The following is a 115,343-nucleotide window of genomic DNA, read 5'->3' as shown; positions in this document are numbered from 1 at the left end:
TGCATTCACAATCGAAGTGGGCGGCGTTTCTGAGACCAGCACCGGCACTCGGCCGTTCGCCGTTATACTCGCCGCTCTGCTTTGGAGCCAGTATGAATTCGTTGCCGATCGATGATGTTTTACCCGCCCTGCGTGACGCCTTGGCGAATCGCCATGAAGCCGTGCTGGAAGCACCACCCGGTGCCGGTAAAACCACCCGCGTGCCGTTGGCGTTGTTGAATGAGCCGTGGCTGGCCGGGCAAACCATCCTGATGCTCGAACCCCGCCGCCTCGCCGCCCGCGCCGCCGCCGAACGGCTGGCCAGTGAACTGGGGGAAAAGGTCGGTGAAACCGTCGGCTATCGCATCCGTCTCGACAGCAAAGTCGGGCCCAATACGCGCATCGAAGTGGTCACCGAAGGCATCCTCACCCGCCGCTTGCAGGACGACCCGGTGCTGGACGGCGTGGGGCTGCTGATCTTCGACGAGTTCCACGAGCGCAGCCTCGACGCCGACCTCGCGCTGGCCCTGAGCCTCAACGGCCGCGACCTGTTTCGTGATGAGCAGCCACTGAAAATCCTGCTGATGTCCGCCACCCTTGAGGGCGAGCGCCTGTCCGGCTTGCTCGACAACGCGCCGATTCTGCGCAGCGAAGGGCGCATGTTCCCGGTGCAGATACGCTGGGGGCGGCCGTACCAGGCCGGAGAATTTATCGAGCCGCGCCTGGTGCAGACTATCCTTGAAGCGCTGCACGACGAAACGGGCAGCGTGTTGGTTTTCCTACCGGGTCAGGCCGAGATTCGCCGGGTCAACCAGCAACTGGCTGACGCCCTCGGTGAACGCACCGATGTGCTGCTCTGCCCGCTGCATGGCGAGCTCGACCTCAACGCCCAGCGCGCGGCCATCGACCCGGCGCCCGCCGGCAAACGTAAAGTGGTGCTGGCCACCAACATCGCCGAAACCAGCCTGACCATCAACGGCGTGCGCGTGGTGATCGACGCCGGGCTGGCGCGGGTGCCGCGCTTCGACCCGGGTAGCGGCATGACCCGCCTCGACACCCAGCGGATCTCCCGCGCCAGTGCGACCCAGCGTGCCGGTCGGGCCGGGCGCTTGGAGCCGGGGGTGTGTTACCGGTTGTGGTCCGAAGACCAGCATGAAGGCCTCGCTGCGTATGGCAGCGCGGAAATCCTCGCTGCCGACCTCGCCGGCCTGGCCTTGCAACTCGCACGCTGGGGCGTCACGCCCACACAACTGGTGTGGCTGGATGTGCCGCCCACCGCGGCGTATGCCCAGGCGCAGGATCTGCTGGTGCGCCTTGGTGCCTTGAATGACGACAAACTCACCGCCCACGGCCAGAAAATGGCCGAGCTGCCGGCCCATCCGCGTATCGCCCATTTGCTGTTGCGCGGGCAGGATCTGGGCCTGGCGACCACGGCATGTGATGTTGCGGCGCTGCTGGGCGAGCGCGATATCTTGCGCGGTGGCGGGGCGGATTTGCACAGTCGCTTGGCGCTGCTGTCCGGCGAAGAACGCGCGCGCGGTACCCAAGGCGGCGTGCAGCGGGCCAAGCAATTGGCGCGGCAATACCGTGGCTATCTAAGAGGCAAGGCCACGCAAGCGGTGGCCGACCCCGATCACCCGCGCTGGCTCGGCGCCTTGCTGGCGCTGGCCTACCCGGACCGCGTCGCCCAGCAACGTCGCCCCGGTGGCGCCGAATATCGCCTGGCCAATGGTCGCGCGGCACTGTTCGCCGAGGCTGATAGCCTGATGAAACAAGCGTGGCTGGTGATTGCCGACCTCGGCAGCCGCCAGGGCCAGCGTGAAGAACGCATCTACCTCGCGGCGGACTTTGATCCGGCGCTGTTCGACACGGTGCTCGCCGAGCAGGTGCGCAACGTCGACCAACTTGACTGGGACGAACGCGAAGGCGTGCTGCGCGCCGAACGCCAGCGCAAAGTCGGCGAGCTGGTACTGAGCCGCGAGCCCCTCACCGGCCTCGACGAAGCCGCGCGTAGCCAGGCGCTGGTCAACCTGGTGCGGCGCAAAGGCCTGGAATTACTGCCGTGGACACCCGAGCTGCGTCAATGGCAAGCCCGCGTCATGCTGCTGCGCCATCTCGATGCCGGCAAAACCAGCGAATGGCCTGACATCAGCGACGGCGCCTTGCTCGCCGGCCTCGAACATTGGCTGATGCCTTATCTGGGCAAAGTCTCGCGTCTGAGTCATTTTGCCAACCTGGATATCTCCAGCTTCCTGCACAACCTGTTGCCCTGGCCGCTGCCCCAGCGCCTCGACGAACTGGCGCCGCAACATGTGAAAGTGCCGTCGGGCTCATCGGTGCGTCTGGATTACAGCGAACAGCCGCCGATTCTGGCGGTGCGCCTGCAGGAATTATTCGGCTTGGCGGATACGCCGCGTATTGCCGGCGGGCGCCAGGTGGTCAAGTTGCACCTGCTGTCCCCGGCGCGTAGGCCGGTGCAGGTGACGCAGGATTTGGCGAACTTCTGGCGCAGTACCTACGCCGAGGTGAAGAAGGATCTGAAGGGGCGGTATCCGAAACATTATTGGCCGGATGATCCGCTGGTGGCCGAAGCGACGGCCAGGATCAAACCCCGAAAGCCGTAACGATGAAGATCAAAATGTGGGAGCGGGCTTGCTCGCGAAGGCGGCGTGCCAGTCGATGCATGTGTTAACTGATCCACCGCATTCGCGAGCAAGCCCGCTCCCACAAAAGCCAGCTCCCACTGGACGTTATTGCGCGGCGGGCAACAGGAACCGCGCAATCACCGGCAAATGGTTGGAAATACGCAACGTATCGTCCTGCCGCACCCTGGCTTCCACCCGCTTGATGCGCGGGCTGTAGAAAAGGTAATCCAGCGTACGATCCGGGCCATCGATGCTCGGATCATTGGGGAAATTCGTCAGCCATTTCTCCCGGTCAATGCCACTGGACTGGCTGTTACTCGGGATCATCGGGTATTTATCCCACAGCAGATGCAACTCGCTGTCTGGCGAATACTGCCCGCGTTTAGCCGCGTCCAGGCGTAGGAATTGCCCCAGCGGCAGCAGGTTGAAATCCCCACCGATCAACCAGGGTGTGCCCCGGCCTTCGAATTTATCCAGTAGCTTGAGCGTGGCTTGCACTTGCGCTTGCACGGCACTGCGCCCAGGCGCGTTGCCGTCCAGGCGGGTGTTGAGCACGGCCAGTTGGCCGCCGTCGCTCAGCGGCAGGTACGTCAGCAGCAGGGCCGGCTTGGGTTGGAACTGGCGGCTGAGGATATTGGCCTCGGGCGCAGGCAATTGCAGACGTTCGGCGTGTTCGATCTGGTAGCGGCTGAGGGTCGCCAGCTTGCGGCCGACGCTGCCGAAGATGTGCCGGTCGGGGACGAAGTCGGCTTTCCAGTCGAAGGCCTGGGCGCTGCATGGGTAGAGGTCGACCAGGCGTTCCTGCAGCAAGGCAAGCTGGTCTTGGTAGTGGGACGGTTTGGCGTTTTCGTCGAGTTCTTGCAACAGCAGGATGTCGGGTTGTTCGTCGCGGATCACCCGAGCTACTTCGTCGAGGCTGAAGGCCATGTCTTCGACGGTGGGGCGCTCATCCGGGCCGCTGCCGTCGGCGGTGTCGTACCAGAAGACGTAGTTCTTGCCGGCGAGGTATTGCACGTTCCAGGTCATGACCTTGAGCGCCTGCCCCGGCAGCAGGGTCGGCGCACGCGGTGCGACGCAGCTGACGGGCAGGGTTTCCTTGGGTTCGGGGCGCCAGGTCAGGCTGTAGATCAGGGCGGTGAGCAGGCCTGCGCTGATCAGCAGGCCCAGCAGGGTGATGCGCAATAAACGGGTCATCGGCTCGGCTTATGGCGTTTCAGAGATGGCACGGAGCATATCACCGCGCGTCGGCATCGCCACCGATCAGCATGAATAAACGGAACAACACCACGCTGGTGAACAGTTGCAGGAAGCTGTGGGCGCTGTCCATCACCAACCCGAGCAGCGGCGCCGGCGTGGGGTAGGCCGCGACACTGGCACCCTTGAGCAGCCACAGCGGCGCCATCACGCTCAGCAGGCACACGAGGATGCGCCAGAAATGCCCACGGGTCAGACGCAAGCTTTCCTTCATCGCTTCCAGTGCCGACATGCCGCGCAGTACCAGCAGGTATTCGGCAAACGCCAGCACCACCATCAACCACAGCCCCGGCAGGAAATACAGTGACAACCCCAGCAGGATCAACAGCGTGCTCATGGCCGTCAGCAGGGCAAAGCGCGGCCACAGGGTCAGGGCCATGGCCCATACATCCTTGGTGCGCGGCGACTCGCCACGGGTGCGGGCGTCGAGAAACAGGATCAACGCACCGGTGTACAGCGGGTACACCAGCAACCCCACCACCACGCTGTAGCCGGGGAACGCATCCGCGCCCAGCGTGTGGTCGAGTACCTGTTGCAGCAGGGCTTCGAGGATCACCAGCGGCAGGCACAACTGGACGATGGCGCCCAGGTTGCCGAGGGTGAAACGAAAGGAGTCGCGCAGCACGTCTAACGGATTCATCAAGTTCTTCGCAGGCCTGAAAGCAAGGGCGACACTTTAACCGATCGTGACCTTTGGGACGCAAACGTAAACCTTGCGTAAAGACCATTGAAACAACTCGTAACACCCCCATAACTAGATCGCACTCAGCCTGACGTCAGGCGAGGCCACGATTTTTACCGGCAATCTAACGAGGTCGCCATGAACAGCGAAGAGCAAACCCTGATCGATGGACTGTTTTCACGGTTGCAACAAGCCGAAACGGACTCAGCCCCCCGCGACGCCCTGGCCGAAGCGCGGATCAAGGAGCACATGACGCGCCAACCGGCGGCCGGGTACTACATGACCCAGTCGATCCTGGTGCAGGAACATGCGCTCAAGAGCCTCGACGCGCAGAACAAGCAGCAGGCGCAACAGATCCAGCAGTTGCAGGAAGAGTTGCAGCGTGCCAAAGCCCAAGCGGCACCCGCCGCAGCGCCGAGCAGCGGTGGCTTCCTGTCGAGCATCTTTGGTGGCGGCGGTTCCCGTGAACAGCCACCGGCCCAGAGCGCGGCGCCATCGTCGGGTGGCTGGCGTGAGCCGACGCGTCCGTCGTTCAGCCCGCCGCCTGCGCCGCAACAAAGTTATCAACAGCCTCCCGCCGCCGCGCCGGTGGGTAGCGGCTTTCTCGGCGGCGCGATGAAAACCGCAGCCGGTGTGGCCGGTGGTGTGTTGCTGGCCGAAGGCATCAGCAGCCTGTTCCATCACAACCAGCAGCCGCAGGTGGTGGAAGAAATCATCGAACAACCGGCACCGGCCAGCGATCAAGGCGGCTGGGGCAACGACGACCAGAAGTTTGCCGGCAACGACAACTGGGGCAGCAACAACTCGGACAGCTTTGCCGACAGCGATTATTCCGACGATTCATTCACCGATGGCGACGACGATTCCTTCGTCTGACCCTCCCAAGCCCGGCGCGCTTCGTCGCGCCGGGCTGATTTTTCTCGGAAACGCCCCCATGGCTGGCATACTGGCGCCTTTGCGGGCGTGCGCGCCCGGCATCCAAGTGGCTGTCATGGGGAAGTGCGGTGAAGAAAATTGCAGTGTTCGCCGATGTACAAAACCTCTACTACACCGTGCGCCAAGCGTATGGCTGCCACTTCAACTACGCCGCCCTGTGGGCTGACATCAGTTCACGCGGGCAGATCGTCGAGGCGTACGCCTATGCCATCGACCGGGGCGACAGCAAGCAGCAGCAATTCCAGCAGATCCTGCGCAACCTGGGCTTCACGGTAAAACTCAAGCCCTACATCCAGCGCAGCGACGGCTCGGCCAAGGGCGACTGGGACGTGGGCATCACCCTCGACATCATGGACGCCGCCGACCATGTCGATGAAATCGTCCTGGCTTCGGGCGACGGTGATTTCGACATGCTGCTCGAACGCATCATCAACAAACATGGCGTCGAAGCCGTGGCCTACGGTGTGCCCGGGCTGACGGCCAATTCGCTGATACGCGCCGCCAGCCGCTACGTGCCGATCGAAGGCGCGTTGCTGCTCAAATAAATGGTTAGACGGAGTTGGAACAGGTTTGGAACGTATAGCGGTCATCGACTTTGAAACCACCGGCATCAGCCCCAGCAGCCAGTGCCGCGCCACGGAAATCGCCGTGGTCATCCTGGAGCGCGGCCAGATCGTGGACCGCTACCAGAGCCTGATGAAAACCGGCGTGCACGTGCCCGCGTTCATCGAACAACTCACCGGCATCAGCAACGCCATGCTGCGCAGCGCGCCACCGGCGGAGCGGGTGATGAACGAGGTCAACGAATTCGTCGGCACTACGCCGCTGCTGGCGCACAACGCCGCGTTCGACCAGAAGTTCTGGGACTTTGAACTGGGTTTGATCCGCCGTACCCGTTTGCAGAAATTTGCCTGTTCGTTGCTGCTGGCGCGGCGGCTGATGCCTTCGGCGCCGAATCACAAGCTCGGCACGTTGAACACCTTTGCCCAACTGCCCCACACCGGTAAAGCTCACCGGGCGATGGCGGATGCGGAAATGGCAGCCAACCTTACGGCGCATCTGGCGCAGGAGCTGCGGGGGACGCATGGCTTGCGTGAACTGTCCCATGACTTGCTGTGCAGCTTGCAGAAAGTCCCTGCGGCAAAAATCACCGAACACCTGAAGAAACATCGCGGCTTCTGACCCCACCACAATTCCAAGCACACAGAAGATTCAAATGTGGGAGCGGGCTTGCTCGCGAAAGCGGTGGATCAGTCGCCGGATATATTGACTGACACACCGCCTTCGCGAGCAAGCCCGCTCCCACAGGGGTTATGTGTCGTTCATCGAGACTGTGTGCAGTCCAGCGCCTGATCCACGACCACCTTCGCCATCTCCACCAAATGCATCACTGCCCGCTGCTGCACATTCATTGATTCTGCCGATGAGTGCGCTGTCTCCACCGCGCAATGCAGTAAATCCGCCGCATGGGCGAGGGCGTCTTCGAAGCTCAGGTTGTCATTCAGGATGAAGCTTGGCGCATCCGGGGCGGAGGCTTTGAGGTAGTAGTCGATGGCTCGGCGGTTGAGTAGGGCGTCTTCGCTGAGAAAGCGGGGTGGATCGGGGGTGACTTTGATCATGGTGTAACTTCTCCGTCAGGTTAAGAAGCTGCAACCGTTCGCTTGCACACGAATTTAGGGTGGCAGCAGTACGCGGGTGTGCAAGACCGTGACGGTGTCCGGTAGATCCGAAGATCTCCCGCGTACAGCTGCCATAACGAACTAACGCCAGGAGTAAAAGCAGGCGTTGGGAGCTAAGGCTGTTGCGTATTGCCGTCGTCGGACTTGCACGTCCGTTCACCGAATATTCGATGACTGGGCGAGACTAGCTAACCGATCCGACGGAAACAAGGCCGTGGAATTGTCTAGGAAACATCCTGCGAATGAAAGAGATGGGGCTTGCTGGCCACTTAAATACTGGGCTTTTGAGCCGACTTTAAATCGCCATCAGAATTGTCGGTAGGCAAAGTCTGGTCGTGCCCTCAGACCCTTCTTTTTTCTCACCACCTGCCACATTAGATTTTTGGTGTTTTCAGGCGATGAGTGCCATCACTGAAGCTGGCGATCCCGATCCGCCCTCAAGCGCCAATACACCAATCACCAATGTCGCGCCTTTAGCCGGCAACTGATCCAGGTTGGTCAAACACTCAAGCACAATCCCATTCCCCGCCAACACCGCATGGTTCGTCGCAAACGTGCTGCTCTGCCCCGGATCAACCCCGTGGGTGTCAATGCCTACCCCGGCAATCTGACGCTGCTCCAGCAAAAAACCAATCGCCGCTTCGCCAATCCCGGGGAAGTGCGAGCCCTGTGCGTCCTGGCCGAAAAACGCTGTCGGATCATTCCAAAGATGCTGCCAGCCGGTGTACATCAGCACGACGGAACCGGCTTCGATGAGCCCATGCTGGCGCTCCCAGTCTTCAATATCCTGCACGCTGATTTCGTAGTCCGGAGTGCTCTGGGCCCGAACGTCGATCACCACCGCAGGCCGCACCAGGTCTTGCGGTTGATAACCTTCGATTCCCATCCCCTCAGCAAAGAAGCTGTTCGGCGCATTCATGTGAGTGGCGCTGTGTTCGCCCATGCTGAAACGGCGTAGGAAATAACCGTCCTGTTCCAACGACGCGACGTCTTCGAATTCCACTGGCGGATCCCCGGGCCACAGCGGAATGCGCGGGCTGATCGGATGGCTGAGACTGACGACTTTACCCACCATTTTTAACCTCCAACTGCGCCAACGGCACCCGCCGCTCTATCGCACTCGACAAGATGATCGAGGTCTTGCTGAACCCAAACTTGGCGACCCGGTTAATCAGGTTCTCCAACTCCGGCATCGAGCCCACCGCCGCTTGCATGATCACGCACGGATCGCCCGTCACCCGATGGCATTCCGTCAGCTCGGGGATTTCCGCCAGGGCGTCATACACCTTCTGGCTGCCGTGATTGGTCAATCGCAGTTCAATCACACACTGAATCGGCAAGCCGACCTTGGACAGATCGACCTTGGCCTGATACCCGGTGATCACCCCGCTGGCCTCCAACTTGGCCACCCGTTCAGCCACGGCCGGTGCCGAGAGGTTCACCGTGCGTGCCAGTTGGGCGTAGGACGCACGGCCGTCTTCGAGCAGGGCGCTGAGGAGCATGCGGTCGTATTTGTCCATGATAAGGCTCCAGTCACGCGTGGCTTTCGAAAGCATGGGTTATAGCCTTCATAACCATGCTTTGAAAAGTGTATGGGCGGTTTAAACAGGTTTTGTAACTTATGTTTAAGGGCCTGCCTTTTTAGAATAAGCATCCCATCTCCTGCCATAGAGCCACCCAATGCCTGGCCCAAGTCGCTTTCCCTTACCGTTGATCGCCGCCTTTTTTGCGTTGTATGTGATCTGGGGTTCCACCTACCTGGTGATCCGCATCGGCGTGGAGTACTGGCCGCCACTGATGCTCGGCGGGATTCGCTTTTTGGCGGCGGGGGCGGTGATGTATGGCTTTCTGCGCTGGCGCGGGGTGCCGGCGCCGACGTGGGAGCAGTGGAAGGCGTGCGCGAAGATCGGCATCTTGCTGCTGACCTTCGGCAACGGCGCGGTGACGTTGGCCGAGCATTCCGGGGTGTCGTCCGGGGTGGCCGCGCTGGCGGTGGCGACGGTGCCGTTGTTTACCTTGCTCTGTGGATATTTCTGGGGTGCACGTAATACCCGTCTGGAATGGGCGGGTGTGATCCTGGGGATTGCCGGCATCGCCATGCTCAATATGGGCAGCACCTTGCAATCGAGCCCGATGGGCGCAGCTTTGTTGCTGTTCGCGGCCGCTTCGTGGGCGTTCGGTTCGGTGTGGAGCCGACGCTTGCCGTTGCCCCAGGGCGCAATGGCCAGTGCGGCGGAGATGCTGGTGGCGGGCGTAACGCTGCTGATCGGCAGCGCGCTGACCGGTGAACGCTTGCAAGCGATGCCGCCGCTGGAAGGCTGGCTGGCCCTGGCTTACCTGGCCGTGTTCGGTTCGATCATCGCCTTCAACGCCTATATGTACCTGCTCAAACACGTCCGTCCGGCAGCGGCGACCAGTTATGCCTATGTGAACCCGGCGGTGGCGGTGTTGCTCGGGATTGTGTTCGTCGGCGAGACCATCGGCATGGAGGAAGCCCTGGCGATGCTGGTAATCATCAGTGCCGTCCTGCTGATCAGCCTGCCCCAGTGGCGCAAGCCCAAGCCCGAAATAAGGTAAACTGCGGCGCATTGCGTGCTTGCGCTGAATTTTCCTACGGTAACTACATGACTTTCGCCTCCCTTGGCCTGATCGAACCCTTGCTGCGCGCCCTTGAGACGCTCGGCTACCAGACCCCGACGCCGGTGCAGGCGCAAGCCATTCCGGCGGTATTGGCCGGTCGCGACCTGATGGCTGCGGCTCAGACCGGTACCGGCAAGACCGCCGGTTTCGCCCTGCCGCTGCTGCAACTGCTGACCATGGAAGGGCCGAAAGTCGCCGCCAACTCGGCGCGTGCACTGATCCTGTGCCCGACCCGCGAGCTGGCCGAGCAGGTTCACGCCAGCGTCGCCGAATATGCGCAAAACCTGCCGCTGACCACCTACGCGGTGTATGGCGGCGTAAGCATCAACCCGCAGATGATGAAGCTGCGCAAGGGCGTCGACATCTTGGTCGCCACCCCTGGCCGCCTGATCGACCTGTTCCGCCAGAACGCGCTGAAGCTTAATCAGCTGCAAACCCTGGTGCTGGACGAAGCCGATCGCATGCTCGATCTGGGCTTCTCCGAAGAACTGGCGAACATCTACCGCATGCTGCCGAAAAAGCGCCAGACCCTGCTGTTCTCCGCGACCTTCTCCGATGATATCCGCCTGCTCGCCCGGCAGATGCTCAACGACCCGCTGAGCATCGAAGTCAGCCCGCGCAACGTCGCCGCCAACACCGTGAAACAGTGGGTGGTGCCGGTGGACAAGAAGCGCAAGCCAGAGCTGTTTGTGCACCTGATGCGCAAGGGCCGTTGGAAGCAGGTGCTGGTGTTCGCCAAGACCCGTAACGGCGTGGACGCGCTGGTGGACAAGTTGCAGGGCCTGGGCATCAACGCCGACGGCATCCATGGCGACAAACCCCAAGCCACGCGCCAACGTGCGCTGGACCGCTTCAAGACCAGCGAAGTGCAGATCCTGGTGGCCACCGACGTGGCAGCCCGTGGCCTGGATATCGAAGACCTGCCGCTGGTGATCAACTTCGACCTGCCGATCGTGGCGGAAGACTACATCCACCGTATCGGTCGTACCGGCCGTGCGGGCAACACCGGCGAGGCAATTTCCCTGGTGTGTGCCGATGAAGTGAACATGCTGTCGGCCATCGAGATGCTCACGCGTCAGACGTTGACCCGCAAGATGGAGCCGGACTTCGAACCGGAGCACCGTGTGCCGGACACCGATGCCAGCGGGCAGGTGGTGAAGAAGCCGAAAAAGCCGAAGAAGCCAAAAGCATCGGGTGGTGGCGGCAAGCGCAACCTGGGCAAGTGGGTGGACAGCGGGGAAGTGGCGCCGTCGGAGCCTTCGATCAAGCCGGTGCGCAAGGTGCCGGTGTTTAATACCGGGCCGCGTAAGAAGAAGTGATTTTTCGGTGGGGCTGATGGCCCCTTCGCGAGCAAGCCCGCTCCCACATTTTGACCGCATTCTCATGTTGGAACTCGGTCAAGTGTGGGAGCGGGCTTGCTCGCGAAGGCGGCTTCGAATCCGCCACTCATTTCAGCGCCTCAGCCACTCCACCATCCCCCGCCCAGCCGCCCGCCCACTGGCAAAACACCCCGTCAGCAAATACCCACCCGTCGGCGCTTCCCAGTCCAGCATCTCCCCCGCACAAAACACCCCGGGCAATTGCTTGAGCATCAAGCGCTCATCCAGTGCTTCGAACGGCACGCCGCCAGCGGTGCTGATCGCCTCATCCATCGGCCGGGTTTTCACCAGGGTCAGCGGCAGGGATTTGATTGCGGCGGCCAGTTGCGCCAGGTCATTGAAGTGTTCCGCCGGCGCCAGCTCGCGCAGTAGCGCCGCTTTCACACCGTCCAGCCCCAACTGGCTGTGCAAGTGTTTGCTCATCGAGCGCGAACCACGGGGCTTGGCTAGCGCGGCGTGAATCTTGTCCACAGGCTTGCTCGGCAGCAGGTCGATATGCACGGTGGCCGAGCCGGTTTGGTTGATCGCCTCGCGAATCGGCGCAGACAGCGCGTAAATCAGGCTGCCCTCGATACCGGTGGCGGTGATGACGCACTCGCCGAGCCGAGGTTTGTCGTCACCCAAGCCGATGGCCACATTTTTCAACGGCGCGCCAGCGAATTTGCTGACCATCAACTCACTCCAGGCCGACACTTCGAAGCCGCAGTTGCTCGGTTGCAACGCGACAGTGGGCACGCCTTTGCCTTCCAGCAACGTGAGCCAGGCCCCGTCGGAACCCAGGCGCGACCAGCTGCCACCACCAAGGGCCAGCAGCACGGCATTGCTGTGGACAGTTTTTTCGCCGTCGGGACTGTGGATAAGTAAGTCACCGTCGGCGTTCCAGCCAGTCCAACGATGCCGGGTGTGGATAACCACGCCCTGGTCCCGCAGGCGCTTGAGCCAGGCGCGCAGTAACGGCGCGGCTTTCATGTCGGTAGGAAACACTCGGCCGGAGGTGCCGACAAAGGTTTCGATACCCAGCCCATGTATCCATTCGCACAACGCCTCGGCACCAAACCCACGCAGCAACGGGGCCATGTGTGGTGCACGCTCGGCGTAGCGCGACAGGAACGCCGGGTAGGCTTCGGAGTGGGTGATGTTCATGCCGCCCACGCCTGCCAGCAGGAATTTTCGTCCCACTGAAGGCATGCCGTCGTAGAGGTCCACCCGCACACCCGCCTGGCTCAGGACTTCAGCGGCCATCAGCCCGGCAGGGCCGCCGCCGATAATGGTGACGTGGTGGGGAGCGGTCTGGGACATGGCGAGGGCTACGGTCGGTTAAACAGGCCGAGCATTCTACCCGACGACAACACAAACAACTGATCAAAAAACGTACAGCTTCCTACAAGCTATACAGTTGCTGGCTTACAGCGGCTTACGCTCAAGTTATCCACAGGCCGTTCCACAGGCATTGTGGGTAACGCCCACAGTTCAATGACAGCCTGATGACGTCCATACCCGTTGTGCGCTGTGGTGCAGGATGCCGTGGCGTCGGGCCAGGGCAGGGCGGTCTTTGCTGTAGCCGCCGCCGATCACGCCCATCACCGGGATGTCGCGACCCAGACAGTGGCGCATCACGCTTTCATCGCGGGCGGCCACGCCTTGGTCTGTCAGCTTGAGGTAACCGAGGGCGTCGTCCTTGTGCACATCGACGCCGGCGTCGTACAGCACCAGGTCCGGCTGGTAGAGCGGCAGCAGGTAGTTGAGTGCGTCGTCCACCACCTTGAGGTAATCGGCGTCGCCCATGCCCATGGGCAGTGGGATGTCCCAGTCGCTCTGGGCCTTGCGCGCGGGGAAGTTCTTTTCACAGTGCAGCGACACGGTGATGGCGTCCGGCGTGTCGTGGAGGATGCGGGCAGTGCCATCACCCTGATGCACGTCGCAGTCGAAGATCAGCACACGGTTGACCCGGCCGCTGGCCAGCAGGTAATGGCTGATCACCGCCAGGTCATTGAAGATGCAGAAGCCCGCTGGGTAATCGTAGTGGGCGTGGTGGGTGCCACCGGCGAGGTGGCAGGCGAGGCCGTGTTCCAGCGCCTGTTCGGCGGCGAGGATCGAACCGCCGACCGCGCGCACCGTGCGCCGGGCCAGGGCTTCGTTCCACGGCAGGCCGAGGCGGCGCTGGTCTTCGCGGGACAGTTCGCCGCCCATGTAGCGTGCGATGTAGCCCGGATCATGGGCCAGGGCCAGGATGTCCGGCGGGCACAACGGCGGGCGCAGCAGTTGGCTGTCCTCGGTCAGCCCGCTGGACACGAGGTGGTCACGCAACAGGCGGAACTTGTCCATGGGGAAGCGGTGGTCCGCCGGGAACTCGGGGCTGTAGTCATCGTGGTAGATCAGTGGCAAAGGCATGGGATTTTCTGATGGGAACCTGCGACGGATCTTACCCGCGTTGTACACTCACGCACATGGCAAGGGAGGGGACCCATGGAGCCGATACTCGAACTGGAAAGCGCAAGGCTGGTGCTGCGCCAATGGCGCGACAGCGACCTGCCGGAGTTTGCGCGCATGTGCGCCGACGACCAGGTGATGCGCTACTTCCCGGCCAAATTGAGCCACCTGGAAAGCGCCGCGCTGATCGGGCGGATTCGCGGCCACTTCGCCGAATACGGCTTTGGCCTGTGGGCCTTGCAGCGCAAGGATACAGGCGAGTTCATCGGCCTCACCGGGCTGCTGAATGTCGGCTTTGACGCGGCGTTCACCCCGGCGGTCGAGATCGGCTGGCGCCTGGCCCGCGAGCATTGGGGCCTGGGTTACGCGAGCGAGGCGGCCTGGACCGCATTACGCGCGGGATTCGATCGCTTGCAACTGGATGAAATCGTCGCCTTCACCACTGAAGCCAACATGCCATCACAAAAAGTCATGCAGGCCATCGGTATGCATTACGATCCCCAGGCAGATTTTGCACACCCCAAGGTCGCAGCCGATGACCCGCTGCGCCATCATGTGTTGTACCGCATCACCCGCGCCCAATGGTTGGACACGCTGCACGGATAAGCAGCCCGGAATGCCCCATAGATTGTAGGAGTTGCTCTATGAGCCAAGTATTGGAAGATCTGGTGGACCTGCTGACCCTGGAGCCGATCGAGGAAAACCTCTTTCGCGGCCGCAGCCAGGACCTGGGTTTTCGCCAACTGTTCGGCGGCCAGGTGCTCGGCCAGTCTCTGTCGGCCGCCAGCCAGACCGTAGAAGAAGCGCGGCACGTGCACTCCCTGCATGGTTATTTCCTGCGCCCCGGCGATGCAAAATTGCCGGTGGTGTATTCGGTGGACCGCGTACGTGATGGCGGCAGTTTCAGCACCCGTCGCGTCACGGCGATTCAGAAAGGTCACCCGATTTTCACCTGCACCACGTCGTTTCAATACGACGAGGAAGGCTTCGATCACCAGACCACCATGCCCGTGGTGGTAGGCCCGGAGAACCTGCCGTCGGAGCTGGAGCTGACCCAGCAACGTGCGCACCTGATCCCCGAGCACATGCGCGACAAGCTGCTGTGCCCCAAGCCGATCGAAGTGCGCCCGGTCACTGAAAAAGACCCGTTCAACCCGCAGCCGTCCGATCCGGTCAAGTACGTGTGGTTTCGTGCTGATGGCGCGTTGGCCGACACGCCGGCGCTGCATAAATACTTGTTGGCCTACGCCTCGGATTTCGGTTTGCTGACCACCTCGTTGCTGCCCCATGGCAAGACCGTGTGGCAGAAAGACATGCAGGTCGCCAGCCTCGACCACGCGCTGTGGTTCCACGCCGACCTGCGCGCCGATGACTGGTTGCTCTACGCCATGGACAGCCCGTGGGCCGGCAATTCCCGTGGGTTTTCCCGGGGCAGCGTGTACAACCGCGCCGGGCAACTGGTGGCGTCGGTGACCCAGGAAGGTTTGATCCGCCATCGCAAGGATTGGGCATGAGCCTGTCAGACGTTAAACACTGGGTATTCGACATGGACGGCACCCTCACGGTGGCCGTGCATGATTTTGCGGCGATTCGCGAGGCGCTGGAGATTCCACCTGAGGACGACATCCTCACCCACCTGGCGGCGTTGCCCAAGGAGGTCGCGGCGGCCAAGCATGCGTGGTTGCTGGAGCATGAGCGCGAGCTGGCGCTGGGTTCAGTGGCCGCAGACGGCGCCGTGGACTTGGTGCGTGAGCTGGCCGGGCGCGGTTATCGTTTGGGCATCCTGACCCGCAACGCACGGGAATTGGCACACATCACCCTGGAGGCGATTGGCCTGGCGGACTGCTTTGCCGTCGATGATGTGCTGGGGCGTGATGATGCGAAGCCGAAGCCGGACCCGGATGGGTTGTTGAAGCTGGCGGCGGCGTGGGATGTGGCGCCGGGCGCGATGGTGATGGTGGGGGATTACCGCTTTGACCTGGATTGCGGCCGGGCGGCGGGGACGCGCACGGTGTTGGTCAACTTGCCGGAGAACCCGTGGCCGGCGCTTGTCGATTGGCATGCTGAGGATTGCTCAGTGTTGCGGCGGATGATTTAGATCGGCTTCTGACGATCAAAATGTGGGAGCGGGCTTGCTCGCGAAAGCGGTGGATCAGTCAGCATATTTGTTGCTGAAAAACCGCATTCGCGAGCAAGCCCGCTCCCACATTTTTTATCCAGTTTCGTCAGTTATTGTGCAAACAGGACTTTCTGGCCTTCAGGCGACGTAAACATCCCATCCCCGTTATGCCCCACCCCTGGCACTTCCACCAACCGATGACCCAACTGCGGATGCCGCTGCTTGAGGTAGTCAAAATAGTTATGCCCACGAACCAACCGATACGCCCCCTGGGTTTCGGCCTCACAGCCTTTGTCCAGCGCGTGATGATTCGGGTCGGTGTCCTGCTGGCCCAACAGGTAAGTGATGTTGCGAGACACGTAAGCCTGTTCAAGCTGCGCCGGGCTCTGGCCTTTGGCGTAGGCCGGCAAGTGCTGCATGCCGTATTTCCAGTCGTTGAACCCCGGGCAACTGGCCGCATCGAACTTCACCGGGCGCTGCGGGGTGAAGTAGGCGTAGGACGAAGGGTTCGCCACCACATACCGCAGGCTGATGCCTTCGGTTTGCAGCTTCGGATGGTCGTGGCTGGTGAGGGCAAAGCGCTGCACCACCTGGCCGCCACCGGAATGCCCGGCCACCACGATTTCCTTCAGCGCCGGGAACAGCTTGCGGTTGCCCAGGTGCTTGATGATTTGGTCGAGTGCGCCGTAGGAACTGATGTGACCCGGGCTGGTGGACGGTTCGCCGGCCATCCAGCCATTGTCGGTCCAGCGCAGGATCTGGTTATCCAGATGCTCGTGTTGCGCATCCGCCTCAATCAGAAAGCGCGGGGCGATGACCAAGGTGTTGGCGCCTTGTCCGGCATTTGCGGCGGCCTTTTCGCCACTTTCCAGGTAGGTCTGCGCGTCGCGCAGGCGACCGTGCACGATGATCAACGCACGGGTCACGTCTGGTAGCGGCTGGCGCCAATCCTGGCTCAGGCCGACGCTGAGGTCGCCGGCCTCCAGAGGGAATCGATCAAGACTGGCTTCCTTGGCACCGTGTCCGGCCGCCCAGGTTGAACAACTGACTAACAGGCCCAGCAGCAATCCCAATCGTTTATTCATTTAAAGACTCTTGGCGGAAAAGGTATCGCATTGAGTGATCTGGCCCTGGGCGAAGCCGGTCTTGAACCAGCGTACGCGCTGCGCCGAGGTGCCGTGGGTAAACGAGTCCGGCACCACGCGGCCCTGACCCTGTTGCTGCAAACGGTCATCGCCGATGGCGTTGGCCGCGTTCAGTGCTTCTTCGATGTCGCCGGGTTCCAGCCAGTTCAGGCGCTTTTGCGCGCGGTTGGCCCACACGCCGGCAAAGCAGTCGGCTTGCAGCTCCTGGCGCACCAGCAGGCCGCCGTCGCCTTGCATCTGCCGACCTTGCTGGCGGGCGGCCTGGATTTTCGACGAGATGCCCAGCAACGTCTGCACGTGGTGCCCGACTTCGTGGGCGATCACGTAGGCCTGGGCAAAGTCACCCGCGGCCTGGAAGCGTTGCGACATTTCCCGGAAGAAATCCAGGTCCAGGTACACCTGCTGGTCCGCCGGGCAATAGAACGGGCCGCTGGCCGACGTGGCCCCGCCGCAGGCGGAATTCACCCGGCCACGGAACAGTATCAGTTTCGGGTTCTTGTAGGCCAGGCCGTTTTCCTGGAACACCTGGGCCCAGGTGTCTTCGGTATCGCCGAGCACCGCGCGGACAAAATCCGCCTGCTCATCGTTGGCCGGTGGCGCCTGGCGCGTCTGGGTGCTGACCGACGGTGCCTGTTCCATCTGGCCGGTGAGCTGGCCGAGGATCTGCAACGGGTCCTGGCCGGTCAGCCAGCCAATGCCGACGATCAGCACGATGGCGGTCAGGCTCAGACCCTTGCCGCCGCCAAAGCGCATGCCGCCACCGCCGCCACTGTCATCGCGGGCATCCACCACGTTGTCGCTGCGTCGGCCTTTTTTCCATAGCATGTGGGCGGTCCTCTTGTGTCGGTGCATCTATAGGAGTGAGCGTGTTGTGGCGAGGGAGCTTGCTCCCGCTGGGCTGCGTAGCAGCCCCAAAAGCCTGGGAGCGCTGCGCACTCCAGCGGGAGCAAGCTCCCTCGCCACAACTGTAAGCCTGTTCCTGCAGTGTAGGGGGTGAGTATGGACGTTATTAGCGGCAGTAGCCTTCGCCGGTTGCCACGATCAGGCAGTCCTTTTTGTCCGCCAGCCACTTCAGGCCGGTGGCTTCGCCGTCACCGGCGCGCAGCAGTTGCGGGCCGTCCGGGCGGGTGAAGGCGATGCCGTCTTCGGCGGCTTCACCTTTGAAGGTGCCCGAGTCGTCGGCGTCGAGGCCGTATTGCATGGTGAGGAGGTAGTGACCACGGCCGATGCTGTCGTCCTTGGCGATGGTCAGGTTCAGGCCCTCGACGCCAATCCACTTGCCGACCCATTGGTCGGTGGGCGGGGTTGCCGGCACCAGGGTGGCTTGCACGGAGGCAGGCGCGGGCTTGGGGGCTTCCTTGGCTTCCTGGTTGCAAGCGGCAAGCAGGGCAACGGCAGACAGAACGAACAGGGTTTTTTTCATAACGGCAGGCCTTGGCTAAAAAGTGTGCAACGCACGGGCAAACGTGGGACGTTGGACTCGAATCCGCTGATTTAGTGCGCTGTTCGCACAGTGTTTGGTTATGCTCTTGGGGCAGACGCAGGCCCGGCTGCTAGATTACCGGGTTGAGCAGCCCGCGTTCAGCCCGTCATGCAAGAGAACTCAATGACCGTCAGCACTCCCCTCTCCGGCGTCAACCATCCCTTCAAAGGCATTTTGCTGATTGTGGTGGCGACTTTCCTGTTCTCCAGCCACGACGCCTTGTCCAAATACCTCGCCGGGTTCTACCCGATCGTGATGGTGGTGTGGGCGCGCTACCTGGTGCACACCTTGCTGATGGCGGGGATTTTCCTGCCGCAATCGGGCTTGCGCGTGCTGCGCAGCAAACGGCCGGGCATGCAGGTGGTGCGGGCGTTGTGCCTGTTGGGCACCAGCCTGTTCTTTACGGCGGCGCTGCATTACATCCCCCTGGCGGAAGCCACGGCGGTGAACTTCCTCGCGCCGATCCTGGTGACAGCCCTCTCGGTGCCGCTGCTTGGCGAGCATGTCACACGTGGCCAGTGGCTGGCGGTGATCTGCGGGTTTGTCGGCGTGTTGATCATCATCCACCCCGGCGGTGAGCTGTTCACCCCGGCGGTGCTGCTGCCGCTGTGTTCGGCGCTGTTCTTCTGCTTCTACCAGTTGCTCACGCGCATCCTCAGCCAATACGACACACCGACCACCAGCAACTTCTTCGCCGGCCTGTGCAATACCTTGGTGATGAGTGCGCTGGTGCCGTTCTTCTGGCAGATCCCGACGTGGTGGCACGGGGTGTTGATGCTGGCGCTGGGCACCTGTGGGATGACCGCGCACTTGCTGTTGACCCAGGCCTTCCGCTTCGCGGCGCCGGCCTTGCTGGCGCCGTTTGGCTATTGCCAGATCGTGTTTGCGGGGTTGTTGGGCTGGCTGGTGTTCAACCATACCCCCGACGTGACCACGGTGGTCGGCATCGGGGTGATCTGCATGAGCGGGCTGGCCGCTGCCTGGCAGCAGCGGCGTAGGTAGATTAAACCTCTACGGTAGGAATCTTGCGCGGGGCCATGAAGTACATCCAGGTCAGCGCAATGAAGTACATCGCCGGGATCAGGGTGAACAGCACGGTGTAGTTGTTGTTGGTCACGGTGAGGATGTGGCCGACGATCTGGGTCATGAACATGCCGCCGATGGCCGCGCACATGCCGCCGAAACCGAACACGGTGCTCATCATGTGCTTGGGCGTGTAGTCCATTACCAGGCTCCAGATGTTGGCGGTCCAGGCCTGGTGCGCACCGATGGCCAGGGAGATGGCAAACACCGCGACCCACAGTTGGCTGGAACCGGCGGCCATGATCACGCCGACGATGCAGCAGGCGAACAGCAGCATCGACAGCAACCGCGCCTTGATCGAGTTCATGCCACGGCCGATCAGGAACGACGACAGAATCCCCCCGCCCACACTGCCGAAGTCGGCTGTCAGGTAGATGATGATCAGCGGGATGCCCATCTGGGTCACGTTGATACCCAGGTTGTATTGCTGGTTCAGGAACGGCGGCAACCAATACAGGTAGAACCAGAACACCGGCGCGGTCAGCGCGTAGGCAATGGCGAAGGCCCAGGTACCGCGCATGCGCAAGATACGGCTGAACGGCACGCCCGGTTGTTCTGGCTCGACTTCCCGTTGCACGTAGTCCAGTTCCGATTGCTTAACACTCGGATGGTCTTCCGGGTTGTAGTACTTCAAACCCCAGAACACCAGCCAGATCGCGCCCAGCGAAGCCATGCACAGGAATGCGGCTTGCCAGCCCCACACGTGCAGGATCAGCGGCAGCAGCATCGGCGTCATCATCGCGCCAACGTTGGTACCGGCGTTGAAGATCCCGGTGGCCACCGCACGTTCACCGGCGGGGAACCACAGGCGCGTGGTCTTGACGCAGGCCGGGTAGTTGGCGGCCTCGGTCAGCCCGAGGATAAAGCGGCAGACCATGAAACCAACGGCCGACGTGGCCAGGCCGTGGGCACCGGTGGCCAGGCTCCACAACAGCACGGCGCAGAAGAACACGCGTTTGACGCCGACGCGGTCGATCAAGCGGCCCTGCAGCACAAAGCCGATGGCGTAGCCGACCTGGAACCAGAAGTTGATGTTGGCGTAGTCCATCGCCGTCCAGCTCATCTCCTTCGCCAGGATCGGTTGCATCACGCCCAGGGCGGCTCGGTCGATGTAGTTCAGGGTGGTGGCGAAGAACACCAGGGCCAACATGCCCCAGCGAGTCTTACCCACGGCCATGGCGCCGCGGATCTTGTCGCCGATGCCGGCGTGCGGGGTGCCGGGGCGCGCGGCCAGGGCGGAATTTTGCAGAGGCATGAGGTCGTACCCGTTTTTTGAAATTTTTATGGTGTGTTCTGGGTCAGGTTGCGTCGTTGATGGTGCGCAGCGGCTAAAAAATCGTCAATTCGCCAAAGCGGCTTAGTGTTCGATAATCGCACCAAAAACTAACCGGTTCGTACATTTTAATTGCTGTGGGTAGACTGGGGGCGAATAATTTGGCGCAAACAATAATTGCCGGGAGTCGCCCCATGCAACGTTCCATTGCCACCGTTTCCTTGAGCGGCACCCTGCCGGAAAAACTCGAAGCCATCGCCGCCGCCGGGTTTGATGGCGTGGAGATCTTCGAGAACGACCTGTTGTATTACGACGGCAGCCCCCGCGAAGTTAGGCAGATGTGTGCCGACCTGGGGATTGCCATCACCTTGTTCCAGCCGTTTCGCGATTTTGAAGGCTGCCGTCGCGACCGCCTGGCACGCAACCTGGAGCGCGCCGAGCGCAAGTTCGACCTGATGCAGGAACTGGGCACCGACCTAGTGCTGGTGTGCAGCAACGCTTCCGCCGATTGCGTGGGCGATGAGCGCATTTTGCTCGACGATCTCAGCCTGTTGGCCGAACATGCCGGCCGCCGTGGCTTGCGCATCGGTTACGAGGCGCTGGCCTGGGGCAAGCATGTGAACACCTGGCAGCAGGTGTGGAACCTGGTGCGCCAGGTCGATCACCCAGCCCTCGGCGTGCTGCTCGACAGCTTCCATACCTTGTCGCTCAAGGGCGACCCGAGCGGCATCGCGCAGATTCCCGGCGACAAGATTTTCTTTGTGCAAATGGCCGACGCGCCGATCCTGGCCATGGATGTGCTGGAGTGGAGCCGGCATTTCCGCTGCTTCCCGGGGCAGGGCGAATTCGACCTGGCGGGCTTTCTTGCACCGATCATCCAGAGTGGCTACACAGGGCCCTTGTCCCTGGAGATTTTCAACGACGGTTTCCGCGCCGCGCCGACCCGGGCGAATGCGGCGGACGGCCTGCGCTCCTTGCTGTACCTGGAAGAGAAAACCCGCGAGCGCCTGCAACAGCAAGCACCGGCGCAACCGGTGGAAATTCTGTTCGACACCCCGGCCGCCAGCGAATACGACGGCATCGAGTTCCTCGAATTCGCCGTGGACGAAAGCCTCGGCGCCAAGCTGACTCATTGGCTGGAACGCCTTGGCTTCGTCAAGGCCGGCCAGCACCGCTCCAAGAGCGTGAGCCTGTTGCGCCAGGGTGATATCAACCTGATCCTCAATTGCGAACCCTATTCCTTCGCCCACAACTTTTTCGAGGCCCACGGCCCGTCGTTGTGCGCCACGGCGCTGCGGGTCAAGGACAGCGCCAAGGCCCTGGAGCGGGCGGTGGCCTACAAGGGCCAGCCCTATCGTGGCTTGGTCGGCCCCAATGAGCTGGAACTGGCCGCCGTACGCGCGCCGGATGGCAGCCTGATTTACCTGGTGGACCCTAGCGAAGGCACGCTGTACGACACCGACTTCAACCTGCAAACCGCGCCGGCTGCCGGTGGTGGCTTGCTGCGCATCGACCATATGGCCATGGCGCTGCCGGCCGACAGCCTCGACAGTTGGGTGCTGTTCTACAAGAGCCTGCTGGATTTCGAGGCCGACGACGAAGTGGTGTTGCCCGATCCCTACGGCCTGGTGAAAAGCCGCGCGCTGCGCAGCCGTTGCAGCTCCGTTCGTCTGCCGCTGAATATTTCCGAGAACCGCAACACGGCGATTTCCCACGCGCTATCGAGCTATCGCGGTTCGGGTGTGCACCACATTGCCTTCGACTGCGCGGATATTTTCGCCGAGGTACGCCGGGCCAAAGACGCGGGCGTGCCGCTGCTGGATATCCCGCTCAACTATTACGATGACCTCGCGGCGCGGTTTGATTTCGACGACGAGTTCCTCAGTGAGCTGGCGTACTACAACGTGTTGTACGACCGCGACGCCAACGGTGGTGAGCTGTTTCACGTGTACACCGAACCGTTCGAAGGGCGGTTCTTCTTCGAGATCATCCAGCGCAAGAACGGTTATGCCGGTTACGGCGCAGCCAACGTGGCGGTGCGCCTGGCGGCCATGGCCAAATCCCGCAGCGGTGCGGTGCGCCAAGCGCGGTTGTGAGCAATGGCGCGGTGCTTCCTTCGGGGAGCGCCGCAGCCCATAATCGGCGCCTGCACAATAAAAACGGCCGTGAGCGCACCATGACCCTGACTCCCGACCTCTCCGTAGCGTCCGAAACGCCGCGCAAGAGTCGTAAGAACAACCCGGAAAAGACCCGCGAAAACATCCTGCAGGAAGCGATCGTCGAGTTTGTCCAGCAAGGCCTGTCCGGCGCGCGCGTGGACGCCATCGCCGAGCGCATCCACACCTCTAAACGCATGATCTATTACTACTTCGGCAGCAAGGAGCAGTTGTACGTCGAGGTGCTGGAGAAGCTTTACGGCGACATCCGCAACACTGAAACCCGGATGAATCTAACCGCCCTGGAGCCCCGCGAAGCGATCCGTCGGCTGGTGGAGTTCACCTTTGATCACCATGACCAGAACGTGGATTTTGTGCGCATCGTCAGCATCGAAAATATCCACAACGCCGAGTACGTGAAGCGTTCGGAGTCGATCAAGGCGATGAACAGCAACATCCTTGAAGCCCTCGGCGCGACCCTGCGTCGTGGGGCGGAGATGGGCGTGTTTCGTGCGGGGCTGGAGCCGTTGGATGTGCACCTGCTGATCAACTCATTCAGCTTTTACCGGGTGTCCAACCGCCATACCTTCAGTGAGATTTTCCAGATCGAGCTGTCGGATGATGCCATCAAGCAACGGCATCGGGACATGATTTGTGAGTCGGTGATGCGGTACCTGCAGGCCTGAGGCTAACGCGACTCTTCGAGTGGAATGCAACCTAAATGTGGGAGCGGGCTTGCTCGCGAATGCGGTGTGTCAGTCTACATATCCTTCACTGATACACCGCATTCGCGAGCAAGCCCGCTCCCACATTTTTTGATCCGGTTTCTTCAGTTTAGTGATTCATGGCCTGAAAGTGCGCCAGCATCCGCTGCGCATCTGGCGCTTCGCCACTGAACAGCTCAAACGCCTTCACCGCCTGAAACACCGCCATGTTGCCGCCATCCAGCGTGCGGCAACCCAGGGCCCGGGCGTCGCGCAGCAGTTCTGTTTCCAGCGGGAAGTACACGATTTCCGCCACCCACACCTCAGCCCGCAGCAAGGCCGCCGGCACCGGTGTGCCCGGCAGCTTGGCCATGCCCATCGGTGTGGTGTTGACCACGCCATCGGCCTCCGCCATGGCATTTTCCAAGTGGTTGCCGACCTGGGCGCGGCCTGGGCCGAAACGCTGGCTGAGGTTGTCTACCAGGTCTTGGGCGCGAGCGCTGTCCAGGTCGAAAATGCTCAAGTGTTCGACACCTTCGGCCAATAGCGCGTGGGCCACCGCCGCACCTGCGCCGCCAGCGCCCATTTGCACTACACGCCGACGCACGACATCACTCAAGTTACGGCGAAAACCCTCCGCGAAGCCCAGGCAGTCGGTGTTGTGGCCGATGCGCTTGCCGTCCTTGAACACCACCGTATTCACCGCGCCGATGCCGCGAGCCTCGTCGGACAGTTCATCGAGCAACGGTAGGATCGCCTGCTTGCACGGGTAGGTAATGTTCAGCCCGGTGAACTGCATCAACTCGGCGGCGTCCAGCAGGTCGGGCAGGGCATCGACGTTCAGCTGCATCGGATCCAGGTCGATCAGGCGATACAGGTAGCGCAAGCCTTGGGCGTCGCCTTCCTGTTCATGCAGGGCGGGGGTACGGGAAGCCTGGATGCCGGAGCCGATCAGGCCGGCGAGAATGCGCGGCTTCATGCGTTCAACACCTGGCTGAAATGTTCCAGGGCCAAGTGGTAGCCATGGCTGCCAAAACCGGCCAGCACGGCCTTGGCGATGGGTGACACAAACGAGTGATGACGGAACGCTTCACGGGCATGCACGTTGGACAAATGCACTTCGATCACCGGTACTTCACTGGCTACCAGTGCGTCGCGGATGGCGACGGAGGTGTGCGTCCACGCGGCCGGGTTGATCACGATACCGGCGCAACGGGTGCGGGCACCGTGGATCCAGTCGAGCAGTTCGCCTTCGTGGTTGGTCTGGCGAAATTCGATTTTCAGCCCGAGCTTCTCGGCGCTGCGCCCGCACAACGCGGCGATGTCGGCCAGGGTTTCATGGCCGTAGGTTGCAGGCTCACGGGTGCCGAGCAGGTTGAGGTTGGGGCCGTTGAGCACCAGCACGATAGGCGGCATGGGAGGGTCTCCACAGTTATTGTTAGTTGTGGAAGTAAAATGTACTGAATGGTTAATTTGGTCAATCGACGGCGGAGGATATGTTCGATTACCGAACGGTTATGCGCGGTAACAACACGGTATTCGACGCTTGGTTCCCGGTTACTAGTCTGCGAAACAGCTTCAGGATTTTGGAGCCGGTTGTCGGGTGACATGGGGCGAAATTGTTACCGGGCGGAAAATAACCTAACAGATGGGTTACGATGCGAATAGGTACTTACAAGGGATTTGTGATTTCAGTGTTGCTCAGGGATGAACATTGCCCGCCGCATGTTCATGTAAGGGGTACGGGTTGGGATGCGCGCTTTCGTTTCAGCTTTCTGGATGACAGCGTGGAGTTGTGGGATGTGGACCCTGAACGGCGGCGGCCGCCCGGTGCAGTTCTGCTGGGTATTCGTCAGGCGTTGATGCAGCGGCATTATCTGGCGCGGGCGCGGAGGATTTGGTGGGAGAAAATTCAGACGGTTTGTTTGGAGAACCATTCCTGGGACTTGGGGGCGGATGAGGTGGTGTCGGGATTGGTCATCCGGCCGGGTGTCCATGTAATCGCACGCGCTTGGCACGATGCTGTGGGGCAGCAGACAATTTTGAATCTGGTGAGGATTCCAGTATGGGTGAAGATAAATTTGTAAAAGTCGTAAAAGCCAAAGTCCGGCCCTATGTGCCGCTCACCGAGGCCGATATTGATAAAGCGATAGCCCGTGGGCGCAAGACCAGGCGTTTGTATGCCAACGCCAGCTCGGTGCGCTATGAAGACCAGAGTATCTCCATAGGCTTCAGCGACGGCAGCCGAGTCTCTTTACCCGTAGCGGGCCTTCCTGAGTTCGAGGGGTTTTCCTTGGAGGACTTCCAGCAGTTGGAGGTCGGTTTTGACGGTAAGGCCCTGTGCTGTGAACCTCAGGACATGGACGTGTCTATCACCGGCCTGATTGCCACGAGCCAGCCACTGATGGAGCTGGCGGTAAGCCTGGTGGCCGCGCGCAACGGTCGCAAGAGCAGCGCTGCCAAAGCGGCTGCCGCCCGTGCCAATGGCAAGAAGGGCGGGCGGCCGCGCAAGGACACTCCGAAACCTGACGATTTAACTGATGCATGAAAGCTGTGTTGGGAGTGGGCTTGTGTGGGAGCGGGCTTGCTCGCGAATGCGGTGTGTCAGCTTAAGCAACTGTGACTGACACTCTGCCTTCGCGAGCAAGCCCGCTCCCACACAAGCCCGCTCCAACAGGGGGATGTGGGTGGCTGACAGGTCTAGCGACGCGTCAGCAGCACGCCTGATTCCATGTGGTGCGTCCACGGGAACTGGTCAAACATCGCACACTGGGTAATACGGTGCGTGTCATGCAGTTGCGCGATGTTCGCCGCCAACGTCTCTGGGTTGCATGAGATGTACAGGATGTTGTCGAAACGCCGGGTCAGCTCGCAGGTGTCCGGGTCCATGCCGGCACGCGGCGGATCGACGAACACGCTGCCGAATTCGTAGCTCTTGAGGTCGATGCCGTGCAAGCGACGGAACGGGCGCACTTCATTCAGGGCTTCGGTGAGTTCTTCGGCGGAGAGGCGCACCAGGGTGACGTTCTCCACCGCATTTTCATCGAGGTTGCTCAGGGCGGCATTGACCGAGGTCTTGCTGATCTCGGTGGCCAGCACTTTTCGCACGCGGGTTGCCAGGGGCAGGGTGAAGTTGCCGTTGCCGCAGTACAGCTCCAGCAGGTCATCCGGGCGATCGCCCAGCGCTTCATAGGCCCAGTTGAGCATCTTCTGGTTCACGGTGCCGTTGGGCTGGGTGAACGCGCCTTCGGGTTGGCGATAGCTGAAGGTGCGACCGCCGACGTCGAGTTTCTCCACCACGTAGTCCTGGCCGATCACATCGCGTTTGCCCTTGGAGCGGCCGATGATGCTCACGTTCAAGTCCGCCGCCAGTTTGTTCGCGGCAGTGTGCCAATGCTCGTCCAGCGGGCGGTGATAGCACAGGGTGATCATCGCGTCGCCGGCCAGGGTGGTGAGGAACTCCACCTGGAACAGCTTGTGGCTCAGGGCGGCGCTGGCTTGCCAGGCGGCCTTGAGTTGCGGCATCAACTGGTTGATGCGCAGGCTGGCGATGGGGAATTCTTCGATCAGGATCGGCGTGCGCTTGTCGTCCTGGGAAAACATCGCGTAGTGGCGATCACCGCCTTCGCGCCACAGGCGGAACTCCGCCCGCAGGCGGAAGTTCTGCAGCGGCGAGTCGAATACCTGTGGTTCAGGCGCATCGAACGGGGCCAACAGGTCACGCAAGCGCGTGACCTTGTCTTGCAGTTGAGCGGTGTAGCTTGCGGCGTCAAAAGTCATGCGTTGAACCAGCCCAGCTTGATCACAAACAGAATCGACAGAATCACCAGCGCCGGGTTCAGCTCACGGTAGCGGCCCGAAAGCAGCTTGATGGCGGTCCAGGCGATGAAACCGAAGGCGATGCCGTTGGCGATGGAGTAAGTGAAGGGCATCGCCAGGGCGGTGATCACCACCGGCGCTGCAACAGTGATGTCATCCCAGTCGATTTCCGCCAGGCCCTGGGTCATCAGCACAGCCACGAACAGCAGCGCGGGTGCGGTGGCGAACGCCGGGACGCTGCCCGCCAGTGGCGAGAAGAACAGGGCCAGCAGGAACAGGATCGCCACGACGATGGCGGTCAAACCGGTACGGCCACCGGCGCTCACGCCCGCGGCGGACTCGATATAGCTGGTGGTGGTCGACGTACCCAGCAGTGAACCGGCCATGGCGGCGGTGCTGTCGGCAATCAGCGCACGGCCCATTTTTGGCATGTGGCCGTCCTTGCCCATCAGGCCGGCGCGCTTGGCGACGCCGATCAGGGTGCCGGAGTTGTCGAACAAGTCCACGAACAGGAAAGCGAAGATCACGCTGACCAAGCCGATATCCAGCGCGCCCTTGATGTCCAGTTGCAGGAAGGTCGGGCCCAGGGACGGTGGCATCGACACCACGCCGCCGAATGGGGTCACGCCCAAGGCGATGGACGCGATGGTCACCGCGAGGATGCCGATCAGCACCGCGCCGCGCACGGCCAGGGCTTCCAGCGCGACGATCAGCACGAAACCGAGGGTGGCAAGGATAGGCGCTGCTTTGGTCAGGTCACCGAGGCCAACCATGGTGGCCGGGTTGCTGACGACGATGTCGGCGTTGTGCAGGGCGATCAACGCCAGGAACAGGCCGATACCCGCGGCAATCGCCGAGCGCAGGGGCAGGGGGATGGCGTTGATGATCCACTCACGGATACGGAAGATCGACAGCAGGAAGAACAACACCGCCGAAATGAATACCGCGCCCAGCGCCACCTGCCAGGTATGGCCCATGTGCAGGACCACGGTGTAGGTAAAGAAGGCGTTGAGGCCCATGCCCGGCGCCAGTGCGATCGGGTAGTTGGCGATCAGGCCCATCACGGTCGAACCGATGGCCGCCGCCAGGCAGGTCGCGACAAACACCGCGCCCTTGTCCATGCCGGTCTGGCTGAGGATGCTCGGGTTGACGAACAGGATGTAGGCCATGGCCAGGAATGTGGTGATACCCGCGAGGATCTCGGTGCGCACATTGGTGTTGTGGGCTTTGAGTTGAAACAGCTTTTCCAGCATGCCGGCTCCCTGTGACGCTATTTTGCGTCGTGATTTGTTGACCTCTAAGTCAAAGCACAAACTGCGCCAAGCGCCTGTGGTTTCAGAGAGGATCGGAAAAAGCGGCGCATCATACCAGCAGCCGAGGCCCTGTGGTGTTCGGCCTCGCCCTTGTGAACAATCGCTCAGGATCATGGCCTTGAGGCATACTGCGCCGACGTTTAAATCAGGGTCATCGACAGCATGAAAAAAGCCAACGCGTGGAGTCTAGCTCTGATCCCTTGTCTCGGCCTGTGGCTTGGCTCGGCACCGGTGTGGGGCGCGACTGCACCGCCCTTGAGCGAGGTGCGGGTGTTCAAGGTCGAGTCGGCGCGTTGCACCGAAACCATTCCCGAACGCGCGCAAGGCACGCAGATGTGTACCCACCGTGGGCCCACCAAGGTCTCGGTGATGGAAGTCGGCCTGGGCAACAACCCCGTGGGCCGCTTCGACGGTGCCGAGTTGAACGGGCAGCGCACGCCGGTGTGCCAGGTGGGCAGCGTCAGCGAGGTGTGCAACGGCGCTGGCACGTTGATGGGCTACATCTATGTATTCGACCTGAATGTCGAAGCCCAAGGCTGGTTTGAATACAGCAACTCGTCGATCAACGGCCCGCAGAACACCCTGAAGACCTTGCTCAATATCCGTTGATCCATTGCCGGGTACGCCACCGTTTTTGAGTTCCCAAGGGCAGGTCACTCAAAAAACGGTGGGGGCTTCAGACGCTTTCTGTTGCTCCGCGCTCAATGAGTTTCCAGGTCAATATATATTGCGGTCTTGTCACGCGATTGAGTGATCGAGGTTGGGGTGTTTGAAGGAGCATTGTCGATGGACACTCCCGTTGCGCCCGTCAGCTCCGAGATGCCTCGAACGGGAGGTTCACCGTCGTAGGTGAATACGTGGTCGCTACCGACTCTTGCCACCCATTTCTCCCCCGGGTTCATTGCCTGATCGTGCTCGATCACTTTGCTGGCGTAGAAGTTCATGTTTTTCAGTCGCCTGGTTTTTGGTTCAGCAGAGGGCACGTCAATCGCTTTGACTCGAATACCGTTCTTTCGCATGGTTAAAAGGAGATTCTTATTCGTATAAGGCTCATGCCCGAGGTGCGCACGGTCGATCAACTTTAAGTTCTGGCGCAGCGCGGGTGAGAACTCACCCGTTTCGAAAAATTTGTCCAAGTCGGGTTGAAGTGAATGTTCGAACCCTTCTGAATAATACGTGCTCACTTTGTTTGCCTTAAAGCGCTCGGCATTGTCGATAGAGAAGCGCAGCGCAGCAGACTGGCTATGATCCTCGCCGATAATCATGCCAGGTGACTTTTGATACACCGTATCAATGACGTCGCTTTGCGACGCGTTTTTGGGCAGATCTGAAAGTGTTGGACGGGCCTTTGTCTTTGCGCTTTTGTGATACGTGTCGGCATCTTGCTTAAGCCGTTTATCGATTTTTTCGGTCGTTTTCGATGAGTGAGGTTCTTCTTTGGTCGGGTAGTCGTAGGCGCCAGGATCAAACTCTTGAGCCCCGGAGTCTTTCTTTTGCCAAGGGAGTTTTATCCCTCCCTGCACGCGAACCGCTTCCCATGTCTCGTCTCCGGTATTGCGTACCGTCATCACGGGTTTGCGGGTGAATGGGTCGATAATCTCGACGGTGTCGCTGCCCAGTTTAAAGTTGCTCTTGATCTCAAATACCCGGGTGGTGTTTTCGTCAAAGCTCACTTTGATCAACCACCGGTCTTCACCGCGCGAGCCTTTGACGTAATAGACACCGTTGGCGTTTGGGGTGACGCCTGAGATCAGTTGTTCACCGTCCTCAACGGCGTAGTCCTTGATTTCATTCGACTCAATGCCAGGTTTAGGATTGGTGTGCGGTTCAATTTCATTTTCCGGCGCCGGCGCAGAGGGGGTTGTTTCGCTGCTGGGCGGCACGGCCTCCTCCTCGGGTATTGTCCGTGGAGGTTTGACTTCATCGACGACACCTTCGCCAGCACTGCCCCCTTTAAAGATACGAGGGGCTACGACCGACGCGGCATTGAATACGCCAAAGATGATTCGTTCATTGCCTTTGGGTTTACCTTTTATTTTATCGTCGATCCCTATACCCGTTGAGGTTGCCCCAACCGTCAGATAGAACACTCCCAGCGCCGCCTCGACCTCAGGCATCACTAAAGCCAGCGGGGCTAGGAACAGCGCAGCTTTCATGGCTTTGTCCACGAAGGCCAGGACATTTTTTTTATTGACGTCTGCATCAGTGGTTATTTCAGTGGCGGCATCTGCGTATGAGCGATCCTTTTGGCGCCTAGCGACTTCATCGAACGGCAGGTTGCTGGGCTCGGTCGTGATGAAATCCTGCGGGTCCCAGTACCCGGTAAATGCCCGATGGTCATAGGAAAACAACCCGCCAGGTGTTTCGCGTTTTTGCGGCCAAGTTCCCAGCCCGGCGAGGGTCTCGTCTATACCCGCTTGCGCGTAGCCGTTGGGCTTGTCCTTAAGGGGAAAGTGCGCGGCCATGGCTTCACGTTTAACCGGATCAGCCATTTGCCCGGCGAGCCATGTTTTCATTTCAGCCTGGCTACTGAAACTGTGAATGGGTGAGGAGTTCCCTGGTATGTAAAGCAGGGTCAGGGGAGGGATCTTGTTTCCGTTGGCGTCCAGTTTGACTTTGGTATCGGTGATGTACACAAGGTCGGTGGACTGATAGTTGCCAAGTTTTAGCAACCCAACTTCAATGTTAGGGTCCTTGGGTGGGTTCTTTTGCAGTTGTTCATACGTGATATCCGGCCATGACGCTTGGTTGTCTGGTAAACCTGCAGCCCGTATAGCCAGGTCCCGACCCTCGGCGGTCAGGCTTCCCTCCTGGTGCTGGGCCATGGCTGATTTGGCGAAAGATGCTTTGGCTATCGTCGGATATTGTTCTTTGTGACGGCTCCAGAACGTGTCCAGAAACGTCGTGTAGGGTGTCTGAAAGTCGGCCTTCCAAATCAGGCTCTTGAACTCTTTCGGCGTGATCGAACTTTGATTTCCACCGTTGTACACCGGCGCAGCTTCTTCAGCGGATTCAATGTAAATCCCTTGATAGGTGTGCGTGATGTCAGATTTTTCACTGTTTGGGTTAAAGCGGCTCGGGAAGTCAAACACGCCAGGCTTTTCGGTTTTTATGTCGGGCTTGACGATTACCTCTGGGCCGCCCGGGTAGTAGGGCACCAAGTAGCCTTTTCCTTCTGGGGTATCTTGTGCGTTCGTGATGAGCGCCTGGGTCAGGGAGATTCTTTTGATGACTTTTGCGGGATAAGGGGGCTCCCCCGTGGTGTTGTAATCGAACGTAACCAGAAAAGTGTTATCCGGGTCTATGTCCCACTTTTCCTTTTCGGCAGGTGACTGTGCCTTCGCGGCCATCTCGGCGAATTTTTTCTTGAGGAAGAGGGAGGCTTCTTGTGAGACGGTTTTGTACGACTCGTTAAGTTCCGTCGTGACGGGGTCGATGCTGGGGTTGGGGCCCACATTGGCGGGTACAGATACTTTCTGACCAGTTTCGATATTTTTGTCGGGTTCAGGGTTGTCACTGACACTGTTTTCCTGACTTGGATTTGAGTTGATAGCACGTTTGTCACGAGTGGGCGGGTGGGCGTTCTCTTGGTGAGATAACGCTGGCTCAGGAAAGATGCGTTGAGTGGGCGAGGTTGTAGCGTGGATGTGCATAGATGTCGTCCAGAAGTGTTTCTCGGTAATAAGCTCCTTTTGTGTGGCTGCGTAGTAAGAAGAGTTCCGGCACCTATATCAGCTTCTTCATCCTCTGAGGTACGACATTGCGCCGGCGAAATGGATCAATGTAACGGTGTTTAAGCGCTTTTCTGCTCCGCCGGCACATGCATGCGGTCGCGATTGGCCAGGGTCGGGAACAGCTTGATCCACGTCCCGGTCACGATCAGCGTGCCGATCCCGCCCATCACCACCGCCGGTACGGTGCCAAACCAGTGGGCAGTAATCCCCGACTCGAACTCGCCCAACTGGTTGGACGCGCCGATAAACAGGCCGTTGACCGCGCTGACCCGTCCGCGCATTTCATCCGGCGTCTCCAACTGCACGAAGGATGCACGGATGACCATGCTGATCATGTCCGCTGCGCCGAGTACCACCAGCACCGCCAATGAAAACCAGAACGAGGTGGACAGGCCGAACGCGATGGTCGCCACGCCGAACACGCCGACGGCGGTGAACATCACTCGGCCGACGTGGCGGTCCACCGAGAACCGCGCCAGCCACAACGACATCAACAACGCGCCCACCGCTGGCGCCGAACGCAACAGGCCCAGGCCCCAGGCGCCGGTCAGCAGGATGTCTTTGGCGAACACCGGCAATAACGCGGTGGCGCCGCCCAGCAGCACGGCGAACAGGTCCAGGGAGATGGCGCCGAGGATGTCCGGGCGGCTGCGGATAAAGCGGATGCCGGCCAGCAGCGAATCCAGGGTGGCCTTGCCCTTGTTGAGCGGGGTCTGGCGGGCGGGCAGGTTGAGGGTCAGCCCGCAAGCAATCAGGTACAGCACGACGGTGGGGCCGTACACCCACACGCTGCCAAACGCATAGAGCAAACCGCCGAGGGCCGGGGCGACGATGGTTGCCAGTTGCTGGGCCGACTGCGACGACGCCACCGCGCGCGGGAACAAGGCGCTGGGCACGATGCTTGGCAGCAGCGCCTGGGTGGTGGGCATTTCAAAGGAGCGTGCGGCGCCGAGCAGGAAGGCGAGGATAAAGATCATCTCGCGGGTGACGTTGCCGGTCAGGCCGCCAATGGCCAGGGACAATGCGATCAACGCCTGTACGGTCTGGCAGATGGCCGCGACCTTGCGCCGCTCATAGCGGTCGGCCACATGCCCGGTGTGCAGCATGAACAGCACGCGCGGGACAAATTCCACCAGGCCGACCAAACCCAGGTCGAGCACGTTGCCGGTCAGTTGGTAGAGGTTCCAGCCGATGGCCACGGTGAGCATCTGGAAACCGCTGGCGGTGAAGATGCGCGCCAGCCAGAACGCGATGAAAGGGCGGTGGTGACGCAACAGCAACGCGGGTTCACTAGGCATCGGGAGTTCAGGTCAGGGCCGGAGGAGAGGCCGAGATTAGCATTAAGTTGTAACAGATAGTTGCTGAAACTGAGCTGAGGCAGTCTGTCACGCGGCAAAAGACCACGCCGTCCTACATTGAAAATGGGACTACTCTTTCAGCAATGCTTGATCCAGATCAAAACCTCCCCAGGGATTGCTCTGGCGGCCGAAAGGCCAGATTCCCTACGTGGTTGGTTAAAAAAAGAACGAAATGAAATTCGCCAGACTCCATATCCGTGGGGGCAGTGGGTGCAGGCTCCCGCCAGCAGCCGGTATTACCTGACAGAGGAAGACTTATGTTCGGTTTGGAGGCGCTAGATCTCGCCCGAATTCAATTCGCGTTCACCATCTCATTCCACATCCTGTTCCCGGCGATCACCATCGGCTTGGCCAGTTACCTTGCGGTGCTGGAAGGCCTGTGGCTCAAGACCCACAACGACACCTACCGCGACCTCTACCATTTCTGGTCGAAGATCTTTGCCGTCAACTTCGGCATGGGCGTGGTGTCCGGGTTGGTGATGGCCTACCAGTTCGGCACCAACTGGAGCCGCTTCTCGGACTTCGCTGGCGCCGTCACCGGGCCGCTTCTTACATACGAAGTGCTCACGGCCTTCTTCCTTGAGGCCGGTTTCCTCGGGGTGATGCTGTTCGGCTGGAACAAGGTGGGGCGCAAGCTGCACTTTTTCGCCACGGTGATGGTGGCCGTCGGGACGTTGATCTCCACCTTCTGGATCCTTGCGTCCAACAGCTGGATGCAGACGCCCCAGGGTTTCGAAATCATCGACGGTCGAGTCATTCCGACCGATTGGCTGGCGGTGATCTTCAACCCGTCCTTCCCGTATCGCCTGGCGCACATGGCCACGGCCGCGTTTGTGGCCACCGCGTTTTTCGTCGGTTCCTCGGCCGCCTGGCACTTGCTGCGCGGCAAGGACAACCCGGCGATCCGCAAAATGCTCTCGATGGCGATGTGGATGGCCCTGATCGTTGCGCCTATCCAGGCGGTGATCGGTGACTTCCACGGCCTCAATACCCTGAAGCACCAACCGGCGAAAATCGCCGCGATTGAAGGCCACTGGGAAAACAAAGGCAACGAGCCGACCCCGCTGATCCTGTTCGGCTGGCCGGACATGAAAGCGGAAAAGACCAAGTACGCCGTCGAAATTCCGTACTTGGGCAGCCTGATCCTCACCCACTCCCTGGACAAACAGGTGCCGGCCCTCAAGGAGTTCCCGCCTGAGGATCGCCCCAATTCGACCATCGTGTTCTGGTCGTTCCGGGTCATGGTCGGCCTGGGCTTCCTGATGATCTTCACCGGTCTGTTCAGCCTCTGGCTGCGCCGGGGCGACAAGATGTACACGTCCAAGCCGTTCCTGTACCTGGCGCTGTGGATGGGCCCATCGGGGTTGATCGCGATTCTCGCCGGTTGGTTCACCACTGAAATTGGCCGTCAGCCGTGGGTGGTCTACGGGCTGATGCGCACGGCGGATGCGTCCTCCGGGCACAGCCTGGTGCAGATGACCATCACCCTGGTGTTGTTCGTGGTGGTGTATTTCGCGCTGTTCGGTGCCGGTCTGGGCTACATGATGCGCCTGGTGCGCAAAGGTCCGCAGACCCACGAAGGCGATGAGCCGACCCACGGTGGTCCTGGCCAGAAACGCACGCCAGCCCGTCCTCTGTCTGCCGCGGATGATGGCAGCGAGCATGACTCTCCATCACGGCAGCACACCGACATCCAGCACAAGGGGCATTGAGATGGGTATTGATCTTCCGCTGATCTGGGCCGTGATCATCATCTTCGGCATCATGATGTACGTGGTCATGGACGGCTTCGACCTGGGTATCGGCATCCTCTTTCCGTTTATCCCGGGCAAGACCGACCGTGACGTGATGATGAACACCGTCGCCCCGGTGTGGGACGGCAACGAAACCTGGCTGGTCCTCGGCGGCGCGGCGTTGTTCGGCGCGTTCCCGCTGGCGTATTCGGTGGTGTTGTCGGCGCTGTACCTGCCGCTGATCCTGATGCTGATCGGCCTGATCTTCCGTGGCGTGGCCTTCGAGTTCCGCTTCAAGGCCAAGGACGACAAGCGTCACCTGTGGGACAAGGCGTTTATCGGCGGCTCGCTGGCGGCGACGTTCTTCCAGGGTGTGGCGCTGGGGGCCTTTATCGATGGCATCCCGGTGGTGGATCGCCAGTTCGCCGGCGGCTCGCTGGACTGGGCGACGCCGTTCACGATGTTCTGCGGTGTGGCGCTGATCGTGGCCTACGCGCTGCTGGGCTGCACCTGGCTGATCATGAAGACCGAAGGCTCGTTGCAGGAAAAGATGCACAACCTGGGGCGGCCGTTGGCCTTCGCGCTGTTGGCGGTGATTGGCATTGTCAGTATCTGGACGCCGCTGGCGCACCCGGAAATTGCCGCGCGCTGGTTCACCCTGCCAAACCTGTTCTGGTTCCTGCCGGTGCCGATCCTGGTGCTGGTGACCCTGTACGGCCTGATCCGCGCCGTGGCGCGCAATGCGCACTACACGCCGTTCTTGCTGACGCTGGTGCTGATCTTCCTCGGCTATAGCGGTCTGGGGATCAGCCTGTGGCCGAATATCATCCCGCCGTCCGTGTCGATCTGGGATGCCGCCGCGCCGCCGCAAAGCCAGGGCTTCATGCTGGTGGGCACGCTGTTTATCATCCCGTTCATCCTGGGCTACACCTTCTGGAGCTACTACGTGTTCCGCGGCAAGGTCACCCACGAAGACGGTTATCACTAGGAGGGTCGTTCCATGTCCGGCAAACCTTCGTTGCACGAGATTGAACAGGCCGAGAAACAGCCACTGTGGCGGCGCCTGGGGTGGTTGGCGATGATCTGGACCGGCAGCGTGCTGGCCCTGTTTGTCGTGGCCAGCCTGATGCGGATGTTCATGAATGCGGCAGGCCTGAGCACACACTGACATCCCAACACCGGGCTTGATAGCCCGGTCTTTCAACCCTGCCCCTCGCAAGAGCGGCAGGGTTTTTTTATTTGCGCGCCTTGAGGATCACAAATTTTGGCGTGGTGGCGACTTGCTCTACGCCGCGAAACAGCCGTGCCAGCTTGGTGTGATAACCCAAGTGGCGGTTGCCGACTATATAAAGGGCGCCACCCACCACCAACGTTTCCCGTGCCTGCTGGAACATGCGCCAGGCGAGGAAGTCGCCGACCACTTGCTGCTGGTGGAACGGCGGGTTGCACAGCACCACGTCCAGGGAATCGGGCTCCTGGCCGGCGAGGCCATCGGCGGCGCGAACGATCACCTCACGTTGGCCGAGGGCGGTTCGCCAGTTCTCCTGCGCCGATTGCACGGCCATGTAGGACTCGTCCACCAAGGTGTACTGTGCGTCGGAGTTTTGCAGGGCGCTGGCAATCGCCAGCACACCGTTGCCGCAGCCCAGGTCCGCCACGCGGGCACTGCCGAGGTTTTTCGGCAAGTGCGGCAGGAAGGCACGCGTGCCGATATCCAGGCCTTCGCGGCAAAACACGTTGGCATGGTTGAGCAGTTCGATGGCTGGCGTGTCCAGCGTGTAGCGGGTTGGGTAGGGCGAGACCGCCAGGGGCCGATCCTCAACGGTGGCGATCAACAGTCGTGCTTTTTTTACGGCGAGCGAGGCGTGCATCGGCCCGATATAACGCTCCAGCAACTCCCCGGCGGCCCGTGGCAAGTGCTTGATCATCGCCCCAGCGATGACTTCGGCGCCTGGGGCCAGTTGGCCTTGCAGGCGGATCAGTTGTTCTTCCAGCAGCGCCAAGGTTTTTGGGACACGGATCAGGACCCGGTCAAAGGGCCCGCTCGGCACCTGGCTGGCATGTATGAACTGCACCGCATCGAAGGCCTTGCCGTTGCGCGTCAGGTTCTTCTCAAGCCCCTGGGCCGCGAGGAACGAGTCGCCGCTGGAGGTCACCTGCACCCGGCCTTCCAGGCTGGCAGCCAGGGCACCAAAGCTGTCGTTGAGCACCAGCACGCGGGTGGCGGCGCTCGGTTGCTGCTGCGCCAGATGGCTGAGCAGGTACTCGTCGGCGGCATCGAAGGCTTGCAGCGGATCGTTGTGTTGTTCTGGCTGGCGGATCAGATCGAGCTGGGCGAAGGGGCTTTCGAGCAGGGGCATGGCGGGGGAGGCTCTGGGTAATCGATGGGTGTTCGGCAATGGGCGACCAAACCGTCTGAGTGAACTGCGAGGCGACACCCGGGGGCTGCGTCATCACTCAGAATTGGCGGTAAATGTTACGTTTTTTCCGGCGCGATTACATGCGGTGTTTCTACATAAGCTAGAAAAGCCCGGCTCTGGATGCACAGAGAACCGCGGCGATCTTGTTTGTAACGCCGAGCTTCTTGAGAGCGCTGCTGATGTGAAAGCCCACTGTGCGCGGCGAGATCGAGATAATGCTGGCGATTTCTTCCGCGGTCTTGCCCATGCCTGACCATTTGAGAATTTCCGTTTCTCGTGCTGTCAGCGTGCAAGGGGCATTGATACTGGACTTGTCCGCATATTGCTGTGCAACGGCAGCGTGCATGGCATGGCACAGCCACAATACGTTGCCGGCCTTTTCATACAGTTCCTGGGGGCTGACTTCACCGCTACTGCGCCCCAGCGTCAGCATGCTGTAGACACCCTGGAAATCGTGTACGGGTTGTGTCCATGCCTGATGCACCCCAAACGATTGGGCCAGTGACCACAACCCAGGTGCGGCACTGAAGGCCTTCTCTTCCCATACGATAGGCAGGACGCAGCGTTTGCAGTGGGCAACTACAGGGTCTACGTCAAAGAAATGCGCTTGTTGATAAAGATTGCTCCATCCATTTGGATAGTTGTTGATGTGGATCGGTTTGGTTGTGTTGTTGGGTAGTTGAGAGCTCATTGTGAAAGAACAGTATTGGAAGCCGAGTTCATGGATATGGTGGGTGACCATGTCAAAAATTGCTTCGATCTCGCTTTTATCTTCCAGTTTGGGGAGCCGAGTGTTACGCCAGTTCACCATTAGTAAATCTCCATGGGTTTCTGCGTGGCTTGGGTACGTCCTGATCCCAGTGCTGCACGAAAATTAGTGTAGGACATGACTTACCTGATTAAGTGAAAAAAATGTCACTGTCCGCCGAGTTGTACACAGCTTGTTTTTGTACGCGGAGCAGTTTTTTGTATAGATACCGAGCAGGCTGATGATTTTTTATTGAATTTAAGGGATTGTAGGTAGTATCAGGATGATGGCGGTTACATGGTGCATATCATCTAGCGGTCAATTGGAAGTGTGTTAATAGCTAAATAATTAGTCGGAACTAAGGCCATCGATTTTCGGATAACGGTCATGGCAACTCGACATGCTTCCCCCGCGCGTGGAAAGCAAGCGCTTTAGCTCGCGACAATGCCAGTACAAATCAACGGTGTTTGCGCACACGGCTTTGAGCGACACTAGGCGCCTGTGTAAAACGGAGTTCCCCATGACGGCCAGTGCTGAGAAATTTACCCGGCAGACCTTGCTCGACGTGCAATCGCTGACCCCCAGCCTCTTCACCCTGCGCACCACCCGCGACCCAGGCTTTCGTTTCACCGCCGGCCAGTTCGTACGCCTGGGTGTGACCAAGGCGGATGGCAGCACCGTATGGCGCGCTTATTCCATCGTGTCGTCGCCATTTGATGAGCATCTGGACTTCTTTTCCATCGTCGTCCCCGGTGGTGAGTTCACCAGCGAGCTGAGCCGCTTGCAGGTGGGCGATACGTTGATGGTGGAACGCCAGGCCACAGGCTTCCTGACCCTGAACCGTTTTGTCGACGGGCGTGACCTGTGGCTGTTGGGCACGGGTACCGGGGTGGCGCCGTTCCTGTCGATCCTGCAGGACTTCGAAGTCTGGGAGAAGTTTGAGCGCATCATCCTGGTGTACAGCGCCCGGGAGGCCAAGGAGCTGGCGTACCAGTCACTGATCAAGACATTGGGTGAGCGCGAATACCTGGCCGAGTACGCGCACAAACTCACCTACATCCCCATCGTCACCCGCGAGCAGCACCCGGGCGCCTTGAACGGGCGCATTACCACGCTTATCGAAAATGGCGAACTGGAGCGCGCCGCAGGCGTTGAGCTGGCCCCGGAACATTCCCGGGTGCTGATTTGCGGCAACCCGCAGATGGTCGATGACACCCGCCAGTTGCTCAAGCAGCGCGATATGCAGCTGAGCCTGAGCCGACGCCCGGGCCAGGTGGCGGTGGAAAACTACTGGTAATAAAAAAGGCGCCTCAAGCAGGCGCCTTTTTCAAACCCGTTCCGGTTAGAGCGGTTTGTCGTTCTGTGCCTTGAGCAGATCGCGGATCTCACCCAGCAACACTTCTTCCTTGGTCGGCGTCGGCGGCAGGCTTGGCGCCACGGCCTCTTCACGCTTCAGGCGGTTGATCGCCTTCACACCCATGAAGATCGCAAACGCGACGATCACAAAGTCGATCACGCTTTGGATGAACTTGCCGTACGCCAGCACCACCGCAGGCACGTCGCCTTGTGCGGCCTTGAGCGTTATCGCCAAGTCACCAAAGTCCACGCCGCCGATCAACAGACCGATGGGTGGCATCACCACGTCGCCTACAAACGAGGAAACAATTTTGCCGAAGGCTGCGCCGATGATGATACCGACGGCCATATCGACCACATTACCTTTGACCGCGAAGGCCTTGAACTCACTGATCACGCCCATAGGTTATTCCTTGTTACAGATGAGAAGGGTGGAGGTCAGTGTAAGTCAGTCGTAGAGGGCTTGCGCGACACAACTGTTAACACTGTTAGGTTTTATCGACACATTAAATCGCAAATAGTTTGCAAAGTGCCATCAATCGCGCGCGAATTACTCGTCATTTCAACGGCTTACCACATTTTTTTCTCAATCGGCCCGGTGGTGTTTTTCTATTTATCTTCTGGCGCTCGGGTCACTAGCCTCTGGCAAGCACAACTGAATGTGCACTAAAAAAACCAGAGGAAACCTCGATGAAGAACCCAATGATTCGCGGGCCTGTGTCAGCGCGATCCGTGCTGGTGCTGGTGACCGCCAGCCTGCTGTCCCTGTCGGTGCAGGCCGCCAACCTGACCCGCGATAACGGCGCTGCCGTTGGCGACAACCAGAACTCGCAAACCGCCGGCGCCAACGGCCCGGTACTGCTCCAGGACGTGCAGCTTATTCAAAAGTTGCAACGCTTTGACCGTGAGCGCATTCCCGAGCGCGTGGTGCATGCCCGTGGCACGGGCGCCCACGGTACCTTCATCGTCACCGATAACCTCAGCGACCTGACCAAGGCCAAGGTCTTCGCCGCAGGCGAGGCGACCCCGGTATTCGTGCGTTTCTCGGCCGTGGTCCACGGTAACCATTCCCCGGAAACCCTGCGCGACCCACGCGGCTTCGCCACCAAGTTCTACACCGCCGAAGGCAACTGGGACCTGGTTGGCAATAACTTCCCGACGTTCTTTATCCGTGACGCCATCAAGTTCCCGGACATGGTCCATGCCTTCAAGCCGGACCCGCGCACTAACCTGGATGACGATTCGCGCCGTTTCGACTTCTTCTCCCATGTTCCCGAGGCCACCCGTACATTGACCGAGTTGTACTCCGACTCCGGTACCCCGGCCAGCTATCGTGAAATGGACGGCAATGGCGTACATGCCTACAAGTTGATCAATGCCAAGGGCGAAGTGCACTACGTCAAGTTCCACTGGAAGAGCCTGCAAGGCATCAAGAACCTTGATCCCAAGCAAGTTACCGAAGTGCAGGGGCGTGATTACAGCCACATGACCAACGACTTGGTCACCCATATCAACAAAGGCGACTTCCCCAAGTGGGACTTGTACGTGCAAGTGCTCAAGCCGGAGGATCTGGCCAAGTTTGACTTCGACCCACTGGACGCCACCAAGATCTGGCCGAACGTTGCCGAGCGCAAAGTCGGGCAGATGGTGCTGAACCGCAACCCGGCGAATGTGTTCCAGGAAACCGAACAGGTGGCCATGGCCCCGGCCAACCTGGTGCCGGGTATCGAGCCCTCGGAAGACCGCCTGCTGCAAGGCCGGGTGTTCTCCTACGCCGACACCCAGATGTACCGCTTGGGCGCCAATGCCCTGCAACTGCCGATCAACGCGCCACGGGTGACCGTCAACAACGGCAACCAGGATGGCGCGATGAACTTCGGCAAGACCACCAGCGGCGTGAACTATCAGCCAAGCCGCCTGCTGCCACGGGAAGAGCCGCAAGCCGCGCGCTATAGCCAGTCGCCACTGGCGGGCAGCACCCAGCAAGCGAAGATCCAGCGTGAGCAGAACTTCAAGCAGGCGGGCGATCTGTACCGTTCCTTCAACAAGAAAGAGCGTCAGGACTTGATCGAAAACTTCGGCGGCTCCCTGGCCACCACCGATGACGAGAGCAAGCACATCATCCTGTCGTTCCTCTACAAGGCAGACCCTGAGTACGGCACAGGCGTGGCCAAGGTCGCCAAAGGTGACCTGGCGCGCGTGAAGGCGCTGGCAGACAAACTGACGGACTGATCCGTCGGTCACGGCTGGCACCCTTGATCGGGCGCCGGCCTTTGGCAGGAGAGCACCCATGCGTATTTCCATAGGACTGCTGTTGGCCATGCTGGCCTTTGTCGCCCATGCCGAGGCTCCCGAGCCTGCGGCGCTCAAGGCGCAGTTGCAGGACTACTATTTCGACGCGGCCCGCCGTGGCGATCTCGACATGCTCAACACCTTCATCGACTCTGGCTACAGCCTCAATACCCAGGACGACAAGGGCTACACCGCGCTGATCCTGGCGGCGTATCACGGCCAGGGCCCATTCGTGGAGCGCCTGCTCGCTGCCGGCGCCGACGCCTGTGTGCAGGACAAGCGTGGTAACACTGCGCTGATGGGCGCGATCTTCAAGGGCGAGATGAAAATCGCCCAGCGCCTGCTGAGCACCGACTGCAACCCCGACCAGCGCAATGGCGCCGGGCAGACGGCGGCCATGTACGCCGGTTTGTTCAAGCGCCTTGAGCTGTTGGACGAGCTGAAAGCCAAGGGCGCTGATCTCAACGCAGAAGACCCCGTCGGCAACAGCGCTTCACGCTTGGCCAGCGGTGAAATCCGGACCCCGGCGTCGCGCTGAGCTATCATCGCGGTTTTTCGGTTGGAGGTTCTCAAATGGCAAAGGCCAAGCGCATGTACGGCTGCACAGAGTGCGGCGCGACCTTTCCCAAGTGGGCCGGCCAGTGCGGCGAGTGCGGTGCGTGGAATACCCTCACTGAAACCATGATCGAAAGCGGCGGCGCCGCAGCGCCTACCGGGCGTGCGGGTTGGACCGGGCAGCAGGCGCAGATCAAGACGCTGGCCGAAGTCAGCGTCGAAGAGATTCCGCGGTTTTCCACCGCCTCCGGTGAGCTGGACCGCGTCCTCGGCGGTGGCCTGGTGGACGGCTCGGTGGTGCTGATCGGTGGCGACCCCGGCATCGGCAAATCGACCATCCTCCTGCAAACCCTGTGCAGCATTGCCAGCCGCATGCCGGCGTTGTACGTCACGGGGGAAGAATCCCAGCAACAAGTGGCCATGCGCGCTCGTCGCCTGGGCTTGCCCCAGGACCAACTGCGGGTGATGACCGAAACCTGCATCGAAAGCATCATCGCCACGGCGCGGATCGAAAAGCCCAAGGTCATGGTGATCGACTCGATCCAGACCATTTTCACCGAACAGCTGCAATCGGCGCCGGGTGGCGTCTCCCAGGTGCGTGAAAGCGCAGCCCTGCTGGTGCGCTATGCCAAGCAAAGTGGCACGGCGATCTTCCTGGTCGGGCATGTGACCAAAGAGGGCGCGCTGGCCGGGCCTCGGGTGCTGGAGCACATGGTGGATACCGTGTTGTATTTCGAAGGCGAGTCCGACGGCCGCCTGCGTTTGCTGCGGGCGGTGAAGAACCGCTTTGGGGCGGTCAACGAACTGGGGGTGTTCGCCATGACGGACCGGGGGCTGAAAGAAGTCTCCAACCCATCGGCGATTTTCCTCACGCGCGCCCAGGAAGAAGTCCCCGGCAGCGTGGTGATGGCAACGTGGGAAGGCACCCGGCCAATGCTGGTGGAAGTGCAGGCGCTGGTGGATGACAGCCATCTGGCCAACCCGCGCCGCGTGACCTTGGGCCTGGACCAGAACCGCCTGGCGATGTTGCTGGCGGTGTTGCATCGCCATGGTGGCATTCCGACCCACGACCAGGACGTGTTCCTCAACGTGGTGGGCGGGGTCAAGGTGTTGGAGACCGCGTCCGACCTGGCGTTGATGGCGGCGGTGATGTCCAGCCTGCGTAACCGGCCGTTGCCGCACGACCTGCTGGTGTTTGGTGAAGTGGGCCTGTCGGGAGAGGTGCGCCCGGTGCCGAGTGGCCAGGAGCGGTTGAAAGAGGCGGCCAAGCATGGCTTCAAGCGGGCAATCGTGCCCAAGGGCAACGCGCCGAAGGAGTCGCCGCCGGGGATCCAGATTATTGGCGTGACACGGCTGGAACAGGCGTTGGATGCGTTGTTCGAATAATCAGTAACACTGCAAAACCAATGTGGGAGCGGGCTTGCTCGCGAATGCGGTGTATCAGTTGATACCTGTGTCGACTGACACACCGCATTCGCGAGCAAGCCCGCTCCCACAGTTGATTTGTGTTGTTTGTTATGTCTCCAGCAAGGCCGCCAACTCCCGGTGCAGCTCTTCCTCATCGCCAAGGTTCAACTCGATCAACCTTCGCAAGTGGCTGATCGAATCCAGGTCAATGTGCTGGCACACAAACCCCAATTGCCCATTGTCCTCATGGGTCAGCCGCACTTGCATCTTGATCGGGGTCTTGGGGTCCAGGCGTATATCGACATCGAACGGTAAGGCCTTGTTGCCCTTCCAATCTTCGGGTCTTTGCACCAACAAACCCTTTAACGACAAATCCACCAATTGCACCGGCCATTCCCGGCCGTTTTGCCGAAGTTCGGTCTTGGCATCAAAGGCGATCCGGCGGAAACGACGGCGATCAGACGCTTGCTCGGTCATGGTGAAACCCTCTGGAGATAGGGGGATTGTAGCCCTGCGCCATCATTGGCCCGATATTTCTGCTTTTTTTGCCCACAGAAGGCTCTAGACCAACGTAGGGGGGTGGTCTTTAAAGCCAACAGCGCTAAACTCGGAACGGCTGTCCTTTCTGTCCACCCTGGCTGGAATATAAAAATGAAAAATAATAATAGCCTGCTACGCCACCTACCCTGGCTGGTGCTGGCAATCGTAGGAGCGTGCGCCCTTGGCGTAGTGGCCTTGCGCCGCGGCGAGGCGATCAACGCCTTGTGGATTGTGGTCGCTGCTGTGGCCATCTACCTGGTCGCATACCGCTACTACAGCCTGTTCATCGCGAATAACGTGATGCAACTCGATCCACGGCGGGCTACCCCCGCAGTGATCAATAACGACGGTCTGGACTATGTGCCGACCAACAAACACATCCTTTTCGGTCACCACTTTGCGGCGATTGCCGGTGCAGGCCCCCTGGTCGGCCCGGTGCTGGCGGCGCAAATGGGCTACCTGCCCGGTACGCTCTGGCTGATTGCCGGCGTGGTGCTGGCCGGTGCGGTGCAGGACTTCATGGTCCTGTTCCTGTCCACCCGTCGCAACGGCCGTTCCCTGGGGGATATGGTGCGCGAAGAGATGGGCCGCATTCCGGGGACCATCGCGCTGTTCGGCTGCTTCCTGATCATGATCATCATCCTTGCGGTGCTGGCGCTGATCGTGGTCAAGGCCCTGGCCGAGAGCCCATGGGGCATCTTCACGGTGATGGCGACCATCCCGATCGCGATGTTCATGGGCATCTACATGCGCTACATCCGCCCGGGCCGCATCGGCGAGATTTCGATCATCGGCGTGCTGTTGCTGCTGGGTTCGATCTGGCTGGGCGGGCAGATTGCGGCTGATCCTGTGTGGGCCAAGGCTTTCACCTTCACCGGCATTCAAATCACCTGGATGCTGATCGGCTACGGTTTCGTCGCCGCGGTGTTGCCGGTGTGGCTGATCCTGGCGCCGCGTGACTATCTGTCTACCTTCCTGAAAATCGGCACCATCATCGCCCTGGCCATCGGCATCCTGGTCACCATGCCAGACCTGAAAATGCCGGCACTGACCCAGTTCATCGACGGCACTGGCCCGGTGTGGAAGGGCGGCCTGTTCCCGTTCCTGTTCATCACCATCGCCTGTGGCGCGGTCTCGGGTTTCCATGCACTGATCTCCTCGGGCACCACGCCCAAGTTGCTGGCCAACGAAAGCCATGCGCGTTACATCGGTTACGGCGGCATGTTGATGGAGTCGTTCGTGGCCATCATGGCGATGGTTGCCGCTTCGGTGATCGAGCCAGGTGTGTACTTCGCCATGAACAGCCCGGCTGCGGTGGTCGGTTCTGACGTGGTGACCGTGGCGCAAACCGTCAGCAGCTGGGGCTTTGCGATTACGCCAGAGGCGCTGTCGGCCGTGGCCCACGACATCGGTGAAACCACCATCCTGGCCCGTGCCGGCGGTGCGCCGACGCTCGCGGTAGGTATCGCGCAGATCCTGCACAGTGTGCTGCCGGGTGAAAACACCATGGCGTTCTGGTACCACTTCGCGATCCTGTTCGAAGCGCTGTTCATCCTTACGGCGGTTGACGCCGGTACCCGTGCCGGTCGCTTCATGCTGCAAGACCTGCTGGGTTCCTTCGTGCCGGCGCTGAAACGCACCGAGTCGTGGACCGCCAACCTGATCGCGACCGCAGGTTGCGTGGCGATGTGGGGTTACCTGCTGTATCAAGGCGTGATCGACCCACTGGGCGGCATCAACACCTTGTGGCCGCTGTTCGGTATCTCCAACCAGATGCTGGCAGGTATCGCGCTGATGCTGGCGACGGTTGTGCTGATCAAAATGAAACGCCAACGCTACATCTGGGTGACCATGCTGCCAGCCGTCTGGCTGCTGATCTGCACCACCACCGCAGGCTTCATCAAGCTGTTCGACGCCAACCCGGCGATTGGCTTCCTGTCGCTGGCGAAGAAGTACAGTGATGCCCTGGCCAACGGCCAGATCCTCGCTCCGGCGAAGAGCATCGACCAGATGCAGCACGTGATCTACAACGCGTACACCAACGCAACGCTGACGGCGATGTTCCTGTTCGTGGTGTTCAGCATCCTGTTCTATGCGCTCAAGGTCGGCGTCGCCGCCTGGGGCAACAAAGAGCGTACGGATAAAGAAGCCCCGTTCCAGGCCCAGCCGGACGCGTGATAGAGGATTGCAGCCATGTTCAATGACATCAGTCGCCTCGGTAAATACCTCGGTCAGGCCGCGCGCCTGATGGTCGGCATGCCCGACTACGACACGTACGTCGAGCATATGCAAACCAAGCACCCGGACAAGCCGATGATGGACTACAAGACGTTCTTCCGAGAGCGTCAGGAAGCCCGTTACGGTGGCAAGGGTGGGCCTAAATGCTGCTAACCCGGTAGTCCGGGCTGGCGGTGATCCCATGTGGGAGCGGGCTTGCTCGCGAAAGCGGTCTGTCAGTTGATGTATGTGCTGGCTGACACACTGCTTTCGCGAGCAAGCCCGCTCCCACATTTGTTTTGTGTTCCTTCAGTTATCAGGAGATCAGTTTTGTCCTCTCCCATCCCGGTCACCATCCTCAGCGGCTTCCTCGGCGCCGGCAAGACCACCTTGCTGCGCCACCTGCTCAAAGCCGAGCACGGCCTGAAAATCGCCGTGATCGAAAACGAATTCAGTGACGCCGGTATCGACACCCAGCTGTTGGGCGATGAACCGGTGCAAGTCATGACCCTGTCCAACGGCTGCGTGTGCTGCACCATCCACACCGACCTGACCAAAGCCCTGTACCTGCTGCTCGAACGCCTGGACAGCGGCGAGATCGCCTTCGATCGCCTAGTGATCGAGACCACCGGCCTGGCCGACCCGGCACCGGTGGCGCAGACCTTTTTTATCGACGAGGAACTGCGTGAGCGCTACATTCTCGACGGCATCATCACCCTGGTGGACGCGGCCCACGCCGAGCATCACCTGACCCAGACCATCGCCCAGGCGCAGATCGGCTTTGCCGACCGCCTGCTGGTGAGCAAGCGTGACTTGGTGGATGAAGCCACCTTTGACGCCCTCAGCGAGCGCCTGACCCGCATCAACCGTCGCGCGCCGATTCGCGTGGTGGACCACGGCAACATCGACCTGGCCGAATTGCTCGACGTACGTGGCTTCAACCTCAATGCCGGCATGAGCCTGAGACCGGTCAGCAAGGCGCCGTCTATCGACCGTATCTCCAGCCTGGTGCTGCGCACCGACCAGCCGCTGGATATTGACCGGCTCAGCGAGTTCATGAACGAGCTGCTGGAAGATCACGGCAAGCAACTGCTGCGCTACAAGGGCGTGCTGAACATTGCCGGGGAAGACCGCCGGATGGTGTTCCAGGGTGTGCTCAAGCTCTACGGTTTCGATTGGGATACCGAATGGGCCGAGGGCGAGGCGCGGGAGAGTGTGATTGTGTTTATTGCCGATGAATTGCCGGAAGACAAGATTCGCGACGGCTTTGCAAAGGTTTACCAATCCTGAATTGAAATCCGATCCACTGTGGGAGCTGGCTTGCCTGCGATAGCGGTGCATCAGGCACTGATGGGCTAACTGAAAGTCAGCTATCGCAGGCAAGCCAGCTCCCACATTTGATTGCATTTCAGCTTGAGAAAGCAGTGTTTTCAGGCACAAAAAAGCCCGGCTCAAGAGCCGGGCTTTTCATTCAAGCTACTGCAATCAAGCGCCGTACACCGGCAGCTTCTTGCAGATGGCCTTGACCTTCTCACGGACCGCGTCGATCACGGCTTCGTTGTTCAGGTCAGCCAGGATGTCGCAGATCCAGCCAGCCAGTTCCTTGCACTCTGCTTCCTTGAAGCCACGAGTGGTCACAGCCGGGGTACCGAAGCGCAGGCCGGAGGTGACGAACGGCGAACGTGGGTCGTTCGGCACGGAGTTTTTGTTCACGGTGATGAAGGCTTTGCCCAGGGCAGCGTCAGCATCTTTACCGGAAATGTCCTGCTTGATCAGCGACAGCAGGAACAGGTGGTTTTCAGTACCGCCGGACACCACGTCAAAACCGCGCTCGATGAACACGCTGGCCATGGTCTGGGCGTTCTTCACCACTTGTTGCTGGTAGGTCTTGAACTCAGGCTGCAGTGCTTCCTTGAAGCAGATCGCCTTGGCAGCGATCACGTGCTCCAGCGGGCCACCCTGGGCGCCTGGGAATACGGCGGAGTTCAGCTTCTTCTCGATGTCGGCGTTGGCGCGAGCCAGGATCAGGCCGCCACGTGGACCGCGCAGGGTCTTGTGGGTAGTGGTGGTCACTACGTCAGCGTAAGGCACTGGGTTCGGGTAGACGCCAGCGGCGACCAGACCGGCCACGTGGGCCATGTCGACGAACAGGTAGGCGCCAACCTTGTCGGCGATAGCGCGGAAACGTGGGAAATCCAGGATCTGCGAGTAGGCAGAGAAACCGGCCACGATCATTTTCGGCTTGTGTTCAACTGCCAGGCGCTCGACTTCGTCGTAGTCGATCAGGCCGTTGGCATCGATACCGTATTGAACGGCGTTGTACAGCTTGCCAGAGGAGGAAACGCTGGCGCCGTGGGTCAGGTGACCGCCGTGGGCCAGGCTCATGCCCAGGATGGTGTCGCCGCCTTGCAGCAGGGCCAGGTACACGGCGCTGTTGGCTTGGGAGCCGGCGTGTGGCTGGACGTTGGCGTAATCGGCGCCGAACAGTTCCTTGGCACGGTCGATGGCCAACTGCTCAACCACGTCGACGTACTCGCAACCGCCGTAGTAGCGCTTGCCTGGGTAGCCTTCGGCGTACTTGTTGGTCAGAACCGAACCCTGAGCCTCCATGACCGCTGGGCTGGTGTAGTTTTCCGAAGCGATCAGCTCAATGTGCTCTTCCTGGCGCACGGCTTCTTGCTCCATGGCGGCAAAGAGATCGGCGTCGTACTTGGCAATAGTCAAATCACGGCTGAACATGGCGGTCCTCAAGGATCGGGGGCAGAAAAGGAGGGCATTCTAACCCAATGGGTTTTAGATGGCATATGAAAGGACATCATGTCGCGGACAAGTGGGGCTCATCTGGGGATGGGCGGTGGCTGTGAGGGCCTCTTCGCGAGCAAGCCCGCTCCCACATTCGACCGCATTTCAAAGTTGGAACTCGGTCAAGTGTGGGAGCGGGCTTGCTCGCGAAGAGGCCAGCAGCCTCACCACAAAGTCTCAGTCGAACATGAACAGCGCATCATTGCTGAACTGCGCCTCAAACCGATTCGCCGGCATCGGCCGTCCGAACAGATACCCCTGCACCTCATCGCAACCATGCTCACGCAGGAAGTCCAACTGCTCATGGGTCTCCACACCTTCGGCGATCACCGCCAGGTTCAGGCTGTGGGCCATGGCGATAATGGCGCGGGCGATCTGCGCGTCCTGTTCGCCAGACGGCAGGCCATCGACAAAGGTGCGGTCGATCTTCAACACGTCGATGGGGAATTGCTTGAGGTAGTTGAGCGACGAATAGCCGGTGCCGAAGTCGTCTACGGCAATGCTCAAGCCCAGGTTTTTCAGGCTGTCGAGGATATGCATGGCTTCGTTGACTTCGCGCATCAGGATACTTTCGGTCAGCTCCAGCTCCAGGCACGCCGGAGGCAGGCCGGTGTCTTCAAGGATGCTGGCGATGCGCTCGCCCAGTTGGCCGTCGGAGAACTGCCGCGCCGAGATGTTCACCGAAACTTTCGGCACGCGCACCTTGTTCTGGTGCCATGTCTTGAGCTGGCGGCAGGCCTCGCTGATGACCCAGTCGCCCACGTCCACCACCAGGCCCAATTCTTCCAGCACCGGGATAAAGTCCCCCGGCGGCACCAGCCCGCGACGCGGGTGACGCCAGCGCAGTAGGGCTTCGGCGCCGGTCAAACGTTTGCCATCGCCGCTGAACTGCGGCTGGTAATAGAGCACGAATTCGTTCTGGTCCAGGGCGTGGCGCAGGTCGCTTTCCAGCTCCAGGCGTTCCAGGGCGCTGGCGTTCATGTCGGCCTGGTAGAACTGGAAGTTGTTCTTGCCGCGTTCCTTGGCGTGGTACATCGCGGTGTCGGCGTTTTTCATCAGCTGGCTCAGCTCGTTGCCGTCCTGCGGGCTGAGGGCGATACCGATACTGGCCGTGACAAAGAACTCGCGACCTTCCAGCACAAACGGCTTCACCAGGCTGGCGAGGATCTGCTCGGCCACGTGGATTGCGCGGTTCAGCGCCATTTCGCGGCTGATGCGCGGTTGCAGCAGCAAGGTGAACTCGTCGCCGCCCATGCGCGCCACGGTGTCGTCTTCGGCGACGCAACCGAGCAGGCGCGTGGCCATTTCCTTGAGCATGCGGTCGCCGGCGGCGTGGCCCAGGGAGTCGTTGATCGGTTTGAAGCGGTCAAGGTCGAGGAACATCAGCACCACCCACGACTTCTGCCGTTCGGCCGACTGCAACGCGGTGTGCAGGCGGTCCTGGAACAGCGTGCGGTTGGGCAGGTGGGTCAGGGCGTCGTAATAGGCCAGGCGGTGGATGCGCTGCTCGCTGGCCTTGCGCTCGCTGATATCGCTGAAGAAGCACACGTAGCTGGCCAGGTCGCCTTCGTCGTCGAACACGGCAGTGATGCCGACCCACGCCGGGTAATGCTCGCCGTTGCGGCGCTTGAGCCACACTTCGCCTTCCCAGGTGCTGTGCTGGTGCAACTGCTTGAGCACGTAGCGCAGATGGGCTTCCTGCTGCTCGTCGACGGTGAGCATGTTCGGTAACTGGTCGAGCACATCGGCGACGCTGTAGCCACTGACGCGGCTGAACGCGTCGTTGGCCTGCACGATGTAGCCGGCGGGGTCGGTGATCAGGATCGCCGAGGTGGAGTGTTCGAATACCGTGGCTGCCATGCGCAGGTCTTTCTCGGCGCGGCGTTGCTGGCTGATGTCGCGGCCGACGCCGAGGATGCCTTCGAACGTGCCGTGTTCATCCCACACCAGCACCAGGCGCAGCTCGATCGGCACTTTGCGCCCGTCGGCGCGCAGGCAGTCAAACAGGAACAGCTGGGTTTGCGCTTCGTCGCGCAGCTTGGCCAGCGCCTCGCTATCGCCGAGGGCACGGCTGACCTGTTCCACCAGGCTATAAATGCCGGTCAGCTGTTGCGGGTTGGCGATGATCGACTGCCAGCCGTTCTTGAACACCCAATCCACGTCATAGCCCAGCACTGCACTGACCGACGGGCTGATGTAGTTGAGGGCCAGTTGGCTGTCGGTGGAGCAGATCACGTCGCTGATGCTTTCGGCGAGCATGCGGTAGCGCTGCTCGCTGTCGCGCAGGGATTCGCTGGCTTCGATCTGGTCGGTGATGTCCTTGGCCACGCCGATGATGCGCGTGACTTGCGCCGCCTTGTCCCGGGCCAGGGCCTGCTCGCGGATATCGAAGCGACGCCACTGGTTATTGCGGTGACGGAAGCGCAGCTGGCATTGCAACTGCGTCGAATAGCCGGCCTGGCGCTGCTGTTGGCGCAGGTCGTGGTAATGCTCGGCGTCTTCGGGATGGAGCAGGATTTCCCAGAAGTACTCGCCCATTTGCTGCAATTCGGCCTTGTTATAGCCGAGGGTGTGGCCCAGGTGGTGGTTGCTGAAAATCATGCGCTGGCTGATCACGTCCTGCACATACAGGTGGTCGGGCACGGTGCGTACCACGTCCGACCAGAAACTCTCGCGCTCCACCAGCGACAGCTCGATCAGCTTGCGGCTGGTGATGTCGCTGATGCTCAGGATCACGGCCTTGAAGTCGTCCTGCTGCTCCGGCAGGCGCATCACCAGCCACAGGTATTGTTCGTTGCCGGCGACGTCGTTGAGCTGGATTTCCAGTTCCAGTTGCTTTTGCTCGGTCAGGACCGCTTCGAGCACCTGGTAGCCGATGGCCGTGGCATTGCGCGGGCAATCGTCGATCAGGCGTTCCCAGGCCTCTTCGCACGAGCTGACGTTGAGCAGGCGCACCGCGACCTGATTGACCTCGGTGATGCGCAGTTCCCGCAGCAGTTGCTGGCGTTGCTCGCGGTTGCCTTGCAGCCAGTCGCGCAGTTGTTCGCGGGTTTGCAGCCTGGCCTTGTCGAAGAACGCGTTGAGCCCGGACAGGTCGAGCACGCACAGGGCCACGCCGGTGCCTTCGAAAATATCCTGGTAGCGCCGGCGGCCCTCGTGCACCTGACGCTGGCGGCGGCGCATGTTGACCAGCACGAGCACCGGGATCAGCGAGAACGCCAGGCCCAGCAGGCACTTGCCGATGAACGCCGGCAGCAGTTCTTCCAGCACGGCGGTGCGGTCGAACAGCCCGCGCAATTGCCAGTCGCTTTTGCTCAGCGGGGTAACCAGCACGCTTTTGTTCAGTTCGTCCGGGGTCAGCGCCGACGCCCATTGCGCCGGCATGCCGCTGTCACGGCTGACCACGCGGTGGTTCAGGCGGTTCTCGATGGCCCACATCGGCCGCTGGCCCTGGCCGTCCTGGCGGGTCAGGTTGACCAGGTAGTTGGGCGCCAGGCGCAGCGCCCAATAGACCCGTGAGCCGCCGCTGGGCTGGTGCAGCAACAGGTAGATGATCGTGCCGTCGCTGCTGTTGCTCAGGTAATAAGGCTGGGAATGGCTGCGCTGCACCAGCTCTTCAAGCCAGGCCGCGTCCTGGCTGTCGCTGGCGCTGTCACTGATGATGGCGCCGCTGGGAGCGAGCAGGGCGATGCTGCGCAGCTCCGGCAGGGAACGCTGCAGCGTGTGCATCAGCGCTTGCTGTTGTTCGTTGTTGCGCGGCGGCTCGACCATCGGCAGCAGATTCAGGGCGATTTTTGCGCTCAGGGCCATGTTCAGGCTGATCTGCTCAGCCAGGTCGGCGCTGTAGTCGATGGTGTATTGCTGCTGATTTTTCTGGTTTTGCTGCAACTGGTCCAGCAACTGCCAGAACAATAAAGCGAGCAGCATGAGGACAAGCGTCGCCAATGCGCCTTTCAAGGTGCCGTGCAGGGGTGCTCCCGGCGCTATATGAGCGGCGCGCAGAGGAGTGGGCGGCGTGACTTTGGACAAGCTGTGATCCTGCGGGTTGGCTGGACTGGCGTGCGACACGCACTATAAGCCGGACGCCGAAGGGCGGCTAGCATGCCTTGAGTTGTGGCAAAGTGCCAGCCCCGCTTGGCTGGACTGACCAAGCGCATTCAGGTAGCTTTGCCGGTTACGCGAGGGCGTTCCAGCCCCAGACATTCAGGCTTTTTTCCGCACGCAGGCATTGATTATCGTCAACGGCCCGCGCGGCGCATGGCCTGACACGGGCTTCGCCCGCTTAATTCATCAGTCACTGACGCTAGGTTCACCATGGCTCAATACGTCTTCACCATGCATCGGCTGGGAAAAGTTGTTCCGCCGAAGCGGGAAATCCTGAAAAACATTTCGCTGTCCTTCTTCCCTGGCGCCAAGATCGGCGTGCTCGGCCTCAACGGTTCGGGTAAGTCCACGCTGCTGAAAATCATGGCCGGCGTCGATACCGAGTTCGAAGGCGAAGCGCGCCCGATGCCCGAGTTGAACATCGGCTACCTGCCGCAAGAGCCGATCCTGGACCCGACCAAGACCGTGCGCGAAGTGGTTGAAGAAGCCGTCGCCGTGATCAAGAACGCCCAGGCGCGCCTGGACGAGGTCTACGCGGCTTACGCTGACGAAGACGCCGACTTCGACAAACTGGCCGCTGAACAGGCCAAGCTCGAAGCCATCCTGCAGGCTGGCGATGGCCACAACCTGGAGCGCCAGCTGGAAGTGGCCGCCGACGCACTGCGCCTGCCGGCGTGGGACGCCAAGGTCGAATTCCTGTCCGGTGGTGAGAAGCGTCGTGTGGCCTTGTGCCGCCTGCTGCTGTCGGCCCCCGACATGCTGCTGCTCGACGAACCAACCAACCACTTGGACGCCGATTCCGTCGCCTGGCTGGAACACTTCCTCCACGACTTCCCGGGCACCGTGGTAGCGATCACGCACGACCGTTACTTCCTGGACAACGTTGCCGGCTGGATCCTCGAGCTCGACCGTGGCGCCGGTATCCCTTACGAGGGCAACTACTCCGGTTGGCTGGAAGCCAAGTCCGACCGTCTGGCCGCCGAATCCAAGCAGCAATCGGCCCACGAAAAAGCCATGAAGGAAGAACTGGAGTGGGTGCGCAAAGGCGCCAAGGCCCGCCAGTCGAAATCCAAGGCACGTCTGCAACGCTTCGAAGAAATGCAATCGCAGGAATTCCAGAAGCGTTCGGAAACCAACGAGATCTACATCCCGGCCGGTCCGCGCCTGGGTGACAAGGTCATCGAGTTCAAGAACGTGTCCAAAGGCTATGGCGACCGTGTGTTGATCGACAACCTGTCGTTCTCCATGCCAAAAGGCGCGATCGTCGGCGTTATTGGTGGTAACGGTGCGGGTAAATCCACACTGTTCCGCATGCTGATGGGCAAGGAGACCCCGGACTCCGGCAGCATCGAGATCGGCGAAACCGTGCAACTGGCCTGTGTGGACCAGAGCCGCGAAGACCTCGACGGCAGCAAGACAGTGTTCCAGCAGATTTCCGACGGTTCCGACCAGATCCGCATCGGCAACTATGAAATCCCGTCGCGTACCTACGTCGGTCGTTTCAACTTCAAGGGCGGCGATCAGCAGAAGTTCGTCAAGGACCTGTCCGGTGGTGAGCGCGGTCGCTTGCACCTGGCCCTGACCTTGAAAGAGGGCGGCAACGTCCTGCTGCTCGACGAACCGTCCAACGACCTCGACGTTGAAACCCTGCGTTCCCTGGAAGAAGCCCTGCTGGACTTCCCGGGCGCCGCCATTGTGATCTCTCACGATCGGTGGTTCCTTGACCGCGTCGCGACCCACATCCTGGCGTACGAAGACGACTCGCAAGCGGTGTTCTTCGAAGGTAACTACACCGAGTACGAAGCGGACCGTAAAAAGCGCTTGGGCGACGCTGCTGCCCAGCCGCATCGCGTGCGTCACAAAAAACTGGCCTGATTCGGGTTGGTGGTTTGAAAAAGCGGAGCCTTCGGGCTCCGTTTTTTTTTGTGTGTTTTTCAGGTGGACCGGGGTGGGTTCATCGCAGGCAAGCCAGCTCCCACATTTGATTTGTGAACACCGTCAATGTGGGAGCTGGCTTGCCTGCGATGGCGGTTTATATGTTGGTGCATACCTTGGGTTGAAATCCCTGTTTAAGGGCAAAAAAGGGCCTCTATTTATATCCAGTGCACCATTTAAATTCACAAAAGCGACATTTTGCCCTGTCGCAGTGCGACATGAATTGATAAAGTCCGGCCCAATCTCATTTAAAAACAATCAATTTGCCGAGACTTTTCCATGATCGAATCCGTCGAATCCTTCCTTGCCCGCCTGAAGAAACGCGACCCGGACCAGCCAGAATTCCACCAGGCCGTAGAAGAAGTCCTACGCAGCCTGTGGCCGTTTCTAGAGTCCAATCCGCACTACCTGACCTCGGGTATCCTGGAACGCATCTGCGAGCCGGAACGTGCGATTACCTTCCGGGTGTCGTGGGTGGACGATCATGGCAAGGTCCAGGTCAATCGCGGCTTCCGCATCCAGATGAACAGCGCCATCGGCCCGTACAAAGGCGGCCTGCGCTTCCACCCGTCGGTGAACCTGGGCGTGCTGAAATTCCTCGCCTTCGAGCAGACCTTCAAGAACTCCCTGACCTCGCTGCCCATGGGCGGCGGCAAAGGTGGCTCGGACTTCGATCCCAAGGGCAAGAGCGACGCTGAAGTCATGCGCTTCTGCCAGTCCTTCATGAGCGAGCTGTACCGCCACATCGGCGCCGACGTTGACGTGCCGGCCGGCGATATCGGCGTGGGCGCCCGCGAGATCGGCTTCCTGTTCGGCCAGTACAAGCGCCTGAGCAACCAGTTCACCTCCGTGCTGACCGGCAAGGGCATGACCTACGGCGGCAGCCTGATTCGCCCGGAAGCCACCGGTTTCGGTTGCGTGTACTTCGCCGAAGAAATGCTCAAGCGCGACGGCCTGCGGGTTGAAGGCAAGCGCGTGGCGGTGTCCGGCTCCGGCAACGTGGCGCAATACGCGGCGCGCAAGGTCATGGACCTGGGCGGCAAGGTGATCTCCCTGTCTGACTCGGAAGGCACCCTGTACGCCGAAAGCGGTTTGACCGAAGAACAGTGGTCGGCCCTGCTGGAGCTGAAAAACGTCCAGCGCGGTCGCATCAGCGAACTGGCTGAACGGTTCGGCCTGGAATTCCGCAAAGGCCAAACCCCTTGGGAACTGGCCTGCGACATCGCGCTGCCCTGCGCGACCCAGAACGAACTCGACGCCGAAGCCGCTCGCACCTTGCTGCGCAACGGCTGCATTTGCGTGGCCGAAGGCGCCAACATGCCGACCACCCTGGCGGCGGTGGATATCTTTATCGAAGCGGGCATTCTGTTCGCCCCGGGCAAGGCCTCCAACGCCGGCGGCGTGGCCGTGAGCGGCCTGGAAATGTCGCAGAATGCCATGCGCCTGCTGTGGACTGCCGGTGAAGTGGACAGCAAGCTGCACAACATCATGCAGTCGATCCACCACGCGTGCGTGCACTACGGCGAAGAAAACGGCCGGATCAACTACGTGAAGGGCGCAAACATCGCCGGCTTCGTGAAAGTCGCTGACGCGATGCTGGCCCAAGGCATCGTCTAACCCTGCAGCCAGGGTCTATTGCGAACGATAGGCCCTGGCGGCATCGCGGTCTTTCTCATGCTGCCAGGCGCGCTCACGGTCATCCCAGTGATTGTCCTTGTAGTCGCGCAGCTCTTCGTTTTCACGCATGGCCTTGCACTGGCGAAAGCCGTCTTCCCACCCTTCGGCGTACTCGCGGTCCTTCAGATAACGCGGAACGTTCTTGCGAAACTCCCCGGTAATCACGCCAGCGGCCTGGCGACCGCTGCTGCAGCCGTCGTCAAAGCCATCGGCAAAGGCCGGTGGATAACCTTTGGCCAATAAATCCTCATGGGTTGATTGGCAACCGGCCAGCCACACCACCGCGCACAGCAATACCGCATACCGCCACATGACAGACTCCCTGGCCGGCTACCGGCTGATGGGGAGAAGTCTAGATAGAGAATTGTCGGGTCGGCGTGAAAGGGACGTGAGAAAGGCGTTGGGTGCTAGGTGGACAGCGCCGCATGCTCAGCCAATTCCTGCTGGATAAATGCCGCGATCATGGCGCGATAGACCTGTTCGGTGACGTCCGGGTTGGCGCCTACGGTATTGGATAGGTTGCGCACTTTGGCGATGACCTGTTCAACCCGCTGCGGGGCTTTGACGCTGTCGGTGTCTTTTTTGAAGCGCGCGGCTTGAGAGACATATTGGCCGCGTTCGGCGAGCAGGGTGACGATTTGCTGGTCGAGGCGGTCGATGTTGCTGCGGACTTCGTCGAGGGTAATGCAGGTAACGGCCATGTTATTGGAACTCCTGAGGTATATCTGAATAAACGCGGACCCCCTGTGGGAGCGGGCTTGCTCGCGAATGCGGTGTGTCAGTTACAGATGTCTTGTCTGATCCACCGCATTCGCGAGCAAGCCCGCTCCCACACAAGCCCACTCTCACATTTGGATCTGGGTCGAGCTCAAGTTAGTAGTGATACCACTTCACTTCCAGCATCACTTCATTCACCGGCGTCGACAAGTGGCTGTACTCACGCTGCGCGCTCAAGCGTACGCCCAGGTTGCGCGACAATTCCCACTGCTGGTTCAGGCTGAGACTACGGCGCACTTCACCATTGGTGAAAAAATCCCCTTTGGCCTCCAGGCTCAAATTACCCAGTGGATTCCTCCACAGCACGCCGGTATTGAACCCTGCCGCCGGTGAGATGGCTTCGTTGAAGTCATTGTTGTGTTCCACGCGCACGGTGCCGAGGGCGAAGCCGAGCATGTCGTCGCGCAGTTGCCAGGTGCCGCCGGCGCCGCCGTTGACGTGGGCGACCAGGGTTTCGTCGTCGTGCTTGCCCGGTACGCGTTCAAGGCCGCCGGTGACTTGCCAGGACAGCGGTTGCAACAAGGCGTTGCGCGGCGTCAGGGAACGGATGGTGGCCAGGTCCAGTTGCTGCAATTGCCAGTGGTTGCCTTCGTACTGGCGCAGTTTCATTTGCAGGATTTCGATCTGTGCGCCGAGGGGGAAGCCTTCGGCGTTGTCGTTGAGGTCGTGGTAGGCCATGCGCAGGCCGTATTCGCCAAAGGCCTTGTCGCCCCGGGTGCCGATGCCGGCTTGCCAGGTGCGCGATTCATGGCCGTTTTCCGGCAGGCCAGGCGGGGTGATCTGGAGGTCGGGCGCGGGGTTCTGGTTGATCGCGCGCAGCAGTTCGAAGCTGCGTTGGGAGCGAGCAGGGTCGCGTTCCAGGCCATTGGCGCGGTAACGGCCAAGGCGGTAGGCGGCGTCGATGATCAGGGCCTGGCGGTCTTTGGCGAGGGCCTTGAACGCCGGGTCTTGCAATTGCTTCTGGTCATCGCTGACTTTCAGCACCCATTGCTGTTCATCGCTGTTCAGCGGCTTGGCACGCTCCAGCAACTCGCGTTCGCGGGAAGGGCGGTAGTCGATCTTTTCAACCAGGCCGGCATCCTTGACGGCTTTTACGGTGTCGGTGGGGATCGCGGTCAGCGGGAACTGTTCGGTCAGGCGCAGGCCGGGACGCGCTACTTGCAGCAATTCCAGCAGGCGGTAGGAGCAGTTTTCGTCGAAGAAGAAATAGTCGAACTTGATCTGCTTGAGCTCCCACACGTGCTCGACCATGCGCTCGGTCTCGACCTGCGTGAGGTTGAGGCGATATTCCCACAGGTCGCGGTTCTCAAGGCTGCGGTATTCGGAGAGTTTTTCCTGGTACGGCACCAGTGCGAACAGGCCGGGGTAGCCGCCCATCAGGCCTTTCCAGGCGTAGAGGATGCTGTTGTCGGAACCTTCGATATAGGCGCCGAAGTTGATCGCATAGCTGAGCAGGGCGGTCTTGTCTCTTTGCACGTCGGCCTGGTCGATACGCAGCAGGGTGTGGCCAAACATCGACGACGGGCTGTTGAGGTAGGCCGCCGGGAAGATCATCACCGCGCTATGGGGGGCGACGTCCTTGAACCATTGCTTGAATTCGGCGCAGTCCACGGCGGGCAGGCCGGTCAGGTGCAACTGATCCTTGAGCCAGCGGGTACGTGCGGGGTAGACGCATTGGGCGTGTTTTTCGCCGAGGCTGGCCGGCGCGTATAGCGCGTCAACGGTGGCCTTGAGTTCGGCGTCGGGGTGGTGCGCGCCATCAGCGGCGAGGAAGAACTTCTGCTCGCTGACGTAACTGCGCCAGCCACTGATTTTGCCGGCTTCGTAATGGCCCAAAGACAGCCAGAACGGATCGTTGGCCAGTTGCTGCAAACGTTGATCATCAAGATGCGGGGCCGCGTACAACGGGGCGCAGGCGAAGAGTGCCATCCAGGCAAAGCGTTTGAGCATAGGGGCAACTTAAAGTCGGAAAAGTGAGACCCAAAAGGGGGTGGGTCCAAAAATACAGCCCGCGCCTGGAGAGGCGCGGGCTGGTCGAGCTTAAGCTTGGGTCGCGTATTTCGCCAAGCGGGCATCGCTTTTCAGTACAGACAGGGTGTTGTTGTGCACGTCGTCAGCGGTCACGTCAGCCTTGCTGAAGATTTGCTGGAAGTGCTCGTGGGTCACGGCCGCGAAGTGCTCGCGATCTTCCGGCGCCACGCCCAGTACCACCGCGTAGGTGGTCAGCGCTTCGCCATTGCCCTTGGCCATGTCTTCGGACAGCTCGTTCATCATGCCATTCATGGCAATCCAGGACTTGCCGCCGTAGGTCAGGGCGCTGTTGGTGCTGCAACCGTTGGTGCCCGAGGTCATGCCGAAGGTGGCGTTGCCGGACGTGCCGTTGGTGGTGGAAGCCAGGAAGTGGGCTGGCGTGCCGCGCTGGCCTTCGAACAGCATGTTGCCCCAACCGCAGTTCGGGCCGCCTGGCGATTCTGCCATTGCATTGAGGGAGACAACGGTGAAGAGAGTACCGAGAAGGATCCGTTTCATAGCTTTGTTCTCTTTGTGTGCAAACCAATGGACAAGGGTTCAGGCGCATCGCGGCGCCCTAGGGGCCAGTTATTAGTCCAACCCGCGCAGTTTGGAGTTTAGGCAGGTTCAAGGGGTTCCGTGGTTTTTTATAAAACAATCAGAGATGTCGTGCTTTTTTTTGTAGGACCCGATCCGTGCCCAAGCTTTCCCAACAACGCGCCTTGCCAGAGCGCGCAAGCGAGAGCCAGAATGCCGACATCTGCCCCGCCTGATGTAAGGAAGCCCGATGCCTGATCCTGTTGCTGCCAGCTTGCGTCTAGCGCCCGAAGCGCTGACTCGCCCTTTCTCCGCTGAACAGTTCAGCTTCTCGACCACCAATGATTTGGAGCCCTTTCGCGGTGTGCTTGGCCAGGAACGTGCGGTTGAAGCCTTGCAGTTCGGTGTGGCCATGCCACGCCCCGGTTACAACGTGTTTGTCATGGGCGAGCCGGGCACCGGCCGCTTTTCGTTCGTCAAACGCTACCTGAAGGCTGAAGGCAAACGCCTGCAGACCCCTTCGGACTGGGTCTACGTGAACAATTTCGATGAGCCTCGCGAACCCCGCGCCCTGGAATTGCCGGGCGGCGCTGCGGCCTCGTTCATCAACGACATCAACGGGTTGGTCGACAACCTGACGGCCACCTTTCCGGCGGTCTTCGAACACCCCACTTACCAGCAGCGCAAAAGTGCCATCGACCGCGCCTTCAACCAGCGTTACGACAAGGCCCTGGACGTGATCGAGCGCCTGGCCCTGGAAAAGGACGTGGCGCTGTATCGCGACAGTTCCAACATCGCGTTTACGCCGATGCTCGACGGCAAGGCCCTGGACGAGGCGGAGTTCTCGCAGCTGCCGGAAGCCGACCGCGAGCGTTTCCACACGGATATTTCCGAGCTGGAAGAGCGTCTCAACGAAGAATTGGCCAGCCTGCCGCAGTGGAAGCGTGAGTCGAACAACCAACTGCGCCAGTTCAACGAAGAAACCATCACCCTGGCCCTACAGCCTTTGCTCGCGCCGCTGTCGGAAAAGTACGCGGAAAACGCCGCCGTCTGCGGTTACCTGCAAGCCATGCAGGTGTACCTGCTCAAGACCGTGGTCGAGCAATTGGTGGACGATGCCAAGACCGACGCCCAGGCGCGCAAGTTGCTCGAAGAGCAATACTGCCCAAGCCTGGTGGTGGGCCATCCGGTCAACGGCGGTGCGCCAGTGGTGTTCGAACCGCACCCGACCTACGACAACCTGTTCGGCCGTATCGAATACAGCACCGATCAGGGCGCGCTCTACACCACCTATCGCCAGTTGCGCCCGGGCGCATTGCACCGTGCCAATGGCGGTTTCCTGATCCTTGAAGCCGAGAAAATGCTCAGCGAGCCGTTTGTGTGGGACGCCCTCAAGCGCTCCCTGCAATCGCGCAAGCTGAAGATGGAATCGCCGTTGGGCGAGCTGGGCCGCCTGGCCACCGTGACCCTCAACCCGCAGATGATCCCGTTGCAGGTCAAGGTGATCATCATCGGCTCGCGCCAGCTGTACTACGCGTTGCAGGACGCCGATCCGGACTTCCAGGAGATGTTCCGCGTGCTGGTGGACTTCGACGAAGACATCCCGATGGTCGACGAAAGCCTGGAGCAGTTCGCCCAGTTGCTCAAGACCCGTACCTCGGAAGAAGGCATGGCGCCGCTGACCTCGGATGCGGTGGCGCGGTTGGCCACCTACAGCGCACGGTTGGCGGAGCATCAGGGCCGTTTGTCGGCGCGTATCGGCGATTTGTTTCAGTTGGTCAGCGAAGCGGATTTCATTCGCCACCTGGCCGGCGACGAGATGACCGACGCCGGGCACATCGAGCGGGCGCTCAAGGCCAAGGCCACCCGCACCGGGCGTGTATCGGCGCGGATTCTCGACGACATGCTCGCCGGGGTGATCCTGATCGACACCGACGGTGCTGCCGTCGGCAAGTGCAACGGGCTGACGGTGTTGGAAGTCGGTGACTCAGCCTTTGGCGTACCGGCGCGGATTTCCGCCACGGTGTACCCGGGCGGCAGCGGCATTGTCGATATCGAGCGCGAGGTCAACCTCGGCCAGCCGATTCACTCCAAGGGCGTGATGATCCTCACCGGTTACCTCGGTAGCCGTTATGCCCAGGAATTCCCGCTGGCGATCTCGGCGAGCATCGCGCTGGAGCAGTCCTACGGTTACGTGGACGGTGACAGTGCGTCTCTGGGCGAGGCGTGCACCTTGATCTCGGCCCTGTCGAAGACGCCGCTCAAGCAGTGCTTTGCCATCACCGGTTCGATCAACCAGTTCGGTGAAGTGCAGGCAGTGGGTGGGGTCAATGAGAAGATCGAAGGGTTCTTCCGCCTGTGCGAAGCGCGCGGTTTGACCGGCGAGCAGGGGGCAATCATTCCCCAGGCCAACGTTGCCACGTTGATGCTCGACGAGAAGGTGTTGCAGGCGGTACGCGCCGGGCAATTCCATATCTATGCGGTGCGCCAGGCGGATGAAGCCTTGAGCCTGCTGGTGGGCGAGCCGGCCGGTGCGCCGGATGACGAAGGGCAATTCCCGGAAGGCTCGGTCAATGCGCGGGTGGTTGAGCGTTTGCGGGTGATTGCGGAGATGATCAGCGAGGAAGACCTGAAGGAAGCAGAGAAGGAGTTGGCGCAGGAGGCGTTGGCCGAAGCCAAGCCAACCTGATGCTCGATCCCCTGTGGGAGCGGGCTTCTGTGGGAGCTGGCTTGCCTGCGATAGCGGTGTATCAGCCAACAGAAATGGTGGCTGTGAGTCAGTCATCGCAGGCAAGCCAGCTCCCACAGGGGTACAGCAGTACCTTTGGGGGGGGTGTCATGAAATTGACTCGGTTTTGGGACCAACGCCCGTTGGTCCCTACAACCTTGGTTTCTCGCGGTTTTCTTCTATTCTCTGCTCAAGGGATCTCCACAGGAGTCGCAGGATAGAAACAGCCTCGCCAAGCGTTGAGGCTGAACACCGATCTACCGAGGGTCGCCGCCATGCCGCGCAGCCTTTGCCTTACCCGCCAGTGCCTGGGCCTGGTCACCCGTATCGAATGTTCCATTCGCCCTCTTGCCGGGGATAACGGGCTGTGGACCTTGTTGTTTGCCGCCGGAATGACCGGTGAACAGCCGTCCACCATCAAGTCACAAGGCCCGTTTCATGGGCCGTTCGTGGCAGAAACCATGCTGGAATCAATCGTCGACAGCCTCACGCTGCATGGCTATGAGCAGGCCGGCGATCCGCAGATCTGGAGCCTGCACATGCAGGCCCATTTGCGACAGCTCAATGGCGACACCCATCACTGAGCGCTACTTGCTCTCGGGCTTGTCCAACTTGACCTCGAAACCGTATTGCACGGTGTCCAGGTCGGTGCGCTGGTAGCTTTCCAGGGTGGTCGGCTGGCCGTAGAAATAGTGCACGTCAAACATCGCCGTGCCGTACTCCTCGGCGCGGTGGCTGACGCCGAGGATTTCCTTGAGGTAATTGCCGCTGGCGTCCTTGGCATAGAAGCGCCAGCTGTCGGCGGGGAACTCTTTCTGGTCAACCACCAGCGCGTTGTCCTTGAGCGACAGGCCTTTGGGCAGCTTGGCGGTGTCAATCGTGGCTTTCTCGATGGTGGCCAGGAACAGTGGGATCGAGCCGACCACAAACGCCGGGTTTTCCGGGAACAGGTTGAGGTCGTAGGTGAGGGTGCCGCGTGCCGGGTTGAGCTCGAAGGCTTCGCTCGGTAGCTCGATGGGCTCGCCGCGCTCGCCCTTGTCGTCGGCAGTGAAGAAGGTGATGGGCGATTCGCTGCTGTTGCGTTCGGCGCCGACCAGGTCGTCATTGAAGGTGAACGGGTGGTCGAACACGATATGCGCGGCGCTGGCGTCTTCGGTGGACTGGCTGATGGTGACGCTGTTTTTCAGCTGGTCTTCGGTCAGGGTCGCGTCTTTCAGCCAGCTCGCGGCACCGTCGTCGTATACCGTGACGGGCATCGGCAAGGCTTGCACGGTTTTTTGCAGGCTGTTCTTGTCGAAGCGCAGTACCGGCAGGTCGAGGTCTTTGCGGGTGAGCGTGGCCTTGGAAAAATCCAGCACGCTGATCTGCAGGTTATCGATCACGCCATTGAAGTAGACCTTGGCGTAATGGCTGCTCTGCTTGTGTTCGAAGTCTTTCTGTTGGTCGACGAGCTTCTTCTCGAAGGCCTCGGACCAGGCCGTCTGTTTTTGCATCTCGGCCAATTGTTTCTCGTAGAACGCCACCTGTGCGGCGCTTTCGTTGATCGAGCCCGAGCGTGTGAGAAATTGCCCGGTGCTGTCCCGCGCCTCGACCAGCAGCGGGTTGGGCGACTCGTCACCAACCTCCGGGGCCAGGGGCGCGCTGTTGCTCATCTCGATCTCGGCGTAGTTCTTTTCCAGCAACAGCAGCTTGAGGGTGACGGTGCCTTCGGTACGTGTGCGCCCGACGTCCTGTTTGCTCAGGTCAAAGTTCAGGACCTTGCCCGGAGCGACCACTTCCACCGTGCCTTTGAGGCTGACGGGCTGCGGCTGGCTTTTGTTTTCAGTCTCGATGCCGTCGATGAACGGGTAGGTCACCGTCAAATCATCGGGGTTGGTCAGGTTGGAACTGCTGGGGCTCAGTTGGATGCCGGGGTCGGTTTCTGACCATTCCGGCTGGAAGGGGATGACTTTGTTGTTGCTCAACGTTACCGACTGCCATTCCAGCCCATGGGGGAACGGGAACTGGTCCGGGCTGTTGAAGCTGAAGGGGAAGACCGGCTGCAAGTCCGTCAGGTAGTCGGAATGGGAGGCTTTGCGCAGTACGAAAAGGCCGTTGATATAGGTGTCCACCAGCGCCTGGGGCGTAGGGTAATGCGTTAGCAGGGCGAGGGAGTTTTCGCCGTATTCGGCTTCGATGGATTTGTCGGCGAGTTTGACCCGTGCCCGTTCCAGCAACAGCAGCGAACCGCCAAGGTCGGCGATGGCGTCGCGCAGTTTGGGGTCCTGGATGCTGTCCAGCGACTGTTCGAACTTAGCGGTTTTCTCTTCGAGGGTGGCTTGCTTCTGCTCATCTTTGGGGGAGCAGCCGCTGGCCATCAGCAACACTGCACACAGGCCGAAGCTGGCCAAAGGCGTTCGCACATCCATCATCTGAGTTTTCCTGTCCGACGTCATCGAGCCGATTTAATGGCCTCGACACTAGCAGAAAAATTCTCTTACAGATGCGCCCAGGTCAGTTTTCTCGCGGTTACAGGTGTTTGGTAGCGGCTGGTATACTCGCCGCCATTTCTAGCCCCGCTGTGTGAGATCCCATGGAACGCTTTATCGAAAACACTATGTACGCCTCACGCTGGCTGCTGGCGCCGATCTACCTGGGGCTGTCCCTGGGCTTGCTGATCCTGGCGTTGAAGTTCTTTCAGGAAATCATCCACGTCCTGCCCAACGTGTTCACCATGTTGGAAGCCGACGTCATCCTGCTGCTGCTGTCGTTGATCGACATGGCGCTGGTGGGTGGCTTGCTGGTGATGGTGATGATTTCCGGCTACGAGAACTTCGTCTCGCAGCTGGATATCGATGACAACAAGGAAAAGCTCAACTGGCTGGGCACCATGGACTCTTCCTCGCTGAAGATGAAAGTGGCGGCGTCCATCGTGGCGATTTCCTCGATCCACCTGCTGCGCATCTTCATGGACGCCAAGAACGTCGATCCACAGCACCTGATGTGGTACGTGATCATTCACATGACCTTCGTCGTATCGGCGTTTGCCATGGGTTACCTGGACAAGCTGACCAAGCACTGATGCACCGCGCCGGCCTTATTGCTCGACGAAGTAGTAAGGCTGGCGGCCGATCGCCATCTCCTTGATCACCTTCACCGGCTCATCCAGCCCTTTGGTGTGATCCGTCAACGCAACGTTGCCGGGTTTGGCAGTAAGGAATGCGCGCAACTCGGGCTCGGTTTGCAGGAGCGGCACGTAGCCCTGCATATAGAACACCCCGGCCCCGGCAATCCGCTCGTTTGGCTGAAATATCGCCACCTCTCGACCTTCTGCTTGCAGCGCCTGAAGCTGGCTGATCACCGGCACGAAGGACTCGCGCTTGTCGGCTTTGGGCGCAAACACGCCTGCAGCGACCATATAGCTGGCAATCAGTACGGCGAACACGCCGCCGATCGCCTGCCGATGGTAGCGGTACAAGCCGGGCTTGCGCGCTTTCAGCCATTGCAGCAGGACGAGGCCATATTCCGCCGCCAGCACCGCGGCGGCCGGCGTGAGCGACATCAGGTACACGGTGCGCTTGCTGGACGCCAGCGTCAGCAAGGTGAACTGCGCCACCAGCCAGATGCAGAAAAACAGCTGGTAGCGATTGCGCATCAGGCTCTTACGGAAATGCCACAGGCCCAGGTACACCAGGATATTCCACGGCAGGAAAGCCTCGGGCAGCTTGGCGATGTAGTAGTAGAACGGCTCGTAGTGCCCGGCCTCGACAAACGAGCCACTGAAGCGCCCGACGCTGTTGGTCCACAACACTTCACCGACGGCCTGCATGCCGCCGCGCTGGAACAGGAACGCCAGCCAGATAATCAGGGGCACCAAAGCCAGCAGGGTGAACAACCCAGGCTTGAGCCAATCGCCGATCCGCAGGCGCTTGTCCATCACGCTGGTCACGGCCAGGTACACAAAAATCACAATGCCCGGCATCGCCAGGCCCAATACGCCTTTGCTCAAGGTAGCGATCACCATACCCGCGGTGAACAGCGCCCATGCGCCGGCCTTGGAGCCCTGGTTGTCCGGGCGCATCGCTTGGTAGAACGCCAGCAGTGCGGTGGTCACGCCAAGGCTGAGCAGCGAGTCTTCACCCACGCCGCGCACGTTGCCCCAATAGCTGGCCATGGTTGCCAGGATCAACGCCGCGCAAAACGCCAAAGTCTGCGGCCGGCCGAACTTGCGCAACATCCCGTAGAACAGCATCACGCTGAACAACCCGGCGAACGCCGAGGCCAGGCGCACCGCCCAGGTGGTGCCGCCAAACAGGCGAATCGCCCCGGCGTCGAGCCACAGGCTCAGGGGCGGTTTTTCCAGGAACGGCTCGCGAAACAACTGCGGCACCACCCAGTTGTTGTCCAGGTGCATGGCCATCGCAATCCCGGCGACGCGGGCTTCGGTGGAGCCTTGCAGCTCATGGCTGCCAAGGGCGAAGAAAAACAACAGGGCAACAAGCAGGAGCAGCAGAGGAACAGGACGCGTCATGGATTCTGGCTACCAGGGCGGAGGAGCGCTCGGGGGGAGCGGTCATTGCAATGGGCTAGTATCGGTCGGCGATTCTGAATATTTCGTGAACGGATGGGGAAATAGTGAAGGGGCGGTCCCTGCGCCGATCTGGCAATGCGAGCGTCAGATGGGCACCGTGCCTATGACAAAGATTCCCAGCGGCCCGCTGAGCTTTTCCACCCGTACCCAACCCTGACGATCAGCGCCGTTTGTGCCGCAGATTTTGATCTGTTGGTTCAGTTCCGTATCGAATACGTGGATGCCTTTGCAACTGCGATGGCCTCCGGTTGCGTATTCGTAGGTTGTCGCGTAGCTGCTGAATGTTCTGCTCGTAAGAAGAATGACGACTGATAGCAGTGGGTCCATTACGGCGGCCTATTCTGCGGGTTGATCGCGGACAATTGCCATCCCCAGGCCTTTAGGCTAGATTGCGATTCATTCTCAAATGCGCGCAATTACCATGTCGGCCACCCTCCCTCCCCACGAAGCGCCCCAGTCGATCGCCCGCCTGTACAGTGACCACCACGGTTGGCTGGTGCGTTGGCTGCGGGCGCGGTTGGGTTGTTCTCATCAGGCGGCAGACATGGCCCAGGACACCTTCGTACGCCTGCTGCTCAGCGAGCGCAAAGGGCCGCCTGCAAAGGGCCTGCAACAACCGCGTCCCTATCTGGCCACCGTTGCGCGGCGGGTGATGATCGACAGTTTTCGTCGCCATGGGTTGGAGCAGGCTTACCTGCAAGCGCTGGCCCAGCAGCCTGAAAGCTACGCGTTGTCACCGGAAGACAAGCTGTTGATGCTCGAGGCGCTGCACGCGGTGGATGCGATGCTCGATGGCCTGGGGCGCAAGGTGAAGCAGGCATTCCTGCTCTCGCAACTGCAAGGCCAGGGTTACAAGGAGATCGCCGCGTCCTTGGGGGTTTCGGTAAGCTCCGTGACGCAATACGTGGCCAAGGCTTCGGAGCATTGCCTGCTGTTCGTGCTGGAGTCCGAGTTGTGACCATCGACGACAAGCGCCAGGCCCTGAGCGCCGCTGCACAATGGTTGGCCCGTCGTGCAGGGGCGCCGGATGACGTGGCGCTGGAGCAGGCGTTTCGCCAGTGGCACCTGGACAGCCCGACCCATCGCTGGGCCTGGCAGCGTGTCGAAAACCTGCAAACCCAACTGGGCCAACTGCCCGGCGCCGTGGCGTATCAAGCGCTCGATCACGGGCCAAGCGCCGGCCCGGCGCTCAACCGCCGTACGCTGCTCAAAGGCCTGGTACTGGCCGGCGGGGTCGGTGGCCTTGGCTGGTCCGGCTATCGGCAGGCCCCGTTGTGGTTGGCCGACCTGCGCACGAACGTGGGCGAGCGGCGCAGCGTGCAGTTGGCCGACGGTACCCGCCTGGTCCTCAACACCGCTACGGCAGTGGATATCGAATTCACCGGCCAATTGCGCCTGATCACCCTGCGCGTCGGTGAGATCCAGGTGCAAACCGGCCAAGATCCGCGGCCCTTTGTGGTGCGCAGCGCCCAAGGCGATATGCAGGCACTGGGCACGCAGTTCGATGTACGACAGAACGACGGCAGTACCACCCTGAGCGTGTCGGAGCATGCGGTGCAGATCCGCCTGGGCGATGGGCGCACGCAGTTGGTCAACAGTGGGCAGGCCATCACCTTCCACCGGGGCGATTTTGGTCCGCTGCACGCGGCGGCGCCGGGAAGCGAAGAGTGGGTGCAAGGCCGCCTGCTGGTCGACGCCTGGCCGTTGCGGCAGGTGTTGGCTGAACTGAGTCGGTATCGCGTCGGCTATCTAGGCTGTGCGGATGACGTGAGCCACCTGCTGCTGTCCGGCGCGTTCCCCCTGGACGATCTGGATGCCGCACTGGCTGCCGTCTCGCGCGCGCTGCCGGTGGCGGTAGTGCGCCGCACCCGCTACTGGACGCGGGTGGTGAAAAACGCCTGAACGCAAAAATAAATGCGCGACCTCTGTAGAAAACCGAATCCCCGCTCGACCTACTCCTGAACTTATAAAACTCTGCCCATTACGTCAGGAGCCCCCATGTCCCTCCAGCAAACAGAGGACGTTTGTCTTCGCCCCCATCGGCCACGCAAATCGGCACTGGCCACGGCGATTCTGTCCGCCGGCCTGGCCTTGCAGTGCATCGCCCTGGCACCCCTGGCGCAGGCTGCCGAGCAGGCTCAAGCCAGCGCCGAGCAAAAGGCTTTTCGCATCGCGGCCGGTCCTTTGGGCACAGCGCTGACGCGGTTTTCGGGGGATGCTGGCGTGGTGGTGTCGTTTGACGCGAACCTCACCGCCGGGCGCAATACGGCGGGGTTGAATGGGGTCTACAGCGTCGAGCAGGGTTTCGCGCTGTTGCTGCAGGGCAGTGGTCTGCAGGCGCAAAAAGTCGATGAGCGCACCTATCTGGTGTCTGCGGCGCAACAGGGCGACGCCATCAGCCTCGGCCCGGTCAGCATTCGCGGCCAGGAGCTGGCGCAAACCACCGAGGGCAGCGGTTCCTATACGACCGGCTCGACGAATTCCGCGACCAAGATGAACCTGAGCCTGAAAGAGACGCCGCAGTCGGTGTCCGTGATTACCCGCCAGACCATGGATGACTTCAACCTGGCGTCCATCGATGACGTCATGCGGCACACGCCCGGCGTCACGGTCGCGACCTTCGACAGCGAGCGCACCAACTACTACGCGCGCGGTTTTGCCATCCAGAGCTTTCAATACGACGGCATTCCCACCACCCGCAACGACGGTTACTCCGCCGGGCAAACCCTGAGCGACATGGCGATCTACGACCGCGTCGAAGTCCTCAAGGGCGCCCCGGGCCTGATGACCGGCGCCGGTGGCCCTGGCGGCACGATCAACCTGATCCGCAAGAAACCCACTGCGCAGTTCCAGGGGCATGTCGACCTGGGCGCGGGCTCGTGGGACAACTACCGCTCGGAACTCGACCTCAGCGGCCCGCTGACCGACAGCGGCAACGTGCGCGGGCGGGCGGTGATGGTGTATCAGGACAAGCATTCGTTCATGGACCATTACGAACGCAAGACCAACGTTTACTACGGCACGCTGGAATTCGACCTGTCGCCGGACACCTTGCTGACGGTCGGCGCCGACTACCAGAACAACGACCCCAAAGGCTCCAGCTGGACCGGCAGCCGCTCGTTGTTTGACACGGCAGGCAATGAAATCAGCTTCCCGCGCTCCTACAACAACGGCCCTAAATGGAGCGGCTGGCAACAATACAGCCGCTCCGTGTTTGTAACGCTGGAGCACAACCTCGACAACGGCTGGGTCGCCAAGGCCAACTACACCAATCAGCTCAACGGCTACAACGCACCACTGGGTTACGCATCGCCCAACAGCACCACCACCGCCTCGGTGTACGCCGCCAAATACACCGGCCGGACCATCAGCAACAACCTCGACATGTATCTTTCCGGGCCCTTCAGCCTGGCGGGGCGCGAGCATCAACTGGTGGTTGGCACCTCGACTTCTCGCTCGCACTGGAAAGACAAGGACTACTACAACGGTAGCCACGGCAACTACGACCTGTACGGCTGGGACGGCGACGATGACGAGCCGGACTGGGGTTCGCCGAGCATGACCAAGGATGACGTCACCCGGCAAAACGCAGTGTATTTCTCCACCCGCCTGAGCCTCACCGACGACCTGTCCCTGCTGCTCGGCTCACGCCTGACCGACTACCGCCTCACCGGCACCAACGACTCCACGGAGACCGGCAAAGTCATCCCCTATGTCGGGGTGGTCTACGACATCAACGACAACGTTTCGGCCTACGCCAGCTACACCGAAATCTTCATGCCGCAAATGCTACGCCCCGACCGCAACAACAAAATGGTCGAGCCCGACGAAGGCAAAAACTACGAAGTGGGCCTCAAGGGTGAATTCTTCGGCGGCCGCCTGAACACCAGCCTTGCCTACTTTGAAGTGCACGAAGAAAACCGCGCCGAAGAAGATACCGAATACAACAACAACCCCACCAACCTGCCACTGGATTGGGCCTACGTCGGCATCAAGGCCAAGACCAAGGGCTACGAAGCCGAAATCTCCGGCGAACTGGCACCCGGCTGGCAACTGCAAGCGGGCTACACCCATAAGATCAGCCGTGACGACAGCGGCAAAAAAATCTCCACCTGGGAGCCTGAAGACCAACTCAACTTCTACACCAGCTACAAACTCACCGGCAGCCTCGACAAACTCACCCTCGGCGGCGGCGCCCGCTGGCAAGGCAAGGGCTGGCAGGATGCCTACAACTATGGGAAGGGGGTTAATCAAGTGTTCTCCCAGGATCCGTACTGGCTGGTGGACCTGATGGCGAGGTACCAGATCAGTAAAAATCTCTCGGCGTCGGTGAATGTGAATAATGTGTTGGATAAGAAGTACTTCACCAATATTGGGTTTTATCGGTCTTCGTACTACGGCGATCCGCGGAATGTGATGGTGTCGATGCGTTGGGGTTTTTGAGGGGGGGGAGAGACAAAGGCCGAGGCGCTGGGTCCAAGCCTCACATGTGTGAACGTTGTCCCCGGTTTCAGATGTAAACGATCTCTACGGTTCTACAACCATGTGTGTTTCGCGTGAGGCGAGGTACGTTGAGCGCTGAAAACTCTTAAGGCCGAGTTGCTGTGTGGCGACTCGGCCTTTTGATTTTTGCTACCGCAGAGACGGTGACGTATCGGTTGTAGGGTGCAGTACGACCAATACCCGCTCGATCAGTAACTCACCCAGCACGATTAATTGTTGGCTACCCAAAAGCTTCTGACGGTTTTCGCCTTCGAGTTCGAAGGCAAGATCGGTGGTGATAGCGTTAAGCGAGGCCAGAGTTTCGCTGGCTTGAATCAGTAGGGTTTCGGGGTCGATGTTTTGAGCGACCTCAAAAAGACTTGTCGGGGGATTGGGGGTGATTTTTTTCATGATGAGGCTCCCACACTGTTTAAGGAGCTGCCGCCCCCTGCTGTCAAACAGGGTTGGTGGCAGCTGTACGCGGGTTGACAGACCGGAAGTGTAGGAACCCGGCGCACCCGAAGATGCCCCACGCACAGCCACCATGAACGAGACGGGAAGCGTGAAGCATGCCGTTAAATCATGGGGTGTGAAAGGTTACACTTTTCGGCCTGTCAAAGCCGGTCGCTGATGAGCAACGACGGGGGAACGTTAGCGTTGTGGTGGGGGTTGCGCCAGTTCACCAATGGCGTGACATCTTGAAGGAAAAATCCGAAGGCCGCCGGCTGGGCTTTCTAGCCCTCAGAAACAATAAAACCCGCACTTGGCGGGTTTTGTCGATGTTTCGAATTGGTGGGCCGGGGTAATCTGAACAGCTTGGTTAAGGTGTTGATTTTTATTGATTATTTTCGGTTAAACTTTTTATTGGAATACCTTTTGGAATACCAGCCGCGAATCTCTTAGATTCCCGCCTTTAAGTCGACGAAAGCTTGATCCCATAACTGTACTTCGAATCTCGCTTTTGAGTGCACCAACGGCTTCTGGTAGCAACTGCTGGCGCTTGTTCATACGGCGGCCCTTGGGCGGAAACGCACCAATGTTGAAGGGCCTTTGCATCAGCGGTCGATCAAAGATCCTGTCAACAGATGCTGTCTTTATGTACAGTATTGATCAAGCGATTTCAGGTACATGTAGCGCGTGCGGGTATCCGCGTAGGCAAATAATGCTTTTTTTTGAGCGGTCTAGGGATAGAATAGTGACAGCTCGTCACAGATTTGACCCAGAAGGCATCTCAATGGATACGTTAGAAAGCACACCTCAGCACTTTGGCGATGTCAGCAGTATCGCTGAGCGGCCTAGTAATTTCGCCGGCAGCGACCTGGCTTTGCTGCAGCAATTGCTGGAGATCTACGATCAAGGCTATCTGGCCGAGGTGCTGAACGAAGCGAGTCCGGGGCACTGGTGTCGGGAAACGATCAATCGCTGGGTCAAGGGCAAGGCTTCCCCAAAACTGTCTTATGTCGATTTCAACCGTTTGCAGGCGCTGCTACCGCAAAAGGTGGCAGGTCAGCGCTCTTTCACATTCATTGATCTCTTCGCAGGCATCGGTGGCATCCGTAAAGGCTTCGAGGCTATAGGTGGCGAGTGCCTATTCACATCCGAGTGGAACAAGTATGCCGTTCGAACATACAAGGCGAACCATTACTGCGATCCTGCTCGGCACCGGTTCAATCTCGACATTCGTACTGTCACGCTCTCGGACAAGCTCGACATCAGCGAGGACGAGGCTTACAGACATATCGACCGGGCAATTCCGGATCATGACGTGCTGCTTGCTGGGTTCCCTTGCCAGCCGTTTTCTCTTGCCGGCGTCTCCAAGAAGAACTCCTTGGGGCGCAAGCACGGCTTTGAATGTGAGACTCAAGGGACACTGTTTTTTGATGTTGCACGAATCATCGCTGCGAAGCGTCCGGCCGCATTCCTGCTGGAAAATGTGAAAAATCTGAAGAGCCATGATAAGGGCAATACCTTTAGAATCATCTGCGAAGCACTCGATGAACTCGGCTATGAGGTTGCAGACGTCAATGCACCGAAGGGTAGTGACCCGAAGGTCATCGACGCGACGGCTTTTCTGCCTCAACACCGCGAGCGGATCGTGCTTGTCGGCTTTCGCCGTGATCTGAATGTGCATCAGGGCTTCACCCTGCGAGATATTGTCAAACATCAGCCGGCCCAGCGACCAAGTTTTGGGGATCTTCTGGACTTCAACGTCGACAGCAAGTACATCCTCACTCCGAAACTCTGGGAGTACCTATACAAGTACGCTCAGAAGCATCGAGAGAAAGGAAATGGATTTGGATTCGGTTTGACCAAGCCTGATGGAGTGGCACGTACACTATCGGCTCGTTATCACAAGGACGGTTCCGAAATCCTCGTGGATCGCGGTTTCATTGACGCACTGGATTTCTACGGCGAACTGAACCAGATGAACCGTCCTCGGCGTCTGACACCTCATGAATGCGCGCGGCTGATGGGGTTCGATAAGCCGGGAGAGAGCAAATTCGTGATCCCCGTTTCTGACACACAGGCTTACCGTCAATTCGGCAACTCTGTCGCAGTTCCGGTATTCGAGGCGGTGGCAAAACTGATGAAAGGCCGAATTTTGGAAGCCAAGTCCAAGACCGAGGCTGGGCATCGGCCACAGCTGGAAATCATGCTTAGTAATTGATAGTCACTTGATGTTACTTTCCCAGTTAACGTTGAGGCGCATGCCTGGCGATATCTGACAGGGAGGTAAGCTTCTGATGTTGGGACGAGTTCGGGCGGGTCTGGCTGCGAGTTCGGTCAGGTCTACGGGGTTTCACGCTGATCGAGGCGATATTTCAAGGAATAGCCGGCCATCAGCAGTGCCATCCCAATGTTAAGGGGCTATCTCGTTAGCAGCGGTGGCGCCCTGTGATCGATGTTGTGAGCCCGGAAGTCAGATCCCGGATGATGTCCGGTATCCAAGGCAAAAATACGAAGCCAGAGCTCATAGTCCGAAAGCTTCTCCATGCCCGAGGTTTCCGCTTTCGGTTACACCGCGAAGACCTGCCCGGTCGGCCAGATCTCGTTCTGCAGAAATATAAGTGCGTTGTTTTTGTTCACGGGTGCTTCTGGCATCGCCACCCCGCCTGCGCCTACGCAACAACACCGGGCACTCGCAAAGAGTTCTGGGCAGAAAAATTCGAAAAGAACGTAGTGCGAGATGGCATTAATATTGATGCGCTGCAGGCATCCGGCTGGCGGGTTCTGGTGGTGTGGGAATGTGGCCTCAAGCATGCGATGGATGTAGTCGCGCAGATCGACGAATTCATTACTGGTAATGCAGCCTGTATGTTCTGGCCTGAAACCCCTCCAAAACCAAAGAAAACATAGCTGCCTGCTGCGAAGCGGGCGCTGAAGCTGCGTCTCGCACGCAGAAATCAAGCAGCAGGGAATTTCCACATTTTACAGATGGGTGAAGCAGTTGTTCGAACATTTAAAGGACGTTTTTGTTGCGGCGGCGCTGAAGTATCTGACGGCTGTGGATGCCAATCCAACAGTTTCCAATCAGCACGAAATCGGTGGATTGATCAAGGCGGGTCTGGGTGGGCACTTGCCCCGTCCGGAAGACGGCAGCAAGACCCACCTGCAGGCAACAATGGTCTACCTCGACGATTACAGCGATGAGCCCGTTCTGGTCGAAGACGAGGTGTCCTGGTATGACTGTCGTTACGAGGACGACGATCGTGGGCCTGAGTGGCGTCTTTACTACAAGCGCAACTCGGTCACTGAGCGGATCCAGGAGACCGATTTCATGTTGGTCGCCCTGACCCATGAAGGCACCCTGCTTATCATGCTCTGTCCTCAGGACAGTCACACAGAAGTTCAGTTGCGCAGCATCTTCGGAGCCGTAGGCACCAAGGTTGGAAACCGGCTGACTCAGGTCGCGGTCGACACATCAACGATCGCTACCCCAGTCCGACTGATGCTTGCCCGATATGGAATTGAGCTGGTTGTACAAAAGTCAGGCGACGAAGTTCTACGCGAACTATTGATTGAGAAATTCGGAGCCACTTTTCCGTCCACCCGAGAATTTTCTGCTTTCGCTCGGACGCTTCGCAACGACCTATCCGCCATCGAGTCTCCGGATGAGACGTTGCTTCAATGGATGGATGACGAAGAGCATATCTTCCGCATACTCGAACGGCATATCGTCAAGCAGAGGCTGTTGGAAGGTTTTGGCGAAGATGTGGACGCTTTCATACGCGTATCGCTCAGCATTCAGAACCGCCGCAAATCTCGTGTAGGTCATGCCTTTGAAAATCACATCGAAGAAGTTCTCCGGTTGAATGGCGTGGCATACGAACGCGGCGTGCGCACGGAAGGAAAACAAAAGCCCGACTTTCTGTTTCCCGGACGTGTTGCATATCTCGATTCGGACTATCCCGAGTCACAGCTGCGAATACTCGGAGCCAAGACTACCTGTAAGGAACGCTGGAGGCAGGTGCTCGCGGAAGCCACACGAGTGAAGGAGAAGCACCTGATCACGATGGAGCCTTCCGTTTCGGTGGATCAGACCACGCAGATGGAAGAGAAGGGCGTGCAGCTGATAGTGCCGTTGCCTATTCAGGCGACCTACAAGGCGGAACAGCAGGAGTGGTTGATGTCGTTTGGGCAGTTCATCTCGCTGTTGGGTGCAGTTCGATAATTGATGTCGTGCTGAGGAACGAACTGCTCAGCAGGAACTGCGCGCAATCCGCATGTTGGTTCATTCCGGCGGGACATCGCCGGTTTGTAAGAAAGCTCCATATCCAGCTTTGCAGGCCGATAAACGATCTGAGGCACCCGGGTGCTGTTTTTGCGTTTTGCGCTGTCGACGGGGGTGAATCAGCGTTTACAAAGCCGACAGGTTGAGGCTGGTAACTGCTGTGGGCCGTGTGCCACTATTTTGAATCACTCAAAGCGCAACCTCTAAAGCTTTGTTCCTGACGAATACGAGAATATGGAAGCGAATGTCCGATATCAGTATTGACCCCGTCTTTGACCTTTGCCGAAGCTTTATCGAGCGCTGGCGCCAGAGAGATAAAAGCTGGGAAGAGCTTTATACGCTCGGCAAAAATGCTGAGCATCTGAACGATTGGTTCCTGGACCAGGAGGACCTGACAGGTTGGCCGTCCCTCGGAAAAACCGCTGAGTCCAGGGTTGAACGCTGGCATGAAATAATCAATGCGAAGCGAAAGGCAGAACAGCGCTCATTCCAAGCGGCGCGCCCGCTTGTAGTCATCGGGGCAGAAGAAGCAGAACCTGATATTCAGGTCCCTAGTGACTCTCACAGTTCCTGGCAGCTGTACCGATCCCATCTGGAAGCTCAGGAATGGAAAGAAGGTGCCATCCAGAATATCGAGAACGCTGCGTTGAGAGTTCTTCGATACTTAAGGATGGACACAACGGAAAGACAGCCCGTCAAGGGGCTGGTTGTGGGACATGTGCAGTCGGGTAAGACCGCAAACATGGCAGGTCTGATATCAATGGCAGCGGATCATCGGTGGAACCTGTTCGTGGTTCTTACCGGAACGCTTGAAAACCTGCGAGTGCAGACTGGCAAGCGTCTCGTCAGTGATCTTTTTCGCTCTGGCAATCTCAGCTGGAGATCGATCGAGCATCCGTCTCGGGATAGTCATCACGGCAACAGGGCTGAAAACATGCGATTTGAGCTGGACCGACCAGACCGACATCTCATCGTTTGCCTGAAGAACCCTGCTCGCCTCAAGCACCTCATCGACTGGATTCAAAGTCACAAGATTGCAATGAGCCAGATGCGACTGGTGGTCATCGACGACGAAGCTGATCAGGCGGGTATCAACACTGGTCAGATATCAAAGGAAGAAAGGTCGAAGATCAATCGCCTGATCATCAAGCTCATCAACCTACCGCTGCAAAGTGTTAACTACGTCGCCTATACCGCGACACCTGCTGCCAACTTTCTGAATGAAGGGCCGGGCAAAACGCTTTATCCCGAAGACTTCATTGTTGCGTTGGAACAGGCTGACGAGCATTTCGGGCCCGTACAGATCTTCGGTCACGACGAAGCGGGTCGAGAGCCGCTGGGTATCATCAGAGACGTCCCTGCAGATGACCGTGCCTTGCTTGGTGATCTGCATAATGGTGAATCATCGCAGTTGCCTGCAACCTTGAAACAAAGTCTGCTGTGGTTTCTATGCAGCATGGCCACGAATCGAGTAATGGGGCTCCGCAAACCGGCCACCATGCTGATCCATACCAGCTCCAAGCAGCTGCACCATGCGAACATGGAGGTTGCCGTAAAAGAATTCTTGGAGAATCTCGCCGAGATGAGCGTTCAGGATCTGGCGGGCCTCCGGGTTGAATGCAAGTCTGTTTGGGACACACTCACGTCCGATCTCGATCCGGACAGTTTTGCCCAGCGTTTTCCTGGTTACGGTCGTCTTGACAAGCTCGTTGGTTTGCCTGATTTCGATACCATATTTCCGGAAGTCAGTCCGTTATTGGCGAAGATTACCGCGATCCAACTTGATGAGCGGCAAGAGCACACATATCACCGCGGCATCCATATCTGCGTAGATAACTGCGCGAATAATGGCGTGAGTGACGAGTACGAAGTTCGTCGCCTTTTCTATCCTCAAGCCTCGGACAAGCTGGATTTCGCTTCCGCCTTTATTGTCATTGGAGGCGGGACCCTTTCCAGGGGGCTGACCCTCGAAAATCTCGTCAGTACGTTTTTCCTTCGTGCTTCGGCTCAAGCCGACTCTCTCATGCAAATGGGAAGGTGGTTCGGTTACCGCCGCGACTACGAGCTATTGCCTCGAATATGGATGCCGGACGAAACACGTCTGAAGTACGAGTTCATGACGATTGCGGAAGAAGATCTCCGAGATGATCTCGAACGATATATGCGTGGAGGCGCTCGGCCAACGGAGTGCGGCCCGCGGATACAAAGGCATCCTCGGATATCCTGGTTGAGGCCGACAGGTGCGAAGAAGATGCAGCAGACCGTCACTGCCAAGTTCGACTTCTCGGGAATAAACAGACAAACAACGCTTTTTCACGACGGGCCGAATGCGAAGTCGATCCTTGAAAGTAATTTGATCCTTGCAGATGAATTCCTGAAAGATCTGGCTCAAGACGGTGCTCGTGGTAATGGCAACAGCTTCGTATGGCGGGAAGTTTCTGTTCAAAAAATCATGAGCTTTCTTCGCGAGTTCCAGTTCCATCCTGGTAGCCAGTTCTTTTCGGACATGAAGCCCTTTCTTACTTGGTTGGAGGAGCATGCCCAGGATGCCGGCTATGAAATGTGGAACGTCGTAGTGGCTGGTAATGCGAGCATGAAGAGTGGGTCGTGGAAAGTACCCGGTGGGGAAGTTGGCGCGGTTACACGTACCAGAATGTTGCCTGAGCGTTCTGATGCCGGGGTATCGATAGGTGTTCTGCGAGATCCTTGGGATTTGCTTGCAGATGCAAACGAGCATGGCGTCGACAAGGACTCACCGCTCAACAATGACCTGGTGGAAAAAGGCCGAGCGCATGGTGGAGTCGCCGAGATTCCACAACTGCTGTTGTATCGAATAGAAAGAACGAGCGGGGCGGGCAAGGAATTTGCTCTGATCAAGGAGGGTGGAAGAGGTCGTGGTCCGTTACGCGCTCAAGCCGATATTATCGGGATGAGTTTGATGTTGCCCGGCGCCCGAAAGAAAAATGACGGTTATGTCTCCCACCTGACTGTGAAAATCCCGGAGTCTCTGACTATCACCACGGACGATCTGCCGGATACCGGAGCCGAGGCCTGACCTGATGAAGTACTACGATCTGCCACTGCGGCCAATGCAAGAGTCAGGTGCTTTTCTACTTCGAGCCATACAGAACGAAGAGATGCCTAGGCTTGATCTTCTGGTTAGAGAGTCCGTGCAGAACGGGCTCGATGCCGGCTCGAGTGGTAAGGCAGGATCAGCTGTGCAGATTGATTTCATTTTGCGAGAGCATTCAGCCCATGCAATCGCCTCAAATTTCGGGGAGGGGCTTAACCTTGCGAACCTGCATGATCGGTACCCCGGAGCATCGAAGCTGCTTGAGATTCGCGACTGCTTTACAGAGGGGCTGACTGGACCGCTGGATTTCGATTCGATCAAAAGTGGAAGCACACACGGAAATCTCCTGAAGTTGGTATTCGAGATCGGTCGAACCCGTGGCGATGACGGCGCTGGCGGCTCGTGGGGGCTGGGCAAGACGTGCTACTTCCGAATGGGAGCGGGCATTGTCGTCTACTACAGCCGTATAAGGACCGAAAGCGGGTACGAGGAGCGACTGGTATCCAGCATCGTCGAAGATGAGACGCGGCCTGATCGATTACAGTCCGATAGTAGAACCGGTATTGCGTGGTGGGGGGCGCAGGAAAAGCTGCGACCTCTTACTGATTCGGCAGAAATACATGAGGTTCTGGGACACCTTGATATTCAACCGTTCAGGGGCGATCAGACAGGCACATCCATAACAATTCCTTTCCTCAAAGATGACCTGATACCCGAGTTTGAGCAGGAGGATGGCGTCAGCCCCTGGTGGTATCACAGCTATGAGTCGTACATTCAGGTGGCGTTGCAGCGCTGGTTCTGCGTGCGTCTTGATAATCCGTATTTTGTGGGCGGGCCGTGGTTGGCCGCGACGGTAAACGGCAAGGCCATCAAGAGCGGTCAGATGCTCCCTGTGTTTCGCGTCACTCAATCGCTCTATAACCGGGCGATGTCCGATGAGACAAGAAGTACCGACTACCTCAACTTGAATGGTGTCCAAGACGTCCGTAGCAAGGTCATTTCACCACGCAACGAGACGCTTCGTACCGGTAGTGCGGGTGTGGTTGTGGCAGCCATGCTGACGTCAGACCAATTAGGGATGAAGGCGCCTCACAACAAACAGAGCCCAAGTCTTTGTGTATTCGGTTACGAGGAGAATACTGCACCTCATCGGCCAATTGTCACGTTCATGCGCAAGCCCGGTATGAGTATCTGCTGGGACGATAGCATCGAGAGTCGGGGATGGGCCGGCGGATTTGCAGGCTCTGCAGATGGAAGATACATGATCGCGTTGTTTGTACCCAAGGCCGAGACAGGGCAGCCGGATGCAGAAAACGACACCGGCAGTAGTTCTGGGCAATCACTTGAAGGTTACCTCAGGAGTTGTGAACGGGCAGATCACTCTGCATGGGTCGACATAAGTGGCAAGCGCATCATCCTCAATATCCGTAACACCTGTGGGCGGTTTTTGCGGGATTTTGGCCTTCCTGCCTCTGCCAACTCGACCGTCAAGCCATCGATGCGTATGGCCCGAAATCTGGCTGATCTGGTTCTACCCGGTCGTGGCTTCGGGCTCGATGGACGAGGTGGCAAGGCTGGTAATCCGTCGAAGCCTCACCACACTGGAACTGGAACTGGAGGCGGAGGCGGAGGTGCGGCGCGCGCGCGCTCCTCAAATCCATCACCCACGCTGGATTTGCATGACATCAATCACCTGGCCGATGGACTGTGTGTCGGATGGACGCTTCGATGGGGCGCAGAGGATCCCGAGTCGTCACGCGAGATTTATGTCGAAGTGGATTCGGAGGGGGGGCCTATATCAGCGGCTGTCTGGACCGACAGTGGTTTGGGGCCTTTCCCATACAGGCTGATCAACAGTACCGATCCCACACTTACCGGTCGTACCTGTTCATATACCGATACGTTGCTCATCAGATCAGCATTCCTTGAGGGATCCGATACTCTCACTGGTGAAGTGATGATTAAGGTCGTTTCCAGCTCCGGCCGTTCGCTACGTCCGATTTTGGGCGTGAGGTTGGTTGATAGCAGCGGAGGTGAGCAGTGAACAGACCACTTCAGATGTATCGGATGTTGCCAGCCAACCTACCTCATGATGTTCAACTAAAAGCAGACTATACGTTCTCCTCAGCGAACGGCGATGACCCCGGCGCTAGAAGCACAGCGCATTGTCAATTCTCGCTGGGTTCCAACAGCGACTGGAGCGCTGATACTCATGACCTGCTCATCCGCTGTAACCTTTCCAATACTGAAGTGCTCAAACGTCTATTCGAGGATCGGGGAGTGGTTGCGAATGACGGTGAGCTGTTGCTAACTCTGGAATGGACTTCTGCAGACTCTTGCTGGCGCAAGACTGGTCAGCCGCGCGTACTGACAACCAGAAATTTCAGTGATGATGAGGCTTTCCCTGAACTTGTGCTGCATTTACCCTCCGGCAGCTTGCGGGGTAGAGGAAATGTATCCATCCAATTATTCCTGGGGCAGCCCGGGACTGGTGATGTCTCACCTGGGCTTGCCAGCCTGCAGGGCTCTCGATTGGGACAGTTGCTGCAATCTGTCGAGATCGTTATCGACGGCAATGGATCACTATTCCCTGTACTGGAGGAGTCGCTGGGGAATGATGGTCCACTCTGGGAACTGAGAACTTCGTGGAGTGATCCACGGGATGAGGCTTTTCAGAGTGACTACGTAGCGCTGATCCTGAACCGAGAGCATGAACTCTTCAGCCAGTTGCGCGAGCGGGCTTCCGAGCCGGGGCGACAAAGCCCGTTGATGAGACAAATTGTTTCATCCTGGATCGCGCTCCTAGTGCATCAGGTCAAATCAGACCTGGGGCCTGACTTCAATTCCATTGTGAATCACTACGGACAGTCTGCGGACTTCGCCAGCATCGCTGATGCTGTTGCGGCCTTCATACGCTTGGGCCAATTGGACACCTCCTCGTTGAGCACATTGTTTGTATCTACACAGCGCTGGTTCGACCGCCGGCTTCGCGAAAAGGTAAGTATTGAATGATACTCCCCTCTCTTAACCTATCGCTCTCTCGTCGCCGTTACGATGATATGGAGTCCAGCGGCGACTTCACGCCTTCCGGACTTACCAAAGAGCATCAGGATCTTCGAGCGTCGATCCTTGCTGAAATCTCACTCTACTCCCAAAGGCCGGAGCAACAGTCCAGTGCCGGGACGTATGACATTGAGGTTGGACTGGCGCTGTATCGAATCCTTGCAGTTCACGGCATGAATCAACGTAGCGCCGCGGACGATGGCCTATGGCGTTTTCTTTCCGTTAAGCTGCTACCGGACCTGGTGGCGGCTCGATGGGGAAAAAGCGCGGCAGCCCGGTTCTGGAAAGGGCGAAGTCGTATCTGGCTTCGTGCAATGTGGTGGATGGTTCACCTGGCCTGGCAAGGCTCGGAGGAAGAAACACGGGCCATTCTTCGAACGGTTACAACCGACACCATTGCGCAGCTGGTAGAAAGGCCCGGCCGAGCGGGCTTCCGTGTCGAGCTGACGCGGTCACTGTTTACCGAGCGCAAGTTGCGAAAACCCTCGCAGGATCAGTTCCGGGCGATCATGAAACTGAATACGGCAAAAATTCTGGTTGTGGAGCCCTCTCTGTTCATGGGTGGAGTAGCTGGATATGCCAAAGCGTTGTTCACTGAAGCTGGGTGTCATGACGCCCGGCCTGAAATAGAGATGAGTTTGAAATGAATGTGCTTCTGGAAATTCGCCGTGGATTCTCCAACCTTGATAAAAGCGGGCGGATGCTGGCGATCGAAGGCCTCCCAACAACTTGCCCAGCATGGGTGTTCAGAGAAGGTGAAACATTCGGCGTAGCGGTTGAGCTGCAGACCGATTTGGCCCTATCTGAAGGATTTGCAGGCGCACGACTCAGGACGGTGAAACGTGTCATTGCTGGACAAACGCGGCATTTTTTGAGGCTTGAGTCTTCTACAGAATGGCTTCGTAATGAGTTCGGAGTGATTTGCGAGCATATGGTTGCGCCTGGCGCCGACGAGACGCCACGGGAGGCCCTTCTTGCAGACCCATTGGTATGGTGGGAACGTTGGCGGCACCTGCTAGGAAATGCCTTGGTCAACAGGACAAGTTACGACACGCTCGCGGAGGTGCTCGCGATCGAACGGCTGGTCAGCTTGGGTATAAAGTTCGATTGGCGCGGGCCTTCTGGTGGAACAGTGGACATTCAGACCCCTACAGAAAGCTTTGAGATCAAGTCCACCATCAGCCGCTATGATTCGAGGGTTCATATCGCCGGGCAATTCCAGCTCGCCCTTAATTCGGGGCAGCCGCTGAGCCTCGTGCACTACCGCTTCGAACCGTCATTGCAGGGCGAGTCGATTGATTCCGTGTGCAAGCGTCTGGTCACAGCCGGTGTGCAAAGCGCCTTGCTGGAGGATTCGTTGGCTCGTTGCGGACTGGAGGTTGGGTGTTCGGCTAGGAAAGAAACCTTCAATGTGTTGGAGGCCAATGTCTATTTAGTCGATGAATACTTTCCTAAGGTGACACCTGAGAGCTTTGTCGGTGGTGTTTTGCCAGCGGGTGTAGTGCATCTGGAGTATCAGGTGGATCTTTCAGCGTTGCAATCTGAGCCGTTTCATTAATGGCCGTCGATATGGCTGCTGAAGCCCTCAAAGCTGCAGGCCAAACAATGACTTTCGCTACCACTGCTAAATCGGCGAATGATTTTATAAGGTGAGTCAAAGTGCGGATCTGCTGCTGGCCGTGGATTGCCAGTGGTCGTCCGAGGTACCTTCGATTCAAGCGAGCTCTCCAAACTGTAAGGGTTGAGGCCGAATTAACCCACGAGCTGACGCAAGACTGACTGAGCCTACCTCCAATCTGCACAAATTCAGCAAAGGCAATTGCTCGCGAGGAACAGGCTGGGTCAGGTGACAACTCGGCAACCGGGTCAATTCGGTGTCGGCGCCAACACACTGTACGACCCTGTTCCGGTTAGTATCCGGCACTCCCAGAGGTAAGCGCGCACTATTGAGAATGTGCCGGATTTGCCTGGTAACGTGTATCCATACCGCCTCCATGTAGTCGCTTCCTGACTAGCGTATCGAAACGACCTTCCTATCCTGCGTATCGTTGGTCGCTGCTATTGATAGGTTTCCCGTAGCGGCTTCCTGAATATAGCCACTCCACCAAGCCATCATCGGTCGTCTGCGCTCAATGTCGTCCGCCCGGTTATAGGCGCTTCGCACTTCGTCTTTGTCTACGTGTGCAAGCGCTACCTCGATCAATTCAGGATCCCAACCGTATTCATTGAGGATGGTGCTCTCCATTGATCTTAGGCCGTGGCTTACTAGGCGCCCTTCAAACCCCATCCGCTTCAGTGCCATGTTGGCGGTCTGGCTGTTGCAGTGGGTACGAGGGTCTCGGTCTGCAGGGAACACATATTCACGATGTCCACTGTAGGGCTTGATGGCTTCCAAGAGTGCTAGGGCTTGCTCAGTGAGTGGAATGATATGTATCCGACGTTTCTTCATCCGCTCCGCCGGTATAGTCCAGATCTTCTTGTCGAAGTCGATATCAGCCCAGCGGGATGTGGCCGCCTCGGCTGGCCGGGTCATGGTGTGAAGCTGCCACTCAATTAGGCATCGCGTAGTTCTTTTTATGCTGGCATTAGCAATTGCGACTATTAGCTCTTTCAGCTCGTCGGGCGCTAGGGCGGCCATATTTTTCTTTTTGGCTTTTTGAAGACGGCGCGGATTCCACTGAGCGGATTCGCGTGAACCAATCCCGAGTTGACACCATAGGTCATGATTTCGTTGAGGAGTTGGGTCAGGCGCTTAACGGTTTCGAGACTGCCTTTCGTCTCGAGTGGGCGAAGCAAATTTATTACTTTTGGGGCAGTGATTGCAGAGATCGGGGTGGCGGCCAGATCAGGGAAAACGTGAAGGGTAAGAGAGCGCCAAATATCTTCGGCGTACGCTGGGGTGACTGAATTCTTTTTGAGCTCGAACCATGCTGTCGAGATATTTTCGAAAGTGTGTTCTGTGGCTGCTCTTTTCGCGTGCCGCTCCGCGTCGCGTTTCTCTTTGGGATCCAGCCTCTGCGCAATGAGCTCTCTCGCATCAACGGTTCTCTTGCGGGCTTGCGCCAGGCTGACTTCAGGAAAGGTACCCAATCTTATGTTTATCCGTTTTTTCGTCACGGGCTGGATGTAGTTAAAATTCCATAGCTTGGAGACATTGATTCTCGCTCGCATCTGAAGTCCGTTGCCGTCCGTGAGGATGTAGTCCTTTTCCTCTGGCTTCGCGGCTTTCACTTTTACGTCTGAAAGGAGCGTGGCTTGGGCCCCCATGGTGTATTCCAATGCTGTTTATGTATTCCAAAAAATAGAAGGTGAGGGCTTGGAATACCACTTGGAACACACGAAATCGTGGATGATGACGGACGTTAATGGACGCTCCTAGACCATAAGCCCTTGTTTTCGCTGGAATTCAGACACAAAAAAAGACGTCCGTGGACGTCTTTAGATGATGAAGTGGTGGAGCCGGGGGGATTTGAACCCCCGTCCGCCAGTACTCCGCTGTCGGTACTACATGCGTAGCCGTTTCTATTAAGTTAACCCTCAGCGACCCGAAGGGCAGGGTGCTTTGGGCGAGTTGTGTAAGTTTTAGCCGCTTCGTCCACAACGTACTGCACGGCGATTCTGTTCTATATGACAATCACTTTGGGTTTACAGACATCCCCTGGTGATTGCTGGACCCGAAGGTACCAGAAGCTCAGGTCTAAGGCTGCTTACGCAGCGATAGCGAATTCCTGGCCGTAGTTTTCGTCATTGGCAACTATAAGAAGTTGCAACAGTGGATTTACGAGTTCTGTTACCAACTCGGCATGCACCTAAAGTTTCGCAACCGGCGTCGAATCCTAAACGGCCCCGTGCTTGTAACTCGTTGTTTCATAGTGAGTGACAAGCCTGTGCAGTGTACGCCAAACCGTCACGGAAGGCCAACCCGAAGGTTGGCCTCGAGCGGGTGAGGCGCCTATTGGCCGCCTTTCTCGCTGTTCTGCAGATCCTGCAGGGCCTTGGAGGTGATCTCGATGCACTTTTTGTCATCACCTGCGGCATGGGCAGCCTTGGCCGACGCGACGGCTGTGTCGATCTCGCCACTTTTGCCAGTGCTGTCGGTGGCGAGTGTCGCTTTACCGTCATTGATTTTGTTGAGATTGATATCGCACAGGTCTTTGTCACCGGCAGCGAAAACGGGGGAGGCCAGCATCGCAGCGGTGATGAACAAGCCAGCAAGAGCGGAACGCTTCATAGGGTATCTCCTTGCGCAAAAGGGCTCGACGCTGCTGGCGCTCACGGGCTGCCAGCGACATCACTGATGAGCCTCGTTCGCCGAGGCCTATGCAGATGACTGCGCTGGGGCGCAGGGGTTCGGTTTTTTTGCAGGGTCAGTGGGCGCGGGCCTGGGTGACGCGGTCTACGAGGTAGACCAGCCCGTGGTAATCAATGCCGCCATGCTGGCTGAGGCCGATTTCGCAGGTGCGGCTGGTGGAGATGCCTTCGCTGCAATATTGCACGGCGTCCTTGAGGGAGCGCAGTGAGTGGGCGTTGAGTTGCGGTGTGGTAAAGCCTTTGTCGCCGGCAAAGCCGCAGCAATGGATACCTTCCGGGATGACCACGGTTTTTGCGCAGCGCCTGGCCAGGTCGATCAAGGCTTGGCTTTCGCCCAGGTGCTGGGTGCTGCAGGTCACGTGGACGGCGATGGGGGCTTCCTGCGGTGTGAAGTCGAGGCGATCCATCAGGTGGGTGCGGATAAAACGCACGGGGTCGTAAAGGTCCAGGCGTGTGTTGCCCAAGTCTTGCACCAGGCGCAGGGTGCAGGGGCTGGTGTCGCAATAGATCGGGTCCAGGCCGCCACGGCTGGCATGGAGCAGGGCACCGATCAACTCCTGGCGCTTGTGTTCGGCTTGTTCGGCGTAGCCTTTGGAAGCAAAGGGCTGGCCGCAGCAGAGGCTGTCCTGGTTGTCGGGAGAGACGACTTGATAACCGGCCTTTTCCAGCAGGCCACGGGTTTTGTCGTACAGCGACATTTGCTCTTTATCCCCGGCTGCCGGGCCCATGGCGCGTGAGACGCAGGCGGCCAGGTAGACCACGCGTGGCCGCTCGTCGGTCACGGGGGGACTGAAACGGATGGCTTTTTCCGGCTGCGGCATGGCGTTGGACCATTGCGGGATCTGCCCCTTGGACAGGTTGGTGACCGTGGCTGACAGCTTCGCCAGGCGGGGCGCGCCCAACAGCATCCGTGCGCCATTGGCCACGTGCAGGGTAAAGCGTGCGCCTTGCAGTGCGGTGGAGAAATGGGTGGCCAACCATTCGGCGGTTTTCGTACGGTTGGCGTCGCGGCTACGCAGCTTTTTCACCAGGTCGCCGGTGTTGATTCCTACGGGGCAGCGTTGGGCGCACAGGCCGGTGGCGGCGCAGGTCTCGATGCCTTGGTAGTGATAGGCCGCTTCCAGTTCGGTGGTGTCGATGCCGGCGCGTTGCTTCGCCTGGATGTCGCGCCAGATCACAATGCGCTGGCGCGGGCTCAGTGTCAGCCCTTTGGACGGGCACACCGGCTCGCAAAAGCCGCATTCGATGCACTTATCCACCAGCTCGTCGGCGGCGGGCAGCGGCTTGAGGTGTTTAAGGTGGATTTGCGGGTCTTCGCTGAGGACCACGTCTGGGTTGAGGATGCCGTTGGGGTCCAGCAGGCGCTTGAGTTGCCACATCAGCTGATAGGCATCGCTGCCCCATTCCAGCTCGACAAACGGCGCCATGTTGCGGCCGGTGCCGTGTTCGGCCTTCAGCGAGCCGCCAAATTCCACCGCCACTAGCTGTGCCACGTCGTCCATGAACGCCTGGTAGCGTATGACTTCTTGCGCGCTGTTGAAGCCTTGGGTGAACACAAAGTGCAGATTGCCTTCCAGGGCGTGTCCGAAAAGGATGGCCTCGTCGTAGTGATGTTTGTCGAAGAGTTCGATCAAGCGGTTGACGCCGATGGCCAACTGTTCGACCGGAAAGGTCACGTCTTCGATAATCACCGTGGTCCCGGTTTTACGCACGGCGCCGACAGCCGGGAAGGTGTCTTTGCGGATGGCCCACAGGCGCGCGTTTTCCAGCGGGTCTTCGGTGAAGTCGACCTGTTTTTCCACGGGAAACGCCGCCAGGGACGCCATGATCAGTGCCAGTTGTTCTTGCAGCAGCGAAGACGACGCCGCGCGGGATTCGATCAGCAGTGCGCAGGCATTTTCCGACAAGTGCTGTACGAATGCGGGCATGCCGGGTTTGTCCTGCACCGAACGCATGCTGCGTCGATCCAGCAGCTCGACGGCGGAGACGGGCTGGGTTTTCAGCACTGTCACTGCGTTGCAGCACGTCTCCACGTCGGGGAACACGATCAGGGCCGAGGCCTTGTTCGGGTGGTCGATCACCGTGTCGTAGGTCACGGCGCTGATAAACCCCAAGGTGCCCTCGGAGCCCACCAGCAGGTGGCTGAGGATGTCCAGTGGGTCATCGAAATCCACCAGGGCGTTGAGGGACAGGCCGGTGGTATTTTTCAGACGGTATTTGTGGCGGATTTTGGCCGCCAATTCAGCATTTGCCCGCGTCTCGCGACCGAGTGTCGCCAGGCGTTCAAGCAGCGGACCCTGTTGTTCACGAAAGGCCGCAACGCTGGCCGTATCTTCGGTATCCAGGCAGCTGCCGTCAGCCAATACCAGGCGGATACCCGCGAGGGTGTGGTAGGTGTTTTGCGCCGTGCCGCAGCACATGCCGCTGGCGTTGTTGGCGACGATGCCGCCAATTTTGCAGGCGTTGATCGACGCCGGGTCTGGCCCGATCTTGCGCCCGAATGGCGCCAGCCACGCGTTGGCCTGGGCGCCGATCACGCCGGGTTGCAGGCGGATCTGCGTACCTTGCCCGCGAATCTCGCGGCCATTCCAGTTATCGCCCAGTACGATCAGCACGGAGTCGCTGATGGCTTGCCCAGACAGGCTGGTGCCGGCTGCGCGGAAGGTCACGGGAACGCGATCGCGCTGGGCCAGTTGCAGCAGGGCGACGACTTCATCTTCCGATTCCACGCGGATTACCAGCTGTGGGATCAATCGGTAAAAGCTGGCGTCGGTGCCGAATGCGAGGGTGGAAAGCGGGTCGTCGAAGCGCCGATCGTTCGGGATCAGGTGTGCGACGTCGTGCAGGAAAGCAGCAGGCAGGCTCATCGGTCCTCCAGAAATAGCTGACGCCGGAATCGTGGTCCGGCGTCGATTCTTACTCTATTGCGTGCAGGCCTTAGTGCACCAGCATACCGGTGAACCAGTAGGCTTGGGCCAGGGTGATCAGGCCGACGATGGTGGCAAAGAACAGGCTGTGCTTGAGCGTGAAGCGGAACAGGTCCGATTCCTTGCCGACCAGGCCAGTGGCTGCGCAGGCCACGGCGATCGATTGCGGCGAGATCATCTTGCCGGTCACGCCGCCGCTGGTGTTTGCCGCGACCAACAGAGTGTCATTGACGCCGATCTGGTGCGCAGTGGTGGCTTGCAACGAGCTGAACAGGGCGTTGGACGAGGTGTCCGAGCCTGTCAGGAAAACCCCCAGCCAGCCGAGGAAAGGCGAGAAGAACGGGAAGGCTGCGCCCGTGCCGGCCAATACCAGTGCCATGGTGGAGGACATGCCGGAGTAGTTGGTGACGAAGGCGAAGGCCAGCACCATGCCGATGGACAGGATCGGCCAACGCAGCTCGTAGAAGGTTTCTTTTAAAGTGGTCAGACCAGTTTTGATGTCGATTTTCAGCACCAGCATCGAGATCAGCGCCGAGAAGAAAATCGCCGTACCGGTCGCGGAGATCGGGTCCAGTTTGAACACGGCCGGAATCGCCGTCGGATTGGTCACGATCGGGGCCACCTTGACCACCAGTTGGTCCAGGTGCGGGATCGCGAAGTTGAACACCCAGCTGTACATCGAACCGCCCGCGGCGAACATGGCCTTGAACGGCTTGAGGGTCCAGATGGTGACCAGCACGGTCAGGATCAGGAAGGGCGACCAGGCTTTGAAAATTTCCCCCAGGCTGTAAGGCGACGCCACGGTGCTGCGGGGCAGACCGAAGCCGCCGGCACTGGCGGTCACGGCGGCGCTGGTGGTTGCGCCGGCAATCTGTGCGCCTGCGGTGCGCTTGGGTTGCCAGACTTTCAGGAACAGGGTCAGGGAGATCAGGCTGGCCAGGGCCGAGGTGATGTCCGGCAGTTCCGGGCCGATGAAGTTGGATGTGAAGTACTGCGTGATGGCGAAGCTCAGGCCCGCGACCAGTGCGGCCGGCCAGGTTTCACGAACGCCGCGCAGGCCGTCCATCATGAACACCAGCCAGAACGGTACGAACAGCGACAGCAGCGGCAGTTGGCGGCCGGTCATGGCGCCAATCTTGAACGCATCGATGCCGGTCACTTGGCCAGCAACGATGATCGGGATGCCCAGTGCGCCGAACGCTACCGGTGCGGTGTTGGCGATCAGGCACAGGCCGGCGGCGTACAGCGGGTTGAAACCCAGGCCCACCAACAGCGCGGCGGTGATCGCCACAGGGGCGCCAAAGCCGGCAGCACCTTCGAGGAAGGCGCCGAAGCAGAAGCCAATCAACAACACTTGCAGGCGTTGATCGTCAGTGATCGACAGGACCGAGCTGCGGATGACTTCGAACTGGCCGCTCTTGACTGTCAATTTGTAGAGGAATACGGCGGCGACGATGATCCACGCGATGGGCCACAGGCCGTAGGCAAAACCGTAGCCGGCGGCGGCAAGCGCCATGTCCACTGGCATCTGGAAGGCAAAGATCGCCACCAGGATCGAAAGGGCCAAGGTGATGCTACCGGCCACGTGACCTTTGAGGCGGAACACGGCCAGGGCCAGAAAGAAGAACACGATGGGAATAACGGCGGCCAGTGCGGACAGGCCAAGGCTGCCGAGAGGGCTGTAGAGCTGTTGCCAGGTTTGCATATGGGGTGGCCCCTAATTGTTGTTGGTCATGCATTTTTTGTTAGCTTGGTTAATTGGTAATACCAATTTACAATCGCTGTTGGCTAGGTTAAGAGTCTTCGGGGTGGTGTGTCAATTTGCCGCCCGCGAAACTTTGGTCGTAGGTCGGTGGGTGAGAGGATCTGAGCGGATAAAACCGGGGTGTTCTGATAGGTGCTGCAAGCGCTGCGATAGGCGAGAATAGAGGGCCCGGCGAGTGGTCGGGATGGCGGAGAATGAGTTATGGCTTTTGATCAGGTGCGTCAGCGCCGTTTGTCCGACGATATTGTCGAGCAGCTTGAGGGCATGATCCTTGAGGGCACGCTGAAGTCGGGCGAGCGCTTGCCGGCCGAGCGCGCACTGGCGGAGCAGTTTGGTGTGTCGCGCCCGTCGTTGCGTGAGGCGATCCAGAAATTGGCGGCCAAGGGCTTGCTGGTCAGTCGCCAGGGCGGGGGTAACTATGTCGTTGACTCGTTAGGGTCTACGTTCAGCGATCCGTTGCTGCACCTGTTGGAAAACAATCCTGAGGCGCAGCGCGATCTGCTGGAGTTCCGTCAGACCCTTGAAGCGTCATGCGCCTATTACGCAGCGTTGCGTGCCACTGAGGTTGATCGTGAGCGGCTGACCGCGGCGTTTGAGGCGCTGCAGGATTGCTATACGCGTGTCGACGAAGTCAGTCGGGCGGAGGAAGGCGCGGCCGATGCGAGCTTTCACCTGGCGATTGCCGAGGCCAGTCATAACGCCGTATTGCTGCATACCATTCGTGGGCTGTTCGATTTGCTCAAGCGCAATGTGGTGACCAACATTGGTGGCATGTATCAGCAGCGCACGGAAACCCGCGACATGCTGATCAGTCAGCACCGGGATTTGTACCTGGCGATTCTCGAAGGGCGGGCGGAGGAGGCGCGCGAGGTCTCCACACGTCATTTGCAGTATGTGCAGGAAGTGTTGGAGGAAGTGCGTCAGGAGGTTCAGCGCGTGGCACGGGCGGAGCGGCGTAAAGGCATGTAGCCGAGGGTGACTCACCCAAGGCTACAGCGCGGCAAGGATTATTCTTCCTTGCCTTTGTTGCGCACGGCGCGATGCAGCTCGCGATTGGAGTCGCGTTCGCGCTCGGTATCGCGTTTGTCGTATTCCTTCTTGCCCTTGCCCAGTGCGATTTCGCACTTGACCAGGTGCTTGCTCCAGTACCAGGACAGGCAGACGCAGGCATAGCCTTTCTGCTGTACGGCAGCGGCGAGTTTTTCCAACTCGCGCGCATTGAGCAATAGCTTGCGTGTGCGCACCGGGTCGGCAATCACGTGGGTGCTCGCGGTGGTCAGCGGGGTGATATGACTGCCCAGCAGCCACGCCTCGCCATCCTTGAGCAGCACGTAGCTGTCAACCAGTTGCAGTTTGCTGGCACGCAGACTCTTTACTTCCCAGCCGGCCAGGACCAAGCCAGCCTCGAACCGATGTTCGATGAAGTAATCGTGTCGCGCCTTTTTGTTTTGCGCGATGGTCCCTGTGGGGTGTTTCTTTTGTTTAGCCATAGGGGCGGCATTATAGGGAGTTGCGAGCGTGGCGGCTACGGTCAACCTGCGTGCTTGAGCGTGTTGGATGAATCCCGGACAATACGGGCAGTTCTTTGGTTTTTTTCTCTCGCGGATCGGCCTGTTGTTTCGCGATGTTTTGCCTCAGCAGTGGAAATAACGCTCACATGACGACGCACATTCAACGTTCGGCCCTGCTGCCCTATCCGGCGCAGGCGCTCTATGACCTGGTCAACGACGTGGCGCGTTACCCGGAATTCTTGCCGTGGTGCTCGGCCGCCGAAGTGCTGGAAAGCAGTGATGAGCACATGGTGGCCAGTGTCGGCGTGGCGAAGGGCGGAATTGGCCAGCACTTTGTTACGCGCAATGTCCTGGTGCCTGGGAAATCCATCGAGATGAATCTGCAGGAAGGGCCGTTTACCCAGCTTCACGGTGTGTGGGTGTTCAAGGCGTTGACTGACAAGGCGTGCAAGATCAGCCTGGATCTCTCTTTTGATTACGCCGGCCCGCTTGTGCGCGCGACGTTGGGGCCTTTGTTCAACCAGGCGGCCAATACCCTGGTGGACGCGTTCTGCCAGCGCGCCAAGCAATTGCATGGTTGAGATTGAAGTGGTGTATGCCGCCGAGGATCGCCAGGTGTTGCGAGTGGTGGCGGTACCGTCGGGCACCAGCCTGCGGGCGGCAGTGCAGGCATCGGGGATAGCGGCGCAGTTTCCCGGGGTGGCGCTGGCGGAGTGTCCGTTGGGGATATTTGGCAAGGTGGTTGCCGACCCTGAGGTTCGGGCTGTGCAAGCGGGAGATCGGATTGAGATCTACCGGCCCTTGCAGGCTGATCCAAAGGAGGTGCGCCGGTTGCGTGCCGCCAAAGCTGCCTTGGCCAGGCAACAGAATTCCTAGGCTTGCCAAATGGCAGGCAACAAAAAGCCCGGCATGCCGGGCTTTTTGTTGAGCGCCGCAAACTTACTGCGGGCTGGTGTCCAGCGGTTGCGGCGTTGGGACTGGAACAGTCTCCACGCCGTCGACGTCTTTCTGGATCTTGTCGAGCAGGGAACCTGGCTTGGCAGGAACTTCGGACTTCGGCTTCTCGGCTTCCTGCGCTGGCGCAGTCACGTTGGTGTCGTTGTCCTTGCCGAGCAAGGCTTCATCACGGCTTACGCCAGGCATGAAGTCACCGGACAGGCTCACAAGCTGGTCATTGCCATTAAAAATGACACTGACGCGTTCCTGCTGGCGTTCACCGCCACCAGGCTGGATGCTGTAGAGATAATCCCAGCGATCAGCATGGAAAGTGTCGGTCAGCAGGGGGTTACCCATGATAAACCGTACTTGCCGTCGGGTCATTCCCGGGCGTAACTGGTCTATCATGTCCTGCGTGACGACATTGCCCTGCTGGATGTCGATTTTGTAAACCCCGGGGAATGAACAACCGGCGAGTGCGAGCAGTCCCACAAAGGTGAAACTGGTTAGCAAGAGCTTGGTGTTTTGCATCGGTGGGCGACTTCCACTATCTTGGCTGGGACAACGTAAACGCCGATCATACCCGTATTAAGAGAAGCTGCGAAGCAGCATCCGCGAGAAAGCTAACCATGGTTGAAAATAGCGAACTACGCAAAGCCGGTCTTAAAGTGACTCTGCCACGAGTCAAGATTCTACAAATGCTCGATTCTGCTGAGCAGCGCCACATGAGTGCCGAAGATGTCTACAAGGCGCTGATGGACTCGAACGAAGACGTTGGCCTGGCCACGGTTTACCGTGTACTGACCCAGTTTGAAGCCGCAGGGCTGGTGGTTCGTCACAATTTCGACGGTGGCCATGCGGTGTTTGAACTGGCTGACGGTGGTCATCACGACCACATGGTTGACCTGGATACCAATGAGGTTATCGAGTTCACCAGCCCGGAAATCGAAGCGCTCCAGCACAAAATTGCTGAGGAGCATGGCTTCGATTTGGTTGACCACAATCTCGTGTTGTACATCCGTAAGAAAAAGTAAAAACAGCGCAGATTTGCCCTGTGAAACGATCGAAGGCGACCCTAGGGTCGCCTTCGTGCTTTCTATAGGAAGGTAAAAAGGGCAGATCAGGCCTTTGACGCCACCACCATTTTCTTTGCGTGCGCCAAAGACTCTTTGGTCAAATCGATGCCACCGAGCATCCGTGCTACCTCTTCCACGCGTTCCGACTTGTTCAGCTTGGACACGGCCGTGTGTGTCGCATCGCTGCCGCGCACTTTATGTACAAATAGGTGTTGATGCCCTTGGGCCGCTACTTGTGGCAGGTGAGTGACCGTCAGGACTTGGCCGCGATCCCCCAGGCGACGTAGCAGTTGGCCGACAATTTCCGCGGTCGGCCCGCCAATGCCCACGTCCACTTCATCGAATACCAGCGTTGGCACGCGAGAGGTTTGCGCGGTAATGACCTGGATCGCCAGGCTGATCCGCGACAACTCGCCGCCGGACGCCACTTTTGCCAGTGCCTTTAGCGGTTGCCCAGGGTTGGCGCTGACCAGCAGTTCGACGTGTTCGAGGCCGTGGGGTTGCAGTTCGTTGTTGGCGTTGGCGCGCAGTTCAATGGTGAAGCGCCCGCCAGGCATGCCCAGTCGCTGGATTTCCTGTTCCACGGCGCTGGCAAGGCCGCTTGCAGCCTGTTGGCGCAGGTCGCTCAGTTCTCGTGCCTTCTCCTGATAGTGTCGGGCAAAAGCAGCAAGCTCATCGGCAAGGCGCTCAATGGATTCGTCATTGGCATTCAGGGTTTCGATCTCATCCAGCAGTTTCTGCTGCATCGTTGCCACTTCGGTCGGCTGGATTCGATGCTTGCGCGCCAGGGTATAGATAGTGTCCAGGCGCTCTTCGATTTCCTGCAGGCGTGCCGGGTCGGCATCGAAGTGGTCCAGAAAGCGATTCAGCTCGCCAACGGCTTCCTCGACCTGGATCTGCGCGCTGGTCAGCAGGGTGGTCGCTTCATTCAAGGAGCCTGCGGCATTGTTCACGCTGGACAGGCGATTGAGGCTGGCGGTCAGCGCATTGAGCACATTGCCTGAATCGCTCTCGCTGCATTGTTCGACCACCTGGCGGCAAATGCCCAGCAAGGTTTCGGCGTTGGTCAGGTTCTTGTGTTCCTGCTCAAGTTGCTCCAGTTCGGTTTCGCCCAGGCCCAGGCTTTCGAGTTCTTCCAGTTGATAGCTGAGCAATTGGTGGCGAGCGCGCTGCTCGTCACCGGAATTGGACAGGCGTTCCAGTTCCTGGCGTGTCTGGCGCCAGCGCTGGGCCGCCAACTGCACTTGGCGTGCAAGGTCGGTGGCGCCGGCGTACTCGTCGAGCAGGCGGCGGTGAGTGTCGGTTTTCAGCAGGGACTGGTGTTCGTGCTGGCTGTGGATGTCGATCAGCAACTCGCCCAGGGCTTTCAGGTCGCCAAGGGGGCAGGGCGTGCCGTTGATATAGCCGCGTGAGCGGCCTTCGGCAGTGATGACTCGGCGCAGGATGCACGGGCCGTCGTTATTCAGGTCGCGTTCGGCGAGCCAGGCTTCTGCTTCTGGAATGTCCGCCAGGTCGAAGGTCGCCAGGATGTCGGCCTTGTCGGCGCCTGGGCGCACAACGCCGCTGTCGGCGCGGTCGCCGAGGGTAAGGCCCAGGGCGTCGAGCATGATCGACTTGCCGGCGCCGGTTTCGCCTGTGATTACGCTCATCCCGCGATCCAGTTCGAGATCCAGGTGTTCGACGATGGCGTAGTTATGTACAGACAGGTGCACGAGCATGACGGCCGCTCCCAGGCGTTAGGTCTGGTTATTTATACAGTGTTTTGTTCTGGGCTGACAATCCTGGCGCTTAGCTCGATTTGCTTGAATGGATTATTTTTTAGCGCAATCAGGAATGACTGCGCAGGAATTGATCCCGGACACACGAAAGGCTTTTGGTAACGGTCGCGCCCTTGAACCTGGAAATTGTGGCCCCATATACCGGAACAGAAGCGCGAGTTGAGTTCGCGCATGATTTTGAAAGGAGAGAACTATGGCTGACGAACAGACGCAGGATACGCAAACTCCAGACGCTAATGCGGCTGCCGGCGATGACATGGCAACTCGTGTGCAAGTGCTCGAAGAGCAATTGGCCGCTGCGAATGATCAGGCTTTGCGTGTTGCCGCCGATCTGCAGAACGTCCGCCGCCGTGCCGAGCAGGATGTAGAAAAGGCCCACAAGTTCGCACTGGAAAAATTCGCCGGTGACTTGCTGCCGATCATCGACAGCCTGGAGCGTGGCCTTGAGTTGTCCAACGCGGACGACGAAAACATCCGTCCGATGCGCGAAGGGATCGAACTGACCCTGAAAATGTTCCAGGACACCCTGAAACGTTATCAGTTGGAAGCGGTTGATCCACAAGGCGGCGAGCCGTTCAACGCTGAGCATCACCAGGCCATGGCCATGCAGGAAAGCCATGATCTTGAGCCGAACAGCGTGCTGAAGACGTTCCAGAAGGGTTACCTGCTCAACGGTCGCTTGCTGCGCCCGGCAATGGTGGTGGTGAGCAAGGCTCCTGCACCCGTTGCACCTTCTATTGATGAGCAGGCTTGAAATTCGCCGCAAGGCCCCCATCTATAAGTCAAGCGTTTAAGTGCTACCGCAGTTAGCCACAACTGCTGCGGCAACCAAATTCAAGTTTCGGGAGAGTAAATCATGGGCAAAATTATCGGTATCGACCTGGGGACCACCAACTCGTGTGTCTCCGTTCTGGAAAACGGTAAAGCTAAAGTTATCGAAAACGCCGAAGGCGCGCGTACTACGCCGTCGATCATTGCTTACGCCAATGACGGTGAGATTCTTGTGGGTCAGTCGGCCAAGCGCCAGGCTGTCACCAACCCGCACAACACCCTGTACGCAGTAAAGCGTCTGATCGGTCGTAAGTTCGACGAAGAAGTCGTACAGAAAGACATCAAGATGGTTCCGTACAAAATCGCCAAGGCTGACAACGGTGACGCCTGGGTTGAAGTAAATGGCACTAGGATGTCTGCACCGCAGATCTCGGCTGAAGTCTTGAAAAAGATGAAGAAGACAGCCGAAGACTACCTCGGTGAGCCGGTGACTGAAGCGGTGATCACCGTTCCGGCCTACTTCAACGACAGCCAGCGCCAGGCGACCAAAGACGCCGGCCGCATCGCGGGCCTGGACGTAAAACGTATCATCAACGAACCGACCGCAGCCGCTCTGGCTTACGGTATGGACAAGGCCAAAGGCGATCACACCGTGATCGTTTATGACCTGGGTGGTGGTACTTTCGACGTCTCCGTGATCGAGATCGCTGAAGTTGACGGCGAGCACCAGTTTGAAGTGTTGGCCACCAACGGTGACACCTTCCTGGGTGGTGAGGATTTTGACATTCGTCTGATCGACTATCTCGTTGACGAATTCAAGAAAGAAAGCGGCATGAATCTCAAAGGTGATCCGCTGGCGATGCAGCGCCTGAAAGAAGCTGCTGAAAAAGCCAAGATCGAACTGTCGTCCAGCAATGCGACCGACGTGAACCTGCCGTACATCACTGCAGACGCCACCGGTCCTAAGCACTTGAACGTGAAGATTTCTCGCGCCAAGTTGGAATCGCTGGTTGAAGACCTGGTTCAGCGCACCATCGAGCCTTGCCGCATCGCTCTGAAAGACGCCGGTATCGACGTTGGCGCGATCAACGACGTGATCCTGGTGGGCGGTCAGACCCGTATGCCACTGGTTCAGCAGAAGGTCACCGAGTTCTTCGGCAAGGAAGCACGTAAAGACGTGAACCCGGACGAAGCGGTTGCCATGGGTGCTGCTATCCAGGGCGCGGTATTGGCCGGCGACGTGAAAGACGTGCTGCTGCTGGACGTCAGCCCGCTGACCCTGGGTATCGAAACCATGGGCGGCGTGATGACCGCGCTGATCGAGAAAAACACCACGATTCCTACCAAGAAATCGCAAGTGTTCTCGACTGCCGATGACAACCAGGGCGCTGTGACCATTCACGTGCTGCAAGGTGAGCGCAAACAGGCTGCTCAGAACAAGTCCCTGGGCAAGTTCGACCTGGCCGAGATTCCACCAGCACCACGTGGCGTGCCACAAATCGAAGTGACCTTCGACATCGACGCCAACGGCATCCTGCACGTCGGCGCGAAAGACAAGGCCACTGGCAAAGAGCAGAAGATCACGATCAAGGCCAACTCCGGTCTGTCTGATGAAGAAATTCAACAGATGATTCGTGACGCTGAAGCCAACGCTGATGCGGATGCCAAGTTTGCTGAATTGGCTGGCGCCCGTAACCAAGGCGATGCCCTGGTTCACTCGACGCGCAAAATGGTTGCTGATGCAGGCGACAAAGTGACTGCCGAAGAGAAGACCGCAATCGAAGCTGCCGTGGTTGCTCTGGAAGCCGCTATCAAAGGCGACGACAAGGCTGCCATCGATGCCAAGGTTGAGGAACTGTCGAAAGTCTCCGCGCCGGTTGCTCAGAAAATGTACGCCGAACAAGGTCAGCCAGCGGACGGTGCCGCGCAACAGGCAGAGCCTGAAGCCAAGCACGACGACGTTGTCGATGCCGAGTTCGAAGAAGTAAAAGACCAGAAGTAAGTTGGTCGCCCGGTTGACCGCTATCAAGCGGTGACTGGTAGGATGTCGCCGCGCGGGAGCTTGCTCCCGCGTTGGCGTGTCTGGGGTATACGAATTTTTACAGCATGCGACAGCGTTCGGGTGCTGGCGGTGTGATCGGGAATGCTCCTGCTTTCCGAGCAGTAATTACCGCATTTTTGGCCGAGTCCCCGGCTAAAAGTAGTAATGACCAGGATCGTTGAATTGACGTGAGTTGGGTCCGGGCCTGTATTGGGGCTCAACGAGTTTGGCAGGGCTCAGGAGGGTCTGGCCGAACGTCCTTAAGAGTGCAAAGACTTATGGCAAAGCGTGACTATTACATTGTGTTGGGTGTGGAGCGCAGCTCCAGCGAGGCGGACCTGAAGAAGGCTTACCGTCGCCTGGCGATGAAGCATCACCCGGACCGTAACCCGGATAGCAAAGAATCCGAAGAGCTGTTCAAAGAGGCCAACGAGGCCTACGAATGCCTGTCTGATCCCAACAAGCGTGCGGCCTACGACCAGTATGGCCATGCCGGTGTCGATCCGAGCATGGGTGGCGGTGGCGCCGGTTTTGGCGGTCAGAACTTCTCCGATATCTTCGGCGATGTCTTCAGTGACTTCTTCGGCGGTGGCCGTGGTGGCCAGCGTGGTGGCGCCCAGCGTGGCAGCGACTTGCGCTACACCCTGGAGCTGAACCTGGAAGAAGCTGTGCGCGGCACCAGCGTCAACATCCGCGTGCCGACGCTGGTCAACTGCACGCCGTGCGATGGTTCGGGCGCAAAGAAAGGTTCCTCGCCGATCACCTGCCCGACGTGTGGCGGTATTGGTCAGGTCCGTATGCAGCAGGGCTTTTTCTCGGTGCAGCAGACCTGCCCGCGTTGCCATGGCCAGGGCAAGATCATTTCCGATCCGTGCGATTCCTGCCACGGCGAAGGCCGCGTCGAAGAGTACAAGACCCTTTCGGTCAAGGTGCCGGCGGGCGTCGATACCGGTGATCGCATCCGCCTGTCGGGCGAAGGCGAGGCGGGTACCCAGGGCGGTCCTACGGGCGACCTGTACGTGGTGATTAATGTGCGTGAGCACTCGATCTTCCAGCGTGACGGCAAGCACCTGTTCTGCGAAGTGCCGATCAGCTTTGTCGATGCGGCCTTGGGCGGCGAGTTGGAGATTCCGACCCTTGACGGTCGAGTGAAGCTCAAGATTCCTGAAGGTACCCAGACCGGCAAGCAGTTCCGTATCCGTGGCAAGGGCGTTGCGCCGGTGCGCGGTGGCGGTGCTGGCGACCTGATGTGCCGTGTGGCGATCGAGACGCCGGTCAACCTGAACCGTCGTCAGCGCGAACTGCTTGAAGAATTCCGCAGCTCCCTGGCGGGTGATGACTCTCACTCGCCAAAGACCACGGGCTTTTTCGATGGTGTGAAGCGTTTCTTCGGCGACCTGTAAGGAATGAATATGCGACGTATAGCCGTAATGGGCGCTGCCGGGCGCATGGGCAAGACGCTTATCGAGGCGGTGCAGCAGCGCTCGCCGGTCTCCGGGCTGACGGCGGCGATCATTCGCCCCGGCAGCACGTTGATTGGTGCGGATGCCGGTGAGTTGGCCTCGTTGGGGCGTATCGGTGTTCCGATGTCGGGCGACCTGGAGCAGGTAGTCGATGAGTTCGACGTGCTGATCGACTTCACGCTGCCGGACGTAATGCTGAAGAACCTGGCGTTCTGCCGCAAGGCGGGCAAGGCCATGGTTATAGGTACTACGGGCTTGAGCGCTGAGCAGAAGCAGTTGCTGGTGGAGGCGGGCAAGGAGATTCCTGTCGTGTTCGCTGCCAACTTCAGTGTCGGCGTGAATCTGTCGCTCAAGCTGCTGGATCTGGCTGCTCGTGTGCTGGGTGATGAAGCGGATATCGAGATTATCGAAACCCATCACCGTCACAAGATCGACGCGCCGTCGGGCACTGCGCTGCGCATGGGTGAGGCGATTGCCGATGCGCTGGGCCGTGATCTGTCGAAGGTGGCGGTGTACGGCCGTGAAGGCCATACCGGTGAGCGTGCGCGTGACACCATTGGTTTTGCGACCGTGCGCGGTGGTGATGTGGTCGGTGATCACACCGTGCTGTTCGCCACTGAAGGCGAGCGCCTGGAAATCACGCACAAGGCGTCCAGTCGCATGACCTTTGCCAAGGGCGCGGTACGTGCCGCGCTGTGGTTGGAAGGTCGTACGCCTGGTCTGTACGACATGCGCGATGTGCTGGATCTGCACTAATCAGTAGCTAAAACGGGGCCTCAGGATTATCCTAAGACCCCGTTTTTACCCGCTAAGCGACGTCCTGTCGCATTCCCCTGCCTTTTCGGCTCATTAGCGGTGGACCAAAAAAGCCTTTTTCTGTAAGCTACAGCTTTAGTGTGTCCACTAAAAGCGCGCAGAATAATTCAGTGAAGAAGCGGGGTGACGTGTCCATACGTCACTCCGCTTTTTTACAACCTGCGATCGCCCTTTCAGGCTTTATTTACGGGAGGTCTTCTTGACTAAGCCAGCCATACTCGCCCTTGCTGATGGCAGCATTTTTCGCGGCGAAGCCATTGGAGCCGACGGTCAGACCGTTGGAGAGGTGGTGTTTAACACCGCCATGACCGGCTATCAGGAAATCCTTACCGATCCTTCCTACGCCCAACAGATCGTTACCCTGACCTATCCGCACATCGGCAACACCGGTACTACACCGGAAGACATCGAGTCTGATCGTGTCTGGTCGGCCGGCCTGGTGATTCGTGACCTGCCACTGGTTGCAAGCAACTGGCGTAACACGATGTCGCTGTCCGATTACCTGAAAGCCAACAACGTTGTGGCGATCGCCGGTATCGATACGCGCCGCCTGACACGCATCCTGCGTGAAAAAGGCTCGCAGAACGGCTGCATCATGGTTGGTGACAACATTTCCGAAGCCGCGGCGATTGCTGCAGCGCAGGGCTTCCCTGGCCTGAAAGGCATGGACCTGGCGAAAGTCGTCAGCACCAAGGAATCGTACGAGTGGCGCTCCACTGTCTGGGACTTGAAGACCGACAGCCACGCGACCATCGAAGCTGCCGAGTTGCCATACCACGTTGTGGCCTACGACTACGGCGTCAAGTACAACATCCTGCGCATGCTGGTCGAGCGCGGTTGCCGCGTGACCGTGGTGCCGGCGCAAACCCCTGCCAGCGACGTGCTCGCCCTGCAACCGGACGGCGTGTTCCTGTCCAACGGCCCAGGTGACCCGGAGCCGTGCGACTACGCCATCCAGGCGATCAAAGAAGTGCTGGAGACCGAGATCCCGGTATTCGGTATCTGCCTCGGTCACCAACTGCTGGCCCTGGCCTCCGGCGCCAAGACCCTGAAAATGGGTCACGGCCATCACGGTGCCAACCACCCTGTGCAGGACCTGGACACTGGCGTTGTGATGATCACCAGCCAGAACCACGGTTTTGCGGTGGATGAAGCGACCTTGCCGGGCAACGTCCGCGCAATTCACAAGTCGCTGTTCGACGGATCCCTGCAAGGCATCGAGCGCACTGACAAGAGCGCGTTCAGCTTCCAGGGCCACCCTGAAGCCAGCCCGGGCCCGAACGACGTAGCGCCGCTGTTCGACCGTTTCATCAATGAGATGGCCAAGCGACGCTGACTGAGCGGCCTGCGGGCGGCCCCGAATTTCGGTGGCCCCCGCAGGCTCTTCAAAGATTGTTCAAGACGGCTTGCCGACTGACCTGCGGATTTGAGTGACAAACCCATGCCAAAACGTACAGACATAAAAAGCATCCTGATTCTCGGCGCTGGCCCGATCGTAATCGGCCAGGCCTGCGAATTCGACTACTCCGGCGCCCAGGCCTGCAAAGCCCTGCGCGAAGAGGGTTACCGCGTCATCCTGGTGAACTCCAACCCGGCCACCATCATGACCGACCCGGACATGGCCGACGCCACTTACATCGAACCGATCAAATGGCAGACCGTTGCCAAGATCATCGAGAAGGAGCGTCCGGACGCGCTGCTGCCAACCATGGGCGGCCAGACCGCTCTGAACTGCGCCCTGGACCTGGAGCGCGAAGGCGTCCTGGAAAAGTTCGGCGTAGAGATGATCGGTGCCAACGCCGACACCATCGACAAGGCTGAAGACCGTTCGCGTTTCGACAAGGCGATGAAGTCCATCGGCCTGGCGTGCCCGCGCTCCGGTATCGCCCACAGCATGGAAGAAGCCAATGCGGTCCTCGAGACCCTGGGCTTCCCGTGCATCATTCGTCCGTCCTTCACCATGGGCGGCACCGGTGGTGGTATCGCGTACAACCGTGAAGAGTTCGAAGAAATCTGCGCCCGTGGCCTGGACCTGTCGCCGACCAAAGAGCTGCTGATCGACGAATCCCTGATCGGCTGGAAAGAATATGAGATGGAGGTTGTCCGCGATAAGAAGGACAACTGCATCATCGTCTGCTCCATCGAAAACTTCGACCCGATGGGCGTGCACACCGGCGACTCGATCACCGTGGCGCCAGCACAGACCCTGACCGACAAGGAATACCAGATCCTGCGTAACGCCTCCCTGGCGGTATTGCGCGAGATCGGCGTGGAGACTGGTGGTTCCAACGTTCAGTTCGGCATTTGCCCGGACACCGGCCGCATGGTCGTGATCGAAATGAACCCACGTGTATCCCGTTCGTCGGCCCTGGCTTCGAAAGCCACCGGCTTCCCGATCGCCAAGGTCGCGGCCAAGCTGGCAGTGGGTTACACCCTGGACGAGCTGTCGAACGACATCACCGGTGGCAAGACCCCGGCGTCCTTCGAACCGTCCATCGACTACGTTGTGACCAAGCTGCCACGTTTCGCCTTCGAGAAGTTCGCCAAGGCTGACGCGCGCCTGACCACCCAGATGAAGTCCGTGGGCGAAGTCATGGCCATCGGCCGGACTTTCCAGGAATCCCTGCAGAAAGCCCTGCGCGGCCTGGAAGTGGGCGTTTGCGGCCTGGACGAGAAACTCGACCTGAGCAATCCGGAAAGCATGAGCGTGCTCAAGCGCGAGCTGACTGTGCCGGGTGCCGAGCGTATCTGGTACGTGGCTGACGCCTTCCGTGCCGGCATGACCGTCGAAGATATCTTCGGCATGAACATGATCGACCCGTGGTTCCTGGTACAGATCGAAGATCTGATCAAGGAAGAAGAGAAGGTCAAGACCCTGGGTCTGGCCAGCATCGACCGCGACATGATGTTCCGCCTCAAGCGCAAAGGTTTCTCTGACCAGCGTCTGGCCAAGCTGCTGGGTGTGACCGAGAAGAACCTGCGCACGCATCGCCACAAACTGGAGATCTTCCCGGTCTACAAGCGCGTTGACACCTGCGCCGCCGAGTTCTCCACCGACACCGCATACCTGTACTCCACCTACGAGGAAGAGTGCGAAGCTGCGCCGTCGGGTCGCGACAAGATCATGATCCTGGGCGGCGGTCCAAACCGTATCGGCCAAGGCATCGAGTTCGACTACTGCTGCGTACACGCCGCTCTGGCCCTGCGCGCAGACGGGTACGAGACCATCATGGTCAACTGCAACCCGGAAACTGTTTCCACCGACTACGACACCTCTGATCGCCTGTACTTCGAGCCAGTGACCCTGGAAGACGTGCTGGAAATCGTGCGCGTCGAGAAGCCGAAAGGCGTGATCGTCCAGTACGGCGGCCAAACCCCGTTGAAACTGGCTCGCGCCCTTGAAGCCGCTGGCGTACCGATCATCGGCACCAGCCCTGACGCCATCGACCGTGCCGAAGACCGTGAGCGCTTCCAGCAAATGGTTGAGCGCCTGAACCTGCGTCAGCCGCCAAACGCCACCGTGCGCAGCGAAGACGAAGCCATCCGTGCAGCCAGCAAGATCGGCTACCCGTTGGTGGTGCGTCCGTCCTACGTGCTGGGCGGTCGTGCGATGGAAATCGTCTACGAAGAAGAAGAGCTCAAGCGTTACCTGCGTGATGCGGTGAAAGTGTCCAACGACAGCCCAGTGCTGCTGGACCACTTCCTCAACTGCGCCATCGAAATGGACGTGGATGCTGTCTGCGACGGTACTGATGTAGTGATCGGCGCGATCATGCAGCACATCGAACAGGCGGGCGTTCACTCCGGTGACTCCGCGTGCTCGCTGCCGCCGTACTCGCTGCCGCTGCACATCCAGGACGAGATGCGCGAACAGGTCAAGAAAATGGCCCTGGAGCTGGGCGTGGTCGGCCTGATGAACGTACAGTTGGCGCTGCAAGGCGAAGACATCTACGTCATCGAAGTCAACCCGCGGGCTTCGCGTACCGTGCCGTTTGTTTCCAAGTGCATCGGTGTGTCCCTGGCCATGATCGCTGCTCGCGTGATGGCCGGTAAGACCCTGAAGGAAATCGGCTTCACCAAGGAAATCATTCCGAACTTCTACAGCGTGAAAGAGGCGGTGTTCCCATTCGCCAAATTCCCTGGTGTGGACCCGATCCTGGGCCCAGAGATGAAGTCCACTGGTGAAGTGATGGGCGTGGGCGATACCTTCGGTGAGGCGTTCGCCAAGGCGCAGATGGGCGCCAGCGAAGTGCTGCCGACCGGCGGTACTGCGTTCATCAGCGTGCGTGACGACGACAAACCTCTGGTTGCAGGCGTGGCCCGTGATCTGATCAACTTGGGCTTCGAAGTCGTGGCCACCGCCGGGACCGCCAAGCTGATCGAAGCTGCCGGCCTGAAAGTGCGTCGCGTGAACAAGGTGACGGAAGGCCGTCCGCACGTGGTCGACATGATCAAGAATGACGAAGTCACCCTGATCATCAACACCACCGAAGGTCGCCAGTCGATCGCGGATTCCTACTCCATTCGCCGTAACGCCTTGCAGCACAAGATCTACTGCACCACCACCATTGCTGCTGGCGAAGCCATCTGCGAAGCGCTCAAGTTCGGTCCTGAAAAAACCGTACGCCGCTTGCAGGATCTACACGCAGGATTGAAGGCATGACCAAATACCCAATGACCGTCCAGGGCTTCAAGGCCCTGGAAGAGGAGCACGCCCACCTGACCAAGGTCGTACGTCCAAAGCTGAGCCAGGACATCGGTACGGCCCGCGAGCTGGGTGACTTGAAGGAAAACGCCGAATACCACGCTGCCCGTGAGCAGCAGGGTATGGTCGAGGCGCGGATCCGTGACATCGAAGGCCGCCTGCAGAACGCGGTGGTCATCGATGTGACGACCATTCCGAAGACTGGCAAGGTGATTTTCGGCACCACCGTGGAAATCGCCAACGTCGAGACTGACGAAAGTGTGGTTTACCACATCGTTGGTGAGGATGAAGCTGACTTCAAACTCGGCAAAATCTCCGTCGGTTCACCGCTTGCTCGCGCCTTGATTGCCAAGGAAGAGGGTGATGTGGTGGCTGTCAAGACGCCGGGTGGCGTGATCGAGTACGAGATTGTTGAAGTTCGTCACGTCTGAAAGGCGGCGCCCGCTTCGTGCGGGCGCTATGCTTTGGCAGCTCTCCCAGATGCTCTGGGTGGGCGGCCTGTGGCTGTTGCACATAGGTGTTTTACCGGCGCTGGGCCTGATTGGCCTGGCACCGTTGCTGATCGATGAGATCGGCGGATTACTGAGTGCGCTGCTGGTGGGTTTTGCGGCGGCGTGCGTGACACTCCAGGCGCTGGTGCTGGTCAAGGCCGAAGGCTGGGGGAGTTTGTGGCGGGATATTCGCGGCCAACTGCTGTTGATGGCGCTGTATGCGTGTGCAATGTTCTGCATCGTGCATGTGTGGCTGCCGGAAGCGTTGCGCTGGCAGTTGTTCAGCTATCTTGTACTGGGGTTCTCTGGCTTGGTGCTGGTTGTACAGCCTGCGCCGGGATGGAGTGGCAGGGCGCGCGAAGCACGCCCGTGACCCTTTGAATCATTTGAAGCGATGAACGTTCGACAGTTGCTTGTTGACGCTGAAATTCTTGCGATACAGCAGCGCCATCTTGCCGATGACCTGAACCAGGTCCGCTTTGCCCACCTTGCACAGTTCTGCAATGGCGGCCAGGCGCGCTTCGCGGTCAAGGATGTTGACCTTGATCTTGATCAGTTCGTGATCGCCCAATGCGCGTTCAAGTTCGGCTAACACACCTTCAGTCAAACCGTTGTCTGCCACAATCAGAACTGGTTTCAGATGGTGGCCAATGGATTTGTACTGTTTCTTCTGCTCTTGAGTGAGCGGCATAATCTGACCCCTGCGTCTGATCTTGTAAAAAGCGGCGGCCAGTTTACCCGAGCGAGTCCGGGACCGCCCAGTTAATCACGACCCGTTTTATTTTCGAGGTGGCCCGTGGCCCGTTCCAAAACTAGCCTTAAGTGGCTGCAAGAGCATTTCAACGACCCTTACGTCAAAAAGGCGCAGAAGGACGGCTACCGTTCCCGCGCCAGTTACAAGCTGCTGGAGATCCAGGATAAGGACAAGTTGATTCGTCCAGGCATGAGCGTTATCGATCTTGGTGCCGCCCCCGGTGGCTGGTCCCAGGTGACCAGTCGTCTGATTGGTGGGCAAGGTCGCCTTATCGCTTCCGACATCCTTGAGATGGACAGCATCCCGGACGTGACCTTTGTTCATGGTGACTTTACCCAGGACACGGTGCTCGCCGAAATCCTTGAGGCTGTGGGAAATTCGCAGGTAGACCTTGTGATTTCCGACATGGCCCCCAATATGAGTGGATTACCGGCCGTCGATATGCCGCGAGCGATGTTCCTTTGCGAGCTGGCGCTGGATTTGGCGGGCCGGGTATTGCGCCCGGGTGGCGATTTCCTGGTGAAAGTCTTCCAGGGTGAAGGTTTCGACGAGTACCACAAGAACATACGCAAGTTGTTCGATAAGGTGCAGACACGTAAGCCAGACTCGTCCCGGGACCGATCCAGGGAACAATACCTGCTGTGCCGCGGCTTCCGTGGCGTCGAAGGTGCGACGAGCGAAGAGCGTTTTTAAGAAAGCCGAGGAAGGCGATAGGTTTTTTTATGTCGCTTTCGTCACGAAGCTTTACGAATATTGTGTAGTCAAAGTTTCACAAAGGGTTACAGACGGCGCCTGCCAGTGTTGTAGGTAATGTAGTAAGTTAGGCCGGTGAATATCATGCGAAGCGCGCGCCAGTAGCGGAGCTTGCTTCAGAGGGTAGTTAATTGAACGATATGGCAAAGAATCTGATCCTGTGGTTGATCATCGCAGCTGTCCTGGTGACGGTGATGAACAACTTCTCCAGCCCTAACGAGCCGCAGACCCTCAACTATTCCGACTTCATCCAGCAGGTCAAGGATGGCAAGGTCGAGCGTGTAGCGATTGATGGCTTTGTGATCAACGGCAAGCGCAGCGATGGCGATAGCTTCAAGACCATTCGCCCGAATATCCCGGACAACGGCCTGATTGGCGACTTGGTGGACAACCACGTGGTTGTCGAAGGCAAGCAGCCAGAGCAGCAGAGCATCTGGACGCAGCTCCTGGTAGCCAGCTTCCCGATCCTGGTGATTATCGCCGTGTTCATGTTCTTCATGCGCCAGATGCAAGGTGGTGCGGGAGGCAAGGGCGGGCCGATGAGCTTTGGCAAGAGCAAGGCGCGCCTGCTTTCCGAAGACCAGGTGAAGACCACCCTGGCTGACGTCGCAGGTTGCGATGAGGCCAAGGAAGAAGTGGGCGAGCTGGTTGAGTTCCTGCGCGATCCGGGCAAGTTCCAGCGCCTGGGTGGCCGTATTCCTCGCGGCGTGCTGATGGTGGGCCCGCCGGGTACCGGTAAAACCTTGCTGGCCAAGGCGATTGCCGGCGAAGCCAAGGTGCCTTTCTTCACTATTTCCGGTTCTGACTTCGTCGAGATGTTCGTCGGCGTGGGTGCCAGCCGTGTTCGTGACATGTTTGAGCAGGCCAAGAAACACGCGCCTTGCATCATCTTCATCGATGAAATCGACGCCGTTGGTCGCCATCGTGGCGCTGGCATGGGTGGCGGTCACGATGAACGTGAGCAGACGCTCAACCAGTTGCTGGTAGAGATGGATGGTTTCGAGATGAATGACGGCATCATCGTCATCGCCGCAACCAACCGTCCTGACGTATTGGACCCTGCATTGCTGCGTCCAGGTCGTTTCGACCGCCAGGTGGTGGTCGGCTTGCCGGACATCCGTGGTCGCGAGCAGATCCTCAAGGTGCACATGCGCAAAGTGCCAATGGGCGACGACGTGGCTCCGGCCGTGATTGCCCGTGGTACTCCAGGCTTCTCCGGTGCCGACTTGGCCAATCTGGTGAACGAGGCTTCGCTGTTTGCGGCCCGTACCGGCAAGCGCATCGTGGAAATGAAAGAATTCGAACTGGCGAAAGACAAAATCATGATGGGCGCCGAGCGCAAATCCATGGTCATGTCCGAGAAAGAGAAGCAGAACACCGCTTATCACGAAGCCGGTCACGCCATTGTGGGGCGCGTTGTGCCTGAGCATGATCCGGTCTACAAGGTGTCGATCATTCCTCGCGGTCGGGCATTGGGTGTCACCATGTTCCTGCCGGAAGAAGATCGATACAGCCTCTCCAAGCGCGCGCTGATCAGTCAGATCTGTTCGCTGTATGGTGGCCGTATCGCTGAAGAAATGACCCTGGGCTTTGACGGTGTGACCACCGGTGCCTCCAACGACATCATGCGCGCCAGCCAGATTGCGCGGAACATGGTGACCAAGTGGGGTCTATCGGAAAAGCTCGGTCCATTGATGTATGCCGAGGAAGAAGGCGAGGTGTTCCTGGGTCGTGGTGGCGGCGGTCAAAGCGCCAGTTTCTCCGGCGAGACAGCCAAGCTGATCGATTCCGAGGTGCGCAGCATCATTGACCAGTGCTACGGCACGGCCAAGCAGATCCTGACCGATAACCGCGACAAGCTGGATGCGATGGCTGACGCACTGATGAAGTACGAAACCATCGATGCTGACCAGATCGACGACATCATGGCTGGTCGCGCCCCGCGTGAACCGCGCGATTGGGAAGGTGGCTCGGGTACTTCGGGTACTCCGCCAGTGGCCCAGAATGAACGCCCGGAAACCCCGATCGGCGGCCCTGCGGCTGACCATTAAGGTTTGAAATGACTTCTGTGTTGTCCTCCACCCGGTTGCCTTGCGGCAATCGGGTTCTTGATTTGGCCCATACGCATGTCATGGGCATTCTCAATGTAACCCCCGACTCCTTTTCCGACGGTGGCCGCTTCAGTCAGCTTGATGCTGCCTTGCGCCATGCCGAGGCGATGGTGGCGGCTGGGGCTACGTTGATTGATGTGGGTGGTGAATCCACCCGTCCCGGTGCTCGTGTGGTTTCTCCGTTGGAGGAGCTGGAGCGGGTTGCGCCGATTGTTGAGTGCATCGCCCGTGAGCTGGATGTGATTATTTCGGTTGATACGTCTACCCCGGCGGTGATGCGTGAAACTGCGCGCCTTGGGGCTGGGCTGATCAACGATGTGCGCTCATTGCAACGTGACGGCGCCCTGGATGCGGCGGCAGCCACCGGTTTGCCGGTGTGCCTGATGCATATGCTGGGGGAGCCTGGGAATATGCAGGACAGCCCGCATTACGACGACCTGGTTGGCGAGGTGAGTGGTTTCCTGGCTGAAAGGATCGCTCAGTGCGCCAGTGCAGGGATCGCCGCCGAGAAGATCATCCTTGATCCCGGGTTTGGTTTTGCCAAGACCCTGCAACATAATCTGAGTCTGTTTAAGCACATGGAGTCCCTCCATGATCTTGGTCGCCCCCTGTTGGTTGGGGTTTCGCGCAAGAGCATGATAGGGCTGGCATTGAATCGTCCAGTGGGTGAGCGGTTGTATGGTGGCCTCGCGCTTGCGGCGCTTGCCGTGACCAAGGGCGCGCGTATCTTGCGTGTGCATGACGTCGCTGAGACGGTCGATGTAGTACGCATGATTGCCGCTGTAGAATCCGCCGAATAAGAATGATGGAGCACTTATGACTAAAAAATACTTTGGCACCGACGGTATCCGTGGTCGGGTCGGCGAGTTTCCGATTACCCCTGATTTCATGCTCAAGCTGGGTTGGGCGGCAGGTATGGCGTTCCGCAGCATGGGCGCGTGCCGCATCCTGGTGGGCAAGGACACCCGGATTTCGGGTTATATGTTTGAGTCGGCGCTGGAGGCGGGGTTGTCTGCCGCCGGTGCTGACGTGATGTTGCTGGGGCCGATGCCGACGCCTGCGATCGCCTACCTGACGCGTACCTTTCACGCTGAAGCCGGTATCGTGATCAGTGCTTCGCACAATCCCCATGATGACAACGGCATCAAGTTCTTCTCCGGTCAGGGCACCAAGTTGCCTGATGAGATCGAACTGATGATCGAAGAATTGCTGGATGCGCCGATGACCGTGGTCGAGTCCAGCAAGTTGGGCAAGGTGTCGCGAATCAATGACGCCTCTGGCCGCTACATCGAGTTCTGCAAGAGCAGCGTGCCGACCAGCACCAATTTTGCCGGGCTGAAAATCGTCGTCGATTGCGCCCATGGTGCGACCTACAAGGTAGCGCCAAGCGTCTTCAAGGAGTTGGGCGCGGATGTCACCGTGTTGTCGGCTCAGCCTGATGGTTTGAATATCAACGAAAACTGCGGCTCCACTCATATGGAACAATTGCAGGCCGCCGTCTTGGCCAAGCATGCTGACCTTGGCATTGCCTTTGATGGCGATGGCGATCGCGTGCTGATGGTTGATCACACGGGCGCCGTGGTTGATGGCGATGATCTGTTGTTCATCATCGCGCGTGACTTGCATGAGCGTAACAAGCTGCAAGGTGGTGTTGTCGGTACGCTGATGAGTAATCTGGGGCTGGAGCTGGCGTTGGCTGATCTCGGCATACCTTTCGTTCGCGCCAACGTGGGTGACCGTTATGTGATCGCCGAGTTGCTGGAGCGTAACTGGCAGGTCGGTGGCGAGAACTCCGGACACGTGGTTTGCTTCCAGCACACCACCACAGGCGACGCGATTATCGCTGCGCTGCAGGTCTTGCTGTCGTTGCGCCGCCGTGAAGAGAGTCTTGCCCAGGCGCGTCAGGCGCTGCGCAAGTGTCCGCAGGTGCTCCTCAACGTGCGCTTCTCGGGCGGCGAAAACCCGATCGAGCACCCGGCTGTCAAAGAGGCGTGCGAGCGCGCAACGCTAGCAATGGCGGGGCGTGGGCGCGTGTTGCTGCGCAAGTCCGGTACAGAGCCGCTGGTGCGTGTCATGGTCGAAGGTGACGATGAAACACAGGTTCGCGAGCATGCCGAAAGCCTGGCAAAACTGGTAAGTGAAGTTTGCGCCTGAATTCGGCTTGCCAGTGATGATGTGGTTGGGTAACATCTGCGCCCACTTTGACCGACGAGGTACAGCATGCGTCGCACTATGGTAGCTGGTAACTGGAAGATGCACGGTACCCGCGCCAGTGTCGCTGAGCTGGTAAATGGCCTTCGTCACTTGGCCTTGCCTAGCGGTGTTGATATCGCTGTATTTCCGCCTTGCTTGCATATCACCCAAGTGGTTGATGGCCTGAAAGGCAAGTCGATTCAGGTCGGCGCGCAGAACTCTGCGGTGGAAGCGATGCAAGGTGCGTTGACCGGTGAGATTTCGCCGAGTCAGCTGGTTGATGCGGGTTGTTCCTATGTGCTTGTTGGGCACTCCGAGCGTCGTCAGATGATGGGCGAGCGTGATGGGACACTCAATCGCAAGTTCGCAGCGGCACAGGCTTGTGGCTTGATTCCAGTGTTGTGCATAGGGGAGACCCTGGAGCAGCGTGAATCGGGCAAGACTCTTGAAGTTGTCTCGCGTCAGCTGGGCAGCATCATCGAGGAGCTGGGTGTTGGTGCGTTTGCAAAGGCAGTAATTGCTTACGAGCCGGTCTGGGCCATTGGTACCGGGCTGACTGCTACACCGCAACAGGCGCAGGATGTGCACGCAGCCATCCGCGCGCAGTTGGCGGCAGAGAATTCTGAAGTCGCACAAGGTGTGCGGCTTCTATACGGCGGCAGCGTGAAGGCGGCCAATGCGGTCGAACTGTTCGGCATGCCGGATATCGATGGGGGGCTCATTGGTGGAGCTTCCCTGAATGCAGATGAGTTCGGTGCGATCTGTCGCGCCGCGGGAAACTGAAAAAATGCTGGAAACAGTCGTAGTCGTTTTTCATCTGTTGGCTGCCCTGGGCGTAGTTGCCCTGGTTTTGTTGCAACAGGGTAAAGGTGCGGATGCTGGTGCGTCTTTCGGTGCAGGTGCTTCAAATACTGTGTTCGGAAGCCAAGGTTCCTCTACCTTTCTTAGTAAGTTTACTGCTATACTTGCCGCAGGTTTTTTCATAACCAGCTTAGGGTTAGGTTACTTTGCTAAAGAGAAAGCTCATGTGCTGACTCAAGTAGGTTTGCCAAACCCAGCAGTGTTGGAAGTACCAAAAGCAAAACCGGCTTCTGATGATGTCCCGGTGCTTCAAGAGCAAAAGTCGGCTACTCCAGCGACTGACGTACCTCCAGCTCAAGAGCAGAAGTAAGAAGGGTTGTAAGCGCTGTATTGCCGAGGTGGTGGAATTGGTAGACACGCAACCTTGAGGTGGTTGTGCCCATAGGGTGTAGGGGTTCGAGTCCCCTTCTCGGTACCAATTATCAGGAGAGCCCGCTGTTGCGGGCTTTCTTGTAGGTGGAAGGTTACATTGACCCTGCAAGGGATCGGTCGTATACTTCCGCCCCAGCTT

Annotated in this window: 96 protein-coding genes, 1 tRNA gene, 1 other RNA gene and 1 pseudogene; 60 read left to right on the top strand and 39 right to left on the bottom strand. The window is 59.3% G+C overall.

Features of this window, described 5'->3' with window-relative positions; all coding sequences use genetic code 11:
* The first annotated feature begins 92 nt into the window (after positions 1-92).
* On the top strand, positions 93-2,603 hold the full coding sequence (gene hrpB, locus DBR46_RS21635) for an ATP-dependent helicase HrpB (protein ID WP_124527834.1): 2,511 nt from the start codon (positions 93-95) through the stop codon (positions 2,601-2,603).
* Between the two features lie 126 nt (positions 2,604-2,729).
* Here the strand turns inward: hrpB and DBR46_RS21625 are convergent, their stop codons facing one another.
* Both DBR46_RS21625 and DBR46_RS21620 read right to left on the bottom strand, forming a co-directional pair.
* On the bottom strand, positions 2,730-3,818 hold the full coding sequence (locus DBR46_RS21625; protein WP_124527833.1) for an endonuclease/exonuclease/phosphatase family protein: 1,089 nt from the start codon (positions 3,816-3,818) through the stop codon (positions 2,730-2,732).
* A gap of 40 nt (positions 3,819-3,858) precedes the next feature.
* On the bottom strand, positions 3,859-4,518 hold the full coding sequence (locus DBR46_RS21620) for a YciC family protein (protein ID WP_124527832.1): 660 nt from the start codon (positions 4,516-4,518) through the stop codon (positions 3,859-3,861).
* 180 nt (positions 4,519-4,698) lie between these two features.
* Here DBR46_RS21620 and DBR46_RS21615 point away from each other — a divergent pair, with 180 nt between their 5' ends.
* From DBR46_RS21615 to DBR46_RS21605, 3 genes are all read left to right on the top strand, one after another.
* Entirely contained in the window at positions 4,699-5,436 is a 738-nt protein-coding gene (locus DBR46_RS21615) for a DUF2076 domain-containing protein (protein WP_124527831.1), read from the top strand.
* 128 nt (positions 5,437-5,564) lie between these two features.
* Entirely contained in the window at positions 5,565-6,041 is a 477-nt protein-coding gene (locus tag DBR46_RS21610; protein WP_124527830.1) for an NYN domain-containing protein, read from the top strand.
* A gap of 25 nt (positions 6,042-6,066) precedes the next feature.
* On the top strand, positions 6,067-6,678 hold the full coding sequence (locus DBR46_RS21605; RefSeq protein ID WP_124527829.1) for a PolC-type DNA polymerase III: 612 nt from the start codon (positions 6,067-6,069) through the stop codon (positions 6,676-6,678).
* Between the two features lie 140 nt (positions 6,679-6,818).
* Here DBR46_RS21605 and DBR46_RS21600 read toward each other — a convergent pair whose 3' ends face one another.
* From DBR46_RS21600 to DBR46_RS21590, 3 genes are all read right to left on the bottom strand, one after another.
* Complete coding sequence (locus DBR46_RS21600) at positions 6,819-7,115, bottom strand: DUF3077 domain-containing protein (RefSeq protein ID WP_124527828.1); 297 nt, start codon at positions 7,113-7,115, stop codon at positions 6,819-6,821.
* Positions 7,116-7,566: 451 nt separating this feature from the next.
* Positions 7,567-8,250: a cyclase family protein gene (locus tag DBR46_RS21595; protein WP_124527827.1), complete on the bottom strand. Its 684-nt coding sequence runs from the start codon at positions 8,248-8,250 to the stop codon at positions 7,567-7,569.
* On the bottom strand, positions 8,240-8,695 hold the full coding sequence (locus DBR46_RS21590; RefSeq protein WP_124527826.1) for an Lrp/AsnC family transcriptional regulator: 456 nt from the start codon (positions 8,693-8,695) through the stop codon (positions 8,240-8,242). Before DBR46_RS21590 ends, DBR46_RS21595 begins: the two co-directional genes overlap by 11 nt.
* A 160-nt stretch (positions 8,696-8,855) precedes the next feature.
* On the opposite strand from DBR46_RS21590, the gene yedA reads away from it, so the two are divergent.
* Together yedA and DBR46_RS21580 are read left to right on the top strand one after the other, a co-directional pair.
* A complete protein-coding gene (gene yedA / locus DBR46_RS21585) occupies positions 8,856-9,752 on the top strand; it encodes a drug/metabolite exporter YedA (RefSeq protein ID WP_124527825.1) in 897 nt (298 codons plus the stop codon).
* Between the two features lie 47 nt (positions 9,753-9,799).
* Positions 9,800-11,134, top strand: a complete 1,335-nt coding sequence (locus DBR46_RS21580; RefSeq protein ID WP_124527824.1) for a DEAD/DEAH box helicase — start codon at positions 9,800-9,802, stop codon at positions 11,132-11,134.
* A 132-nt stretch (positions 11,135-11,266) separates the two neighbouring features.
* On the opposite strand, the gene DBR46_RS21575 is transcribed toward DBR46_RS21580, so the two are convergent.
* Together DBR46_RS21575 and DBR46_RS21570 are read right to left on the bottom strand one after the other, a co-directional pair.
* Positions 11,267-12,493 carry a TIGR03862 family flavoprotein gene (locus tag DBR46_RS21575; protein WP_124527823.1) on the bottom strand — a complete coding sequence of 409 codons (1,227 nt, stop codon included), beginning with the start codon at positions 12,491-12,493 and terminating at the stop codon, positions 11,267-11,269.
* A 171-nt stretch (positions 12,494-12,664) separates the two neighbouring features.
* Positions 12,665-13,585 carry a histone deacetylase gene (locus tag DBR46_RS21570; protein ID WP_124527822.1) on the bottom strand — a complete coding sequence of 307 codons (921 nt, stop codon included), beginning with the start codon at positions 13,583-13,585 and terminating at the stop codon, positions 12,665-12,667.
* 75 nt (positions 13,586-13,660) lie between these two features.
* On the opposite strand from DBR46_RS21570, the gene DBR46_RS21565 reads away from it, so the two are divergent.
* From DBR46_RS21565 to DBR46_RS21555, 3 genes are read left to right on the top strand one after another with little or no spacing between them, the layout of a single operon-like run.
* Positions 13,661-14,230 (top strand): GNAT family N-acetyltransferase, encoded by a 570-nt coding sequence (locus DBR46_RS21565; RefSeq protein ID WP_017737390.1) that lies wholly within the window; start codon positions 13,661-13,663, stop codon positions 14,228-14,230.
* Positions 14,231-14,268: 38 nt separating this feature from the next.
* Complete coding sequence (gene tesB, locus DBR46_RS21560; protein ID WP_124527821.1) at positions 14,269-15,138, top strand: acyl-CoA thioesterase II; 870 nt, start codon at positions 14,269-14,271, stop codon at positions 15,136-15,138.
* Entirely contained in the window at positions 15,135-15,722 is a 588-nt protein-coding gene (locus DBR46_RS21555) for an HAD family hydrolase (protein ID WP_124527820.1), read from the top strand. The genes tesB and DBR46_RS21555 overlap by 4 nt, the downstream gene beginning before the upstream one ends.
* Before the next feature lie 131 nt (positions 15,723-15,853).
* Here DBR46_RS21555 and DBR46_RS21550 read toward each other — a convergent pair whose 3' ends face one another.
* The 3 genes from DBR46_RS21550 to DBR46_RS21540 form a co-directional block, all read right to left on the bottom strand.
* Positions 15,854-16,828: an alpha/beta hydrolase gene (locus DBR46_RS21550; RefSeq protein WP_124527819.1), complete on the bottom strand. Its 975-nt coding sequence runs from the start codon at positions 16,826-16,828 to the stop codon at positions 15,854-15,856.
* The gene (locus DBR46_RS21545; RefSeq protein ID WP_124527818.1) at positions 16,829-17,713 is read right to left on the bottom strand and encodes a neutral zinc metallopeptidase; all 885 of its coding nucleotides are present in this window, start codon (positions 17,711-17,713) and stop codon (positions 16,829-16,831) included.
* Between the two features lie 184 nt (positions 17,714-17,897).
* Entirely contained in the window at positions 17,898-18,311 is a 414-nt protein-coding gene (locus DBR46_RS21540) for a membrane lipoprotein lipid attachment site-containing protein (protein WP_124527817.1), read from the bottom strand.
* Between the two features lie 183 nt (positions 18,312-18,494).
* Here DBR46_RS21540 and DBR46_RS21535 point away from each other — a divergent pair, with 183 nt between their 5' ends.
* Entirely contained in the window at positions 18,495-19,373 is an 879-nt protein-coding gene (locus DBR46_RS21535) for a DMT family transporter (protein WP_124527816.1), read from the top strand.
* A 1-nt stretch (position 19,374) separates the two neighbouring features.
* Here the strand turns inward: DBR46_RS21535 and DBR46_RS21530 are convergent, their stop codons facing one another.
* The gene (locus tag DBR46_RS21530; protein ID WP_124527815.1) at positions 19,375-20,709 is read right to left on the bottom strand and encodes an MFS transporter; all 1,335 of its coding nucleotides are present in this window, start codon (positions 20,707-20,709) and stop codon (positions 19,375-19,377) included.
* Positions 20,710-20,921: 212 nt separating this feature from the next.
* Between DBR46_RS21530 and quiC the strand changes: the two genes are divergently transcribed.
* On the top strand, positions 20,922-22,823 hold the full coding sequence (gene quiC / locus DBR46_RS21525; RefSeq protein WP_124527814.1) for a 3-dehydroshikimate dehydratase QuiC: 1,902 nt from the start codon (positions 20,922-20,924) through the stop codon (positions 22,821-22,823).
* A gap of 80 nt (positions 22,824-22,903) precedes the next feature.
* On the top strand, positions 22,904-23,569 hold the full coding sequence (locus DBR46_RS21520; protein ID WP_124527813.1) for a TetR/AcrR family transcriptional regulator: 666 nt from the start codon (positions 22,904-22,906) through the stop codon (positions 23,567-23,569).
* A gap of 148 nt (positions 23,570-23,717) precedes the next feature.
* Here the strand turns inward: DBR46_RS21520 and DBR46_RS21515 are convergent, their stop codons facing one another.
* Both DBR46_RS21515 and aroQ read right to left on the bottom strand, forming a co-directional pair.
* Positions 23,718-24,566: a shikimate dehydrogenase gene (locus tag DBR46_RS21515; RefSeq protein ID WP_124527812.1), complete on the bottom strand. Its 849-nt coding sequence runs from the start codon at positions 24,564-24,566 to the stop codon at positions 23,718-23,720.
* On the bottom strand, positions 24,563-25,003 hold the full coding sequence (gene aroQ / locus DBR46_RS21510; RefSeq protein WP_124527811.1) for a type II 3-dehydroquinate dehydratase: 441 nt from the start codon (positions 25,001-25,003) through the stop codon (positions 24,563-24,565). The genes DBR46_RS21515 and aroQ overlap by 4 nt, the downstream gene beginning before the upstream one ends.
* Before the next feature lie 242 nt (positions 25,004-25,245).
* Here aroQ and DBR46_RS21505 point away from each other — a divergent pair, with 242 nt between their 5' ends.
* Both DBR46_RS21505 and DBR46_RS21500 read left to right on the top strand, forming a co-directional pair.
* Positions 25,246-25,674, top strand: a complete 429-nt coding sequence (locus DBR46_RS21505; protein ID WP_124527810.1) for a DUF4160 domain-containing protein — start codon at positions 25,246-25,248, stop codon at positions 25,672-25,674.
* Complete coding sequence (locus tag DBR46_RS21500) at positions 25,653-26,135, top strand: DUF2442 domain-containing protein (RefSeq protein ID WP_124527809.1); 483 nt, start codon at positions 25,653-25,655, stop codon at positions 26,133-26,135. The genes DBR46_RS21505 and DBR46_RS21500 overlap by 22 nt, the downstream gene beginning before the upstream one ends.
* A 152-nt stretch (positions 26,136-26,287) precedes the next feature.
* Here DBR46_RS21500 and trmA read toward each other — a convergent pair whose 3' ends face one another.
* Complete coding sequence (gene trmA, locus DBR46_RS21495; protein WP_124527808.1) at positions 26,288-27,367, bottom strand: tRNA (uridine(54)-C5)-methyltransferase TrmA; 1,080 nt, start codon at positions 27,365-27,367, stop codon at positions 26,288-26,290.
* The gene (locus tag DBR46_RS21490) at positions 27,364-28,659 is read right to left on the bottom strand and encodes an NCS2 family permease (RefSeq protein ID WP_017737405.1); all 1,296 of its coding nucleotides are present in this window, start codon (positions 28,657-28,659) and stop codon (positions 27,364-27,366) included. Before DBR46_RS21490 ends, trmA begins: the two co-directional genes overlap by 4 nt.
* Positions 28,660-28,881: 222 nt before the next feature.
* Here DBR46_RS21490 and DBR46_RS21485 point away from each other — a divergent pair, with 222 nt between their 5' ends.
* Complete coding sequence (locus DBR46_RS21485) at positions 28,882-29,328, top strand: DUF4879 domain-containing protein (protein ID WP_124527807.1); 447 nt, start codon at positions 28,882-28,884, stop codon at positions 29,326-29,328.
* A gap of 92 nt (positions 29,329-29,420) precedes the next feature.
* Here DBR46_RS21485 and DBR46_RS21480 read toward each other — a convergent pair whose 3' ends face one another.
* Together DBR46_RS21480 and DBR46_RS21475 are read right to left on the bottom strand one after the other, a co-directional pair.
* The gene (locus DBR46_RS21480) at positions 29,421-32,372 is read right to left on the bottom strand and encodes a membrane-targeted effector domain-containing toxin (RefSeq protein ID WP_256659350.1); all 2,952 of its coding nucleotides are present in this window, start codon (positions 32,370-32,372) and stop codon (positions 29,421-29,423) included.
* Between the two features lie 140 nt (positions 32,373-32,512).
* A complete protein-coding gene (locus tag DBR46_RS21475; RefSeq protein WP_124527806.1) occupies positions 32,513-33,751 on the bottom strand; it encodes an MFS transporter in 1,239 nt (412 codons plus the stop codon).
* A 317-nt stretch (positions 33,752-34,068) separates the two neighbouring features.
* Here DBR46_RS21475 and DBR46_RS21470 point away from each other — a divergent pair, with 317 nt between their 5' ends.
* The 3 genes from DBR46_RS21470 to DBR46_RS21460 are packed head-to-tail and all read left to right on the top strand — an operon-like array spanning position 34,069 to position 36,712.
* Complete coding sequence (locus DBR46_RS21470) at positions 34,069-35,523, top strand: cytochrome ubiquinol oxidase subunit I (protein ID WP_124527805.1); 1,455 nt, start codon at positions 34,069-34,071, stop codon at positions 35,521-35,523.
* 1 nt (position 35,524) lies between these two features.
* Positions 35,525-36,532, top strand: a complete 1,008-nt coding sequence (cydB, locus tag DBR46_RS21465; RefSeq protein ID WP_124527804.1) for a cytochrome d ubiquinol oxidase subunit II — start codon at positions 35,525-35,527, stop codon at positions 36,530-36,532.
* Positions 36,533-36,544: 12 nt separating this feature from the next.
* A complete protein-coding gene (locus DBR46_RS21460; protein ID WP_017737410.1) occupies positions 36,545-36,712 on the top strand; it encodes a DUF2474 domain-containing protein in 168 nt (55 codons plus the stop codon).
* A 67-nt stretch (positions 36,713-36,779) separates the two neighbouring features.
* Here DBR46_RS21460 and DBR46_RS21455 read toward each other — a convergent pair whose 3' ends face one another.
* Both DBR46_RS21455 and DBR46_RS21450 read right to left on the bottom strand, forming a co-directional pair.
* A complete protein-coding gene (locus tag DBR46_RS21455; protein ID WP_124527803.1) occupies positions 36,780-37,904 on the bottom strand; it encodes a methyltransferase in 1,125 nt (374 codons plus the stop codon).
* A 160-nt stretch (positions 37,905-38,064) separates the two neighbouring features.
* Complete coding sequence (locus tag DBR46_RS21450) at positions 38,065-38,775, bottom strand: LuxR family transcriptional regulator (RefSeq protein WP_124527802.1); 711 nt, start codon at positions 38,773-38,775, stop codon at positions 38,065-38,067.
* Between the two features lie 457 nt (positions 38,776-39,232).
* On the opposite strand from DBR46_RS21450, the gene DBR46_RS21445 reads away from it, so the two are divergent.
* The gene (locus tag DBR46_RS21445; protein WP_124527801.1) at positions 39,233-40,009 is read left to right on the top strand and encodes a ferredoxin--NADP reductase; all 777 of its coding nucleotides are present in this window, start codon (positions 39,233-39,235) and stop codon (positions 40,007-40,009) included.
* A gap of 45 nt (positions 40,010-40,054) precedes the next feature.
* On the opposite strand, the gene mscL is transcribed toward DBR46_RS21445, so the two are convergent.
* Positions 40,055-40,471, bottom strand: a complete 417-nt coding sequence (gene mscL / locus DBR46_RS21440; RefSeq protein WP_017737414.1) for a large-conductance mechanosensitive channel protein MscL — start codon at positions 40,469-40,471, stop codon at positions 40,055-40,057.
* A gap of 287 nt (positions 40,472-40,758) precedes the next feature.
* On the opposite strand from mscL, the gene katB reads away from it, so the two are divergent.
* Genes katB through radA form a run of 3 tightly spaced genes read left to right on the top strand, consistent with a single transcriptional unit; the run spans position 40,759 to position 44,301 of the window.
* Positions 40,759-42,300: a catalase KatB gene (gene katB, locus DBR46_RS21435; RefSeq protein WP_124527800.1), complete on the top strand. Its 1,542-nt coding sequence runs from the start codon at positions 40,759-40,761 to the stop codon at positions 42,298-42,300.
* A gap of 58 nt (positions 42,301-42,358) precedes the next feature.
* Positions 42,359-42,898, top strand: a complete 540-nt coding sequence (locus DBR46_RS21430) for an ankyrin repeat domain-containing protein (RefSeq protein WP_124527799.1) — start codon at positions 42,359-42,361, stop codon at positions 42,896-42,898.
* A gap of 35 nt (positions 42,899-42,933) precedes the next feature.
* A complete protein-coding gene (gene radA / locus DBR46_RS21425) occupies positions 42,934-44,301 on the top strand; it encodes a DNA repair protein RadA (protein WP_017737417.1) in 1,368 nt (455 codons plus the stop codon).
* 129 nt (positions 44,302-44,430) lie between these two features.
* Here the strand turns inward: radA and DBR46_RS21420 are convergent, their stop codons facing one another.
* On the bottom strand, positions 44,431-44,799 hold the full coding sequence (locus DBR46_RS21420) for a PilZ domain-containing protein (RefSeq protein WP_124527798.1): 369 nt from the start codon (positions 44,797-44,799) through the stop codon (positions 44,431-44,433).
* Positions 44,800-44,973: 174 nt separating this feature from the next.
* Here DBR46_RS21420 and DBR46_RS21415 point away from each other — a divergent pair, with 174 nt between their 5' ends.
* From DBR46_RS21415 to yjiA, 3 genes are all read left to right on the top strand, one after another.
* Positions 44,974-47,040 (top strand): carbon starvation CstA family protein, encoded by a 2,067-nt coding sequence (locus DBR46_RS21415; protein WP_124527797.1) that lies wholly within the window; start codon positions 44,974-44,976, stop codon positions 47,038-47,040.
* 15 nt (positions 47,041-47,055) lie between these two features.
* Complete coding sequence (locus tag DBR46_RS21410; protein WP_017737420.1) at positions 47,056-47,253, top strand: YbdD/YjiX family protein; 198 nt, start codon at positions 47,056-47,058, stop codon at positions 47,251-47,253.
* A gap of 156 nt (positions 47,254-47,409) precedes the next feature.
* The gene (gene yjiA, locus DBR46_RS21405) at positions 47,410-48,369 is read left to right on the top strand and encodes a GTPase (protein ID WP_124527796.1); all 960 of its coding nucleotides are present in this window, start codon (positions 47,410-47,412) and stop codon (positions 48,367-48,369) included.
* Between the two features lie 195 nt (positions 48,370-48,564).
* On the opposite strand, the gene glyA is transcribed toward yjiA, so the two are convergent.
* On the bottom strand, positions 48,565-49,818 hold the full coding sequence (glyA, locus tag DBR46_RS21400) for a serine hydroxymethyltransferase (protein ID WP_017737423.1): 1,254 nt from the start codon (positions 49,816-49,818) through the stop codon (positions 48,565-48,567).
* 240 nt (positions 49,819-50,058) lie between these two features.
* Entirely contained in the window at positions 50,059-53,910 is a 3,852-nt protein-coding gene (locus DBR46_RS21395; protein ID WP_124527795.1) for a bifunctional diguanylate cyclase/phosphodiesterase, read from the bottom strand.
* A 285-nt stretch (positions 53,911-54,195) separates the two neighbouring features.
* Between DBR46_RS21395 and ettA the strand changes: the two genes are divergently transcribed.
* Both ettA and gdhA read left to right on the top strand, forming a co-directional pair.
* The gene (gene ettA / locus DBR46_RS21390) at positions 54,196-55,860 is read left to right on the top strand and encodes an energy-dependent translational throttle protein EttA (RefSeq protein WP_017737425.1); all 1,665 of its coding nucleotides are present in this window, start codon (positions 54,196-54,198) and stop codon (positions 55,858-55,860) included.
* A 339-nt stretch (positions 55,861-56,199) separates the two neighbouring features.
* Positions 56,200-57,537: an NADP-specific glutamate dehydrogenase gene (gdhA, locus tag DBR46_RS21385; RefSeq protein ID WP_124527794.1), complete on the top strand. Its 1,338-nt coding sequence runs from the start codon at positions 56,200-56,202 to the stop codon at positions 57,535-57,537.
* 15 nt (positions 57,538-57,552) lie between these two features.
* Here the strand turns inward: gdhA and DBR46_RS21380 are convergent, their stop codons facing one another.
* From DBR46_RS21380 to DBR46_RS21365, 4 genes are all read right to left on the bottom strand, one after another.
* Entirely contained in the window at positions 57,553-57,909 is a 357-nt protein-coding gene (locus DBR46_RS21380) for a hypothetical protein (protein ID WP_124527793.1), read from the bottom strand.
* Positions 57,910-58,004: 95 nt separating this feature from the next.
* On the bottom strand, positions 58,005-58,298 hold the full coding sequence (locus DBR46_RS21375) for a chorismate mutase (protein ID WP_124527792.1): 294 nt from the start codon (positions 58,296-58,298) through the stop codon (positions 58,005-58,007).
* Positions 58,299-58,470: 172 nt separating this feature from the next.
* On the bottom strand, positions 58,471-60,324 hold the full coding sequence (locus tag DBR46_RS21370) for a DUF4105 domain-containing protein (protein WP_124527791.1): 1,854 nt from the start codon (positions 60,322-60,324) through the stop codon (positions 58,471-58,473).
* Positions 60,325-60,414: 90 nt separating this feature from the next.
* Entirely contained in the window at positions 60,415-60,903 is a 489-nt protein-coding gene (locus DBR46_RS21365) for a DUF3015 domain-containing protein (RefSeq protein ID WP_026137099.1), read from the bottom strand.
* 268 nt (positions 60,904-61,171) lie between these two features.
* On the opposite strand from DBR46_RS21365, the gene DBR46_RS21360 reads away from it, so the two are divergent.
* Together DBR46_RS21360 and DBR46_RS21350 are read left to right on the top strand one after the other, a co-directional pair.
* The gene (locus DBR46_RS21360) at positions 61,172-63,610 is read left to right on the top strand and encodes a Lon protease family protein (RefSeq protein ID WP_124527790.1); all 2,439 of its coding nucleotides are present in this window, start codon (positions 61,172-61,174) and stop codon (positions 63,608-63,610) included.
* 314 nt (positions 63,611-63,924) lie between these two features.
* Positions 63,925-64,233 (top strand): hypothetical protein, encoded by a 309-nt coding sequence (locus DBR46_RS21350; protein ID WP_124527788.1) that lies wholly within the window; start codon positions 63,925-63,927, stop codon positions 64,231-64,233.
* Positions 64,234-64,236: 3 nt separating this feature from the next.
* Here DBR46_RS21350 and DBR46_RS21345 read toward each other — a convergent pair whose 3' ends face one another.
* Positions 64,237-66,060: a hypothetical protein gene (locus tag DBR46_RS21345; protein ID WP_124527787.1), complete on the bottom strand. Its 1,824-nt coding sequence runs from the start codon at positions 66,058-66,060 to the stop codon at positions 64,237-64,239.
* Between the two features lie 161 nt (positions 66,061-66,221).
* Here DBR46_RS21345 and DBR46_RS21340 point away from each other — a divergent pair, with 161 nt between their 5' ends.
* Positions 66,222-66,710, top strand: a complete 489-nt coding sequence (locus tag DBR46_RS21340; protein WP_017739158.1) for a TIGR00645 family protein — start codon at positions 66,222-66,224, stop codon at positions 66,708-66,710.
* Between the two features lie 15 nt (positions 66,711-66,725).
* Here DBR46_RS21340 and DBR46_RS21335 read toward each other — a convergent pair whose 3' ends face one another.
* Positions 66,726-68,159, bottom strand: a complete 1,434-nt coding sequence (locus DBR46_RS21335) for a glycosyltransferase family 39 protein (RefSeq protein ID WP_124527786.1) — start codon at positions 68,157-68,159, stop codon at positions 66,726-66,728.
* A 481-nt stretch (positions 68,160-68,640) separates the two neighbouring features.
* Between DBR46_RS21335 and DBR46_RS21330 the strand changes: the two genes are divergently transcribed.
* The 3 genes from DBR46_RS21330 (at position 68,641) to DBR46_RS21320 (ending at position 72,662) form a co-directional block, all read left to right on the top strand.
* On the top strand, positions 68,641-69,177 hold the full coding sequence (locus DBR46_RS21330) for a sigma-70 family RNA polymerase sigma factor (RefSeq protein ID WP_124527785.1): 537 nt from the start codon (positions 68,641-68,643) through the stop codon (positions 69,175-69,177).
* Complete coding sequence (locus DBR46_RS21325) at positions 69,174-70,121, top strand: FecR domain-containing protein (protein ID WP_124527784.1); 948 nt, start codon at positions 69,174-69,176, stop codon at positions 70,119-70,121. Before DBR46_RS21330 ends, DBR46_RS21325 begins: the two co-directional genes overlap by 4 nt.
* Before the next feature lie 96 nt (positions 70,122-70,217).
* A complete protein-coding gene (locus DBR46_RS21320) occupies positions 70,218-72,662 on the top strand; it encodes a TonB-dependent siderophore receptor (RefSeq protein ID WP_124527783.1) in 2,445 nt (814 codons plus the stop codon).
* Positions 72,663-72,851: 189 nt separating this feature from the next.
* On the opposite strand, the gene DBR46_RS21315 is transcribed toward DBR46_RS21320, so the two are convergent.
* On the bottom strand, positions 72,852-73,112 hold the full coding sequence (locus DBR46_RS21315; protein WP_124527782.1) for a DUF6124 family protein: 261 nt from the start codon (positions 73,110-73,112) through the stop codon (positions 72,852-72,854).
* A gap of 823 nt (positions 73,113-73,935) precedes the next feature.
* Here DBR46_RS21315 and dcm point away from each other — a divergent pair.
* The 8 genes from dcm to DBR46_RS21275 all read left to right on the top strand — a co-directional run bounded on the left by dcm (position 73,936) and on the right by DBR46_RS21275 (position 85,127).
* On the top strand, positions 73,936-75,369 hold the full coding sequence (gene dcm / locus DBR46_RS21310) for a DNA (cytosine-5-)-methyltransferase (RefSeq protein ID WP_124527781.1): 1,434 nt from the start codon (positions 73,936-73,938) through the stop codon (positions 75,367-75,369).
* A 230-nt stretch (positions 75,370-75,599) separates the two neighbouring features.
* Entirely contained in the window at positions 75,600-76,058 is a 459-nt protein-coding gene (locus DBR46_RS21305; protein ID WP_218569332.1) for a very short patch repair endonuclease, read from the top strand.
* A gap of 91 nt (positions 76,059-76,149) precedes the next feature.
* Positions 76,150-77,373, top strand: a complete 1,224-nt coding sequence (locus DBR46_RS21300) for a type II restriction endonuclease (RefSeq protein WP_124527779.1) — start codon at positions 76,150-76,152, stop codon at positions 77,371-77,373.
* 304 nt (positions 77,374-77,677) lie between these two features.
* A complete protein-coding gene (locus DBR46_RS21295) occupies positions 77,678-80,488 on the top strand; it encodes a Z1 domain-containing protein (RefSeq protein ID WP_124527778.1) in 2,811 nt (936 codons plus the stop codon).
* Positions 80,489-80,492: 4 nt separating this feature from the next.
* Positions 80,493-82,550, top strand: coding sequence for a hypothetical protein (locus DBR46_RS21290; protein ID WP_124527777.1), 2,058 nt, complete (start codon positions 80,493-80,495; stop codon positions 82,548-82,550).
* The gene (locus tag DBR46_RS21285; protein WP_148090399.1) at positions 82,547-83,518 is read left to right on the top strand and encodes a hypothetical protein; all 972 of its coding nucleotides are present in this window, start codon (positions 82,547-82,549) and stop codon (positions 83,516-83,518) included. The genes DBR46_RS21290 and DBR46_RS21285 overlap by 4 nt, the downstream gene beginning before the upstream one ends.
* Positions 83,515-84,216 (top strand): hypothetical protein, encoded by a 702-nt coding sequence (locus tag DBR46_RS21280; protein ID WP_124527775.1) that lies wholly within the window; start codon positions 83,515-83,517, stop codon positions 84,214-84,216. The genes DBR46_RS21285 and DBR46_RS21280 overlap by 4 nt, the downstream gene beginning before the upstream one ends.
* Positions 84,213-85,127, top strand: a complete 915-nt coding sequence (locus DBR46_RS21275; RefSeq protein WP_124527774.1) for a PD-(D/E)XK motif protein — start codon at positions 84,213-84,215, stop codon at positions 85,125-85,127. The genes DBR46_RS21280 and DBR46_RS21275 overlap by 4 nt, the downstream gene beginning before the upstream one ends.
* Positions 85,128-85,580: 453 nt before the next feature.
* Here DBR46_RS21275 and DBR46_RS21270 read toward each other — a convergent pair.
* The 5 genes and pseudogenes from DBR46_RS21270 to DBR46_RS21250 all read right to left on the bottom strand — a co-directional run bounded on the left by DBR46_RS21270 (position 85,581) and on the right by DBR46_RS21250 (position 92,512).
* A pseudogene (locus tag DBR46_RS21270) lies at positions 85,581-86,836 on the bottom strand (integrase domain-containing protein).
* Positions 86,837-87,020: 184 nt separating this feature from the next.
* Positions 87,021-87,417, bottom strand: a transfer-messenger RNA (tmRNA) gene (ssrA, locus tag DBR46_RS21265).
* Between the two features lie 104 nt (positions 87,418-87,521).
* Positions 87,522-87,800, bottom strand: coding sequence for a hypothetical protein (locus DBR46_RS21260; protein WP_124527773.1), 279 nt, complete (start codon positions 87,798-87,800; stop codon positions 87,522-87,524).
* A gap of 136 nt (positions 87,801-87,936) precedes the next feature.
* Positions 87,937-90,747 carry an FAD-binding and (Fe-S)-binding domain-containing protein gene (locus tag DBR46_RS21255; RefSeq protein ID WP_124527772.1) on the bottom strand — a complete coding sequence of 937 codons (2,811 nt, stop codon included), beginning with the start codon at positions 90,745-90,747 and terminating at the stop codon, positions 87,937-87,939.
* A gap of 70 nt (positions 90,748-90,817) precedes the next feature.
* On the bottom strand, positions 90,818-92,512 hold the full coding sequence (locus DBR46_RS21250; protein WP_017735531.1) for a lactate permease LctP family transporter: 1,695 nt from the start codon (positions 92,510-92,512) through the stop codon (positions 90,818-90,820).
* 261 nt (positions 92,513-92,773) lie between these two features.
* On the opposite strand from DBR46_RS21250, the gene DBR46_RS21245 reads away from it, so the two are divergent.
* Entirely contained in the window at positions 92,774-93,541 is a 768-nt protein-coding gene (locus DBR46_RS21245; RefSeq protein ID WP_124527771.1) for a GntR family transcriptional regulator, read from the top strand.
* A gap of 38 nt (positions 93,542-93,579) precedes the next feature.
* Here the strand turns inward: DBR46_RS21245 and smpB are convergent, their stop codons facing one another.
* Positions 93,580-94,062 (bottom strand): SsrA-binding protein SmpB, encoded by a 483-nt coding sequence (gene smpB, locus DBR46_RS21240; protein WP_014719962.1) that lies wholly within the window; start codon positions 94,060-94,062, stop codon positions 93,580-93,582.
* A gap of 167 nt (positions 94,063-94,229) precedes the next feature.
* Here smpB and DBR46_RS21235 point away from each other — a divergent pair, with 167 nt between their 5' ends.
* The gene (locus DBR46_RS21235) at positions 94,230-94,664 is read left to right on the top strand and encodes a type II toxin-antitoxin system RatA family toxin (protein ID WP_017735533.1); all 435 of its coding nucleotides are present in this window, start codon (positions 94,230-94,232) and stop codon (positions 94,662-94,664) included.
* Positions 94,657-94,959, top strand: coding sequence for an RnfH family protein (locus DBR46_RS21230; protein ID WP_124527770.1), 303 nt, complete (start codon positions 94,657-94,659; stop codon positions 94,957-94,959). Before DBR46_RS21235 ends, DBR46_RS21230 begins: the two co-directional genes overlap by 8 nt.
* A 63-nt stretch (positions 94,960-95,022) precedes the next feature.
* On the opposite strand, the gene DBR46_RS21225 is transcribed toward DBR46_RS21230, so the two are convergent.
* Entirely contained in the window at positions 95,023-95,550 is a 528-nt protein-coding gene (locus DBR46_RS21225) for an outer membrane protein assembly factor BamE (protein WP_124527769.1), read from the bottom strand.
* Positions 95,551-95,648: 98 nt separating this feature from the next.
* Here DBR46_RS21225 and fur point away from each other — a divergent pair, with 98 nt between their 5' ends.
* Positions 95,649-96,053: a ferric iron uptake transcriptional regulator gene (fur, locus tag DBR46_RS21220; RefSeq protein ID WP_124527768.1), complete on the top strand. Its 405-nt coding sequence runs from the start codon at positions 95,649-95,651 to the stop codon at positions 96,051-96,053.
* Between the two features lie 86 nt (positions 96,054-96,139).
* Here fur and recN read toward each other — a convergent pair whose 3' ends face one another.
* Entirely contained in the window at positions 96,140-97,813 is a 1,674-nt protein-coding gene (gene recN, locus DBR46_RS21215) for a DNA repair protein RecN (RefSeq protein ID WP_124527767.1), read from the bottom strand.
* A 253-nt stretch (positions 97,814-98,066) separates the two neighbouring features.
* Here recN and grpE point away from each other — a divergent pair, with 253 nt between their 5' ends.
* The 8 genes from grpE to DBR46_RS21175 all read left to right on the top strand — a co-directional run bounded on the left by grpE (position 98,067) and on the right by DBR46_RS21175 (position 108,533).
* Positions 98,067-98,627, top strand: a complete 561-nt coding sequence (gene grpE, locus DBR46_RS21210; RefSeq protein ID WP_124527766.1) for a nucleotide exchange factor GrpE — start codon at positions 98,067-98,069, stop codon at positions 98,625-98,627.
* 102 nt (positions 98,628-98,729) lie between these two features.
* Complete coding sequence (gene dnaK, locus DBR46_RS21205) at positions 98,730-100,646, top strand: molecular chaperone DnaK (protein WP_124527765.1); 1,917 nt, start codon at positions 98,730-98,732, stop codon at positions 100,644-100,646.
* 317 nt (positions 100,647-100,963) lie between these two features.
* On the top strand, positions 100,964-102,088 hold the full coding sequence (gene dnaJ, locus DBR46_RS21200; protein WP_124527764.1) for a molecular chaperone DnaJ: 1,125 nt from the start codon (positions 100,964-100,966) through the stop codon (positions 102,086-102,088).
* Positions 102,089-102,097: 9 nt separating this feature from the next.
* Positions 102,098-102,904 (top strand): 4-hydroxy-tetrahydrodipicolinate reductase, encoded by an 807-nt coding sequence (gene dapB, locus DBR46_RS21195; protein ID WP_124527763.1) that lies wholly within the window; start codon positions 102,098-102,100, stop codon positions 102,902-102,904.
* Between the two features lie 259 nt (positions 102,905-103,163).
* Positions 103,164-104,300 carry a glutamine-hydrolyzing carbamoyl-phosphate synthase small subunit gene (carA, locus tag DBR46_RS21190; protein WP_124527762.1) on the top strand — a complete coding sequence of 379 codons (1,137 nt, stop codon included), beginning with the start codon at positions 103,164-103,166 and terminating at the stop codon, positions 104,298-104,300.
* Between the two features lie 105 nt (positions 104,301-104,405).
* Positions 104,406-107,627 carry a carbamoyl-phosphate synthase large subunit gene (gene carB / locus DBR46_RS21185; protein WP_124527761.1) on the top strand — a complete coding sequence of 1,074 codons (3,222 nt, stop codon included), beginning with the start codon at positions 104,406-104,408 and terminating at the stop codon, positions 107,625-107,627.
* Positions 107,624-108,100: a transcription elongation factor GreA gene (greA, locus tag DBR46_RS21180; protein WP_124527760.1), complete on the top strand. Its 477-nt coding sequence runs from the start codon at positions 107,624-107,626 to the stop codon at positions 108,098-108,100. The genes carB and greA overlap by 4 nt, the downstream gene beginning before the upstream one ends.
* 28 nt (positions 108,101-108,128) lie before the next feature.
* Complete coding sequence (locus DBR46_RS21175) at positions 108,129-108,533, top strand: hypothetical protein (RefSeq protein WP_026136638.1); 405 nt, start codon at positions 108,129-108,131, stop codon at positions 108,531-108,533.
* A 9-nt stretch (positions 108,534-108,542) separates the two neighbouring features.
* Here DBR46_RS21175 and DBR46_RS21170 read toward each other — a convergent pair whose 3' ends face one another.
* Positions 108,543-108,851: a YhbY family RNA-binding protein gene (locus DBR46_RS21170; RefSeq protein WP_017139256.1), complete on the bottom strand. Its 309-nt coding sequence runs from the start codon at positions 108,849-108,851 to the stop codon at positions 108,543-108,545.
* Between the two features lie 105 nt (positions 108,852-108,956).
* Here DBR46_RS21170 and rlmE point away from each other — a divergent pair, with 105 nt between their 5' ends.
* The 7 genes from rlmE to DBR46_RS21135 all read left to right on the top strand — a co-directional run bounded on the left by rlmE (position 108,957) and on the right by DBR46_RS21135 (position 115,250).
* Positions 108,957-109,607, top strand: coding sequence for a 23S rRNA (uridine(2552)-2'-O)-methyltransferase RlmE (gene rlmE / locus DBR46_RS21165; protein ID WP_017735545.1), 651 nt, complete (start codon positions 108,957-108,959; stop codon positions 109,605-109,607).
* Positions 109,608-109,807: 200 nt separating this feature from the next.
* Positions 109,808-111,718 carry an ATP-dependent zinc metalloprotease FtsH gene (gene ftsH / locus DBR46_RS21160; RefSeq protein WP_124527759.1) on the top strand — a complete coding sequence of 637 codons (1,911 nt, stop codon included), beginning with the start codon at positions 109,808-109,810 and terminating at the stop codon, positions 111,716-111,718.
* 8 nt (positions 111,719-111,726) lie between these two features.
* On the top strand, positions 111,727-112,578 hold the full coding sequence (folP, locus tag DBR46_RS21155) for a dihydropteroate synthase (RefSeq protein ID WP_124527758.1): 852 nt from the start codon (positions 111,727-111,729) through the stop codon (positions 112,576-112,578).
* Between the two features lie 16 nt (positions 112,579-112,594).
* Complete coding sequence (gene glmM / locus DBR46_RS21150; protein WP_124527757.1) at positions 112,595-113,932, top strand: phosphoglucosamine mutase; 1,338 nt, start codon at positions 112,595-112,597, stop codon at positions 113,930-113,932.
* Between the two features lie 66 nt (positions 113,933-113,998).
* Positions 113,999-114,754 (top strand): triose-phosphate isomerase, encoded by a 756-nt coding sequence (gene tpiA / locus DBR46_RS21145; protein WP_124527756.1) that lies wholly within the window; start codon positions 113,999-114,001, stop codon positions 114,752-114,754.
* A 4-nt stretch (positions 114,755-114,758) separates the two neighbouring features.
* Positions 114,759-115,142, top strand: a complete 384-nt coding sequence (secG, locus tag DBR46_RS21140; RefSeq protein ID WP_010206600.1) for a preprotein translocase subunit SecG — start codon at positions 114,759-114,761, stop codon at positions 115,140-115,142.
* A 22-nt stretch (positions 115,143-115,164) separates the two neighbouring features.
* Positions 115,165-115,250, top strand: a tRNA-Leu gene (locus DBR46_RS21135).
* Positions 115,251-115,343: the final 93 nt, after the last annotated feature.

The sequence above is a fragment of the Pseudomonas sp. KBW05 genome, from assembly GCF_003852405.1.
Lineage (GTDB): Bacteria > Pseudomonadota > Gammaproteobacteria > Pseudomonadales > Pseudomonadaceae > Aquipseudomonas.
This window is presented reverse-complemented; position numbering and strand designations above follow the sequence as displayed.

Coding starts and splice junctions, on each gene's coding strand:
- DBR46_RS21235 (WP_017735533.1), top strand. CDS start 94,230: ATGACGACGCACATTCAACGTTCGGCCCTGCTGCCCTATCCGGCGCAG.
- trmA (WP_124527808.1), bottom strand. CDS start 27,367: ATGACTTTTGACGCCGCAAGCTACACCGCTCAACTGCAAGACAAGGTC.
- dcm (WP_124527781.1), top strand. CDS start 73,936: ATGGATACGTTAGAAAGCACACCTCAGCACTTTGGCGATGTCAGCAGT.
- DBR46_RS21590 (WP_124527826.1), bottom strand. CDS start 8,695: ATGGACAAATACGACCGCATGCTCCTCAGCGCCCTGCTCGAAGACGGC.
- DBR46_RS21370 (WP_124527791.1), bottom strand. CDS start 60,324: ATGCTCAAACGCTTTGCCTGGATGGCACTCTTCGCCTGCGCCCCGTTG.
- DBR46_RS21290 (WP_124527777.1), top strand. CDS start 80,493: ATGAAGTACTACGATCTGCCACTGCGGCCAATGCAAGAGTCAGGTGCT.
- gdhA (WP_124527794.1), top strand. CDS start 56,200: ATGATCGAATCCGTCGAATCCTTCCTTGCCCGCCTGAAGAAACGCGAC.
- DBR46_RS21230 (WP_124527770.1), top strand. CDS start 94,657: ATGGTTGAGATTGAAGTGGTGTATGCCGCCGAGGATCGCCAGGTGTTG.
- recN (WP_124527767.1), bottom strand. CDS start 97,813: ATGCTCGTGCACCTGTCTGTACATAACTACGCCATCGTCGAACACCTG.
- DBR46_RS21345 (WP_124527787.1), bottom strand. CDS start 66,060: ATGATGGATGTGCGAACGCCTTTGGCCAGCTTCGGCCTGTGTGCAGTG.
- DBR46_RS21260 (WP_124527773.1), bottom strand. CDS start 87,800: ATGAAGCGTTCCGCTCTTGCTGGCTTGTTCATCACCGCTGCGATGCTG.
- DBR46_RS21600 (WP_124527828.1), bottom strand. CDS start 7,115: ATGATCAAAGTCACCCCCGATCCACCCCGCTTTCTCAGCGAAGACGCC.
- DBR46_RS21280 (WP_124527775.1), top strand. CDS start 83,515: ATGATACTCCCCTCTCTTAACCTATCGCTCTCTCGTCGCCGTTACGAT.
- folP (WP_124527758.1), top strand. CDS start 111,727: ATGACTTCTGTGTTGTCCTCCACCCGGTTGCCTTGCGGCAATCGGGTT.
- DBR46_RS21360 (WP_124527790.1), top strand. CDS start 61,172: ATGCCTGATCCTGTTGCTGCCAGCTTGCGTCTAGCGCCCGAAGCGCTG.
- fur (WP_124527768.1), top strand. CDS start 95,649: ATGGTTGAAAATAGCGAACTACGCAAAGCCGGTCTTAAAGTGACTCTG.
- carB (WP_124527761.1), top strand. CDS start 104,406: ATGCCAAAACGTACAGACATAAAAAGCATCCTGATTCTCGGCGCTGGC.
- DBR46_RS21550 (WP_124527819.1), bottom strand. CDS start 16,828: ATGAATAAACGATTGGGATTGCTGCTGGGCCTGTTAGTCAGTTGTTCA.
- grpE (WP_124527766.1), top strand. CDS start 98,067: ATGGCTGACGAACAGACGCAGGATACGCAAACTCCAGACGCTAATGCG.
- DBR46_RS21450 (WP_124527802.1), bottom strand. CDS start 38,775: ATGGTGAACTGGCGTAACACTCGGCTCCCCAAACTGGAAGATAAAAGC.
- secG (WP_010206600.1), top strand. CDS start 114,759: ATGCTGGAAACAGTCGTAGTCGTTTTTCATCTGTTGGCTGCCCTGGGC.
- DBR46_RS21250 (WP_017735531.1), bottom strand. CDS start 92,512: ATGCAAACCTGGCAACAGCTCTACAGCCCTCTCGGCAGCCTTGGCCTG.
- DBR46_RS21375 (WP_124527792.1), bottom strand. CDS start 58,298: ATGGCCGTTACCTGCATTACCCTCGACGAAGTCCGCAGCAACATCGAC.
- DBR46_RS21315 (WP_124527782.1), bottom strand. CDS start 73,112: ATGAAAAAAATCACCCCCAATCCCCCGACAAGTCTTTTTGAGGTCGCT.
- DBR46_RS21545 (WP_124527818.1), bottom strand. CDS start 17,713: ATGCTATGGAAAAAAGGCCGACGCAGCGACAACGTGGTGGATGCCCGC.
- DBR46_RS21535 (WP_124527816.1), top strand. CDS start 18,495: ATGACCGTCAGCACTCCCCTCTCCGGCGTCAACCATCCCTTCAAAGGC.
- DBR46_RS21455 (WP_124527803.1), bottom strand. CDS start 37,904: ATGCCCCTGCTCGAAAGCCCCTTCGCCCAGCTCGATCTGATCCGCCAG.
- DBR46_RS21500 (WP_124527809.1), top strand. CDS start 25,653: ATGGGTGAAGATAAATTTGTAAAAGTCGTAAAAGCCAAAGTCCGGCCC.
- DBR46_RS21620 (WP_124527832.1), bottom strand. CDS start 4,518: ATGAATCCGTTAGACGTGCTGCGCGACTCCTTTCGTTTCACCCTCGGC.
- radA (WP_017737417.1), top strand. CDS start 42,934: ATGGCAAAGGCCAAGCGCATGTACGGCTGCACAGAGTGCGGCGCGACC.
- DBR46_RS21575 (WP_124527823.1), bottom strand. CDS start 12,493: ATGTCCCAGACCGCTCCCCACCACGTCACCATTATCGGCGGCGGCCCT.
- DBR46_RS21175 (WP_026136638.1), top strand. CDS start 108,129: ATGCTTTGGCAGCTCTCCCAGATGCTCTGGGTGGGCGGCCTGTGGCTG.
- greA (WP_124527760.1), top strand. CDS start 107,624: ATGACCAAATACCCAATGACCGTCCAGGGCTTCAAGGCCCTGGAAGAG.
- DBR46_RS21490 (WP_017737405.1), bottom strand. CDS start 28,659: ATGCTGGAAAAGCTGTTTCAACTCAAAGCCCACAACACCAATGTGCGC.
- DBR46_RS21255 (WP_124527772.1), bottom strand. CDS start 90,747: ATGAGCCTGCCTGCTGCTTTCCTGCACGACGTCGCACACCTGATCCCG.
- DBR46_RS21335 (WP_124527786.1), bottom strand. CDS start 68,159: ATGACGCGTCCTGTTCCTCTGCTGCTCCTGCTTGTTGCCCTGTTGTTT.
- DBR46_RS21515 (WP_124527812.1), bottom strand. CDS start 24,566: ATGAAGCCGCGCATTCTCGCCGGCCTGATCGGCTCCGGCATCCAGGCT.
- DBR46_RS21565 (WP_017737390.1), top strand. CDS start 13,661: ATGGAGCCGATACTCGAACTGGAAAGCGCAAGGCTGGTGCTGCGCCAA.
- quiC (WP_124527814.1), top strand. CDS start 20,922: ATGCAACGTTCCATTGCCACCGTTTCCTTGAGCGGCACCCTGCCGGAA.
- DBR46_RS21410 (WP_017737420.1), top strand. CDS start 47,056: ATGTTCAATGACATCAGTCGCCTCGGTAAATACCTCGGTCAGGCCGCG.
- cydB (WP_124527804.1), top strand. CDS start 35,525: ATGGGTATTGATCTTCCGCTGATCTGGGCCGTGATCATCATCTTCGGC.
- DBR46_RS21445 (WP_124527801.1), top strand. CDS start 39,233: ATGACGGCCAGTGCTGAGAAATTTACCCGGCAGACCTTGCTCGACGTG.
- DBR46_RS21475 (WP_124527806.1), bottom strand. CDS start 33,751: ATGCCTAGTGAACCCGCGTTGCTGTTGCGTCACCACCGCCCTTTCATC.
- ftsH (WP_124527759.1), top strand. CDS start 109,808: ATGGCAAAGAATCTGATCCTGTGGTTGATCATCGCAGCTGTCCTGGTG.
- yedA (WP_124527825.1), top strand. CDS start 8,856: ATGCCTGGCCCAAGTCGCTTTCCCTTACCGTTGATCGCCGCCTTTTTT.
- hrpB (WP_124527834.1), top strand. CDS start 93: ATGAATTCGTTGCCGATCGATGATGTTTTACCCGCCCTGCGTGACGCC.
- DBR46_RS21625 (WP_124527833.1), bottom strand. CDS start 3,818: ATGACCCGTTTATTGCGCATCACCCTGCTGGGCCTGCTGATCAGCGCA.
- DBR46_RS21420 (WP_124527798.1), bottom strand. CDS start 44,799: ATGACCGAGCAAGCGTCTGATCGCCGTCGTTTCCGCCGGATCGCCTTT.
- DBR46_RS21225 (WP_124527769.1), bottom strand. CDS start 95,550: ATGCAAAACACCAAGCTCTTGCTAACCAGTTTCACCTTTGTGGGACTG.
- DBR46_RS21330 (WP_124527785.1), top strand. CDS start 68,641: ATGTCGGCCACCCTCCCTCCCCACGAAGCGCCCCAGTCGATCGCCCGC.
- DBR46_RS21570 (WP_124527822.1), bottom strand. CDS start 13,585: ATGCCTTTGCCACTGATCTACCACGATGACTACAGCCCCGAGTTCCCG.
- DBR46_RS21555 (WP_124527820.1), top strand. CDS start 15,135: ATGAGCCTGTCAGACGTTAAACACTGGGTATTCGACATGGACGGCACC.
- DBR46_RS21415 (WP_124527797.1), top strand. CDS start 44,974: ATGAAAAATAATAATAGCCTGCTACGCCACCTACCCTGGCTGGTGCTG.
- DBR46_RS21580 (WP_124527824.1), top strand. CDS start 9,800: ATGACTTTCGCCTCCCTTGGCCTGATCGAACCCTTGCTGCGCGCCCTT.
- DBR46_RS21615 (WP_124527831.1), top strand. CDS start 4,699: ATGAACAGCGAAGAGCAAACCCTGATCGATGGACTGTTTTCACGGTTG.
- DBR46_RS21295 (WP_124527778.1), top strand. CDS start 77,678: ATGTCCGATATCAGTATTGACCCCGTCTTTGACCTTTGCCGAAGCTTT.
- katB (WP_124527800.1), top strand. CDS start 40,759: ATGAAGAACCCAATGATTCGCGGGCCTGTGTCAGCGCGATCCGTGCTG.
- DBR46_RS21480 (WP_256659350.1), bottom strand. CDS start 32,372: ATGCACATCCACGCTACAACCTCGCCCACTCAACGCATCTTTCCTGAG.
- dnaK (WP_124527765.1), top strand. CDS start 98,730: ATGGGCAAAATTATCGGTATCGACCTGGGGACCACCAACTCGTGTGTC.
- dapB (WP_124527763.1), top strand. CDS start 102,098: ATGCGACGTATAGCCGTAATGGGCGCTGCCGGGCGCATGGGCAAGACG.
- DBR46_RS21430 (WP_124527799.1), top strand. CDS start 42,359: ATGCGTATTTCCATAGGACTGCTGTTGGCCATGCTGGCCTTTGTCGCC.
- glmM (WP_124527757.1), top strand. CDS start 112,595: ATGACTAAAAAATACTTTGGCACCGACGGTATCCGTGGTCGGGTCGGC.
- DBR46_RS21505 (WP_124527810.1), top strand. CDS start 25,246: ATGCGAATAGGTACTTACAAGGGATTTGTGATTTCAGTGTTGCTCAGG.
- mscL (WP_017737414.1), bottom strand. CDS start 40,471: ATGGGCGTGATCAGTGAGTTCAAGGCCTTCGCGGTCAAAGGTAATGTG.
- DBR46_RS21245 (WP_124527771.1), top strand. CDS start 92,774: ATGGCTTTTGATCAGGTGCGTCAGCGCCGTTTGTCCGACGATATTGTC.
- tesB (WP_124527821.1), top strand. CDS start 14,269: ATGAGCCAAGTATTGGAAGATCTGGTGGACCTGCTGACCCTGGAGCCG.
- DBR46_RS21170 (WP_017139256.1), bottom strand. CDS start 108,851: ATGCCGCTCACTCAAGAGCAGAAGAAACAGTACAAATCCATTGGCCAC.
- ettA (WP_017737425.1), top strand. CDS start 54,196: ATGGCTCAATACGTCTTCACCATGCATCGGCTGGGAAAAGTTGTTCCG.
- DBR46_RS21460 (WP_017737410.1), top strand. CDS start 36,545: ATGTCCGGCAAACCTTCGTTGCACGAGATTGAACAGGCCGAGAAACAG.
- DBR46_RS21275 (WP_124527774.1), top strand. CDS start 84,213: ATGAATGTGCTTCTGGAAATTCGCCGTGGATTCTCCAACCTTGATAAA.
- dnaJ (WP_124527764.1), top strand. CDS start 100,964: ATGGCAAAGCGTGACTATTACATTGTGTTGGGTGTGGAGCGCAGCTCC.
- DBR46_RS21530 (WP_124527815.1), bottom strand. CDS start 20,709: ATGCCTCTGCAAAATTCCGCCCTGGCCGCGCGCCCCGGCACCCCGCAC.
- DBR46_RS21595 (WP_124527827.1), bottom strand. CDS start 8,250: ATGGTGGGTAAAGTCGTCAGTCTCAGCCATCCGATCAGCCCGCGCATT.
- DBR46_RS21470 (WP_124527805.1), top strand. CDS start 34,069: ATGTTCGGTTTGGAGGCGCTAGATCTCGCCCGAATTCAATTCGCGTTC.
- DBR46_RS21520 (WP_124527813.1), top strand. CDS start 22,904: ATGACCCTGACTCCCGACCTCTCCGTAGCGTCCGAAACGCCGCGCAAG.
- smpB (WP_014719962.1), bottom strand. CDS start 94,062: ATGGCTAAACAAAAGAAACACCCCACAGGGACCATCGCGCAAAACAAA.
- aroQ (WP_124527811.1), bottom strand. CDS start 25,003: ATGCCGCCTATCGTGCTGGTGCTCAACGGCCCCAACCTCAACCTGCTC.
- DBR46_RS21380 (WP_124527793.1), bottom strand. CDS start 57,909: ATGTGGCGGTATGCGGTATTGCTGTGCGCGGTGGTGTGGCTGGCCGGT.
- tpiA (WP_124527756.1), top strand. CDS start 113,999: ATGCGTCGCACTATGGTAGCTGGTAACTGGAAGATGCACGGTACCCGC.
- DBR46_RS21320 (WP_124527783.1), top strand. CDS start 70,218: ATGTCCCTCCAGCAAACAGAGGACGTTTGTCTTCGCCCCCATCGGCCA.
- DBR46_RS21365 (WP_026137099.1), bottom strand. CDS start 60,903: ATGAAACGGATCCTTCTCGGTACTCTCTTCACCGTTGTCTCCCTCAAT.
- DBR46_RS21350 (WP_124527788.1), top strand. CDS start 63,925: ATGCCGCGCAGCCTTTGCCTTACCCGCCAGTGCCTGGGCCTGGTCACC.
- DBR46_RS21340 (WP_017739158.1), top strand. CDS start 66,222: ATGGAACGCTTTATCGAAAACACTATGTACGCCTCACGCTGGCTGCTG.
- DBR46_RS21485 (WP_124527807.1), top strand. CDS start 28,882: ATGAAAAAAGCCAACGCGTGGAGTCTAGCTCTGATCCCTTGTCTCGGC.
- DBR46_RS21540 (WP_124527817.1), bottom strand. CDS start 18,311: ATGAAAAAAACCCTGTTCGTTCTGTCTGCCGTTGCCCTGCTTGCCGCT.
- glyA (WP_017737423.1), bottom strand. CDS start 49,818: ATGTTCAGCCGTGATTTGACTATTGCCAAGTACGACGCCGATCTCTTT.